This window comes from Winkia sp. UMB3158 (assembly GCF_030217145.1).
Taxonomy (GTDB): Bacteria; Actinomycetota; Actinomycetes; order Actinomycetales; family Actinomycetaceae; genus Winkia; species Winkia anitrata.
This window is the reverse complement of sequence record NZ_JASONH010000007.1, coordinates 1-112,633: the sequence shown is the minus strand read 5'-3', so window position 1 is coordinate 112,633 and position 112,633 is coordinate 1. Positions and strand designations below refer to the sequence as shown.

Here is a 112,633-nt window from a genome sequence, read left to right as displayed (position 1 = left end):
TCGGTCCCTGGTTTGGTGTCGGTGCCTGGGTGGGTGTCCGGCTTGTGGGCGTCGCCCGGCTTAGTGTCGGTCCCTGGTTTGGTGTCGGTGCCTGGGTGGGTGTCCGGCTTGTGGGCGTCGCCCGGCTTAGTGTCGGTCCCTGGGTGGGTGTCCGGCTTGTGGGTGTCGCCCGGCTTGGTATCCGGCTTGTGGGTATCGCCCGGCTTGGTGTCGGTCCCTGGTTTGGTGTCGGTACCTGGTTTGGTGTCGGTGCCTGGGTGGGTGTCCGGCTTGGTGTCGGTCCCTGGTTTGGTGTCGGTACCTGGTTTGGTGTCGGTGCCTGGGTGGGTGTCCGGCTTGTGGGTATCGCCCGGCTTGGTGTCGGTGCCTGGTTTGGTGTCGGTGCCTGGGTGGGTGTCCGGCTTGTGGGTATCGCCCGGCTTGGTATCTGTGCCCGGCTTCGTTACTGTGCTCGGGTTGGTATCCCCGGTCGGCCTTACTGCACTTCCAGGCTTAATATTGGCTTCCGGCGTAACTGTGGTGGTAGGAGACACTGATGGGGTAGAAGCCACGGTATTGGTTGGGCGTGCAGCCTGTGTCTTGGGTACGCTCACCTTAGGTACCGCGCGCGACCGTTTGGCAACCAAATTCTGTACCGGAGCAGATGACGCAACTTCTGCTACTACCTGTCGTTGCGTTCTAGTTGCGCCTTGCAATGCCCTGTAGATGTTCCCAACAGTTGCATCTTGAGTTGGAGTTAATGGGGAAGCCTGCGTAAGAGCTTTGACAGTTTTCTCTTTCTTAGGCTTGGGCTTAGTTGGTACCTTGCTAGTGTTATTTTTTGGAGTTTGCGTTGGTGTCGGACTCGCAGGTGCAGATTGTGCTGAATCAGCTGGCTTTTCTGTATTTTTCGGCTCTGCCGGAGTGTTCGAGCAGCCTGCCAACGAAATCATCATTAGTGCGATTAGCGGGGTAGTGGCCCTGAAGAACTTTTTATTGCTCATTCTTATTCCCTTACTAATAGGCAGTTTGAGGACTCCACGCGCGGTTATCAGAACTGATTGCGATAGTGCCCCTATTTACGTGATTTAAAATTTAGCCCCCTTGTAAAAATAGGTGGCGATAGATCTCATAAATAGAGTGTCAGCTCTTAGAAGTTAGAGTATAAGTGCACCTGCGTAGGTGGATTAAATGTTGGCAAATTAGTATTGGCCGGTCGAGGTGGTAGTTAACATCGCCTATTGGCGGGTAGGTGGGCATTAAAATCTCTGCTGGAGAGTGCACCTAGATTAGCTCCATTAGCTGCTTAAGGTGCGTCTGGGGCGGAGACAAAACGATTGTTGTTGCCACGGTTTTAGGGAAAAGTGTGAAACTCCCTGCCTATCGGAGGATCTATTTGAAAATAAAATTAGAAATAAGGGGAGCTGGAAATGCTGATCTGTTAGTAGCAGGGAGTAAAACGGCAGCCTCGATATGTTGCTGTATGGAAACTAGATATGAATTGTTGCCTTCGGTGACTGTAGTCCAGGGCAAGGTCTTCCTAGGTGCCTACTTCGCGCTTTTAGTCTGCCCGCCATCGGCTTTCCCCTGTTTCAAATACGGGAGTGCCGTTTTATTGGCCGATAGTGCTACGTCTGCCCCGTAAATGCGGTCAAGAGTATTTGCTAGCTGCAGGTGCGGGTAAAGGGCTGTAGGTGCTAGCTCTAGCTGCCACGCGCCTGCATTCTGCAGGGCAGCCTGTGCGCACTCCTTAGCGCTGCTAGTGGTGGGGTAGGATACCTGGCGGCTATCGGGTGCTCCGGCAGCCGCTAAGGCGTCGACCTCGCTAGCTAAATATTCAGCGGCTTGAGTTAGAGAATCGGTTGGGAGGTCTTCGCTGTTGGCGGCAGCCCACTCTAGTTGGTAGCGGGACGCGTCTAGGCCAGCTAACAAGTCCTTGGGAAGCTGGTTAGCCTTAGCCGAGGCGGATGGGGCGGATGCGTTCGTGCGGGGAGATTTAGAGGAATCTGTGCTGTACTTGCCTGTTTTCCTGTTAAGGCGGAGCGCTTGTGATTGGGAAACCTTGGTAGGCTCAAAAGGAACTTTTTCGGCTCGAGCTAGCTCTGCCCCTTCCAGGGAGCGGGCTACTGAGGCGGATAGTAGCATCTTTGCCAGCAAGGCATCGCTGACTGCGCCGGCATCCACTTCGGCCTGTGCAGCGCAGCGGGAGTACTCGGCTAGGAGGTCCTTGCTATCGGAAGGAGCTGCTGCAGTTGGCGGCGGTGTAGCCCCGCCCTCAGGGCGCTGTCCTGGCCATCCCTTCCACACTCCGCCGAATGCGTCTAGCCGCTCTTTGGCAGCCGATGCGGCATAACTAGCCCACGCCGAGTGCTTCTTAGTAAGCCCGCTAGCGTTGATTGCTTGGCCGAAATTTTGCTCACACTCCGCAGCATTATTTCTAGCTACCTGATCGATAGAAAGGTCCGGAAGAGGCGGAATACCTGTATCAACACGGAGATTGCATCCAGACAGAGTTATCAGCGCTGTGCCGAAGCAAAGGCAGGTAGCAAGAATTTTTTTCATGCCGCCATCATCGCACGGGTAGGATTGAGGTAGAAAAATCTTGAAGGAGGCGTCTTGCAAAAGGATCAGTTCGAATCACTTCGGCAGCGATTCATCCAGGAAGTTAGCGAGCTCGAACTAACGGTAATGGAAGTAGCGAAGATCCCCGCCGGCAGACACTCGCGTTTGCGGGTAGTTGTCGACCTGATAGACGGGCCAGGAGCTGTTGATTCTGAGGCGCTTACCGAAGCTACCCATAAAATCTCAAAAATTCTTGACGATCTTGATCCGATTGCTGGCCAATACACGCTAGAAGTAACTACTCCAGGCGCAGAGCGGGAACTCCATGACGATCGAGATTTTCGTCGCGCGCTCGGCCAACACGTCGAGCTTGAGGTGGGAAATGCTACCTTGGCGGGTAAACTTGTGGAAGCTGGTCCTGATCCGATTCAGATTAAGACTTCGGATGGGCTCCGGGAAGTGGCAAGAGCAGATATCACGGCGGCTCGCACCGTAGTGATGTTCTTTTAGGAAGGACTTTGATGGACATTGACATGAGCGCTCTGCGCGCCGTCGAAAATGAGCGCGGCATTAGCCTGGACCAGCTTGTAGAGGCTATCGAGGACGCGCTGCTAAAGGCCTACCACAACGTTCCTGGTGCTCTTCCAAAAGCCAGAGTCGAAATCGACAAGCATGGTCACGTCATTGTGATGGCCACCGAAGAGGACGAGGACGGAAACCCCATCGGGGAATTTGATGACACGCCCTCGGGGTTTGGGCGTATCGCTACTTCTGTAGCCCGCTCTATGATCGTGCAGCGTCTGCGTGAGGCCGAGGATGCCCAGGTTTTGGGCGAATTCTCTGACAAGACCGGAACTGTTGTTGCTGGCCGCGTGCAGCAGTCCCGTAATCCACACATTGTTACGGTGAAGGTGGGGGACTACGAGGCCATCCTTCCCGAGGGCGAACAAATTCCTGGCGAGAAGCTCACGCACAACACGCTTATTAGGGCGTATGTGGTCCGTGCGATTCGCACAGAGAAGGGCGCCCGCATCGAACTGTCTCGCCGTCACCCCGAACTAGTTAGGCGTCTTTTTGAACGCGAAGTGCCCGAGCTTACCGATGGTGGGCTAAAAATCGAATCCATTGCTAGGGAAGCGGGCTACCGGACCAAGATAGCGGTAAAGCCACTGCAAAAGGGAGTCAACGCTAAAGGCGCATGCATTGGTCCGATGGGTGCACGTGTGCGAGCCGTGATGAGTGATCTTGGCGGCGAAAAGATTGACATTATCGATTATTCTGACGATATGGCTACGTTTGTAGCGAACGCGCTTTCACCTGCGCGTGTGTCATCTGTCACCATGGCCCCGAATAGTGAGGCTATGGCAAAAGTGCTCGTCCCGGACTTCCAGCTCTCACTAGCGATCGGTAAAGAGGGGCAGAATGCCCGACTTGCTGCCAGGTTAACCGGGTGCAAGATCGACATAAAGGCAGATACTGAAGAGTTGGGTACCCCTCTTGCGTCCTCAGAATCGAGACCAGATACACACATTGACGGTACTGGGTCGCCTGTAGATTCGGCCGAATGACCGCTAAACTAGGTCGTGTATGCATACTTGCGAACGGCGCTTCCAGGAAACGGGACCGCACGTGTGTGGGTTGTAGGAGCCGGGATTCACGGGACCGAATGGTCCGCCTGGTTCAAGACGGGAAGCAAGCAGTAGTTTGTTCCCCGGTGGCGCACAGTGGCAGGGGCGCTTGGATTCACCCGGATCCAATGTGTCTGCAGCGGGCTGTAAAGACCGGTGCGATACCCAGGGCATTGCGAACTGCCGTAAAGGTTGATTCGCGCTCACTAGGGTTGCAGCTGTGGGCTAATCAAGAGGGCACTCAGGGCGGTAAGGTCCTTGGGTCACGAGACGAAAGCGGGTTGGAAGCTGATGGGCACCCGATGAGTACCCAGCGATGAGCTGCCAGCAAAAGTAAATTGTCCGTCCTGTTTGGGGCGGACCCAGACAGGAGAATTGTGGCAAAACTGCGCGTGCATGAGCTTGCGAAAGAGCTCGGTACCACCTCTAAGAATCTTCTTGGAATCCTCAAGGAGCAGGGCGAATTTGTGAAGTCTGCTTCCTCTACCATTGAAGCGCCTGTAGTGCGCCGGATCCGAGAACAGTTCCCGAAGGGCGTCGAAGACGAAAAGAAGCCCGCTGCCAAGGGAACAAAGAAGACTACAAAGACAACGAAGAAGGCAGCTACTCCTAAGGCTGCTGCCAAGAAGGCTACTGCCAGCTCGGCACCTAAGCCGGGCCCGAAGACCAAGAAGGAAACGCCAAAGGCAAAGGCTGAAGCGCCAGCGAAGCCAGCAGCTAAACCGGCAGCAAATGCCAAGGGTTCGCCGAAGGCTGCACCCAAGCCTGCCGCCAAGCCCGGCCCTAAGCCAGCAGCTAAGAAGCCGGCAGCTAAACCGGCACCGGCGAAACCGGCAGCAGCAAAGAAGGCTGCGCCTAAACCTGGCGCCCACATTCCAACCCCGAAGGCAGCCGTTAAGTCTGCCCAGAAGGCGCATGAACCGCGTCCAGGGAACAACCCATTTGCTTCCTCCCAGGGAATGCCGCGTCCGGGTGGATCGCGTCGTCCCGGGCCCAGGCCTGGACCGCGTCCTGGCAATAACCCCTACGCATCGGCTCAGGGAATGCCGAAGCCGGGTGGCCGTGGCCGCTCTAACAAGCCGGGAAGCGGTGCGAAGAATCGTCGCCCGTCCGGTCCGAGGCCGAATCCGAACATGATGCCGGAACGGTCCAAGTTGGCAGAGGCGCAGGCTCGCGCCGGCCAGAACGGCAAGCCAGGAAACCGGGACTCCCGTCGTGGTGGCCGTGGTGGTTCCGGTGGTCCTCGCGGTGGCTTCGGTGGTCCTCGTGGAGGCCGCGGTGGCCGCGGCTCGACTCAAGGTGCGTTCGGTCGCGGAGGCGGCTCTAAGCGCCGTAAGTCTAAGCGCGCCAAGCGTCAGGAATTCGAACAGAAGGCTCCTACCATTGGTGGCGTTCAGGTACCTCGCGGGGATGGAAGCACCGAGATCAGGATCCGTTCCGGCGCTTCGCTGGCTGATTTCGCTGACAAGATCAACGTAAATCCCGCCGCACTGGTCACCGTTATGTTCCACCTTGGTGAAATGGTGACTGCTAACCAGTCGCTGGACCAGGACACCTTCGAGGCTCTTGGTGCTGAACTCGGCTACGTAGTGAAGATCGTCTCTCCCGAGGACGAGGATCGCGAACTGCTCGAATCCTTCGACATCGACCTGGAGGCCGAGGAAGCCGATGACATCGATAACATGGTGCCCCGACCCCCGGTAGTCACGGTTATGGGCCACGTAGACCATGGTAAGACGAAGCTGCTGGATGCGATCCGCCACACCGACGTTGTCGGTGGCGAGCACGGAGGCATCACCCAGCACATTGGTGCCTATCAGGTGAAGGTCTCGTTGAATGACGAAGACCGTGCGGTTACCTTCATCGATACGCCTGGTCACGAAGCATTCACGGCTATGCGTGCACGTGGCGCGCAGTCCACTGACATTGCGATCATCGTGGTTGCAGCAGATGACGGCGTCATGCCGCAGACTGTTGAAGCGATTAACCATGCCCAGTCGGCAGATGTGCCTATCGTGGTCGCCGTCAACAAGGTCGATAAGCCCGAGGCTAAGCCTGACAAGATTCGCGCCCAGCTCACCGAATACAACTTGGTTGCTGAGGAATACGGCGGCGACGTGATGTTTGTAGACATCTCGGCGAAGCAGCGCACCGGCATTCAGGAACTACTGGAAGCTGTGTTGCTTACCGCCGACGCAGCGCTCGACCTCAAGGCGAATCCGGATGCTGAAGCTCGTGGCACTGCCATTGAAGCTAACCTGGACAAGGGGCGCGGTGCTGTTGCAACCATGCTCGTGCAGCGCGGTACATTGCGCGTTGGCGATGCACTGGTTGTCGGAAATGCACACGGGCGCGTCCGCGCAATGTTCGATGATCGCGGCAATTCCGTAAAGGAAGCGGGCCCGTCCTGCCCAGTACAGGTACTAGGTTTGACCTCCGTGCCGCGAGCAGGCGACTCGTTCCTGGTTGCCCCCGACGATCGCACTGCGCGCCAGATTGCAGACAAGCGTGAAGCTGCCGAGAGGCAAGCACAGCTGGCTAAGCGCCGCAAGAGGATTTCGCTTGAAGACTTCGATGAAGCACTCAAGGAAGGCAAGGTTGAGACTCTCAACCTCATCATCAAGGGTGACGTCTCTGGTGCTGTCGAGGCACTTGAAGATTCGCTGCTCAAGATCGAGGTTTCTGACGAAGTACAGTTGCGCATCATTCACCGTGGCGTAGGTGCAATTACCCAGAACGATGTAAACCTGGCAACCGTCGACAACGCGGTTATTATCGGGTTCAACGTCCGTCCGGCTGAACGTGTGGCAGAGTTGGCTGATTCCGAGGGCGTAGACATCAAGTACTACTCGGTCATTTACGCTGCGATCGAGGACGTCGAGAATGCTCTGAAGGGCATGCTGAAGCCGATCTATGAAGAGGTTGAACTCGGTAAAGCCGAGATCTTGCAGGTCTTCAAGTCCGGTAAGTTCGGCAATATTGCTGGTTCGATCGTCCGTTCTGGCAAGATCAAGCGAGGCACTAAGGCTCGTCTGATCCGTGACTCGGTAGTAGTAGCCCCCGACCTTGAGATTGCCTCTTTGCGTCGCGAGAAGGATGACGTGACTGAGGTCCGCGACGGTTACGAGTGCGGTATCACTCTTGGCCACAAGGACATCCAGGTCGGCGACATTATCGAAACTTGGGAAATGCGCGAGAAGCCTCGCGACTAATACCACCAGGGGCGGGCTTCGGCCCGCCCTCTTTGGGAGGAAAATATGGCAGATGAAGCACGTCAGCGGAAGGTAGCGGACCGGATCCAACAGACCGTGGCGCGTCTATTGGAAAGGCGCATCAAGGATCCGCGGATCGGTTTCGTGACAATTACGGATTGCCGTGTAACCGGAGATCTCCAGCACGCATCGGTTTTTTACACCGTTTTCGGCGATGAGGCTTCCCGTTCGGCAAGTGCCGCCGCGCTTGAATCCGCTAAGGGGCTAATACGTTCCGAGGTTGGAAAAGCTTTGGGTATCCGGCTTACGCCGACCCTAGAGTTCATTCCCGATGCCTTGCCTGAAGCCGCGGCTTCGATCGAGGAGGCCCTAGCAGCCGCCCGCGACCGTGACGCCAAGATTGCTCAGGCTGCTCAGGGAAAGTCTTACGCTTCTGACCCTGACCCCTATAAGGCCCCGCGCGTCAAAGACGAGGAATACGAGGACTAAGTAATGCGCCTCGAAGTACCCCGGGGGCAGCATCCGGCTGCTCCCGGGTTTGTCGTAATTGATAAGCCCGCCGGATGTACTAGTCACGATGTCGTATCGGCTGTACGCAGGCTAGCCTGCACCCGCAAAGTGGGCCACGCCGGAACCCTTGACCCCGATGCAACAGGAGCCTTGGTGGTGGCGGTAGGCGCCGGAACGAAACTGTTGCGCTACCTTACGGGCGCGGATAAGCAGTATCTTGCCCGCGTCCGCTTCGGCATTAGCACAACCACGGAGGACGCCTCCGGAGAAGTTACCCAGGCACTGGGAGCAAGGCTATCTGCAGAGCAGATAGAAAATGCTGCAAGCCGCCTCCGAGGCAATATAATGCAGGTGCCCTCTGCGGTATCAGCTATAAAAGTGCAGGGTAAACGCTCCTATGAGCTCGTCCGCGAAGGCAAAGAAGTCGCCCTCGAGGCGCGCCCGGTAACCATAGATGAACTGGAATTAACCTCTGAGCCTCAACAGGTGCGCGCCCAAGTTCCCGTCACGGACATTTCGATAAGGGTGACTTGTTCTTCCGGAACTTACATTCGTGCTCTTGCAAGAGATCTGGGGGAGGCACTTGGATGCGGGGCGCACCTAACCTATCTGAGGCGTACTCGCGTAGGCGGCTTTACCCTAGATCAGGCAGTGCAGCTTTCGGATGCACTTGTAGATGGCGAATTGCCAACCATTTCACTGTCCGAGGTCGCCGCGTGGTTCTTCCGGACCATGGTTTTGAGCCCGCAACACGTGGAAGATGTCCGCTGCGGACGGCGCCTCCACGTTGCCGAGGGCGCAGAAGGCACCTGGGCAATGCTGGATGGAACAAACAAGCTCGTAGGTATGGCAACATTAAGTGCGCAGGGCGACGGCTGGCGCCTCCAACCGAAGACGGTAATTCCACAGGAAGGATCCAATGGCTGACGAGAAGAACGGCTGCTCTTGCGGCGGTAAGTGCAAAGGCGGACACACCTCCCACTCGACCTCGCATAAGGTACGGGGAGCCATGGGAGTAGCGCCGGCAGGAAGAAAAGAACTAGGTCTTCGAGGGCAGGCGAAAGAAAAGTAAAATGCGAGTCTGGCACGGCTTGGACGAAGTCCCTACTGACATCGAATCGGTTGCAACTATAGGTATCTTCGATGGTGTCCATCGCGGGCACCAGAAAATCCTTACTACCGCCGTACGTGATGCACAACGGCTCGGGGTGCTGTCGGTAGCAGTTACTTTTGATCCCCATCCCGCGGTAGTACACCGTCCCGAGGGGATCGAACTGATCATGCCGTTGTCAGATCGGCTGGGGCAGATAGCCGCCCTCGGCGTTGACGCGGTGCTGGTCGTGAACTACGACCTGAAACTAGCCTCTTTGACCCCTTACGATTTTGTGCAGAAATTCTTCGTCGATGGGCTTGGGGTGGCGGAAGTCGTCGTAGGCGAGGATATGCGTTTCGGTAGAAACAACGCCGGCACGGTAGAGACCTTGCACGAATTGGGCGATAGGTTCGGATTCGACGTTACTGAAATAGTAGATGTGGAATCCTTCGAAGGCAGACGATGGTCTTCCACCTGGGTCCGGCAGGCGCTGGCCGCTGGTGACGTAACTCTTGCCAATAGGATTTTGGGACGTAACTACCGACTGCGCGGCAGGGTAGAACACGGCTTTAAGCGAGGGCGCCAACTAGGTTTCCCCACCGCGAATCTGAACTCCAGGGGAGTCGGGTTTGTCCCGGCAGACGGAGTATATGCCGGCTTGATAGTGAGGCAAATCCCGGAAGCGCCCGCCTGCGAGATGCTCCCTGCTGCCATCTCGGTTGGCACCAATCCACAGTTCGATGGGGAAGTGCGTACAGTCGAAGCCCACGTGCTTGGCCGCTCGGATTTGAATCTGTACGGAGAAGATATAGCGGTAGATTTCGTTGCTCGGATCAGGCCGATGCAGCAGTTCGACTCTGTGGAAGAACTGCTGGAGCGAATGGACGAAGATCTGCTGGAAGCTGCCAGGGTTCTGGGAGCGCCTCCCACTGGTCGTATCGCGCCCGAGGCAGTAACAGCTAAATAGGTGTGTCAAGGATTACAAGAAAATTTTGAAACTGTAAATCTTAGACACCATTGGAAATAGAGGAAAATATTTTAATCTTTTTCTGTGATTATTTCTCTGTTTCAGGCCGGTGCGACTTACGTCGGCCGCCCTTAAAGCCCAAAATGGTGCGAAAAAGTTAAAATATTTAACCTGTGGTAACCCGCGGTTTTTCATATAGTCGCATTGAAGATCCCAATCTCATCTAAGGATTTTTTATGCGTAGAAGATTTACATCCGCACTGCTTGGGATTTCTATGGCGCTGTCGATGGCCGCTGTAGGATCCCTTGCTCCTAAGACAGCTTCGGCAGAAGAACCTTCCTTCCTAGCCGGGCGCGGAATGGCCGACATGACAGGTGAGCCGGGCGAAAACGGCATGATGGGTTACGGTGATTCGCGCCAGAAGAGCGCCGGAATTCACTCTCGCCAATTCGCGCGCGCCTACGTGATCGTCGACCCCAAGACGAACAAACGTGTTGTCTTCCTATCTGGCGACATGCTTTCGGGTACCAACCTGGAGCGCGAGTTGCTGCTGAAGAAGCTGCGGGAGAAGTACGGTGACAAGTACAACGACGGTAACGTTCTGATCGCCGCTACCCACACTCATTCCACTCCCGGCGGCACCACTGATTACTCGCTCTACAACATCACCACCATGGGCGTGCACAAGCAATCACTTGACGCCACCGTTGACGGTTTTGCCAAGGCTATTGATCGTGCCGAGGCCGACTTGGCGCCCTCGCAGGTATCTTTCGGTTCGGACAAGGTAGAAGATGCAGGCGTAAACCGGTCCATGGACGCCTTCATGAATAACCCGAAGGAACTGCGTGACAAGCTGCCGGGCGATCGCGACTCGCGCTCCGATACGATGGCTATCTCTCGGGATGGCAAAGTCACTGGTTTTGTCAACTGGATGGCAACCCACGCAACCACCCTTCCCACTGAAAACAAACTGATTTCTTCGGACAACAAGGGGTATGCCGAGTACCTAGACGAGGTCAAGGAAGCAGGCGTGGACTACACCAAGCTAGACTCGCCCTCGATGGTGGCTGCCTACGTTTATTCCAACGGTGGCGATCAGACGCCTAACCTTGGATTGAAGCCGGCCACCGGCCCCTCCTCGGATCCTTTCAAGAGCGTAGAGATCATGGGCAAGCGGATCCATGACGGCGCCGAGAGGTCGCTGCAGAAGTTGGCAGTAGACGACAACACCACTGTTGACTACCGCATGATGTGGGTCGATATGCAGAACCAGAAGGTGGCCCCAGAGTTTTCTACTACCGGTAAGGAAGAGAAGACTTGCCGCGCAATTGTTGGTGCTCCCTTTGGCTCTGGTTCTGAAGAAGATGGTGGCGGCGGTGTCACCTTCTTGGGTGAGGGCTTGGATAAGAACGAGCTCATGGATTCGTTGACTAAGACCACCTACGATGCAACTCCCGGCCTGAAGGATTGTCAGGGCCCGAAGAAGGTACTGTTCGAATCTGGCATGGTGGATTCCGTGCAGGGCGTACTTCCTGTACAGGTTCTGCGCATTGGTGACCACTACATCCTGGGCATGCCCGGCGAGGTTACTTCCGCATCCGGCGTGCTCATGCGTGAAGCTTTCGCAAAATCTGCAGGAACCACGGTAGATAAGGTAATGGTCTCTTCTGCCGCTAATGCGTACGGGCACTACTTCACTACTCCGTGGGAATACGACAGACAGAATTACGAGGGCGGCGCGACCATTTACGGCCGTTACACCGTGCCTGCCCTAAACCAGGCCTTGGCCGCGGTGGGGAAGTCCTTCAAGGAAGGTGGCGCTGAGGTGGTTGGTACAGCTCCGAAGATTCGCCCGTTCGTTTACTCGGCGTATGGCAAGGTTTTGCACGATACTCCCGGAACACACAAGTACGGGGACGTGTTGATCCCGGTGCGTGGCAATTACCGCAAGGGTGACGTGGTAAAGGCTGTATTCCAGGGATCTCACCCGAACGTGAATATTCGCCATGAGGGCACCTACCTACAGGTGCAAAAGCGTGAGGGCGACAAGTGGGTCGACGTTGCTAAGGATTCGGACTTTTCTACAAAGTTCAATTGGAAGCGCAAGGGGATTTCTGCCTCTGAGGTAACCATGGAGTGGGATACCACCGAGGCCGAGCCTGGCACCTACAGGATGGTTTACAACGGCACTTCGAGGGCGCCGGGTAACCATGACACGGAATTCCAGGGGGTAACCGGTTCCTTCCAGGTTGAGTAAAATCCTTCGTAATAAAAGTGACCGCTCTTTTGGGCGGTCACTTTTATTACGATGTGCGTATGCGGATTGCGTTTAGGAGGGCCTGCCAGAGCGACCTGGCGAAGCTGATGCAGATGTTTGCTTATGGGCAAAAGAGGCTTGCCGCCATCGGTGTCGATCAGTGGGAAGAGGGGGTTTATCCGAATGCGCAGATAGTTGCCGACGATATTGCTGCCTCCATTTGCTATGTAGCGCAAACAGGTGGCGAGGTGGTGGCTACCATGAGCATTGACCCGAAGTCGGATCCTTGTTTTGCTCGCGCGGATTTAGCGTGGCGGTACCCTCCAGAACAGGCGGTGGTGCTGCACAGGCTAGCCGTTTGCGAGTCTGCTCAAGGTAGGGGAGTCGCTAGGGAATTTCTGCGTTTTGCATCTGCTTTGGCAGGGAGAAAGCATTTGCGCGTCGACACGTCCCCGCAGAATCTTCCGATGGTGAATCTGTTGCTCTCTGAGGGGTATGAGCGGGTCGGTACCTTGGTATATGAGGACTATGGCAACATTCGGTGTGACTGCTTTGAAAAATAGAGCGTGCCTCATCTCACTGAACGCGCAGCTGGGAGCCCGTAACTGGAGCTGGTAGCATTGTCGGTGCCGTCATGCCGGCCACGGTAGCGTCATGCTCGGGTGAATGGGCCCCGGTGCTCCGTGCAACAACAATATAGAAAGAGGGACGAAGTGTCGCTTACTAAAGAAGAAAAAGACCAGATCATTGCAGAATATGCAACCCACGAGGGCGACACCGGTTCGCCCGAGGTGCAGATCGCTCTGCTATCCAAGCGCATCAAGGATCTGACCGAGCACTTCAAGGATCACAAGCACGATCACCACTCCCGTCGTGGTCTGCTGCTCCTGGTAGGCCAGCGCAAGCGTCTGCTGGGATACCTGAAGGAAGTTGACATCGAGCGTTACCGTTCCCTGATCGAGCGCCTCGGTCTGCGTCACTGATTGTCTTCTTTTCGGCCCGGGCGTCAGCTCGGGCCGAAAGTATATGTTCTGGCACTAGTTAAAAAACTGAGTCTAACCGTTAGACTAACTATCGGGAACCCAGTCGCGTCGGTCTTCGGTAGTGGCTTCCGGAAGTAAGGTCCGTGAGTCTCGATCGATGACCGCCATGTGGGTTCCTCCGATACCTACACAGAAGGAAACCGATTTAGTGTTTGAAGGAAATGACATCACTGCTGCAGAAGCAGTAATCGACAATGGTCGCTTTGGTAAGCGCACCATCCGTTTTGAGACCGGTCTGCTAGCCAAGCAGGCCGCCGGTTCCGCCATGGCTTACCTCGATGGCGAAACTGCTATCTTGTCCGCTACCACCGTGGGCAAGCACCCCAAGGATCAATTTGATTTCTTCCCCCTGACTGTTGACGTCGAGGAACGCCAGTACGCAGCAGGGCGGATCCCCGGAAACTTCTTCCGCCGTGAAGGTCGTCCGGGCACCGACGCAATCTTGGCCTGCCGCTTGATTGACCGTCCTCTTCGTCCTTCGTTTGTGAAGGGCCTACGTAACGAGGTTCAGGTCGTCGAGACGGTTCTGGCAGTGCACCCCGATGACGCCTACGACGTGCTCGCCATCAATGCTGCTTCTATGTCCACCCAGATTGCCGGCCTGCCTTTCTCGGGTCCGATCGGTGGTCTTCGCCTGGCTCTAATTGAAGACCAGTGGGTGGCTTTCCCCCGTTTCTCCGAAATGGAGCGTTCTACTTTCAACATGGTCGTCGCAGGCCGCGTTGTTACCCGCGCTGACGGGGAAGAAGACATTGCCATCATGATGGTCGAGGCCGGTGGCGGCGAGAACGAGGTCGAGCTGATTGCCGCGGGTGGCACCAAGCCCACCGAGTCTGTGGTTGCTGAGGGACTCGAGGCTGCGAAGCCGTTCATTCGTGAGCTCGTTCGTGCCCAGCAGGAGGTTGCCGACAAGGCTTCCAAGCCCACCGCCGAATTTGAACTGTTCAAGGATTACTCGGACGAGCAGTACAAGGCTGTCGAAGAGAAGGTATCCGCGAAGCTGCCCGAGGCGATTTCGATCGTCGAGAAGCTGCCTCGCGAGGCCAAGCTCGAAGAGATCCGCGATGCCGCCCTGGAGGAACTGGAAGAACAGTTCCCGGAGCAGGAAAAGGATCTGAAGGCCGCTTTCAAGGCTATCGAGAAGGAAGCTATTCGTTCTCGCACTCTGCACGAGGGCGTTCGTATGGACGGGCGTGGGTACACCGATATCCGCACCCTGTCTGCCGAGGTCGAGGTCCTGCCTCGCGTCCACGGCTCCGCCCTCTTCCAGCGTGGCGAAACCCAGATCATGGGCGTTACCACGCTGAACATGCTCCGCATGGAACAGCAGATTGATGGTCTGACTCCGGTTACTCACAAGCGGTACATTCACCACTACAACTTCCCGCCGTACTCCACTGGCGAGACCGGTAGGGTAGGTTCGCCGAAGCGCCGCGAGATCGGCCACGGTGCGCTAGCTGAGCGCGCACTTGTTCCGGTTCTTCCTTCCAAGGAAGACTTCCCGTACGCGATCCGCCAGGTGTCGGAAGCACTGGGTTCCAATGGGTCTACCTCCATGGGCTCCGTTTGCGCTTCCACCTTGTCGCTGATGCAGGCTGGCGTTCCGCTGCACGCACCGGTTGCAGGTATTGCTATGGGCCTTATGTCCGAGCCTATGGAAGATGGCAAGACTAAGTACGTCGCCCTCACTGACATCCTTGGCGCCGAGGACGGCTTCGGCGACATGGACTTCAAGGTTGCCGGTACCAGCGAATTCATTACTGCGCTGCAGCTGGATACGAAGCTGGACGGCATCCCGTCCGACGTTCTGGCTGCTGCTCTGAGCCAGGCCCGCGACGCCCGCCTTCACATCCTCGAGGTAATGGCTGCCGCCATCGATACTCCGGATGAGCTGGCTGCCACCGCGCCGCGTATCATCACCGTCCAGGTGCCGGTCGACAAGATTGGCGAGGTCATTGGCCCGAAGGGCAAGATGATCAATCAGATCCAGGAAGACACCGGAGCCGAGCTGACCATCGAAGATGACGGCACTGTCTACATTGCTTCTGATAATGGCGAGAGCGCAGAAGCAGCGCGCGCCGCGGTCAACGCGATTGCTAACCCGCAGCTGCCCGAGGTCGGAGAGCGCTACGTCGGTACTGTTGTCAAGACGACCTCCTTCGGCGCCTTCGTTTCGCTTACCCCAGGTAAGGACGGGCTGCTGCACATCAGCCAGATCCGTCGCCTGGTTGGCGGCAAGCGTATCGATTCTGTCGAGGACGTGTTGAACGTTGGCCAGCAGGTCGAGGTCGAGATCGCCGAGATCGATGCTCGTGGCAAGCTTTCCTTGCACGCGGTTGTCGAGGGCGAGGAGGCAGAATCTGACTCGGAGGCTAAGTCTGAAGAGTCTGAAGAGCCGAAGAAGGACGAGGAATCTCGCCCGCGCCGGCGCCGTCGTCGTGAAAACGGTTCGGGGGAGCGTCGCCAGCGGCGTAACCGTTCCCGGTCCCGTTCGCGTTCGAAGGACGACCAGGAATAATCCGTAGATAAGTTTTGGCCCGCAGCCTCTGGCTGCGGGCCAAAACTTATTAACAGAGTTAGGCAGTAGCTTTAGAAGAGCCGCGCTTTGTTGAGTTGCCTAGGAAGGAATAGATGAGCGCGCCCGCACCTACGATCAAGGAGCCGATTCCTGCCCAGAAGGCCACGGTACCCATCGTCCAAAAAGCGTAGGCGTTGAGTAGCATGCCGCGCAGGGAGTTGCCCTGGAACATGTCGGCACGTAGCTCGCGAAGCTTGGCAACTTTCTGCGGGTCAGCCTTGGGATCTGCCGACAGTTTCATGTATTCGCCAGAAACCTCGTTGTAGTTCTTCCCACCCGCCATCTGCTTCAGGTGTTCTTTTATGTAGTAGTCCGAGAAAGCGAAGGCTTGGTTGCCGTCCTCCATAGGCTGGCCCGCATATTGGAGGAGGTGATCTTTCTGCTCTTGGGTAGTTAGATTCTCCTTGGAGGGCATGGTTATCTGTTGCTCGGAAAGCTGTGAGCTAACAGAGGAGTGTAGGAACAGCCCGCCTCCGATTGCTCCTATGCCAACTAGCACCAAGATGGTTCCTAGGACTCTAGCGATGGCTTTGTATATTTGCTGATTCAACTTAATCTCCTATCCGAAAAGCATTCACCTATGTCTCGCGAGAAAATCTACCGCAGCTAATGGGTATTAGCTAGGTTTGAAGGCGAATAATTACGCTTATCGCCCAAGGTGAACAGTTGCGCCTGCAACTAGGTGGTTAGAGTTGTCTCATAATGGTTGGTGAACTTATGTCCGGGCAATAGAATAGGAAACCTATGGATACCGGTAGCTTTGAATTGCCTCGCGTCAGTTGCAACCAGCCTGGAGCAGACCTGTCTATTGCTGAGGACGGGACCTTGATCAGGCGCACAATCTTACCGGGAGGTCTGCGCGTAATTACGCAAAACGTGCCCACCTCTCGGAGTGTCTCCTTGGGGGCTTGGGTAGAAGCAGGCTCCCGCGACGAAGCTGAAGGCCATTACGGTTCCACCCATTATTTGGAGCACCTGCTGTTCAAGGGGACTGAGAACCTTACCGCGTTAGATATCTCGTCCTCGTTTGATCGGGTTGGAGGCGAATCAAACGCCGGCACTGCAAAGGAATACACCACTTATTATGGGCGAGTTCTTGCCGCAGATATGCCGATGGCTCTTCAGATTATTTTGGACATGGTATCCAGAGCCAAACTGGATCGTGCCGATTTCGAAATGGAACGCACCGTTATCCTGGACGAGCTAGCAATGGCAGCCGATGACCCGACTGATTTAGCGCACGAGAAGTTCGCGGGTGCCATGTTTGCTGGTCATGAGCTCGCCCGCCCAATCGGGGGCACCCCGCAATCGGTAACGGCAACTCCGCTCGAAGCTGTACGGGAGCATTATCAGCAGACCTACGTACCGTCTGGAATCACGATCGCGGCTGCCGGAAATGTGAATCACGAACAGCTGTGCGAATTGGTCGATGACTTCAGGCAATCCGGAGCGTGGGCGGATCGGTCAGGCGAGGATGAGGATGCCCCCAGGCCGGCCCGCTCGGTCACCGAGGTACGTCCGACCCAAGAAGCGCAACTGCACATTGAGCGTCCCATTGAACAGGCACACCTACTGGTAGGAGGGCGAGGCTACTCGATTAGCGACGAACGCGGCTATGCCGCAACGATCGCCTCCACAATTTTGGGCTCTGGGATGTCCTCGCGCCTGTTCCAACAGGTACGGGAAAAGCGGGGGCTTGCATATTCCACTTTTGCTTTCCAGTCGGCGTACGCGGATGCGGGGTACTTCGGTATGTATGCCGGATGTCAGCCCGGCAAGGTCGACGAAGTTCGCAAAGTAATGTTGGGAGAATTGGAAGATATGGCCCAAGGGGGAGTGCGGGAAGAGGAGATCGCCCTCGCCCTCGGACAGCTACGGGGCGGAACAGCCTTGGGGATGGAATCTGCTTCGGCCCGGATGAATAGATTAGGGCGGGCTGAGATTGGCAGGCACCGGCTGGATACCTACGACTACACAATGGCAAAGCTAGAGGCAGTGTCGGCGCAGCAGATTAGCACGATCTGTAGAGATCTCATAGAGGGAGCCCGCGTGGAAGTAGTGGTGGGCCCAAAGGTAGGGTGAAGTGATGATCAAAGTAGCAGTAGTAGGCGCTTCCGGGCGCATGGGAGCAACTGTTTGTGAGGCAGTTTCCCAGCAAGAAGACATGGAATTAGTGGCACGTCTGGATTCGGGTGATTCCATCGATGAACAGTCGTTGGCGGGTGCTGAAGTTACGGTGGACTTCACGGTTCCTGCCGTGGCTTTCGATACTGTGAGTGCTGCGCTTCGGGCTGGATCACATTCCGTAGTGGGCACCACGGGGTGGACCCCTGAAAAGTACGAACAGATTACCCGGGTTGCCGAACAGGCGGGTAAGAACGTTCTGATTGCTCCGAATTTCGCGTTGTCGGCGGTATTGACCATGAAATTTGCTGAGTTAGCCGCACCTTACTTCGATAGTGCCGAAATTATCGAGATGCACCATCCGAATAAGGTGGACGCGCCTTCCGGGACTGCCATTGCTACCGCGGGGGCGATTTCTGCCGGAAGAGCGGGCAAGCCGGTGCCTGACGCAACTGAATCGGACCCCGAGGGCGCTCGCGGTGCCAAGTATGAAGGCGTACCGGTTCATGCAGTCCGACTGCGTGGCCTCAATGCTCATCAGGAGGTTTTGTTCGGTAACCCTGGAGAACAGCTCGTACTGCGCACCGATTGTTTTGACCGAGAATCCTTTATGCCTGGCGTAATGCTTGCGTGTCGGAAAGTGGGCGGGCTAGCTGGGCTCACTATTGGTCTCGATAAGGTGATGGGGCTATGAGGAGCGCGGACAATTCTGTTCGCCCTGCTGTAGTTGAGGATGCCGAGGCAATTGGCAGTATTCATCTGCAGGCAATGAAGACGGAGCTGGCCGGGGTGCTGGAAAATCCATCACCCGCCCTTCTTGCTAGCTTGAAACGGGAACAATTTACTCGGACGTGGAAAGAATCAATTGCTAATCCGCCTGATGGTCGGCACATGGTACTTACTGCCATTGCTGGGGCAAAAGTTGTTGGTTTTGCGGCGCTGGCACCAGCTGAAGACCTGTCGGAGGCAACCTCTCTGCCGGATGGTCCTGCTCCGCTACAAGAGCATCCGGCAGAGGCGCAGATTGTTGCGCTAGAAGTGGCTGACTCGGAACGTGGTAAAGGGCACGGATCCAGGTTGCTAGCTGCATGCGCTGACATGCTTGGACGCACCGGAGCGAAGCGGGTGCAAGTGTGGATCAGCGGTGGAGATGCTGGGCGAATCAGTTTTTATACCGAGGCCGGATTTGCGCCCGCAGGCGTGCGTAGAAAGCTCCAGGTTGGCGAACAATCCTTAGTGCAACACGTTTGGTACACGCAGTTGCAAGACTAAAATAGATCCACACTTTGGTACGAAAAGTTTTTCCTTCCCGTTAACTTTAGGGTAAGGATATGGCAGCTCATACATTCGGCACTCTAGCCACAGCGATGGTCACCCCGTTCCAGAAAGACGGGGAGGTGGATTATGAGGCGGCGATTAACCTTGCCAGGAAACTTGCAGCAGACGGCTGTGATGCTATCTTGCTCTCTGGCACCACCGGGGAATCCCCAACTACGCACCAGCCTGAAAAGGCAGAACTGATCCGTTCTGTAAAGGCAGCAGTAGATCCTAGCGTGGTGGTATTCGCAGGGGCCTGTTCGAATGACACCGCCCACGCGGTGCGGATGGCTGAAGGCGCTGCCCAGGCTGGCGCTGACGGACTGCTGGTTGCGGCTCCCTATTACAACCGCCCTTCCCAGGAAGGGGTGTATCAGCATATTCGCGCAGTGGCGACCTCGACTGACCTTCCGGCCATGGTCTATGACATACCTGGACGTACCGGTCTTGAGATTGGCGAACACACGTTAGATCGCCTCGCCCAAATTGAGCAGATACAAGCATTTAAAGATGCAACGGGCAATGTCGAGCGGGCGCAGGAGAGGCTTGAACGGACCGGACTCGACTGCTATAGCGGAGACGATGGGTTGAACTTCTCTTTCCTAACCCACGGCGCCACGGGCGTCATCTCGGTGGTATCGCATGTGGGGGCAGCCTTTTACCGGCAAATGATAGATGCGTTGGCTCAGGGCGACATTGCTACTGGCCGGGCTTTAACATCTAAGTTACGTCCTCTAGTGAACGCAATTATGGGAGGCGGACAGGGGGCCGTAATGGCGAAACACGCCCTCGTTTTGGCCGGAGTTCTGTCTGAGCCGACACTTCGTCTGCCGTTGGTGGCAGAGCCAGAGGATAAGGTGCTTGCCTTGAAAGTAGTTATGGAAAAACTGGGTCTATGCTGAAACATTTTCACCTTGCCCGGCGAATAGGTCGGTGTTTCGCGTTTTAGATGACACAATAAGAGTGTGAATTCTCTTTACCCTGACTTACCCACCCCGCCGAAACTGGCCAAAGACACCCTGCGCGTAACTCCGCTGGGCGGCCTAGGTGAGGTCGGACGGAACATGACCGTATTCGAGATCAACGGCAAACTATTGATCGTCGATTGTGGCGTACTGTTTCCTGAAGAAATCCAGCCGGGTGTAGACCTGATTCTTCCGGACTTTTCGGCAATCTCTAACAGGATGGATGACGTGGTGGGGCTTGTGCTCACTCACGGCCATGAGGACCACATTGGCGCGGTCCCGTACCTGTTGCGTTTGCGCCGCGACATCCCGATCTACGGCTCGCGCCTAACTCTTGCGTTCTTGGAACCGAAGCTGGCAGAACATCGGCTGCGCGACACAAACCTAAACGTGGTTGCCGAGGGCGACACCGTTCAGATCGGCGGGTTCGGCTGCGAATTTGTTGCAGTAAACCACTCCATTCCGGATGCGCTTGCAGTCATGATCCGCACCGAGGCCGGAAACGCCCTAGTTACGGGCGACTTCAAGATGGACCAGCTGCCCCTAGATCGCCGTATTACAGACCTGCGTTCCTTCGCCCGTCTTGGCGAAGAGGGCGTAGACCTGTTCATGGTGGATTCGACCAACGCTGAAGTGCCGGGATTTGTTACCCATGAGCGCGAGATCGGACCCGTCATCAGTGCGGTGTTCGGCAAAGCACAGGGGCAGCTGATTGTCGCCTCGTTCAGTTCGCATGTGCACCGTGTCCAGCAAGTACTAGACGCTGCTGCCGAGCACGGTCGCAAGGTTGCCTTTGTGGGGCGCTCTATGGAACGCAACATGCGTATTGCGATGGAGCTGGGGTACCTGAATGCTCCCGAGGGCGTAATCGTTTCTTCTCGCGAAATTGAAAACTTGCCCCCACGGCAGCGGGTCTACATGGCCACGGGTTCGCAGGGCGAGCCCATGGCAGCTCTGGCCAGGATCGCCAACGGCACTCACAAGTTCATCTCGGTAGGTCCCGAGGACACTGTCATCTTGGCGTCCTCGTTGATCCCCGGAAACGAAAACTCCGTATATCGCGTAATCAATGCTCTGATGCGCCTAGGTACCAAGGTTGTGCACAAGGGCAACGCAAAGGTGCACGTATCTGGACACGCCGCCGCAGGGGAATTGCTGTACTGCTACAACGTGGTTCAGCCGAAGAACGTGATGCCGATTCACGGCGAGATCAGACACCTCGTGGCAAACGGCCGGCTGGCTGTCCAAACGGGAGTGCCGGCGTCGCGCATTGCCCTGGCAGAAGACGGGGTAGTAGTCGACCTCGCCAATGGGCAAGCTTCCGTAGTTGGCGCAGTGCCCTGTGACTACGTGTACGTAGACGGTGGTTCGATCGGCGAGATCAGTGAAAGCGAACTGCACGATCGGCTAGTGCTCGGCGAAGAGGGCTTTGTCAGCGTCTTCGCCGTTGTCGACCTCGAAATGGGGCAGGTCCTGGCGGGCCCGCACATTACCGCTCGCGGGATGGCCGAGGACGAAGCTGTGTTTAGGGAAGTGCTCCCCGATGTGGCAGAGGCTCTTGCGAAGGCGGCAGCACCGGGGCACGTGGACGCTTACTCACTGCAGCAGGCCATGCGACGCGCCTTGGGACGGTGGGTTTCCCGCAGGCTGCGGCGACGCCCAATGATTGTTCCCGTGGTTATTGAAGGGTAATTGATGGCTGGTTCTTTGGTTGCTGTTGCATCGGTCATTTTGACTATGCCGATGCACGTTCCCCATCTTCCTGACAGGGGAGGCGAGGTCTCTGCGACCATGTCTTCTGTTGGAGTAGGCGGCGCGTTCCCAGTAATGGTCGCTGCCCGCCGCCAAGGAGTCGAGGTGTGGTGCGCTGCCTGTATGGGCACCGGACCGAACTCCATGATGGTTGCCGAAGAACTGGGGCGCGAAGGAATCACCGTCGTCACCTCTGACGTAGTGGGTGACATCGGCATGAAACTAGTACTTGTCGAAGCCGATGGGTTCATCTCTTCAGTGGTGGCTCCCGGAGTCGAAGCGGAACAGGAATTAGCTTCCTTGCAAAGGCTCCAGCTAAAGGACAAGGACATGGTCTACGTGTCTGCCTCTGACCTGGTTTCTCCGGCATATCAGAGCGCGCTAGAAGGTTGGCTCCCCGACTTTCCTGAAGGGGTAAGTTTGACGCTGGCTTTGGGCCCCCAGATAAAAGAAGTAGACCCTGAATGGCTGCGGCGAATCCTGCCGCACATCGACCTGTTAACCATGAATAGGCGGGAAACGGACTTGCTTCGGGCAGTCTTGGGCCGGCAAACCCTACACGATGCGCTAAGTGAGGTTATGAAACCGTCAGCGGTCATCGTCCGCCGGGATTCCTCCAGGGGCTGCTGGGTCACCGACGGCCCAAACTCCGAACCGGTCAAAGTACCAGCATTCCCATCCCAAATTAGAGATACAGCCGCGGTGGGTGACGTACACACCGGGGTACTGTGCGCATCTCTTCTGCAGGGACACGACCCAATTACTGCCGCCCGACGCGCCAATGCTGCCGGTGCCATCATGGTCGGACGCCCAGGAGGGCGGAACGTGCCAGACGACCGGGACGGGGAGGCACTTATGGCGCAGGATTCGCTCACATAAGCCTTACCGCGGCGTGGCCGGAAGGTGACTTTTGGACTTTACCTATAGTCTGAAACCGCTATGGCTACACGCAAGAAAACACCGAAGAAACCTGAACCTCCTAAGGAATACACGCCCTCGTTGAGGCGCGACGGCTTGGCTTTTGCGATCATTGGGCTGGCAGTCGTCATTGCACTCCGCGAGTGGTTTGGCATGTCGGGCCTGGCAGGGGACGTGATCCACCACGTGGCCGCAGGGGCCGTCGGGGTTTTCTCTGTCGTCGCACCGCTGCTCGCCCTTTGGGTTGCATTGGGTATTTTCCGCAACCGGGAACCTCTTGGCGCTAAGGCGCACGTAATTGTCGGCACCCTTGGGGTAGTGATCGCCGCTACCGGGATTGTGCACGTCGGGCGAGGGGCACCTTCGCTCGGTAACGGCATTGAAGCGCTGGAACAAGCAGGCGGAATTATCGGATGGGTTCTAGGGCACCCGCTAGCCATTCTGTTTACTCGGGTAGGTGCGGCACTGTTGCTTGTGCTGATTTTTGCCTATTCGCTGTTGGTCCTTACTGAAACGCCGTTGGCAAGTGCATTCGCTGCCGCTAAGGCGTGGTTTGGTTCTGCAGAACAGAAGTATGCCTCTTGGCGGAAGGGACATGAAGAAAAACGGGAGGAAGCCGGCGATAAACCGAAACGCAGTTCGCGCTTTGCCCGTTCAAGTAAGGGGCAGAGCGAAGAGAAGCTGGACTCCTACGATGGGGATGATGCTTTCCGCACGCCGTTGCACACCGAGACACCGGCGGAGCCGACTCGGGTCATCTCAGAACCTGTGCCGATTGTGCCTGCCTTCGAAGAACCGCCTGCATACGACGATCACACTCAGCTGCTGGAAGAGCCTGCCAGCTCCGAAGTAACCCAGGTGGTTGCTCCAACTGGGCCTATTGCAAGCGGAGGCAGCACCGTTGCCGCATCGGGCTCGCCTGCCCCCGTTGCGCAGGAACCAGAAGAGGAATCGTCGGCGTTTGAAGCCGATACTAGTTTCGATGACAAGCCCTACGACTTGCCCCAGGACTCACTGCTTATTAAAGGCGCTCCGCAAAAGCTCCGCTCGTCGGCAAACGACAAGGTAGTGGCTCAACTACAGGGAGTTCTTGACGAATTCAAGGTCGATGCGAAGGTCACCGGCTTTTCTAGGGGACCAACAGTTACTCGGTACGAGGTACATCTAGGAGCCGGGGTAAAGGTAGATAAGATTACCAACCTCGAGAAGAACATCGCCTACGCTGTAGCCAGTGCCGACGTGCGAATTTTGAGCCCAATCCCGGGCAAACAGGCGATTGGCGTCGAGATTCCAAATAGCGACCGAGAAACGGTAGTTCTTGGTGACGTACTGCGGTCTGATACTGCGAAGAAGAATTCCCATCCCTTGGTTGTGGGCCTGGGCAAAGACATCGAGGGCGGTTTCGTAGTCACGAACATCGCAAAGACTCCGCACTTGCTAGTAGCGGGTGCTACGGGATCTGGTAAGTCCTCGTTTGTAAACTCGATGATCACCTCCATCATGATGCGAGCAACTCCGGCGCAGGTTCGCATGATCCTAGTGGATCCCAAGCGCGTGGAACTTACCATCTACGAGGGCATTCCCCATCTGATAACTCCGATCATCACCGATCCTAAGAAAGCGGCAGAAGCGCTGGAATGGGTCGTAAAAGAGATGGACGCGCGCTACGACGATCTGGCGCGTTTCGGCTACAAGCACATCGACGATTTCAACGCGGCGATTCGCAATGGAAGCATTCAGCTGCCGCCGGATTCCAAGCGCAAGCTGGAGCCGTACCCTTATCTGCTGGTGGTAGTAGACGAGTTGGCGGATCTAATGATGGTGTCGCCACGGGATGTAGAAGCGTCAATTCAGCGTATTTCTCAGCTGGCGCGTGCAGCTGGTATTCACCTGGTGCTGGCCACCCAGCGACCTTCTGTAGACGTAGTTACGGGACTTATCAAGTCGAATATTCCCTCCCGCCTTGCTTTTGCTACGTCCTCGTTGGCTGACTCTCGCGTAATTTTGGATCAGCCGGGTGCCGAGAAACTGATTGGGCAAGGTGACGCGCTGTACCTGCCCATGGGGGCTTCAAAACCGATCCGTGTGCAAGGCGCGTGGGTCAATGAAAGCGAAATACACCAGGTTGTGAACCATGTGAAGGCACAGCGGGAAGTTACTTATCGCGAGGACGTGATCCCGGCTGAGCCCACCAAACGCGTTATTGATGACGACATTGGTGACGATCTGGATGTCTTGCTTCAGGCAGCAGAATTGGTGGTATCTACCCAGCTCGGATCCACTTCGATGTTGCAGCGCAAATTGCGGGTCGGCTTTGCCCGCGCTGGCCGTCTAATGGATTTGCTGGAATCTCGGGAAATCGTTGGCCCAAGCCAAGGATCGAAGGCACGCGACGTCCTAATTCCGCCGGAAGAGGTCGATCGCGCACTCGCGATCATCAAGGGTGAGTCCGTACCTGAACCGGAAGTCAGCGAAGGCCCCGATCTTCGCCCGCTAGAGGAGCAACATCCAGAACTGGAAGTAGTAAATAAGGACAGCGAAGATGCGTGGGAACTGACTGGGCGCTAAAGGAAGTGTAAAATACCGTAAGGTACGGAAAATTAGCAGAACGGGTTAGGAAATTGAGCAAAGAAACGGATGAAGAGACCAGAGCGCTCTCGAATCTGAACGTTGCCAACGTATTGACGATCATCCGCCTAATCTTGGTGCCAGTGTTCATAGGGCTGATGCTGGTGCAGACTTCCTATAAGGCTCGAGCCTGGGCAACGGTAATTTTTTGCGTTGCCGCGGCCACCGATCATCTAGACGGTATGCTCGCTCGCAGGCTGCATATTGTTACCAATTTCGGCAAGATTGCGGATCCCATTGCTGACAAGGCTCTGGTTATTGGCGCCTTCATAATGTTGTCTGTTGTGGGGCAGCTGCCCTTCAAGTACTACTGGTGGTTCCTTGCGATGATTATCGGCAGGGAGGTGGCAGTCACCCTGCTTCGCATGAGTGCCCTTCGCAAGGGGGTCGTCATCCCTGCCAACATGTGGGGCAAGGGCAAAACGGTAACCCAGCTGCTACTAATTTTCCTGATGCTTATCCACGTATTCTTCTCGGGCGCTGCCTACACGGTAATGGACTATCTGATCCAAGCACTCATTGTGATTACATTTGTGATCACTGGGCTGTCCGGTTTTATCTACTTCTTGGATGCTCGTAGCAGTAGCAAAGTAGACGTTCAGAAGGATCCCAGGAACTCCGGCAATAATTAGTTTTATGGCCGCCACTGAGGCCTCGGGCAAGGCTAGTGGCGCATGTCACGCCACAATTTTCAAGTGGCGGGAATGAAATAGAGGAATGGAGTGTTGACAATTAACGTGAAGAAGAAACTGACTAATACGGAAATTAAGCCCACTGTCAACCAAGCTCGTACAGCCTCGGTTAGCCGTGTCTCGGTTCCGTTGCTGCGTCATGAGGTAGGGGATGTGCTTCGCATGATCCGCCAGTCGCAGGGGCGTACTCTGCGTGAGGTGTCGGCGCAGGCGCAGGTTTCCCTGGGGTACCTCTCTGAGGTAGAACGCGGGCAGAAGGAAGCTTCCTCTGAATTGCTAGAGGCTATCTGCCAGGCGCTGGATCTGCCTATGGCTACCCTGCTTCGCGAGGTCGCGGATCGGTTCGCCCTTGCCGAGGGCGTTGGGTTGCCCTCGATGTCCATGTCCTTGCACGTCTAGATGAAGCATTCGCAGTTCTGGAAGAACCTGGAGCAGGTGTACGGATCTGCCTACGGGCAGTCGTTGGCTGCAGATCTGGTGTTGGAACCCTGGTACCAAACTGCGGCTGATGTTTTGGAACAAGGTGTCGAACCGCAGCGAGTGTGGGAGTCGCTTATAGATGCCACTTCGAAGCCTGAAGAGTTCAAGTGGTTGCATATGGCACAGAATAAAAAGAAATAGACTTTGGCGCGCTTCGGCGCGCCAATTTTATTTCGAACACCTGTTCGCAGTAAAGTGTGCACAGGCGAGGTTGACCTTGCAGTTCGTAGCAGCTGTGGATTGTGTCTTCATATGTCGGTGGCCGGACATATTCTCGCTACCAGGGCCCCGGAGAGGGGAATCTGGTTGCAGGCCAGTTCTGTAGGTACTAGGAGGACAAGATTATGGCTACTCAGGCTCAGGATCGCTCTAAGGCGCTCGACGTTGCACTAGCGCAAATTGATAAGGCTTTTGGTAAAGGCTCTGTCATGCGCCTTGGCGATCAGACGCATCGGGCAGTATCGGTGATCCCCACCGGTTCGCTGGCATTAGACATCGCGTTGGGGGTTGGAGGATTGCCGCGCGGCAGGGTTGTGGAAATCTACGGCCCAGAGTCCTCCGGTAAGACTACGGTTGCGTTGCATGCGGTAGCGTCGGCGCAGAAGGCCGGCGGAAATGCCGCGTTCATCGATGCTGAGCATGCCCTTGATCCGGAATACGCCAAGAAGCTCGGAGTCAATACGGACGATCTGCTGGTGGCCCAGCCGGATACGGGGGAGCAGGCCCTCGAGATCGCGGATATGCTGATCCGCTCTGGTGGTATTGACATTATCGTCATTGACTCCGTTGCGGCCTTGGTTCCCAAGGCTGAAATAGAAGGAGAAATGGGCGACTCGCACGTAGGGTTGCAGGCTCGCTTGATGTCGCAGGCGCTACGGAAGATGACCGGCGCACTGTCGGCCTCTGGTACTACGGCAATTTTCATTAACCAGTTACGCGAGAAGATTGGCGTATTCTTCGGTTCGCCAGAAACTACCACGGGTGGCAAGGCGCTCAAGTTCTACTCGTCTGTGCGGCTCGACATTAGGCGCATCGAGACTTTGAAGGATGCCGGCGCTCCGGTTGGTAACAAGACTCGCGTGAAGGTAGTCAAGAATAAGATGGCGCCGCCGTTCAAGCAGGCTGAATTCGACATTCTTTACGGCGAGGGCATCTCTAGAGAAGGCTCCTTGATTGACATGGGTGTCGAGACGGGAATCGTGCGGAAGTCTGGTTCGTGGTTTACCTATGGCTCTGATCAGTTGGGCCAGGGCCGAGAGAACGTCCGTCAGTTCTTGAAAGACAATCCTGAGCTTGCTAACGAGATTGAGCGCAAGATCTTGGTAGCTGTGGGCATAGTTGACGGTGCGGAAGAGGCACCCGAAGCAGCTGCTTCCCAACCTGCAGCGAAGAAGAAGGGGAAGAACACTAAGAAGAACGTCGAGGACGGAGGCTTTTAGTGGTTTCCTACTTCGATCCTGAACAGGGCGAAGCGGAACGTAAACGGCGCGATCCGGTAAAGGCTGCTAAGAGGCGGGCAAAGCGGCGGCAAGAAAATGCCGAACTGGGCTTTGACGACGCTGTGCAGAAGGCCCGTGAGGCCACGCTGCGGATGCTCGATGGAGCAGCTCAGTCTACCGGTCAGGTCAGAAAGAAGCTTTCTCAAAGAGGCTTCGTCACCGAGGTCATAGATCAGGTTATTACCCGTTTTGAAGAGGTGGGACTGCTCGATGACTTGCAATATGCGCAGATGCTGGTTCGCACTAAGAATGCGGAGCGATCGCTGGTGGGGCGTGCCCTGTATGCCGAATTGATGAAGAAGGGAATCTCTCCCGATATTGCTGCACAGGCGATGCAAGAAGTCAGCGAGGTAGACGAGCAGGAATTAGCCAACCAGTTAGCTGTGAAGAAGGTCGGTACACTGAAAGGGCGTCCTCGGGAGGTGATTATTCGGCGTACCAACGCTTTTCTGGCTCGTAAGGGGTATGGTCCTGGCCAGTGCAGGCAAGCTATCGTGGCTGCGCTGGAACAGTTTTAGAAAGGAAAATATGACAGAGGCTTCGACTAATCACACATTGGCTGCCCAGCTTATCCAGGGTTGCAAGGATATGGGCTACTCGATCGCAGTTGCGGAATCGCTAACTGGCGGATGGCTGGCATCGTCAATTGTTGATATACCCGGAGCGTCTACTGTTTTCCGTGGGGGAGCCCTCACTTACCAGACTCAAACTAAAGCCTCTGTTCTGGGTGTTTCAGCGGAAGAACTAGAGCAGACGGGCCCGTATACAGATTCGGTCGCAAGGCAGATGGCCGAGGGCGTGTTGAAGCTCTATTCGGCCGATATGGCAATTGCGACCTCTGGCGTTGCCGGTCCTGGCGACGATGGCGGGCACCCAGCCGGAGAGGTGCACATTTGTGTACTTACCCCTACTAAGCAGATTCTCCGCACTGTGAATATCGAGGGAGACCGCGCCACCGTACGCGCGCAAAGTGTGATTCTTGCCCTGGCAGCGGCAAATACTGCTCTAGAAGACTAGTCCTACTAGCTCAGATGCTCTAGAATGACCCGCGATGACTACACCACGCACTTATCACATTAAGACTCTTGGCTGCCAGATGAACGTTCACGATTCCGAACGTATGGCAGGCCTGTTGGATTCCGTCGGCTTGGTTCCTGTGGAACAGGTACCTGATGCTGCTGCAAGGGCTACAGATGCCGGCGATGAGGGTGCGGACGTAGTTGTGATCAATACTTGCTCGGTCCGTGAAAATGCAGCTAATAAGTTGTACGGCAACCTGGGCCAGCTTGCCGGGGTAAAGCGTAAGCGCAAGGGGATGCAGATCGCGGTTGGAGGTTGCCTGGCGCAGCAAGAGCGCGCTCGAATCCTCGAGCGAGCGCCTTGGGTGGACGCTGTTTTTGGCACCCACAATATAGACGTACTTCCGACTCTTCTGGAGCGGTCGCGCCACAATCAGGAGGCGGCTGTAGAGATCGAGGAATCGCTGAAGACGTTCCCGTCCACCTTGCCTACCCACCGCGAGTCCGCCTACGCAGCTTGGGTCTCGATTGCAGTTGGGTGCAACAACACTTGCACGTTCTGCATCGTTCCTCACTTGAGGGGCAAGGAACGCGATCGCCGCCCAGGGGATATCCTTGCCGAGATCGAAGCGGTTGTAGATCAGGGGGCTATCGAAGTTACTCTGCTCGGGCAAAATGTGAACTCCTACGGGGTGGGTTTTGGCCAGCGTGGAGCCTTTGCACAGTTGCTTCGGGCAACTGGAAAGATCGACGGACTGGAGCGAGTACGCTTTACCAGTCCTCACCCGGCAGCGTTTACCCAGGATGTTATCGACGCTATGGCCGAGACCGATGTCGTAATGCCCTCGCTGCACATGCCATTGCAGTCCGGCTCTGACAAGGTGCTGCGCGCTATGCGCCGGTCCTACCGGTCGAAGAAGTTCCTTGGGATTCTAGATTCCGTCCGAGAGGCTATCCCGCATGCGGCGATTACCACTGACATCATCGTGGGTTTCCCGGGTGAAACTGAGGAAGATTTCCAGCAGACTCTGGACATTGTGGAGCAGTCCCGCTTCTCTTCCGCTTTTACTTTCCTCTATTCGATGAGGCCGGGTACTCCCGCGGCCGACCGCGAGGACCAGGTACCCGAAGAGGTCAAGTTAGAGCGCTATCACAGGCTGCTCGAGCTGCAAGAACGCATTTCTACCGAGGAAAATCAGAAGCAGGAAGGCCGCGATCTGAAAATCCTAATAGCCGAGGGCGAAGGGCGGAAGGATGCCGAGACGATGCGTATCTCTGGGCGCGCAGAAGATAACCGCCTCGTGCATGTGTCGGTTCCAACCGGCGCCAAGGTTCCGCGGCCAGGTGATTTTGTGCGCGCACAGGTGACGCACGGTGCCCCGCACCATCTAGTTGCAGATTCTGGCATTCAGGGTGGACTCTACGAAGTGATACCCACCAGGGCCGGAGACGCCTGGCAGGCAAAGAACGCCCAACCAATGCCCGCAGGTACTGTTTCGCTTGGAATACCGCTGGTTCGCCCCAAGTGATCATTGCAGTAGTTGGTGCCACGGCCACGGGGAAGACCTCTCTGGCGGTGGCGCTCGCGCAAGAGTTCGGTGGGGAAGTCATTTCTGCTGATGCCTTTCAGCTGTATCACGGCATGGACATTGGTACCGCGAAGGTGACCGAAGCGGAAGCCGGTGGTATTCCGCACCACCAGATCGATGTGCTGGACCTGTCCCAGAGGGCGTCTGTGGCTGCGTACCAGCAGCACGCACGTGAAGACGCTGAGGCAATCATTGCTAGAGGCAAGGTGCCCGTGGTTTGCGGGGGCTCGGGATTGTACGTGCGGGCGCTCCTGGACGAGCTTATCTTTCCAGGTACGGATCCGAAGATCCGATCGCATTTTCAGGACCAATTGGAAGCGGTAGGTAGCGTTGAGCTGCATAAAACTCTAGCTACCCTAGATCCGCTGGCCGCTTCGAATATTCTGCCTTCTAACGGCAGACGGGTGGTGCGAGCTTTAGAGGTAATACAGCTTACTGGGAGGCCGTTCTCGGCAACTATGCCCACCGGCGAATACCATTACGCGGACACTCTGCAAATAGGGCTTCGTCCCGACGCGGAAGTGCTGTCCTCTCGGATCGAAAAACGCTGTGCGCAGATGGTAGAGCAGGGCCTTGTTGAAGAGGTCCAGGCGCTACTGCAGAAGGGACTACGCGAGGCGCCCACAGCGCGGGCGGCAACGGGCTACCCGCAGATGATCGATTATCTAGATGGGAAGATCGATCTGGCTACTGCCACGGAGCAAAATGCTTTGGCGACGCGAAAACTAGCAAAGAAACAGTGGAAATGGTTCAAGCGGGACGATCGCATTAGCTGGTTCGCGACACCGGATGAGGCACTGTCCTTCGCCACCCGAGCACTTACTCGGTAGGCCTGACTCGCAGAATTCTGAATCCTTTCTTCGAGGAGACCTTGGCAACCTCAAAGCCTTGCTCGCCCAACCACTTTGCCAACGAATCTGCTCCCAGGTTACGAGCTACTACCAGGTATGCTTCCCCGTCGGGTGCCAGCAGGGCAAGCCATGTTTGAAGCAACCTGTGCAGGGCTTCCTTCCCAATGCGAATTGGAGGATTGGACCAGATAGTACGCAGCGGACGTCCTCGCTTGGAAAGTTCCGCAAACGCCTTGTCAGCATGTGCAACCGTGGCCCCTGGAGCATTGCGACGGGTTAGATCTAGAGCACGCTCGGTGACATCGACGGCCCACACCTCGCCATCGAGTTCGTCAGTTAGTGCCAGGGCAATAGGGCCCCATCCGCAACCTAGATCCAGGGCAGGAGCGGTGGGGGCAGGAACGGCATCCAGAAGGATCTTAGTAGCCTTATCCAGGGTGTGCGCAGAAAAAACTTTCGCAGCTACGTGCACGTCGTGGGGGCGACCGCGAAGAGAAACGTGTAGTGATTCCAGCTCGGCTTCAGCTGCAGGGGCTGCTTCGGTAAAATAGTGTTCAGTCATCGCCTCTAGATTACAGGGGCACGAAAGGTTGTATGAAGCAGGATAATAAAGATCGCGCTGAAGACGTCGTGGCGCGAATTTTGGCCCGGACCGGTACGGCCCTGGAATCCACTGAGGGTATGGATACGTCCGCCGACGCTGGCGCGATGGAGCGCGAAGAGCGACGGGCCCTTCGTCGGGTCAGTGGCCTGAACCATTCCGAGGACGCTATTGAATCGGTCGAATATCAGCGATTGGCTCTGGAACGGGTCGTGTTGGTGGGGATCTACACTGCTGACGCTGCTAAAGCTGAGGATTCGTTGCGTGAACTTGCTGCTCTTGCTCAAACTGCCGGCTCTCTTGTCTTGGACGGTGTTTTGCAGCGCCGCGAAAAGCCGGATCCGGGTACATACCTGGGCTCGGGAAAGGCGCGTGAACTGCGGGATCTGGTGCACTCTGTGGATGCTGATACGGTGATTGTCGATGGCGAATTACCTCCGTCTCAGCGGCGCGGCCTCGAGGACGTGGTGAAGGTAAAGGTGGTTGATCGTACCGCATTGATCCTGGATATTTTTGCCCAGCACGCCAAATCCCGCGAGGGAAAAGCGCAGGTGGAACTTGCTCAGCTTGAATACATGCTTCCTAGACTGCGCGGGTGGGGTAAATCTCTTTCCAGGCAGGCCGGTGGTCGGGCTGCAGCCGGTGAAGGCATCGGTTCGCGTGGTCCCGGTGAAACCAAGATTGAAATGGACAGGCGGCGGATTAGGCACCGCATGGCTCGTCTGCGCAAGCAAATAGCGGGAATGAAGGCAGCGCGGGACACTAAGAGGTCGGGCCGCACCCGTACTAATACGCCTGCCGCGGTGGTGGTCGGGTATACCAACGCGGGCAAATCCTCTTTACTTAACGCATTGGTGGGGAGCCAGATTATGGTTGCTGACGAATTGTTTGCGACGCTGGATCCTACCGTTCGTAAAGCTGAGACCCCTGAGGGGAGGAGCTATACCCTCACCGACACAGTGGGGTTCGTATCAAACTTGCCGCACCAGCTGGTGGAGGCTTTTAGGTCGACGCTGGAGGAGGTTGCCCAGGCGGATCTGCTGTTGCACGTTGTAGATGCTGCTCACCCGGATCCGGAGGCGCAGATCAGAGCCGTTCGAAAGGTGCTCGCCGATATAGAGGGCGCCATGGATATTCCCCAGCTGATGGTGCTGAATAAGGCAGACTTGGCTTCAAAAGAACGCATAGCGGTGCTGCGGTCTAAACATAAGAATTCGGTTGTTGTGTCTGCTCGCACTGGGCAGGGAATAGCCGAACTGAAATTAGCCATTGAAAGGATGTTGCCGCATCCTGACGTGCCGATTGATCTAGTCATTCCCTTCTCCAGAGGAGACTTGGTGGGCCGGGCACATGAAGAGGCCCAAATAGACCAGATCGACTACACCGCGTCTGGAACTCGCTTGCGCGGGATGGCCAGGGCTGACCTTGCCGGTCTTCTGCAGGACGCAGCAGTAGATGAATAAAGGCGAGAAAGTCCTAGCAGAGGCGGTGGCCGTCCTCGGCGGGGTTCCCCGGGACGGACAGACGCAGATGGCAAACGCTATCTGGGACCTGTCTCGTGACCAAGTTCTACTAGTACAGGCTGGTACTGGCACGGGCAAATCTTTGGGATACTTGGCTCCGTTACTCACGGAAGCGGTCGAAGAGTCCCGCCGAGTCGTGATTTCTACAGCAACTTTGATCTTGCAAAGGCAGTTGGTTGGCGGAGACATCCCGGCAGTACAAAAGGCAGTGAAGAAAGTCCTTGGGAAAGCGCCGCGGATCGCGCTGCTGAAGGGGTGGACCAATTACGTCTGCAAGCTCAAAACCATGGCGCCAGAGGACCAGGCTGGCCTTTTTGACGAACTTGAAGTAACTGCCACCGGAGCCGAAGTACTCCGGGTACGCGAGTGGGCAGAAGAGACCTCCACTGGCGACCGCGACGACATGAGCCCGGGGGTAACTGACAAGATTTGGCGGGGAGTCTCAGTAACGAAGAACGAATGTGTGGGCGAATCGTGTCCTTTTGCCACCGAATGTTTTCCAAGGAATGCCCGAAAGGCGGCCGCCGAGGCCGACGTTGTAGTCACCAATCATTCCATCCTGGGAGTGCAGGCTATGACGGAGGCCGAGCTGTTAGGAGAGTTCGACGTCCTGGTAGTCGATGAGGCCCACGAATTGGATGGGCGGATTCGATCTCAAGGAACAGTCGAGATCTCCGATGCGAGCCTTTTGCGACTAGCTCGCCTCGCTAGACGGGCCACCGGCGTACCGGCTGCAAAGATTGAAGAGGCGGCATCGGCATTGGCGCAAGGGCTGAAGGAATCTGTCTCCGGTCGGATAAAGGCGCTTCCCTCTGGGCTGCACGGGGCATTGGTGAGTGCAGGATCAGCCATGCGAGACGCCCTCGAAACAATTGGTGACGGGAAAGAGAACACCGACAACAAGAAACGTGTTGCCAGGGCGGAACTGATCTCGGCAATCGATTCGATCGATGCGATTCTGATTGACGATCCGGCAGTTCGAGTCAATTGGATAACCGAAGATGCGGAGGAGCGTAGGCGCCTGTGCTCTGCCCCCTTAGATGTGGCTCGCCCGATTGCCTCCCGGCTGTATGGCAATCACAAGGTCGTTGCCACTTCGGCCACTCTGTGTCTGGGAAATAGTTTTGATGCCATGGCGAATAGACTCGGCGCGCAGCTGGCGGAAACTTGGAAAGGGCTGGATGTAGGTTCTCCATTCGACTACCCCCACCAGGCGATTATGTACATCCCTCAGCTACCTCAGCCCGGAAGGGACGGACCTAGTCCGCAGCTGCTAGCCGAGATCGGTGAATTGGTTAAGGCAAGTGGTGGGGGAGCACTGTGCCTTTTCACCTCTCGCAGGGCCGCGCAGCTTGGCGGCGAATACTTGCGTGAACACACCGATCTTCCCGTGTTCGTGCAGGGGGAAGATTACCTGCCGTCGCTGATAAAGGCTTTCCGTGAGGACGGCAATGCAGTCCTGGCCGGGACTATCTCGCTTTGGCAGGGAGTAGATATCCCGGGGCCAGCGTGCAGATTGGTTACCATCGACCGAATTCCTTTCCCGCGGCCTGATGATCCCATTACCTCTGCGTTGTCCGATGCCGCGAATGCGGCGGGTAGGTCTGGATTCACGGGAGTATCGCTTGTGCATGCCGCGCTGCTTTTAGCTCAGGGAGCGGGACGATTGGTCCGGACAAGTTATGACAAGGGTATGGTCGCTTTATTAGATCCGCGTCTGTACTCGAAGGGATATGGCAGGTTTTTGTTGTCATCACTGCCAAAAATGTGGCCTACTCGTTCGCAAGAAGTGGCGGTAGGGGCGTTGGCGAGGTTGAAAGACAACGTAGGCCTTTAGCTCTTAACCTTCGGTAGTTGGCCAGATAAAATGTTGGTACATACTTTGCCTTACACGGAGGAAATAGATGTCTGAACGTGCCACAACCCTGTACCCATCGGGATCAGAGGGGCATCCTTCAAAAGTTGCCATCATTGGGGCAGGAGCTGTAGGAACTGCGCTTGCTTATGCGTCTGTTATCCGCGGGGACGCCCGAGAAGTCGTTCTTTATGACATTAATGAAAAGAAGGTCAAGGCCGAGGCCTTGGACATTGCCCACGGTATTCAGTTCACCCCGGTCGGCTCGGTGATCGGGTCTTCGGACATCGAGGTCGTGCGCGGCGCGGACGTAGTGGTGGTTACTGCAGGCGCGAAGCAGAAACCGGGCCAGTCGCGGCTTGATCTAGCCGCAGCTACGGTGGGCCTGATGGAAAAGCTGATCCCCCAGCTTTTGGAGGTAGCTCCTAACGCGGTGTACATGCTGGTCACCAATCCGGTGGACGTAGTCACCTACGCCTCGCTCAAGATTTCGGGTCTGCCTCGAAACCAAATGTTCGGTTCCGGTACGGTGCTCGATACTTCTCGTCTTCGCTACCTGGTATCTCAAGAGACGGGAGTGGCTGTACAGAATATTCACGCATACATTGCTGGCGAGCACGGCGATAGCGAGATCCCGCTGTGGTCTTCCGCAGAAATCGGAAACGTGCCTTTGCGGCACTGGGGGAAGACTCTGAATGACCGTCTCTTTGATTCCGATCTGCGTGCCGAGATAGCGCAACAGGTAGTGGACTCCGCCTACACCATCATTGAAGGTAAGGGTGCCACCAACTATGCGATCGGCCTCGCTGCAACGAACATTGTTAGCGCAGTGCTGCGTGATGAGCATCGGGTGCTGACCATCTCGACCCTATTGGAAGATTGGCACGGCATTTCTGGCGTCTGCATGGCGGCCCCTGCGATTACTTCTCGTAAGGGTGCAGGTAGAGTACTGGTGCCGCCGCTCACTTTGCACGAACGCGATGGCCTGACTGAATCGGCACAGCGTCTGCGTGAGGTAGCTAGGTCGCTAGGCTACTAACAACTAGAGGGAACGCATTACCGTAACTACGCGCCCCATAATCGTGGCTTCATCGCCCGGTATGGGCGCGTAGTTTTCGTTTCTGGGCAGCAGCCACTGGTGACCATCTTTCCTCGAGAGGACCTTAACGGTTGCTTCCCCATCTACTAGAGCGGCGACGATCTGCCCTTCTTCTGCGTCCGGCTGGACCCGCACTACAACGAAGTCGCCGTCGCAGATGGCCGCATCAACCATGGATTCGCCTTGTACCTGCAGCATGAATAATTCGCCTCTGCCTGTTAGCTCCTGTGGCAGGGTGTAGACATCCTCGACATGTTGTTCGGCGGTGATAGGCGCGCCTGCCGCAATTTTTCCGACTAGGGGAACGCTAGTTGCTGTGCCGCCCTCGGAGCTTGCCACCGGTACCGGGACCAGCCCGGTTTTTTTTTCAGGCTTAGCTCTGCCGACTACCTCGATGGCGCGAGGGCGAGACGAGCGGCGGGTGATGAAGCCCGCTTCTTCAAGTAGATCCAGCTGATGCTTGATTGAGGAGGGAGAGCGGAGTCCTACTTCTTTTCCCAGTTCACGCAAGGACGGCGGATAGCCAGTTGCCTCGATTGCCTGGCTGAGAGCCTGGAGCACCTGTTGGGTCCTTTTGGGAAGCAGGTTCGGATCCGGCGAGGTCATTGAAAATCCCCCTTGTCACCATTTGTCAGTGGTGGATGTTTTTCTGTGCGTATAAAGAGCTTACGGGGCTGAAAGACGCAAAGCAAACATTTGTTCGAAGAGTCTTGAAATGTCTCCAGGTAAGCTGTATCGTACAAGTGTTCGACGAACAGATGTTCGAAAGGAAGCTGATGTCCGCTCTGCCTATCACCCCAGAAATTCGGCCGGTACGCCATCTGCAGGTCGTTGACGCTGCCTACTTGCGAAGGCTGCAGGGGAGCAAGAGTTCGGTATTAAAACAGCAAAAAGTTGACTCCGCTACTACCGTTAGTGCTCTGCAGCGGCTGGGAATGTTAGTTTCCCTGGCAGTAGCGGTTTTCTTGGGTTCGGCCTTGGGGCTTTCGCTGCCGGGGGCCACCTACGATGGGCCGACTGTCTCCTACACGGTCTCCAGTGGGGACACTTTGTGGTCTATTGCTAAATATGTCGCTGCGGATGTGTCGGTTGCTGATACTGTAGAACACATAAAAGAACTAAATGGTTTGCAGTCCTCACAGCTCCACCCTGGCCAGCAGCTCTCTGTGCCATCGCGGTGAGGCTGCCCAGCTCTGGAGGCCCTTTTGCACTGTCCCTTTTGTCAGCATCCCGATTCGCGAGTAGTAGATTCTCGAACCACTGACGACGGTATGGCTATTAGGCGTAGGAGGCAGTGCCCTCATTGCAATCGTCGTTTTACTACTCAGGAAACTGCTGGGCTAACCGTGCTGAAGCGTTCCGGGGTCATAGAGCCTTTCTCCAGAGGGAAGGTTATTTCAGGAGTTCGGAAGGCCTGTCAAGGCCGGCCAGTTAGCCAGGATGATCTGGCCCTACTAGCGCAGAAGGTCGAAGAGGACCTGCGTGGGTCGGGGAGGGCGCAAATCACTACCCAGGATGTGGGCCGCGCAATTTTGCAACCTCTGCGCGACCTGGATGTTGTTGCTTATTTGCGGTTCGCCTCGGTGTATCTCGACTACGACTCCTTGAACGATTTCGAGGAGGCCATTAAGCAGCTGCGGGCTGAACAGCAGAAGCGCTAGCGCTGCCGCTGCAGAAGCTCATCCCGTACTCGCCGGCGCACCACCTTTCCTAAATCCGAGGTGGCTAGTTTGTCTACCAGAAACATCTGCCGGGGAAGTGCGTATCTTGGCAAATCTTCTATGATTTGCTCGCGAATCTTGGCAAGGGTAGGGGTGCGTCCTTGAGCTGGGACGATGGCTGCAGTGACTACCTCTCCGCGATCTTCGTCGGGCATGCCAACAACGGCAACATCTTCTACTTCGTCTAGCTTGCGGATGGCGTTTTCTACCGCAGATGGATAGACGTTAAATCCACCGCAAAGGATTAGCTCTTTCCGCCGGTCAGCTAGTGCAAGGTAGCCGTCGTCGTTTATGGCTATGTCGCCGGTGCGCAGCCAGCCTTCCGTAGTGTAAAGGTTTTTGGATTCTTCAGGGTTATTCCAATATCCTGCGCTGCATCCGGGCCCTTTAACTATGAGCTCACCAGGCTCGCCGGCCTCGTCGTCCACGTCTTTGGTGGGATCCTCCAAGCTGACTAGGCGAACCTGGATCGAAGGGAACGGTAAGCCAAGGGTGCCGACTCTGGTGGAGCTGAGGGGCGATCCGGTCACGATGGGCGACGTCTCCGTCATACCGTAACCTTCGATAACTGGAGCGTTAGTGGCGCTTGCCCAGGCCTGTGCGTCTTTCTTCTTCAAGGGCATGGCACCAGAGATTGTGTAGTTGATGCTGTCTAAGGCAATGCCTGCCTTTTGTGCCGCTTTCAATAGGCGAGAGAACATCGGGGGAACGCCAATCATGAAAGTGCAGGGGCGGCGCTTCATGGCGTCTAGGCAGAGCGACTCGTCAAATTTGGGAAATACCACTTGGGTGGCACCAACCAGAAAGCCCGAGAGCATTACCAATGTCATTCCGAATGCGTGGAAAAACGGTAGTACGGCATAAATGGTTTCGTGAGGTGAAAGGAGGGGCGTAACCCACTGTGCAGCTGCCCGAGAGTTGGACACTAGGTTCGTGTTCGAGAGCATGACCGACTTTGGTGACCCTGTTGTTCCGCCTGTATGCAGCATTGCGACGGTGTCGTCCGGGTCAATTGCAGCCGGGGTGCTGAGTGGTGTTGCCTTCTTTGCTAGCTTGTCAAAGGAGGGGATAGAGGCTGGTACTTTTTCGCAAAGCTGTGCGCGCATCTTGCGTGCTTTGGGGATCGGAAGTTTCAGTGCGAGCCGAAGTTTTGCAGGCAGTGCTGCTACCAGATCTACGGACAGTACGGGCACGGACAGGCTGGCAACCTTGGAGACGGTTTTTTGCCAGGCTAGTATCAATTTAGAATCGACACGTTCGATTTCGGTGTGGAGCTCTGACGCTGGGGCTAGCGGATTATGTGCTACCGCAATTGCCCCCAATGCTAATGCGCCAAAAAAGCCGCAAATGAACTGCGGGCAGTTGGGTAATATTAAACTGACCCGATCACCGGCTGTGACACCCATGTTTGCCATTGCGCTAGCGGCTTTTCGCGACTGTTCTTCCAGCTCGGAATAAGTCAAGGTGGCGCCCATGAAATCTGTTGCTACCCGATCTGGCCACTTGGCTGCCGATTCTTGCAGTAAAGAGACTAAAGTTGCTGGGCTCTGGTCTACTTCATGACCTACTTCCGGGTCGTAGTTTTCGCGCAAGCGCCTGGTTAGGTCTGAAACTGGGTCTTCGCTATCCACGGGGTAAGCCTATCTACTTTTCCTATTTGTCTCTTGGCAGAACTTAGTGAGTTAGTACGCGGAGTTTGATGGTTTCTTCGCCGCGTTTTAGGGCTGCAACCGTCTCGACAGGCAATTCTGAGGAAATGTCGGTTATTACGTACCCGACGCGCCCCTGCGTACCAAGGATTTGCCCGTTGATGTTGGCCCCGTGGGAGGCAAAAATGTGGTTTATTTCAGCAAGCACCCCCGGTGCGTTGGTGTGAATGTATGCCACGCGGTACAGAGCGTCTTTGGAAACTGGGAGGGTAAGGTTTGGCAGATTCACTGACATGTCTGTGGATGCGGATTGGAAATAGCCGACAACCTTTGAAGTGACGAACTGTCCAATATCTAGTTGGGCTTCTTCGGTAGACCCGCCCACGTGTGGAGTAAGTACTACATTCGCGAACTTTGCCAGTGGCGAGTTGAATGGATCCCCATTCTTCTTCGGCTCGGTTGGGAACACGTCAATGGCAGCTCCACTGAGCATTCCAGCTTCCAGAGCCTGCACTAGGGCGCCAGAGTCGATGACTGATCCTCGCGACAGATTTAGAAGGATTGCCCCAGGCTGCATCTGCTCGAATTGCTGTGGGCCGAACATGTTCGCGTTGGTCGGGTTCCCATCGACGTGGATGGAAACTACGTCTGCGCGTCCTAATAGTTCTTCCATGGTTTTGCAACCGTGGGCATTGCCGAGGGCGAGGCGTTCGGCAGTGTCGTAAAAGATAACCTTCATTCCCATGGCTTCGGCTAATACGGACAGCTGCATGCCGATGTGGCCATAGCCAATAATGCCCAGCGTTTTTCCTCGGACTTCATGGGCTCCAGCGGCGCTTTTCTGCCACACCCCGCGGTGGAGGGCGGCGTTCTTTTGGGGAAGCTGACGGCTGAGCGCGATGATTAAAGATATTGCCATCTCTACCACCGAGCGCGTGTTGGAGTAGGGGGCATTGAAGACGGCGACGCCTCTTCTGGTGGCTTCGGACAGGTCGATCTGGTTTGTCCCTATACAGTACGCGCCGATGCAAGACAGACGTGGGCAGCTTGCTAACACCTTCTCGGTGATCGCGGTCTTTGACCGTATCCCGACCGCGTCAACTCCCTGAAGAGCCTCTATCAGTTCGTCCTCGTCCAGCGCCCCGACCCGTCGTTCAACCTCGAATCCCGCCTGGCGGTAGATCGCGTCGGCATCGGGGTGAGGATTTTCCAGAAGTAAAACTTTGGGCATGTATAAATAGTGTCATCGCAAAGTGTGCTGAGCAAGCGGTTTGTCGAAAAACTATTTAGAAGTGAATCCTTCTGGCAGTTTTTCAGAATAGACGACCTCGAGTCTCTTAGTTGGCCTAGTCATTGCTACGTATAGATCCCCAGGACGATCCTGCATCTGGATAGGTTCAACCAGGATGACTACGTCGTATTCCAGTCCCTTCGAGGCGCGGGCAGAAAGAACGTTGATACGTGGATCCGAGAAAGTCAGTTTCTGCCTTATCTCTTTTTCGGCAATGACTGCCACCTGGCCCTGCCCCGTGCCGTGCTCTAAGTCCAGCTCTTCGCAGGCAATTTGGGCAAGCTGACTGACACTGCGCGCAAGGCCTTCACTCTGGTGCAATCGCAGACAATCTGGTAGGTCGCGGACGGCCTTTACCGGGTAGTCGATTGGTCTGCCGAGGGCGCGGGCGACTTTTTCAGCTGCCTCCATAATGGTTTGTGGGGTGCGGTAGCAAATCGACAAGATAGCCGTACCGGAGTATCCGCGGGCAGCTGGCCCAAGGATTTCCGTCCAATCTTTCGCACTGGTTCCCGTCCTTTGTGCTAGGTCGCCTACCACTGTGAACGAGCGAGAGGGACAGCGCCTGAGCAAAGCAGCCCATGCTAGGGGCGAGAGCTCCTGCGCCTCATCTACGACTATGTGGCCAAAAGTCCAGGACCTGTCGGCTCGGGCCTTCTCTGCCAATGTCGAAGAATCAGCCTGCCCCTGTGTGCGTTCCGCGAGTAGCTGGGCATTCACGATCCCTCCGCCCAGGCCATCCATATCCAGGGCTTGCTGCGCCCTCGCTATGGCCTGTTCTTGCCTAGCAACGCGCTCGCGGGCTGCCGCAGCAAACACATCTGAAGGGCCCAACAACTCTGCCAGTTCGTCGAGGATGGGAATGTCCTCTACCGTAAAAGCAGCATCGGTTGGCCGCTGCAGAGCGGCAACTTGCTCGGCGGTGAAACTGGGGGCGCATGCTGCTAGGAGCTGCGGGCGTGAATAGAGCTTGCGGAGTAGGGCAGTGGCGGACTCGGGCATCCAGCACAGGTTGATATTGCGCTTTACATCAATGTTCGTGCGCAGTTCTTCACGCACCCAAGCCCTGTCAGACGAACTTAGATTTTCGTCTGCGGCCAGGTAGCTATCGGTGAGTTTTTCTAGCAGCGTGAGGGCGAAGGTAGTGCGCGCCACATTGTGCGCTCTAGATGCTTGTTTTGCCCGCCGAGCAGCAGCCTTCACGTCCTCTGGAAGAAGAGTGACGGTCACGCCGGATACGCGCATCGTTATGGGAGCCTCCGGAATGCGACGCCTGGAAGCTACCGCCCTCTTCGCGATTTTTATCCATTCTAGGGAGCCCTTTAGACGCGCGAGGGCGTCACTGTCATGGGAAACGGCGCTAATACCTGGGAGCAGGTCACCCATCGTTACAGAGACGACACCCGTTTCCCCCAATGCCGGCAATACCTGTTCGATATACCGCAAGAAACGCCTGGATGGGCCAACAATAAGCACCCCTGACCGTTGCAGCTTCTCGCGTTCTGAATACAGTAGATAAGCCGCGCGATGTAGCGCTACAGCAGTCTTGCCCGTGCCCGGGCCGCCCTGAACCACTAGAAGTTCTTTAGCCTCAGAACGAATAACCTCGTCCTGCTCTGCCTGAATGGTAGTCACAATGTCGCCCATATGACCACCGCGCGCAGAATTCATCGCGGCGAAAAGGGCGCCCTCGCCTGCCAAGGAAACATTTTCGGAAGCTGACACATCGAAAAGATCGTCCTCAACCGAGACCACTTTCCGCAGCTTCGTGCCGATATGGCGACGCCTGACCACGCCCTCATGATGGGCGGGAGTAGCCCGATAAAACGGGGTAGCGGCCCGTGCGCGCCAATCAACCAAAATGGTCTTGCCCTCCTCGGAAAGACCCACCCTGCCAATGTAGCGAGGCGAAGGGGCATGATCGGATGTCATATCCAATCTGCCAAACACAAGCTTGTCTTCCACCTGCTCCAAGCGAGTCGCCTGATCACCAAAATGAGCTGCGATTGCATCTCGTTCAGAGCGGGCCTGAGGAGACCCTTGAGCTCCTGCGGCCTCAGCCTTGCGCTGTTGGCGTCGGTAGCTAGACCGAGCTGCGTCAAGTGCCCGGTAGGCACGATCGACTGCGGGCTGCTCTTGGTCCATTGGGGTAGAAGTCACGCTTATCCTTGGAATAACGGTAGTAAGTTTCTTGTTAGACAGATTGAAAGTTAACCTATTGTGTCAGACCAAAATGATAGTTGGTCATGTTGGGACATCAACTGTCAGACAGAACATATAGGCTAATAGCTAAAGAAGGTGGAGGTAAAAATGACAGAGCTAATCTCTCAGATCTCTGATGTGCCGGTGCGCTCGCGGGTTATGCTCCACCACATGTATGGCGCTATTGATGCGGGACACGCCGGCCGGCTTACGCTAGAACAATTGCTGCCATCTTTGCAGGCAGAGCGCGTAGTGACTTTCGATACAGACAAACTTGTCGATTATCGTGCCCGCCGTCCCTTGGCGACTTTGTCCCAATGGACTGTAACGGATATGGAGCCTCCTGAAATCGCCATCGACAAGGTTACCGATTATTCGGGACAAGAAATCTTGATCTTGCACGGGCCTGAGCCGGATCTGCGTTGGAATGAGTTCGCCCAAGTGGTATCCGAGTATGCCAAAGAGGTGGGAGTCGAGACCGCTATTAACGTCCTGGGGTTGCCAGCTGCCACTCCGCACACGCGTCCTCCGCTAGTGAACCAGACTGGAACGCGTCCGGATCTACTGCCTCCGCAAGACGAGCAAATCGGCACCATGCAGTTTTCCGCTTCCATGGGAATGTTCCTGCAGTACAGCCTGGGGCAGCAGGGGATCGATTCCATTGGTCTTACGGTAGGGGTGCCCTACTACGTGATGGACTCTGACTACCCGGCTGCAGCAACAGCGTTAATTTCGCGAATCAGCGATCTTACTGGACTGGATTTGCCAATTGGTGATTTGGCTGCCGCTTCTGACATGCTCTCAAAGAGGCTTGACCTGGAAGTGCAGGAATCTGCTGAGATTGGCGGCGTCATCGCCCAACTGGAGCAGCGCGTCGATTCGTTGGATATTTCGCAATTGCAAGTTTCCGATTCACCAGTGAAAATCCCCAGCGGGGACGATCTTGCCGAGCGTTTCGAAGACTTTTTGCGCAATACCGACCAGCAGCGTGCCGACCAGGGCCAGACTGCAGTGCCACCTAAGCCGAAGGGGCGTCACCGCGCTGATGGGCCGGTAGATGGCCCCAGCAAATCAGCCTAAGTAATGTCTAATTCGCCTAGGCTAGCCAGTGCCAGGCATGGGTGGGGAAAAGACGACTCGCATGCCAATATCTTGCACGTCGACATGGATTGTTTTTTCGCTTCCGTCGAACTGCTGGATCATCCGGAACTGGTAGGAAAGCCTCTGATTGTCGGTGGGCACTCGAACAGGGGCGTAGTCACTTCTGCTACCTACGAAGCGCGGGCCTACGGCGTGCATGCCGGCATGCCGGTGTCGCGTGCAGTTCGCCTTTGCCCCAGGGCGGTGGTGTTGCCCACCCGCAAAGGGGTGTACTCCCAGGTGTCGGCCGAGGTAATGAAGATCTTGTCTTCCTATACTCCTGCGTTTCAGAAGGTAAGCGTGGATGAAGCTTACCTGGACGTGTCTGGAGTCCGAAAGATATTTGGCTCCTCCACGCAGATCGCAATTGCTCTTCGCCGTCGCATCAAAACCGAACTGGGGATTGCGGCATCGGTAGGCATTGCGCCCTCGAAATTGGTAGCAAAAATTGCGTCCTCGCATGCGAAGCCCGACGGGATATTACTGGTTCCAGATACCGCTGTGTCCGCGTTCCTACATGATTTGCCCGTAGGTGCACTTCCTGGAGTGGGAAAGAGGGTCCAAGAGATTTTGCTGCGGTCTGGCGTTCGTACTATTGGCCAGTTGGCGCAGGTTCCCGAGTCTGATCTGCAGCGCAAGGTAGGAAAAGCGGCAGGGGCAAGACTGGCACAGATTAGTTTGGGAATTGATGCGTCAAAGGTAGGCGAGAGCGGCCCCGAAAAGTCGATCGGTACTGAGGTTACCTTCGAACAAAATGTAACCGCATTCCCTAGGTTAGAAGAAGTGCTTTTAGCGCAGGCACACGAGTGCGCTGCTAAGCTACGCGCCGCAAAATGGCAGGGGCAGACAATCGTGGTCAAGTTGCGCGGTGCCGACTTTAGAACAGTGACTAGGTCAAAAACCGTGCCGGCAACTGATCTAGGTGCAGATATCTATAAGGTGGCGCGCACTTTGGCGCATTCTGTGCCATTGCCAACCGGTGGCTATAGGCTGGTTGGTCTGCGTGTCGAAGGGCTAGTTTCGGCAGAGGTCGGAATACAGCTAACCATCGACGGCCAAGATACGCGCCGGGCAGCCGAGAGTGCGATGGACGGAATTGCGGCCCGATTTGGCGCCAGCGCTTTGCGGCCCGCGTCGCTGCTGGGTGACCGGAAGGAAAGGAACGAGTTGGGGAAATAGGGCGGTAATGCTCTATCCTGAGAGTGAAGACACATTTATAGCGAAGGAAGGTGTCATGGGACTGTCTGACTACGAAAAGCAGGTCCTTGCGGATTTGGAAGCCCAGCTGCGCGAGGGCGATCCTTCCTTCGATGCCGCCATGGCGAAAGAGGCTCCTAACTCACCAAGGAAGACGCCTCCTAGGGTTATGGCAGCTATGGGTGTCGTGACACTTCTTGGATTGGTGATCATTGTGGTTGCGGTGTCACTCGGGTATACGTGGCCGGCCATGGCGCTGGCGGTAGTTGGATTCTTGGTAATGGTATTTGGAATCACCCTGCCTTGGAACAGAAAAGTTGTTGCGAAGCTTTCTGGAAAGACGGCTAGGGGTGCATCCTCATCTGCTTTTATGAAGAAGCAACAGCAAAAATGGGAACGCCGCGGTCAGGGCGAATCTGGCCGCTACTAGTAAGTAGTTTCGTAGAGAGGGGAAGACGCAGAGTCTTCCCCTCTTTTTATTTTTAACTGCCACCCCTCTGGGTGGCCAGTCGTCCTCCACTATGTATGGATTTTTACTCCACTTCACTCCATTCGGTAAATTAGCTGTTCAGTAGATGTTTGATCTAGGCAGAAATGCGAAAAATGGAGGATTAGCTTCACAATGTGGTTGATTGTGGAGTAAAGTGGAGCTCAGCGGTGAGGAGGTGCGTGTGTTCCTTGGTACAGCTGAGCCAAAGCTCGATGACAAGGGGCGCCTCATTCTGCCTTCCCGCTACCGCGAGGAACTTTCAAACGGCTTGGTCCTAACCAGGGGCCAGGATCGCTGCTTATACATGTTCACCTCCCAGGAATTCGCAAACATGTACGAAGAGCTCCGCCGGGCGCCTATCTCCAGTAGGCAGGCTAGAGATTTCGTCAGGATCATGCTCTCGGGAGCGATGGACGACAAACCGGATAAGCAGGGAAGAATCACCATTCCCGCGTTACTTCGCACCTATGCGGGGTTGAAGCGAGACGTAACGGTGATTGGTGCCGGATCTCGAATCGAGATTTGGGATCAAGCTTCTTGGCAGAAGTACCTAGCGGAACATGAGCAGGCGTTCTCGGACACTGCTGAAGAGGTAATCCCAGGTTTGTTCTAGGGGCATAGGTTCGGTTTCTCTCCGATTTCTGAGGCCACTTCCCCGGCTTCAGAGAGCGGAGGGGATCCAAGCTTATGGCCTGACGGAAGGCGGTCTACATGGCTAAGGAATACGGACACGTGCCGGTAATGGTTGCACGCTGTCTGGAACTCCTGGAACCAGCGGCTCACGATGGTGCCGTTTTTGTAGATTGCACCCTTGGCATGGGTGGCCACAGCGAAGCCATCTTGAAAGAATTTCCGCAGGTCCGTTTGTACGGGATAGACCGAGATGAGCAGGCTTTGCAGATTGCTGGCGAGCGCCTTTCGCCCTTCGGGGACCGTTTTACTCCAATTCACACCACCTACGATCGAATTGGCGATGTCGCCGATCAGGCTGGCGGAAAAGTCGATGGGATATTGATGGACCTGGGAGTATCTTCCTTCCAGCTAGATCAGGACGATCGCGGCTTCGCCTACTCCCGCGACACGTACTTAGACATGCGCATGGATACATCGCAGGGGAAATCCGCTGCCACACTGTTGCAAGAAGCTAGCAAACAGGAACTGACTAGGATTCTGCGGGTCTACGGCGAAGAAAAATTTGCTGCCAAGATAGCTGGCGCAATCGTGAAAAAGCGCGAAAGCGAGCCTATAGAACGGTCTGGGCAACTAGTAGCTTTGGTTCGCGCGTCCATACCTGCTCCCGCCAGAAGGAAAGGGGGCAATCCTGCGAAGCGGACTTTTCAGGCTCTACGCGTAGCCGTAAACAACGAATTGTCCATCCTCGAGGATGCTATCCCCGCGGCCCTGAACAGCCTGAATGTGGGTGGCAGGTTGGTTGTGGAGGCATACCAATCTTTGGAAGATCGAATAGTTAAGGCTGCCTTCAAAGAGGCTAGCACCTCTCAGGCTCCGCCCGACTTGCCAGTAGTTCCACCAGAACTAGCTCCAAACTTCAACCTCGTCTTCTCTGGAGCGCAAAAGGCCGATGAAGAAGAGCAGAAGACAAATCCGCGTTCCGCACCAGTTCGGTTGCGCGCCATAGAACGCATTAGTGAAGGAAGGTAAAGGTCATGACTCAGGCCGCACTTGGTCGCCCTCGTAAAGGGCCCCGTCGGATTGCCAGGCCGATCCTTTCGGTAGTGCAAACCTCTGCGCCGGCAAAAACCCCGATACTTACCTGGGGTGGCGTAGTCGCAGCGCTCTTAGCTTTGATTGTGGTTCCTATGGCTATCAATACGCAGATGGCTATGCTGTCCTACTCCATGCATGAAGATCAGATCGAGCTGGACAAAGTTGAGGAAGCGAATCAGGAATTGCAGGTTCAGGTCGAGTCTTTGTCTTCTCCCGATTCGTTACGCCAATTCGCGGTGTCTCACGGTATGGTTCCAGCCGTGGAGTTAGGATACATAAGCCTCGGTTCTAAGCAGATCGAGGGCGGCAAGGCAGCGCAGTAGGCGTGGCCGCAAGAGGAAAATTTTGGCGCCGTGTTCTAAAGCGATTCGCAGGGGTGGATCGCACTAGGTGGCTTGTGGTCTTTTTGGCTACGGGCATGTGCATTTGCTCGCTGGCCTTGATTAAGATTCAGGTGATCGATGGGCCCTCACTCTCCTCGCAGGCAGCCAAGCTTCGCACTGTAACCTATCCGATCCGTGCTGAACGCGGGAAGATTTTAGATGCTCGGGGTACTGTTCTTGCTACCTCGACGCAGCGGTATAACGTTGTTGCCAACCCTTACCTGCTGCGCACTTACGTGCATAAAGAGGTCGTGAACTCAGCTGGGAAGGTCATCACCAACACTCGGGCTGCCGAGGGACCAGATGCCAGGGAAAAGGTCATGGGTACCGGTCCTGTCGAAGCAGCCAGACAACTCGCGCCCATCTTGGAGCAAGATAGGGCAGAACTTGGCGGCATGCTGGTTGCCGATTCGGGCTATCAGATCATTGCGCGGAATGTGGAACCTGCGAAGTGGCGTAAGATCAAAGAGTTAAAGATTGAAGGAATCACCTCCGAAACAACCACCTTGCGGTCCTACCCGGCAGGCAATACCGCCTCGACCGTAGTCGGGTTCGTGAACCAAGAGAACGTTGGTGCGGCCGGCATCGAAGCTTCCCGTGAGGGAGTCTTAGGTGGCAAAGACGGGGAACGCACTGTCGAAATCGCGCCCACCGGACAGATTATTCCCGACGGTGCCGAGACCACGAAGGAAGCCCAGTCTGGCCAGAGCTTGAAGCTATCCTTGGATGCAGACCTCAACCAGCAGGCGCAAACTAGCTTGGACAATGCAGTAAAGAAAACAGGTGCTACCTGGGGGACCGTTGTAGTTATGGAAGTAGCTACGGGACGGGTGCTGGCTTTAGCGGACTCGGGAGCGTTGCCTCCTATGGATGCTCGCGAGAAATCTGAATCTACCAAGTCGCGGGTTGTGCAGTCGGTGTATGAACCCGGTTCCACCGGCAAACTGATAACGTTTGCGGCCGCACTAGACCAGGGAAAAATTACTCCACTGTCTACTTTCCGGATTCCATACGAAATCACTATGAAAAATGGTGAAAAGTTTGTGGACTCGCATGAGCATGGCGTCCAAAACCTGACCGCTTCTGGGGTCTTGGCGGAATCTTCCAACGTAGGTACTGTTCAGATTGGCGACCTGGTCTCAGATAAGTCGCGTTATCAGATGATGAAGAAGCTAGGCCTGGGCGAGCCCACAGGAATTGAGATGCCCGGAGAGACGGGCGGCCTTGTGCCTACCCCGCAGGAGTGGGATGGAAGGCAGCGGTATACCACCATGTTCGGACAGGGCATTGCTGTTTCTCCGCTGCAGGTAACCCAGTTGATGGCAACTGTAGCGAACGGGGGAGTACGCATCCCAGCGCGCATCGTAGACTCGTGGACTGATCAAAACGGAGTGGTCCATAAGACAGATACCCCTAAGGCAACCCGCGCTATGGAACCCGATACTGCCGCGACTTTGATGCGGATGATGGAATCGGTGACCGGCTCGGATGGTACCGCCGAGCTGGCAAAGGTTCCCGGCTACCGCACCGCCGGAAAGACCGGTACTACCGAAATTTTGGGAGGAGCCGATTCGGGGGGAGTAGTAGCTTCCTTCGTTGGAGCTGCTCCTGCAGAAAAACCGGCAGTAGCGGTTTCCGTAGTGTTAAATAAGCCGCAAACTTCGGTGTACGGCGGTGTTGTCGCCGCACCCGTGTTTTCAGAGGTCACAGGGGCAGCGCTAAGAATGCTGGGTGTGAAACCATCCACTGAAGCACCGAAACTTTACCCAATAGAAGCGAATACCAAATAACTGCCCTATAAAGAGGCACATACAATGGCAACTATGACGTTAGATGCAAAGGCGTTGGCAGACGCGGTAGGGGGCGTACTCGTCCGTGATTCGGATGCGGCGCTGACACTGCTGGATGCTACGACCGATTCGCGGGAAGCGAAGGCCGGTGGGGTTTTCTTCGCCCGAATTGGGGAACAGAACGACGGACTGGATTATCTTCCCAAGGCCGCAGGCGCGGGTGCTGGGGCGGTAGTCACTCAGAACGCACAGAAGGCACTCGACCTCGATCCGAAGATTGCCGTCATTGAGGTCGACGACGTGACCTATGCCTACGGGCAGGCAGCGGCCTTCCACCTGCGCAACTTGCGCGAGGCAGGCCCCGTCACTGTGATCGGCATTACCGGTAGCGCAGGGAAAACCACTACGAAGGATTTGCTGGCGGGGATTTGTCGCGCCGCGGGGCCAACCACGGCTCCGGTGGGATCTTTCAATAACGAGGTCGGACTGCCGCGTACCGTTTTGTCGGCACCGGAAGGTACTCGCTACCTGGTGCTAGAGATGGGTGCTTCGGGCGTTGGCCACATTGAATATCTAACTTCGATAGCTCCGCTTGATGTGGCGATTGAGCTGTTGGTAGGACGGGCCCATCTTGGTGGCTTCGGCTCTCAGGAAGCTGTGGCCCAAGCAAAAGCTGAGCTGCTTGGCGGGTTGGTTCCTGGGGGAGTAGCCGTCCTCAACATTGACGATTCCCGTGTAGCCGAGATGACTAAATACCTGAGTGAGGACAAGAAGCTCCTAACCTTCGCAGCTGGTCAACAGGCCGACTTCTATGCGAGCGGGGTAGAGGTCGATAGCAATGACAGGGCAAGTTTCACGGTGCATCACGACGGCACCCACAGTGAACTCTCCTTAGGACTAGTAGGAGCCCACCATGTTTCTAACGCGTTGGCGGCTATTGCCGGCGCAGTAGCTGCCGGAATTCCCCTGGAACTGGCTGTTGCTAAGTGCGCCGGTACTAAAGCCACTTCCCCGCACCGCATGGATGTGCGGCATCTAGAGAGCGGTGCAATCGTGATCGACGATGCCTACAACGCCAACCCTGATTCTATGAAGGCAGCTCTTGGCGCCCTCGCTAAAATCGGCAAGGGTCGTCGGAAAATAGCCGTCCTCGGCGAAATGCTTGAACTTGGTCCGCAGTCGGATGATATTCACCGCGAGGTCGGAAAAGTAGTGGCTGCAAATGGGGTAGACGTCGTGGTCGTTGTCGGGCAGGGAGCGAAACCGTTGCTAGAGACAGTTTCCGAACGCGCCGAGACTATCTCCGCCGCCGACTACCATGAAGCGGCTAGCCTGATTAAGGATCTGCCCGCTAGCGCGGACGTGATCCTATTCAAAGGGTCTAACGGGTCGGGCGTGTGGCGCCTGGCAGATCAACTTCTAAAGGAGGAAAACGCGTGCTCGCATTAATTAGTGCGTGTGGTGTCGCGCTAATTGTTTCTTTGCTAGGCACTCCAGCGCTGATCCGTGTACTGCGGGCGCGTGAGTACGGGCAGTTCATTCGGCAGGATGGGCCCACGGGCCACTACATGAAGCGAGGGACTCCCACCATGGGTGGCATCGTTATTATCGGTGCTGCGACTGTGGGCTGGCTGGTATCGATGCTGGTTAGCGGAAATGGACCTTCTTGGTCCGCAGTACTGCTCATGTTCCTCTTCATTGGCCTGGGCGTTATTGGGTTCCTGGATGACTTCATCAAGATTTCCCATCAACGTTCCCTTGGCCTAAACGCAAAAGCGAAGTTCATTGGACAGCTCGCAGTAGGCACCCTGTTTGCGCTCGGCGCATACGCATTTCCGGACCATACGGGAGTGCGGCCGGCCTCGTTGGCAATTTCAGTAGTGCGTGACACTTCGGTCTCGCTGAAAGTACTTGGAATAGGCGCACTGGTGATACTGGTATTCGTAATCTGGGTAAACTTCATTGTTGCGGCTTGGTCTAACGGGGTAAATCTGACCGACGGCCTGGACGGATTGGCTACGGGGGCCTCGCTATTCGCCTTCGGTTCTTACGCCCTGGTTGCGGTATGGCAGTTCTACCAGAAATGCCCCGGATCCGACCCAGCTAATATTGCCGCTTGCTATCAGGTACGCGACCCCAGAGATATAGCCGTCATTGCGGCAGCTATCGTGGGAGCCTGCTTCGGGTTTTTGTGGTGGAACACCTCTCCGGCCCAGATTTTCATGGGAGATACCGGTTCGCTCGCACTGGGCGGCGCATTTGCTGGCATGTCCATTTTGACCAGGACCGAATTCCTTGCGGTCGTTATTGGTGGCCTATTTGTGATCATTGTTCTTTCGGACATCATCCAGGTGGGGTGTTTCAAGCTCACAGGTAAGCGGGTCTTCAAAATGGCTCCCTTGCATCACCACTTTGAGCTCCTTGGATGGCCAGAGGTTACGATCGTTGTGCGCTTCTGGATCATCGCCGGCCTGTTTGGCATCATCGGCACAATAATTTTCTACGCAGAATGGGTATTGAGGATATGAGCTCCCGGATTGGGGTAGCAGGGGTCGGCAAGTCCGGACTCGCTGCGGTGGAGGTTCTTTCTAACCTTGGACACGAGGTCACGGTAATTGATGGTTCGCAGGAGGCACTAGAAAGTGCCGACCTGCCAAAGAATGTCCAGAAAATTCATGCCACTTCTTCGCAGCAGGTGAAGCAGGAAATTGCGGATGCTGGGCTGGAACAGGTAGTGGTGAGCCCGGGAATTCCCCCTGCCAGCGCCATCTATCAGGGGGCACTCCTTAGCGAACGGGAGATCCTTGGAGAGGTCGAATTAGCCTGGCGGCTGCAAGCCGGTCGCAAAGACGACGCGCCTTGGCTGGCAGTAACCGGCACGAACGGGAAGACCACCACTGTAAGCATGACCGAGGCGATCCTGCGTGCAGATGGGCGGCAGGCATACGCAGTAGGTAACGTCGGCGCTCCCGTTGTACTGAAAGCTGCCGAGGGTGGTTACGACGCCCTCGTGGTTGAACTATCTTCCTTCCAGCTCTATTCAACAAGCACCGTTTCTCCTTACGCGTCGATCTGCCTGAATGTCGCATCAGACCACGTGGATTGGCACGGCAGCGTGGAAGCCTATAAACAGGCCAAGGCGATGGTCTACGAGCGCACTCGCAAGGCCTGCCTGCTACCCATTTCAGACACTAGCGTGCGGGAAATGGTGGATAACGCGGACGTAGTTGAGGGGTGCAGAGCTATAGGCCTGTCTTTCTCAGCTCCCGCGGTAGGGCAAATTGGCGTGGTAGACGATATTGCGCTTGACCGCGCCTTCATCGCTAACCGATGGAGCGAGGCCACCGAACTTTTCACCTTCGACAACTTGCGCCACTTGACCGGTGGCATCATTACGCATCCGGTGTTAGCCGACGCGCTTGCAGCGGCCGGCCTCTCTCGCTCTCTAGGAGTGGACTTTTCCTCCGTGGCAAAAGGCCTCGGCAACTTCAAGGCAGTGAAACACCGGCGCACCCTGTTAGGTGAAGCTCGAGACGTCACCTGGATCGACGATTCGAAAGCGACCAATGCCCACGCCGCGAAGATATCGTTGGCCGGAATGCCGCCCTCGTCAGTAGTCTGGATTGCAGGCGGGGACACCAAGGGCCAGTCCTTTGACGAACTAGTGGCAGCAGTGGCACCTACTCTGCGCGGAGTTGTATTGATTGGCAAGGATCGGAGAGCCCTCCGCTCGGCGTTGCAGACTCAGGCCCCCAATGTTCCCGTGGTCGAGTGTGAGCCGCCAGACGACATAATGGGGTCTGTAGTGCACGAATGCGTAGCGCTATCCCGCCCCGGAGATACTGTCATCTTGGCTCCCGCATGCGCCTCGTGGGATCAATTTACCAACTACGGAGAGCGAGGCGACCTGTTCGCCCAGGCGGTGGCGGGATTGGAGGACTAAGTGTCCTTAAGAGCGAAGCTGAAGCTGCCGCGAATAAGGGTAGTCTCTGACGACGACACCATAGATTCGACTCGAGCGGTAGTACAAGAACAGATGCGAACCAACCCGGTTCTCACCTTCTACATGATCTTGATTTCGACTCTGCTGCTGACCGGGGTCGGCCTGATCATGGTGTTTTCGGCCTCCTCTATTGGGGAGCTGTCTAGGCAAGATAACCCCTTCCTAGCTTTCTTCAAACCGTTTACTTACGCCATTTTGGGCCTTCTTCTAATGTGGCTGGCTACGAAAGCTAGGCCGCAGCTTTATTTCAATCCGAAGGTTTCTGCAACAGTCTTAGTTGCGGCAATAGGCTTCCAGCTACTGGTGTTGCCCTTTGGCCAGAATATCGGTGGTAATCAGAACTGGATTGCTATTCCCGGAATCGGTACCGTACAGCCTTCCGAGTTCTTGAAGGTTGCCCTGATAATGCACATGGCGGCAATTATCGGTCACCGCATTGTAGACCTATCCGATTGGGCATCAATCGGGCGTTACTTGGCCTGGCCGACACTTGGGTCTATGGCAGCCATTATGGTGGGTGGTGACTTTGGTACGACCCTGGTAGTCGGCAGTGTCGTAGGGGCAATATTGTTCATCAGCGGACTGCACTGGAAGAAGATTGCTCTGTTAGTGCTGGCGGCACTTTTCGGAGTAGCTGTCGCGTCCACGTCCTCGTCTTCGCGACGAGCGCGCATTCGCGCATTCTTACCCGGAGCGCCCAAAGATGAACAGGGCATTGATCTGCAGCCTTTGCGTGCCAAACTCGGCCTGGGTACAGGTGGCATTACGGGGGTCGGACCGGGTGCTTCCAGACAGAAATGGAACTATTTGCCGCAGGCGGAGTCCGACTTTATTTATGCGATCTTAGGTGAGGAATTCGGACTGGTTGGGACCTTGTCCGTAATTATTCTGTACATGGTGCTCGGATGGGCCTTGCTGCGTCTGTCTAGACGGGCCCGTAGCAACTCCATCCGTATCGCCGCTGCCTCCACAATGGCCTGGATCGGGCTGCAAGCGTTGCTCAACATCTGTGTCGTGGTTGGAATATCTCCGGTTATTGGCGTCCCGCTACCATTTATTTCAGCTGGTGGATCGGCATTAGTAGCATGTTTAATCGCTATGGGGATCATGCTCTCGTGTGCGCGCGCTGAACCGGGCGCAAATGAGGTACTAATGGCACGAGAAGCTTCAATAAAGCAGACTATCGCCGTTGTTGGGCGACGCAGAAAGGCGAAGAAATGAAGGTACTACTTGCCGGTGGCGGCACAGCAGGGCATATCAACCCGCTTATTGCAACGGCGCAGAAGCTGCGCGCTGCGGAGGCCGAGGTTATTGCACTTGGTACCGCAAAAGGGCTGGAAGTAGACCTGCTCCCACCGGCTGGAATAAAGATGATCGAGATTCCTAAGGTGCCCGCCCCCAGGCGTCCCGGCAAGGACCTGTTCTTCTTTGTCCCACGCATGCGCGAGGCACTGCGAATCTGCAGGCAGGCCCTTATTGATGAGTCAATAGACGTCGTGATTGGTTTTGGCGGGTTCGTCTCGACTCCCGCCTACGTGGCCGCTGCCCGACTTCACCTGCCAGTAGTGATTCATGAGCAGAACGCTCGGCCCGGACTAGCCAATCGTCTAGGAGCGAGATGGGCAGAGGGAGTGGCATTGACCTTCCCATCCACCCCGTTATCCGCCCGTAAGGGGATTACCGAGGTAACAGGACTGCCCCTGCGGGAGGCCATTGAAAAGCTGGCTAAAGCTCGGTTGGATCCCGAAACTAAAGAACAGCTTAGAACCAACGCGCTGGCGCAATTCGGCTTGGATGCGCAGAAGAAGACTCTTCTTGTCACCGGCGGTTCTTTGGGAGCAAAGAGTATAAACGAAGCCGTGGCAAATGCAGCTTCTTCTAGGGGCGACATTCAGATCCTGCATATAGCAGGAAAGGGGAAGAGCCAGGCGGTAGCCGAGACGGTCGGCGAGGCGCCTGACTATAAAGTTCTGGAATACTGCTCAAATATGCAGGATGCTTTTGCCTGCGCGGACATGGTGCTTGCCCGTTCAGGGGCGGGCACAGTGTGTGAAATTTCAGCATTGGGGCTGCCTGCAACTTACGTGCCCTTGCCGATTGGCAATGGGGAACAAAAGCTGAACGCTGCCGATGTGGTAGCAGGGGGCGGCGCCCAGATTATCGAAGACAAGCATTTGAATGCCTCCACGGTAGTGGACCAAGTCTTCAGCCTTGTCAACGATTCCGAGAAGCTTTCGGAAATGAGTGCGGCAGCACAGCGGTTTGGACAGATAGATGCCGCCCAGCGCGTGGCAGATATTGCTTTTGGAGTTGCAGAGAAATGAGCTATTTTCATCTAATAGGAATCGGCGGGGCCGGCATGTCCGTAGTTGCTGAATTGCTTTTCGACCGTGGCCAGCAGGTTAGCGGTTCCGATCAGAAGGATTCAGCCAATATCGCCCGTCTTCGTGGGCTAGGCATAAACGCGCAGGTAGGCCACGATCCGGCTGCAGTCACCCCCGATTCGATCGTGGTGGTTTCGACAGCGGTACGTGATTCCAACCCTGAGCTCGCTAGGGCTCGCGAACTTGGGTGCAAGATAATTCACCGCTCACAGGCACTTGCCTTGGCAGCGGCAGGAATGGACTTTATTGCGGTAGCTGGAGCCCATGGCAAGACCACCACTTCCGGTATGCTCGCTGTCGCGCTCTCGCAGCTTGGGGCGGATCCGTCATTTGCAGTAGGCGGAATAGTCAGCGGATTCGGTTCCGGGGCACATCTTGGCAAGGGCAAGTATTTTGTCGCCGAAGCTGATGAATCTGATGCGTCTTTCTTGAACTACAAGCCAACCATTGCTCTGGTGACCAATGTGGAACCAGATCACTTGGATCACTATGGTTCAAAGGAAGCCTTTGAACAGGCGTTTGTAGAGTTTTCTAACCTTGTTTCGGACACCCTAGTGACGTGCTCTGACGACGAGGGCGCGCGCGCACTTGGGCAAAGTGTCGGCAGTCATCTGCGCCATATTTCCTACGGCACAACACCGCTTGAGGGCGAGCATGTCCTGGTAGCAGAGGACTCCTTCACCTGGCAGGGGCAGACATATGAAGTCCATTTGCAGGTTCCGGGAAAGCACAACTTGCTAAATGCTGCGGGGGCCTTTGCAGTACTGGTATCCGCCGGCTACGCTCCCCAGGAAGCGGTGCGGGCCTTGGAAGCGTTTACGGGCACTGGGCGCCGCTACGAATACAAGGGAACCGCTGGTGGGGTAGAGGTACGTGACGACTATGCCCATCACCCGACCGAGGTAGCCGCGTTGGTAGCGCAGGCACGCGAACAGACGGAAGGACGAGTGCTGCTGCTGTTCCAACCTCACCTGTATTCGCGAACAAGGAATTTTGCCGACCGGTTCGCGAAGGCGCTCAGGGGAGCAGACGAAGTGGCTTTGGCACCTATATATGGCGCCCGCGAAGATCCGGTTGAGGGCGTAGATTCCTCTCTGATTGGGGACAAGCTTGCGGGGGCTTACCTTGCCGATTCTCTAGAGGACGGGGCCCGCTACCTGGTTTCCAAGGCGCGGCCTGGCGATCTAATTTGCACGGTGGGCGCCGGGGACGTAACGACGATGGCCAGTGTGATTTTGGAATTGCTGTGAGGGCAAGGGTCAACTATGAGCTGGCGGTGCGGCTGGCAGAGCGGTCTAGGGCACTAAAACGTAGAAGAAGACTCTACGTGGGGTCGGTTCTAGGCGCGATAGTCCTGGTGGCACTAATTGCTGGGCTCGCCTTTTTCTCGCCGCTCCTTCAGTACCGGCCAAGTGCCGCAGTGGTGGAGGGCGCTTCCAAGGAGGTTCCTTCGGCTCAGGTAGTGCAGGCAACGGAACCATTCAAGGGCGTGCCACTACCTAGGTTGGATACTGGCGCTATGGCCAAGGCGATTGCGCGCTCTAATATTCGGATAGCCAACGTGCAGGTGCACAGGTCGCCTTTGCATGGAGTGAAACTCCAGCTGAAGTTGCGTACTCCGATCGGGATCGAACGTAGCGGCGACGATGCCAAACTTGTTGATTCGAAAGGCATCGCGTTTGCCCCTGCAGGGGAGCAGAACCTGAAGGAAATATCGTTGCCCGCAGGAGCCGACCGAGCAGCGACGGCCTCGGCTATGGCAAAGATCATCCCGGCAGTGCCTACTCAGATTATGGATCGAGTGACCAAGATCGACGGTGCTAATGCGGACCGTATTTCGCTAGTTTTGGATTCTGGTGCCACGATCATCTGGGGGGATGAATCCAATAATGAGTTGAAGGCGAAAGTCATTGCCGTGTTGGCGCAGCGCAACGCTTCTACGTACGATTTAACCGATCCCGCGAGGCCGGTTACTAGCTGAACTTCGGGGGCAAAAATATTGGGTGTCGCAACACGCCGAAGCGGTGCCAGGCATTGGGTTGTCCAGACTAATAACGTGACAGATACCGGAAATATGACATAACGTTCAACCTTCAGTTGAGGTTGAGGGTTGGATGAAAGGGAAGGGGCCGAGGTGGCATCTCCTCAGAACTATCTTGCAACTATCAAAGTTGTAGGCATCGGCGGGGGCGGCGTAAATGCCGTGAATCGAATGATCGAAGCTGGTCTTGCTGGCGTTGAGTTCATTGCGATCAACACGGATTTGCAGTCGCTACTGACCTCCGATGCTGATGTGAAGCTCGATATTGGGCGCGAAGAGACGCGCGGTCTCGGCGCAGGAGCGGACCCATCTGTTGGGCAGAAGTCTGCTGAGGACCACACTGAGGACATTCGCGACGCCCTTGAGGGCGCTGACATGGTGTTCGTGACCGCTGGCGAGGGCGGCGGCACCGGTACCGGCGGCGCACCTGTAGTAGCGCGCATCGCGCGCGAGCTTGGATCGCTTACCATCGGTGTTGTTACCCGCCCGTTCACCTTTGAAGGGCGGATGCGCTCTAGGCAGGCCGAAGCTGGCGTCGAGAACTTGCGCAGCGAAGTCGACACCTTGATCGTCATTCCGAATGATCGCCTTCTGAAGATTTCCGACCCGAATATTTCCGTCCTCGATGCCTTCCGTAGCGCTGACAATGTGCTTCTGTCGGGCGTGCAGGGGATCACTGACCTGATCACTACTGCGGGCTTGATCAACGTTGACTTCGCTGACGTCAAGTCCGTAATGAAGGATGCGGGCTCCGCCCTTATGGGCATTGGTACCGCAAGTGGCGAGGATCGTGCAGTCCAGGCTGCCGAGATGGCTATCGCTTCTCCGCTGCTGGAAGCTTCGATCGAAGGTGCCCACGGAGCGCTGCTGTTCTTCCAGGGTGGGTCCAACATGGGCCTGTTCGAAATCCAGAAGGCTGCCGAGTTGGTGCGCGAATCCGCGCACGAGGAAGCAAACATCATCTTCGGTGCTTCTATCGACGAAGCGTTTGGCGACGAGGTGCGAGTCACTGTCATTGCTGCCGGCTTTGATGACCCGGAGCTAAATGTGCAAAAGAAGGAAGAAGAAAACAACACTCTTCGCTCCGAAGCTGCTCCGAAGCCGACTCCCGCGCCAGCGCCGTTGCAGAGCCAGCAGCGCGATCTAGGCTCGCTGCCTTCTGGGCCGCAGCACCGCGCTCCGCTGGACGTGCCTACCCGTCCTCGTTCAACCTCGAGGGCGCAGCTACCGGAGGCTGTGGAGCCTGAACCTGTTGCTCCCTCGCGGGTAAGCACTGATCCGACTCCTTCATCGCAGCTAGAACTGCCTCGCGTCTTTGACGATTCCGACAAAGACGACGACCTAGACATTCCTCCGTTCTTGCGCTAATGCGACCGATCTCAGTCGGAGGGGCTAAAGCCGTCTTCACATCTCGTAGCGGCGGGGTGTCGAAGGCGGCTTTCGCCACACTTAATACGGGAATGCATGTTGGGGACGATCCTCAAGCGGTTCGGCGCAATAGAGATCTATTAGAAGCGAAGATTGACCGAACGATTGTGTGGATGAATCAGACGCATTCTGCACGAGTCCATAAGGTTGAACCTGGCCGTACTGACCAAGTAGTAAACTCCGATGGCATCTTCGTAGTAGCTGAGGAATTTGCATCCAAGCACCTGCGTTTGCCCGCCCTTGCAGTAATGGTAGCTGACTGTGTGCCGGTAGTATTTGCGTCCTCTGGTGGGGAAGTAATGGGTGCTGTGCATGCCGGCAGGGCGGGCCTTTCCACGGGAATTATCCGCAAAGCCGTGTCGATGATGAGCGAGCACGTGCCCGCGTATTCAATTCACGCCGCCGTCGGCCCCTGCATTTGCGGAAGGTGTTACGAAGTTCCCGAGAAGCTGCGGGCAGATTTGGCTGAAGTAACGCCCTCTGCATGGTGTGTAACCCGGTGGGGTAGTCCAGGCCTGGATTTGCGTGCTAGCGCCAACTCGCAGTTGCAAGAGGCTGGGGTGCAGGTGGATTTCATTTCGAAGCTGTGTACCTACGAGGACGAGAATCTTTATTCCTACCGGAGAAACCAAATTACCGGTCGTTTTTGTGGCGTAGTGTTTCCCGCCTGATCAACACGCCGATACTAATCGCGGCTGGCGCGGCGGTATACGGCTAATCTTTTAGCAGTTGCAGGTACTAGTCGAAGGGTATGTTCATGGCCGGAGCACTTAGCCGTACGATGGACTTTTTTGGGTGGCGCGAGCCCGAAGGCGTAGAGGAAGATGACTATGTAGCCGAGGCCTCTGATGGTTTCGCCGATACATATGAGTCAGATGGGGAGGACGAACTGGATTTTTCCAGCTCTGAATCTTTCTCTGCCGCTCCGGTAGCCGAGTTTCCTCGCCCTGTTCGTTCAGACGAAAGCGACTTGCGTCGTATTGTCACCTTCCATCCGACCTCTTACGCGGATGCTCCTGCTATCGGGAATGCTTTCCGCGAGGGAACTCCTGTGATCATGAACCTCTCTGCCATGAATGATGCTGATGCTCGCCGGCTTGTCGATTTTGGGGCAGGTTTGGTGCACGGGCTATCCGGGCATTACGAGCGAGTAACCAAGCGCGTCTTTTTGCTTACCCCCACCGAGGTGGCGGTAGAAGCTGGATCGTCCTCAAATGGGTCTGTGAGCTTCTGATATATGACGGCAATCGGAGCAGCTTTACAGATTGTTGCCTATCTGCTGCAGGCTTACACCATTGTTCTGCTCATTCGAGTAATTTTGGACTGGGCGAGGATACTTGCAAGCGATTGGCGTCCAAAAGGTGTAATTTTAGTTATCGCCAATTTTGTGTATGCGGTCACGGATCCGCCACTGCGATTTTTGGGTAGGTATATCCCTCCGTTGAGGCTGGGTACTATCGCGCTTGACCTGGGTTTTTTAGTGCTTTTCTTCGGAGTCTCTTTCCTAATTCGAATACTTTTTAGGCTGTCTTATACCGTCTGAAACGTGAACAGGTAGGCCTGTTACTGTTGTTGAACGTGTTAAATAAGGCAATATTTAGTATGATGAACGCGTTACTTGGTTTAGGACCAAGTGAAGAACCAACCGGGGCCTAGTGGGCCCACATTCGAAATACGAGGTGACCAATATGGCTCTGCTAACGGCGGAAGACGTCCATTACAAGACGTTTACCCCCACGAAGTTCCGTGAGGGTTACGATCAGGACGAAGTTGATTCGTTCCTTGACGAGGTCGTGCGTACACTGACTGCCCTCCAGGAAGGTGGCGCCGTAGCTAGCGAAAACGCTTCTGAGGCCTCTCCTGCAGCTGCAGACGACGGCGCTCTGCGCGCTGAAAATGACAAGCTTCGCGCAGAACTGGAACAGGCGCGCAAGCGTACCGCCGAGGTCGAATCTGAAGCCGCCGAGGCCCGTAAGTCTTCTGGCGAGCCCTCTGAGGCCGAAGCCCAGCTGCGTGCACAGATTGAACAGTTGCGCGCAGAAAACGAGAAGCTGCGCACCGAGGCGGAAACCGCTCGCAGCGAAGCTCAGAAGGCTGCGGAGGCTCCCGCACCTTCCCAGAGCAATGAGCCCGAGTCCGCAACCTCCATGCTCGCCATGGCCCAGCGCCTGCACGACGAATACGTGCATGAGGGCCAGGAAAAGGGCAACAAGATTGTTGACGACGCACACGCACAGTCGCAGCAGATTCTTCGTGAAGCAAAAGACGAGAAGACTCGCGTTATCAATCAGCTCGATTCCGAGCGTTCCATGCTTGAAGGTAAGATCAACGAGCTCAAGGGCTTCGAATCCGAGTACCGCAGCCAGCTGCGTTCCCACTTGCAGAAGCTAATCGAGACCGTCGATGCCGACGACATCAAGTAGTTTTTAGCGTTGTGGCCCCGTTCTAGGCGGGGCCACAATTGTTTTAACAACCGCGTAGTTTTTCTTCCGCAATGCGCTCCGTTACAGTATTAGGGTGAAGAAATGGTGCGTGTGGGCGGGGACCGCTCTTGCTTGGTTTGTTGCTGATCTTGCTACTAAGCAGTGGGCGCTTGCTAGCTTGTCGCCAGGAGAAAAGAAACCGGTGCTGGGCAACCTACTTTCGATTCAGCTGGTTTTCAATCCGGGTGCTGCTTTCTCCTTTCTTGCCTCGCACACCTGGGTATTCACCATTGTCGCGGGTGTCGCTTGCATCGTGGTTGCGCTTTTTACCCGTAAAGTTGACTCACTGCAGTTGACGCTTGCATTAGGGATGCTTGAGGCGGGAGCCGCAGGTAATCTTGTAGATCGCCTCTTTCGCCAGCCCTACCACGGGCAGGGGCAGGTCGTTGACTTTATCAACTACGCAGACTTCTTTGTCGGTAATGTCGCTGACATAGCCATCGTTCTTTCCGTGCTGTGGCTAGCTTTACTTGGTTTGAGGGGAAAAGAGGAAAGCAAATGATCTCTCGGAGGTTGCCGGTTCCTGAAGGCATGGATGGGGAGCGCGTAGACTTCGCCCTCACCAGAATGCTGGGAATGTCCAGAGCTGCCGCCCAGAAGGTCATTGACGCTGGTGACGTGCTGTGTGCCGGGCACGCGCTGCGCAAATCAGAACGGTTGCAAGCCGGTGATTTCCTTGACATAACGCTCCCGGAACCTGAGAAACCGGGAATTAAGCCCACTCCTTTTGGCATGGAGATCCTTTTCGAGGATCCGGATATTGTGGTGGTAAATAAGCCGGTTGGCGTAGCCGCTCATACTGGTCCCGGCTGGGAGGGGCCAACGGTAATTGGCGCTCTCATCGCCTCTGGGCGCAGGGTTGCAACTTCCGGACCGGTGGAGCGACAAGGGATCGTGCACCGCCTGGATGTGGGCACTTCTGGGGCGATGGTAGTGACTAAATCTGAACGGGCATACACGGTCATGAAAAATGCCTTTCGGTACCGCAAGGTAAAGAAGATCTACCACGCCTTAGTGTCTGGGCACCCAGACCCGTCCTCGGGTACTGTCGAAGCGCCTATCGGCCGTCACCCCGGTCGAGAGTTCAAGATGGGCGTTGTCGAGGGCGGCAAGATGGCGGTTACCCACTACGACACCATCGAGGCCATGCCGGGAGCCAGTCTGTTGCGCGTACATTTGGAAACGGGGCGAACCCACCAGATTCGTGTGCACATGCAAGCCATCGGACACCCGATCGTGGGGGATCCCACCTATGGGGGAAATCCAACTGAGGCTGAAAGACTTGGGCTTGTTCGCCAATGGCTGCATGCGGTCCAGCTCAGTTTTGCCCATCCGATTACCGGCAGAACGCTCACTGTTGACGCCCCATACCCGGAAGATCTGGAAAACGCCCTCGAACAGATGAGGTTGTGAAACTGGGCCCGCAATGCCTACCTGGGTAATACGGTAGCCGCGAAGTCGGTACAATGGCAGGCATGGCTACCGATAACTTTGTGCACCTTCATGTCCACACCGATTATTCGATGCTCGATGGCGCGGCCAAGATTTCGAAACTGGTTGCCGAAGCCAAGAGACTGGACCAACCTGCAGTAGCCATCACTGATCACGGCTACCTGTTCGGGGCCTACGAACTTTACAACGAATGTCAGAAGGCGGGGATCAAACCGATCGTCGGACTAGAGGCATATCTGACCCCCGGTACTTCCCGCTTTGACAACACCAGGGTGCAGTGGGGCACTAGGGAACAACAGGCAGCCGGCGATGATGTGTCTGCACGCGGCGCCTACACCCACATGACTTTGCTGTCGCGGACAACGGAGGGCATGCACAACCTGTTCCGCATGGCCTCAATGGGCTCCATTGAGGGGCAGATGGCGAAATGGCCTCGCATCGACCGCGAACTGATAGAAAAGTATTCCTCTGGCCTGATCGGCTTTACTGGCTGCCCGTCCTCGGAAGTGCAGACTAGGTTGCGACTCGGGCAGTGGGAGGAGGCCGTGCGTGCCGCTGGCGAATACCAGGATATTTTCGGTAAAGAGAACTATTTCGTTGAGCTGATGGACCACGGCCTGGATATTGAAAGGCGCGTAAAGAAGGAGCTGCTCGAGCTCGCTAAGACTATCGATGCTCCCTTGGTGGCGACCAACGACTCCCACTACGTTCGTAAGGAAGACCGCGACTATCAGGACGCGCTGCTGTGCATCAACTCGGGTAAGCGGCTAGACGATCCGGGTCGTTTCAAATTTGATGGCTCTGACTACTATCTGAGACCTGCTTCGGAGATGCGGGAGATCTTTAGGGAACTGCCGGAAGCGTGCGACAATACTTTACTTATTGCCGAGATGTGCGACGTGCACTTCAAGACGGTCGATGAAGGTGCTAACTTCATGCCGACGTTCCCCGTGCCCGAGGGCGAAACCTTGGAATCCTGGTTCGTAAAGGAGGTCGCCCGAGGGGCAGATAAGCGCTTCCCAGGCGGAGTGCCTGAAGCCGAGCAGAAGCAGATCGACTACGAGATCTCGGTCATTACCTCCATGGGATTTCCGGGCTACTTCCTGGTTGTTGCCGACTACATCAACTGGGCTAAAGACCACGGTATTCGAGTCGGACCCGGACGTGGTTCTGGCGCAGGCTCCATCGTCGCCTACTGTATGGGCATCACGGAGCTCAATCCGCTAGAACACGGGCTGATGTTCGAACGTTTCTTGAACCCTGAGCGCGTCTCTATGCCTGATATTGACGTCGACTTCGACGATAAGAGGCGCGGCGAAGTTATCAAATACGTAGAAGATAAATATGGCAAAGACAAAGTGTCCCAGGTGATCACCTATGGCACGATCAAAACGAAGCAGGCACTAAAGGACTCTGCCCGTATCCTTGGCAAACCTTTCGTGGTAGGGGAAAAGCTCACTAAGGAATTGCCGCCCACGATCATGGGCAAGGACATTTCGGTGCACGGCATTTTTGATCCGGCCGATAAGCGGTATGGCGAAGCTAAGTCTTTCCGCGACATGGTGGCTGCCGATAAGCCCGGGGGAGCAGAATACTGGGGTTATCAGGAAGTTGTGGATATGGCACTCGGCATTGAGGGGCTGACCCGCCAGTGGGGTGTGCACGCCTGTGCAGTGATCATGTCTTCGCATACGCTCACCGACATCATTCCCATGATGAAACGCTTAGCTGACGGGGCGATCATTACCCAATTTGATTATCCGACTTGCGAGCATCTGGGATTGCTGAAGATGGACTTCTTGGGACTCAAGAACCTTACCATCATCTCTGACTGTCTCGAGAACATAAAGCTGAACGGCAAGGAAGAGCTCGACCTCGAAAACGTTTCGCTGGAGGACCCAGCAACGTACGCACTGTTGGGACGTGGCGAAACCTTAGGCGTATTCCAGCTTGATGGCGGCGGCATGCGTAATCTGCTCCGTCTGATGAAGCCAACCTCTTTCGCTGACATCTCGGCAGTGGGTGCGCTTTACCGCCCGGGCCCAATGGGGGCGGGCTCGCATACTAACTATGCCCTGCGCAAGAATGGGCAGCAGCGGATTGAGCCAATTCACCCTGAATTGGCTGAGCCTCTAGAGGACATCCTGTCTGAGACCCATGGCCTGATCGTGTACCAGGAGCAGGTTATGAAGATCGCCCAGAAGCTGGCGGGCTTCACTCTGGGGCAGGCAGATATTTTGCGTAAGGCAATGGGTAAGAAGAAAGCTGACGTGCTAGCCCAGCAGTTTGAGGGCTTCCGGGCAGGCATGCTGAACAATGGCTATTCAGATGACTCGATTACTACGTTGTGGGAAATCCTGGTTCCCTTTGCGTCGTACGCGTTCAACAAGTCGCACTCGGCTGCCTACGGTTTGGTGTCGTATTGGACGGCCTACTTGAAGGCGAACTATCCAGTTGAATATATGGCGGCTTTGCTAACCTCGGCTGGCGCGAATAAGGATAAGCTGCCGATCTATTTGGGTGAATGTCGCCACCTCGGCATTGAGGTGCTGGTCCCTGACGTGAACGAGTCTTCGGCTAACTTCACCCCTGTAGGAGAGAAGATCCGCTTCGGACTGGCTTCTGTGAGGAACGTTGGTTTGCCGGTGGTAGAGGGCATTGAGCAGGCACGCACCGAGCAAGGTAGGTTTGAGTCCTTCAACGATTTCCTAAAGAAGGTTCCTCAGACCGTTTGCAACAAGCGCACCATCGAGTCTCTGATCAAGGGTGGCGCCTTCGACTCTTTGGGCGCCACTAGGCGTTCCTTGGAGCTGAAGCATGAAGAGGCCGTCGAATCCATCATTGGCATTAAGCGCAACGAGGCAGCCGGGCAGTTTGATCTGTTTGCCGGTTTGGGGGAGGAAGCCGAGGAGGTCGGCGGCGGTTTCCGCGTGGAGATCCCGGACCTGCCCGAATGGGACAGAAAGGAAAAGTTGGGCTTCGAACGCGAGATGCTCGGACTGTACGTCTCGGATCACCCGCTTGCCGGCCAAGAGATGGGCCTGTCGCAGAACTCTGATGCTTCCATTAGCGATATTAAAGAGGACGAATCGCGCCCGGATCGCTCTAGGGTAACGATTGCTGGGCTAATTACTAACGTGCAGCGGCGTACTACCAAGACCGGTAACCTGTGGGCGATCGTTACTATCGAGGACTTGTCTGGATCCATTGAATCGCAGTTCTTCCCGTCCACCTATCAGACAGTTTCGGAACGGTTACAGCCTGACCAGATCGTGTCTGTTACGGGCCGCCTTTCTCGACGCGAGGGTGGGGTGGAGCTGAACGCTGAGTCCATGAAGATTCTGGAGCTCACTCGTACCGGTGATGAACCAGTGACCTTAGCCATGCACATGAATAATTGCACGAGGCCTCTGTTAGAGTCCTTAAAGCAGATTTTCCAGGCCCATCCTGGGCCTGCGCCGGTGAATCTAAGGTTGTCTGGTGCTGGGCGGACAGTGGTTGCTGAATGTGACGCCTCTCTTAAGGTAAAACCAGAGGCATCCTTGTTCGCCGAACTGAAGGAGCTGCTTGGACCTAATTGTCTAGCGGAATAGGGGGAGCTCATGAGCTCGCATAGCGGCCTGCTTAGGAGGGCGGGTTTGCGCGTTACTGGAACGCGCCTTGCTGTGCTTCGGGCTCTGGCTAAGTCTCCTCACGCAAATGCTGATCAGGTTCGGGAAATTGTCGAGGACGAACTCGGATCAGTGTCGGGGCAGACCGTCTATGACACGTTGAACGTGCTCACCCAGCGAGGCATTTTGAATCGGGTAGAGCCTGCCGGGGTGCGGGCTAGATACGAGATTGATCTGGGCGATAACCACCACCACATGGTGTGCAGAGTGTGCGACAAAATGGTCGATATCCCTTGCGCTACTGGGCATGCCCCATGTTTGCAAGCAAAGGATGACATGGGGTTCAAAGTGGAAAAAGCCGAGGTAATTTATTGGGGCGTGTGCCCGCAGTGTCAGGCTAGGCAATAACCTTAACTGCGATGTCGCCGGTTTCTCCGTCGGGGTAGTGCACCGTCACTATGTCCCCGTCGCTCAAGTGGGATCCACGTCTTGTTTCTGTAGTTCCGTTTACTTCAACGTCGCCGCTTTGGATTGCGAGTCGGGCGGTAGCTCCGTCTTCTACCACTCCGGCGAGTTTCAGAAATTGTCCTAGGCGTATCGAACCTTTTACCTCGATTGTGTCCATGGGCAAAGTCTACCGGCATCGGGATAAACTGTCGGGGTGAGGAGGCAGCGTGGACAGTAAGACAAGTTCTAAAAGGGCCGGTATTCGTAGGCGAAATCGCTCTTTTGCTAGGCGAATCCTAACTGCTGACATGTTGGTGTCATTCGGATTGGGTTCGGTTGCACTGTTTAACGTCGCTGATTCACACCTTGGCATGCGCATTGTCGGGCTCATCGCACTTGCCGTGGGGCTGGCTATCTTGGGGGTGCTTGCAGCGCGAAGAGGGCTGCAGGGGCCGCTGAGTCTGTACATTTTGGTGTTGCTGATTTGGTTTGTGGCGTTATCGCTGATTCTTTCTGCGCTTACGAAACTGACTATGGCTGTTTCTATCCTGTGGTGCATGTGGGCCGTTTCTGTACTAGTTACTTTCGGCATTGCCAGGGGTATTCGTAAAATTCGTTTCCCGTCACTGGCTAGGTAGCTGGTGTTCCCGCCCTAAGGGGCGGGTTTTGTATTGGCTGAAAGGTGCGCGCATGTCTTTTTCAAATGTAGATTTTTCTCCGGTTTCCCATCTGAAGCGGGCAGTATTTCGCGAACCCGACAAGGTAAACCTTGTTTTTCCTGGAGGCCAGCTGACCGCCGAAGAGAGCCTAGAGGTAGTGTCTCGCTTGGCGAATTTTCTAGACGGTGAGGGCGTGCACGCTGGCGACGTGGTTTCGTTAGTTTGTGCCAATCACCCGTTGCATCTGCTTACTTATGCGGCATGCGCTTGGTTAGGAGCAATTGTAAATCCGATCAATGTTCGCCTCTCTGGAGCCGAGGTAACGGATTTGCTGCGGAGGGCCCGGCCGAAGCTCGTGTTCACGGATCGGGCTGATTGTGACTCGTGGGAGGCAAAGGTCGTGCCTATTCGCCAGGATTGGCTGCATTGGTTGGGCGGGTTTTCCCCTATTACGGCACAGCCGGTCGAGTGCACGGAGGATACGCCTGCCGCTATCATTTTTACTTCCGGTACGACCGGTGAACCTAAGGGGCCAGTGCTGACTCATGCCAATCTCTGGTGGGGGTGGCGGAACCTTAGGGAAGGTTTTGGCTACGATCGACGCGACACGTTGGCGGTAGCTGTGCCGCTGTCCCACATTGGTGGCTTCAACGGGCTGTCTACTGATCTGTTCTGTAGCGGCGGCACAGTAGTGATCGTGCCAGCATTCCGCCCCGCCGAATTAGTGCAAACGTTGAAGAAGTGGCATGTGAATACTATGTTCGCTGTCCCGACAATGTTCAAGGCGCTGTGTTCTCAGCCGGATTTCACCGCAAAAGACCTGCCTGACTTTAGAATTCCGCTCGTGGGAGGATCGCCGTTGGACAGGGATCTGGCGCTCCAGATGATTAGCGTTGGGCTTACCCCGATCCACGTGTGGGGAATGACCGAGGCGGCGGCCACCTGTACCTGTTTGCCCCAGCGGCTTCTTGCCGACCATCCCATTGCGGCCGGGCGCGCATTCCCCTACACGCGGGTGGAAGTGTGCGACGATTCCGGCGAGCCCGTAACCGAACCCGGGGTAGATGGGGAGCTGACAATCAGCGGGCCCAACGTGGTAAGTAGATGGCTACGGCAGGGGCAGATAGTGCTTGAAGAAGCCCCCTTGGCTACCGGCGATGTAGGCCATTGGGACGAAGAGGGCCTACTCACTATTGTCGGCCGTTCCAAAGAGATCGTAATTTCGGGAGGAGAGAACATTCACCCCGCCGAAGTAGACCGGGCGCTCGCGGGCATTGCCGGACTAAAAGATTGGTGCACGGTCGGAGCTGCGGACCCGAAGTGGGGAGAGACCATAGCCGTGGTCGCTGTCCCGGGGCAGAATCCGCCCTCGTTAGAACAGGTCAGAAACTGGGCAGAGAAATATATTGCCCGGTTTAAACTGCCGCGAAAGCTGGTACTGGTAGATCAGATTCCGCTCGGCCCCACGGGCAAGCATGACCGCAGGGCCGCTGCGAAACTGGTCTAAGCGTTAGCGAGGGCGGGGTTGTCCGCCAGGAGCGTTGAGGCTTCCTGGCGGGTAGTGCCCTCAAAGTACAGCCGTTCCTGTTCGGGCGTGAGCGGGCTACCGTTGGCGCGCATCGCTTTGGCCCACAGGCGTCCAGCACGGTAGGACGAGCGCACCATCGGCCCGGACATTACCCCTTTAAAGCCCAGATCGTAGGCGATCTTAGAGAGTTCTACGAATTCCTTTGGCTTTACCCATCTGTCGATGGGGTGGTGGAGGGGCGAGGGACGCAGATACTGGGTAATGGTCAGCAGGTCTACCTCCGCGGAGCGCATGTCCTTCATCGCCTCCACAATTTCGGCAGTAGTTTCGCCCATTCCCAGGATGAAGTTGGACTTGGTGATCAGTCCGGCGTCGTGGGCTTTGCGCAGCACCTCTAGGGACCGTTCGTACCTAAATGCTGGGCGGATCTTCCTGAAGATGCGCGGCACCGTCTCGAGGTTATGTCCAAATACTTCCGGCTTGGAAGAGAACACTTCGTCGAGGGCAGCATCTTTGCCCCGGAAATCGTCTACCAGCAGCTCCACCCCTGTGCTGGGCGATTGCTGGTGGATCTGCCGGCAGGTCTCGGCGTACAGCCAGGAGGCACCGTCCTCTAGATCGTCACGGGAGACCCCGGTAACAGTGGCGTAGTTGAGCTGTAGGGCAGCGATTTCAGAGGCGACGCGGCGAGGTTCGTCTTTGTCGTATTCTGTGGGCTTGCCGGTGGCAATATCGCAGAAGTCGCAGCGGCGGGTGCATAGGGCGCCGCCGATTAGGAACGTTGCCTCGCGGTCTTCCCAACATTCGAAGATATTGGGGCAACCGGCTTCTGCACATACCGTGTGGGAGCCCGCGTCTCGGACGCGCTGGCGCATTTCCATGTAGCGCTTGCCGCTAACCGCCTTGGTCTTAATCCAAGCTGGCTTCTTCTCGATAGGGGTTTGCGAGTTCTTAACCTCGATGCGAAGGAGCTTGCGGCCTTCAGGATCTGGAACGGTAGACATCTAGTTTAGTTTCCTGCCTGTCGGTTTTCTTGGAGTGCCTCTTCCAGGGCGGGCACGAGGGCCTTGGCGACGTCTGGCAAGGATACATGCGCTCCTTCGACTTCAAGAGAAGTGACCCCGGCGTCCGCTAGGCCGCAGGGAATAATCTTGCCGAAGCCGGATTCGATGTCCGGGTAGGAGTTCAGGGCGAGGCCGTGCATCGTGGTGCCAAGTGCAGTCTTGACGCCGATGGCGCAGATTTTTCGATCTTGCATGCCTGGCCGCAGAATCCACACCCCGGAGCGCCCTTTTACAATGTCCGTTTTTATATGCCAGTTATCTTCTATGCAACGGCGTACGCCAGTTTCGATGTTGCGGACAAACTTGACCACATCTATAGGCTCGGCGAGTTTGACTACGGGATAGCACACTAGTTGCCCCGGTCCGTGCCAGGTGACAGAGCCGCCGCGATCCATTTCGATTACCGGGATAGTGGTATCCGGAATGTCTTGGGGCTTGGTTCGCCGTCCAGCAGTCCAGGTCGGCTTAAACTCTTGCAGGATCAGGGTGTCTTCGCTGCGCCCGGCTGCCACCTCGGCGTGGATTTGCCGCTGCGTGCGATCCCCTTCCAAGTAGTCGATTGGTCCGCGGTCTAGAAGATTTACGATTCGCACGCGGTTAATGTTACCGGTCGGCTACCGCTGGGGCATGCGGGGGAGAAGTGGGCCATATCATGCACGCTATCTGAGAGGAAAAGTTTCATATGATGGTTGAGGGCGATAACCGCGAACGTGGAATTTACAGTGTAATTTGCCCCTTTGTCTATATGGAGAGATAAATTCATGGCTCATATCAAGATGCCAAAGGTCTTCCGTACGCTGCTGTTCTGGGTGGTGGTCGCGATTGCAGCCGGTATCGGACTCGGTCTGTTCGTACCCAACTGGTTCGTGGTTCCTTTCGCTACCTTCAATGCTGTGTTTGGTCAGTACCTCGGATTTGTGGTTCCACTGATCATTGTCGGCCTCGTTGCGCCAGCGCTGGCGGATTTGGGGGCAAGCGCTGGGAAGTGGCTACTGATCACCACCTTGATTGCCTATGGGTCAACTCTCTTTGCGGGCTTTGCCACCTACTTTGTGACAAAGGCGCTATATCCCAGTCTGCTGGCGGGGCAGAAGATGGTGAAACTTGGGGCACCGGGGGGAGCCGTTTCTTCACTACTGGGGGACGACTTCACTATTCCTCCCGTCTTCGACGTGTTTACCGCCCTCGTGCTTGCCTTCCTGCTTGGCATTGGGGTGGCTTCGGTGGATTCTCGAATAATGCGTGAGGGCATGCGCGAATTCCGCAACATCATGTTGGCCACGATCAAGAAGACAATCGTGCCGCTACTGCCTCTGCATATTTTCGGCATCTTCATGAACCTAACTAAGTCCGGCGAAATTGCCTCCGTAATTGTGGCAATGGTTAAGATCGTAATTGTTTCTATCCTGCTAACTTTCGTGATGCTGATCCTGCAGTACCTACTCGCCGGTGTTATCGCCCGCACCAACCCATTGGTGGCGTTGGGTCGCATGATGCCTGCCTACCTGACCGCGCTTGGCACCGCTTCGTCCGCAGCCACCATTCCCGTAACGCTGCGCTGTTCTGAAAAGAACGGGGTGTCTACCGAGGTCGCTTCCTTTACCGTGCCGTTGTGCGCCACCATTCATCTTGCTGGCTCGACTGTTAAGATCGTGGCCTTCTCGATGGCTGTCCTGTACATGAGCGGGGTAAGCGTTTCCTTCGGCACCTATGCCGGATTCATTGCCATGCTCGGAATTACCATGATCGCTGCCCCGGGCGTGCCGGGGGGTGCAATTACCGCAGCGCAAGGAGTGCTGCAGGGCATGCTGGCATTTACCGATCCGATGTACGGGCTGATGGTAGCTCTCTATGTAGCCATTGACTCCTTCGGCACTGCCTGCAACGTTACCGGCGACGGCGCCATCGCGATGATAATTAACAAGATGGCAACCGGTTCGCTGGGGGCGGAGCGTTACCGCTCCAGGGCAGTCGCGCAAGAGCTGGCCTCAGCAAACGATTAGGCTAGGAACATTGGTTACCGGCAGGAGGGGACATGAGCGAGGAAATTGGTGACGACTGGGATGAGGCGCTGCGCGAGCTGACCGGGCAGATGGGTGAGGCCGATTCGCATGCCCGCTCTGTGGCTTTAGTAATGACGCCGCTGGCTTCTGTCGAGGCCGTAGCCGCAGTTCTCGCAATGTCATCTCTACCTGGACAGGTGCTGATGACTGATACGGGGGCTGCCGTTTGGCTCGAGGTGGAACCCGATCCCGAGGACGACCTAAATGCGCTTTTGGGAGCGGATCGGCCAATGCCGAAGAAAGCAGATGAACTGGCAAAGCTGCTTTCACAGACCTCCCCGCTTGGAGTCGTGCTCCTGGTTAGTTGGTTAGGGAACGGGGACCAGGGCGAACCCGGTGTCTCCGGGCAGGTGATCGCAAGACGCTACCAGAAGGGGGCCGAAGGGGCAGACCTACCGGCAGGGCTAGTAATCTCCACTGCCGATGGGCGCGTGGAGGATCTGTTGCTAGGAAAATCTACTCCCGCCGACTACGAAAACATTGATGCCTCCCGCATGGGCCGAATGGCAGGACTAAAAGCGTTGCGCAAAGCTATGAGGCGAAAGAAAAAAGGCGAATGAACGTTGCTTTCTTCCCGCTCCACGAGGAAGCAAAAGGGCTGCAGGATTTATTAACCAGTGCAGGTTGCCAAGTAGATCTGTCTCCTTCTGGCAGTCAGGCGCTCGCGGCAGATGCGCTGGTTATCGCCGGAGAAGATAGTCACCAGGCTCTTGCAGACTATTTTTCTTCCGCGCGCTTGGACTACTTGCTGGACCGCCGGTTAGCCGGCGGAAGGCACGTTTTGGTTGTGGGCAGCCCTATGCACCTCTTGTTCGAGAACGTTGAGGACTTAGAGGGCGGCAGCCTGGCGCAGTGGCCCGGCAACGTCAATAGGCGCAATTTTAGCGAGCAGCATCTTCGGGTGGAACCGTCGAAGAGTCCTTTGATTGGCGATCTAAACGGTGAGCCACTTAGTTTCCCGTCCGCATATGCCGCTCACACTGATCCGGCTACGCTGCTGGGGCCTGGCCCTTTGAAACCGCCCCTAACCACTATGACGACGGGCCAAGAAAAGCTGGTTGCAGCGGTAGAAAATGGGGCCCTAGTTGGACTGCAATTCCTGCCTCACTGCAGCGGAGAAGTAGGCCAGCAGATCATCTCAAAATGGCTTATGAGGGTAAGGGAGAAATAATGCTAGATATTCTTCCCGCAGTTGATGTTGAGGCGGGGCAGGCGGTGCGCCTGTCGCGGGGGAGCGTTGACAAGGAGAATCAGTACGGTTCACCAAAAGAGGTGGCAGAACAGTTCATTGCTGCCGGTACTGGGTGGATCCATTTAGTTGATTTGGATGCTGCGTTTGGTCGCGGCTCCAATGCGCCGCTGCTGGCGCAGATAGCTGGCGAATTGGATGTAAAAATCCAGATGTCTGGCGGCATTGCCGACGAATCCTCAATTCGACGGGCTCTGTCCGTGGGGGCAACTCGCGTAAACCTGTCGACCGTGGTGCTAGAAGACTTGGAATGGACCAAGCAGATAATCCGCTCTTACGGTCCGCGGGTAGCGGTGGGCCTGGATGTGCACGGGCACACTCTTGCTGCCAGGGGCACGAAGCGCCAGGGCGGGGATGTATTTGAGGTTATTGATTTCTTGAACGAAGCCGGCTGCGCCCGCTACGTGGTGACCGATGTCTCCCGCGACGGCATGATGTCCGGCCCGAATCTTCCGTTGCTGGAAGAGGTAGCTGCCCGCACTGACGCGGCCATTGTCTCTTCCGGCGGCATCTCCTCGATAGAGGATATAAAGGCCATTGCTGCACTGGGCAGCGTCGAGGGATTGATTGTAGGCAAGGCACTTTATCAGGGTGCATTTACGCTGGAACAGGCGCTCGCTGCCGCGCGGGAGGTTGCCTAGTGGATTCCTCCCAGAGGCAGAAGGTGTCAAAGCGACTCAGCTACCAGGTGGACCGCAGCGATGACGGCAGTGCGCCTGCCGCGCTAGTGCAAGCCATGCGCCAGGGAGCACGGGCGTTCCAACGGGCTCTGTGTGAGGGCGAACGTCTTCTTCTTGCCATCAACCCGAAGGTAGGCGACGGTGAATGTCAGACGCCCAAGTTCGCTACCTTCGTGCTTCCTGACGACGGTGTCGGCTTGGCAGCTTTTACGAGTCTCACCGAGCTAGAGGGGTGTTTTCCTAACCATCGTCCCATCCCGTTGCCCGGTAAAAGGATCGCGCTACTTGCAATCAGTGCAAACGCACTACTGGTGGTAGATCCACCCGCAGGAATAGTACTGCCGGAACCAGCCCTCATGGCTCTGGCTGCGGGGGATACCTGGCTTCCACCTACTGAAGATGAGCAATTGCATAACCATGTGCGGCAGGTATGCGCCCACTTCGGGTGCCATTTCCTACGCTTTTCCGCGACTGCTACGGGAGCGACTCTGCTTCGTTTTGAGGCCGAGTCTAAAGAAGATGCGACCAGGGCATGCGCCGTCCTCGGGCAAGATCAGATGGTTGTTGCAAGATGTGCTCCACTGCACCTGATCCCCGTACTGAGGTGAGCGGTACCACCCGCTACTACCTTTTCGTACCGGCAGTCTTTTGCTAGTATTAAGTCAACAACCGGTTAGACCGGTGCGTAAGTGGAGCGATCCCACCTTGGAACCAACATGGGTCCGGGTAGCCAAAAAGGCTGATATGGGTAACCTCCGCATGCGTTTGGTGCGGAGGTTTTTTCGTGCCACCACTCAAATAGTCAAGGAGTAATCATCAGCGAGCTACGAATTAATGATCGCATTCGCGTCCCTGAGGTCCGCCTAGTTGGCCCTTCGGGCGAGCAAGTCGGCGTCGTTCGCGTCGATCAGGCGCTGCATCTAGCCCAGGAGGCTGGTCTTGACCTAGTCGAGGTCGCTCCCAACGCTAAGCCGCCGGTTGCGAAGCTCATGGATTACGGCAAGTACAAGTACGAGGCCGCACAGAAGGCTCGTGAGGCACGTCGTAACCAGGCCAATACGCAGCTGAAAGAGATTCGTTTCCGCCTGAAGATTGACGAACACGACTATGAAACCAAGAGGGGGCATGTCGAACGCTTCCTGAATGGTGGCGACAAGGTAAAGGTCATGATCATGTTCCGTGGACGTGAGCAGTCTCGTCCCGAACTTGGTGTGAAACTGTTGGAACGTCTTGCAGATGACGTGTCGGAATTGGGCACCGTTGAATCCATGCCTCGTCAGGATGGGCGCAACATGACTATGGTGCTCGGTCCGGTAAAGCGCAAGAAGATGGCCAAATCGCAGCAGCGTAGGTCTCACCAGGATGGTCGTCCTGTGAAGCGTAACCGTCAGGCTGAAAAAGACGCTCGTAAAGCAGCCCGCGCTGCGGCAGCTGCAAAAGAACAGCAAGACTAGCCTCCTAAAGCAAAAATTTCCTAGATACAACGCGGCTTTGCCGCAATAGACAAGGACACGAAATGCCGAAAATGAAGACGCACTCTGGTGCAAAGAAGCGGTTCCGCGTGACCGGATCCGGCAAGCTCATGCACGAGCACCCCAACAAGCGCCACTTGCTAGAGGTCAAGTCCTCCAAGCGTAAGCGTCGCCTGTCCAAGGACACCGTCATGAACCCCGCAATGACTCGCCACGCAAGGCGTCAGCTGGGCATCTAAAGCTTTTAAGAATAAAAGGAGAACATACTAATGGCACGTGTCAAGAGGTCTGTCAACGCTCGTAAGAAGCGTCGCACCACCCTGGATCGGGCATCTGGCTACAGGGGACAGCGTTCCCGCCTCTACCGTAAGGCGAAGGAACAAGTTACCCACTCAATGGTCTACAACTACAAGGACCGTAAGAAGCGTAAGGGTAACTTCCGCAGGCTGTGGATCCAGCGTATCAACGCTGCATGCCGCGCCGAGGGCATGACTTACAACCGTTTCATGCAGGGCTTGCGCCTGGCCGAGGTTGAGGTTGACCGGCGCATGCTGGCCGAACTGGCCGTCAGCGAACCGGCTGCCTTCGCTTCCTTGGTTGACACCGCAAAGAAGGCTCTGCCCGAAGACGTAAACGCTCCGGCTGCTAAGTAAATGGAGCAGGTGAACGCGCGTCCCGAACGACTTACCGACCCGAATACAAATCGGGTACGTACGGTAAAGCGCCTTTCGGGGCGCGCTTTCCGCGTTAAGTCGTTGCAGATAAGAGTAGAAGGCCCTCAGGCTGTAGCTGAGCTGTGCAGGTTTGCTCCCGATGCGGTAAAAGACATCTACGTGGGCGAGCTAGCTACAGGGCGTAGGCCCGATGTTGTACAGCTGGCCCTGCAGACTACCGAATGGATGCATGACTGCGACGATTCCGTGGTCAACGCCATGTCTTCGGACGGGCAAGGCTTTATTGCCGTTGCCTCCCGGGACGCCATTGGTGGGGACCTGGAGAAGATCGCCGAGCAAGCGGTAGCGTCGGCACGCCCAGTGGTCATCTGTCCGCAAACGCAAGATCCGGGCAACGCTGGCACTCTTATTAGGCTTGCCGATGCTTTTGGTGCTGCTGGCGTGGTTATGTGCAAGGGCAGTGCTGACCCTGCCGGTCCTAAGGTTATTCGTGCTTCGGCAGGATCGGTCTTCCATTTGCCCGTGGTTGCCGACCTTACCTTTGACGAGGTCTATGACGTGTTGGCCCGAAAGGGTATCGCCTTCCTCGGCGCTGACGGCAAAGGTGAAGTTCCCCTTCCCGTCCTCAGCGCAAATAAGGGTCCTGTTGGGCTAGGATCGCCACACGCTTGGGTACTTGGAAACGAAGCGCATGGCCTTGCCGAGGATCAGCTGGAGGCATGCACTGCTACGGTGTCGATACCCATGTCAGGGCAAGCTGAATCCCTAAACATCGCAGCGGCAGCTGCGCTGTGCCTGTACGCCTCTCAGCAGGGGCGGCAGTGAAAATCTCGGAAGTGGACGAAGGCACACTCATTGGTGCCTTCGTCCCTTTTCTGCCCACTGGCTGCCAGACAGTCATCGGCCCAGGCGATGACTGTGCTGTTGTAAAAGCGCCGGATTCCCGCTATGTCATTACTACCGACATGCTGGTTGAAGGGAGCCATTTCAAAAGAGAATGGTCTTCTGCTTTCGAGATAGGCCAACGAGCGGCTGCTCAGAATCTAGCTGACGTCGCTGCAATGGGAGCCCACCCGACCTCACTGGTATGCTCGCTCGCACTCCCGCCATCCCTTGAAGTCAGTTGGCTAGTGGATTTCGCTAAAGGACTAGCCGACCGTGCTCGTCCGCTTGGCTGCGGCGTAGTCGGCGGAGATTTAACTCAGTCGCGCACTCTAGCCATCTCTGTGACCGCCCTCGGCGATATGGCAGGTCTACAGCCAGTGCTGCGTAGCGGTGCGAAGGTAGGGGACCGCATCGTCTTGGCTGGCACCCTAGGCTACTCGGCAACGGGGCTGGAACTACTCAGCGAGGGAAGAAAGGCACGCTCTCAGCGCGAGCAGCAAGCGGTTCAGATATTCCGCGCCCCGAATCCGCCTTTGCAGATGGGGCCGACGCTTGCCAAGGCCGGCGCGAGCGCGATGATGGACGTCTCTGACGGCCTTCTAAAGGATGCTCGCCGCATCGCAAAGGCTTCTCAAGTGCGCATGGATCTTGATTATTCACTTTTAAAGCCGTTTATTTCGGCGTTGGAAGGTAGCTGCGCCGATCCGTTAGACAATGTGCTTTGTGGGGGCGAAGACCACGCGCTACTTGCCACTATTCCTAGCCACATAGAACTGCCGACAGGCTTGCGCGCAATAGGCAAGGTAATGGCAGGTGAAGGCGTATGTCTGGACGGGAAATTGCTATCTGCTTCCGGGGGCTGGGAAAGCTACAGGCACTAGCTGCAATGTAGTTATGATGTTCCTATGAGTGAAAAAGGACTGCAAGCAGCGCAGCAAAAAATGGCCGCCAAAGGCGTCGACCAGAATGCGATCAACGTGTTCACCCATTACTACAGGGAGCTGGAAGCGGGAGCTACCGGGCTAATTCCAGAGGAGACGATTGATCCCCTCACTGAGGTGCAGAGTCTTGACTCCACTCCGGTTAGTGACGAGCAGGCAAAAGAGGCTATTCAGAAGACCGTCTACATAAAGCTCAACGGCGGACTAGGCACGTCTATGGGATTGGACGACGCGAAGTCCCTTATACCCGTGCGCGATGGCAAGTCCTTCCTGGATCTGATCTGCCAGCAAGTTAGAGCAGTGCGGCAGAACTGGGATGCAACCCTCCCTCTTTTACTCATGGATTCTTTCCGCACCCAGGAATCGACGTTGCGGGCACTTGAGAACTACCCCGACATCAAAGTTGACGGACTCCCGCTGGATTTTCTGCAAAACCAGGAACCAAAACTGCGAACCGACAACCTTGAGCCTGTTCAGTGGCCAGCAGATCCGTCACTTGAGTGGTGCCCTCCCGGCCACGGTGACATATACACAGCCCTACTGGGGACTGGCTTACTTGATAAGTTCCTAGAGGCCGGATACCGCTACGCGTGTACTTCTAATTCGGATAATTTGGGCGGCTACCCGAATCCGCATATTGCGGGCTGGTTCGCCGCCTCAGGTGCGCCATATGCGGCAGAAGTTTGCGAACGTACCCCTGCCGATCGTAAAGGGGGCCACCTAGCCAGGCGGAAGAGCGATGGGCAGCTGATATTGCGGGACACCGCTCAGACTCCAAAAGAGCAGATGCATTTCTTTACTGATGAGCATCGCCACCCGTACTTCCACACCAATAACTTGTGGTTCGACCTGCAGGTGTTGCGTGACACACTGGTACAGAGGAAAGCCGTCCTTGGGCTGCCACTGATCCGCAACAAGAAGACTGTAGATCCCACTGACAAGAACAGCACCGAGGTGTACCAGATTGAAGCGGCTATGGGGGCTGCAGTCCAGTCTTTCCCCGGAGCGACCGCGATTCTGGTTGGCCGTGAGCGCTTCTTACCCGTTAAGACCACCTCTGATTTGGCCCTCGTGCGCTCCGATGTGTACGAGCTAACTGCCGATGCGCGTCTAGTCTCTCAGGTCGAGGAGGCACCCTTCGTGCAGCTGGATCCCGATTACTACAAGACGATTGCACAATTCGAGGAGCGTTTCCCGAAGGGGGTTCCGTCACTGAAGAAGGCATCTTCCTTTGTTGTAGAGGGGGATTGGACCTTCGACGAAGGTGTGACGATCGAGGGGGAGCGCAAGATAGATGGGGCTGGCTCGCCAGGCGAGGTGCTGCAGTAGTGGGTCAGCTTCGTGTGACAGAGGCGAGTGAAGACCATCTTGAGGCGATTACCCGCATTTACAATCACGCTATAGAGCACACGACTTCAGTGTGGACTGAAGAGCCTGTAGATGTTGCTAATAGGCGTGCTTGGCTGGCAGGGCATCAAGACGAAGGATACCCGGTAATCGTGGCGCTGGACGGCAATGAGGTAGTTGGATTCGCCTCGCTGTCTGCGTTCCGGCCGTGGCCAGGATATTTTGCCTGTGTAGAAAATTCGATTTATGTGGCACCTGAGTGTGCTGGCAAGGGCATAGGTACGCTGCTGCTCTCGTCTTTGGTTGAGCGGGCTCAGCCCTATCACACAATAGTGGCGGGGATTGAAGCTACCAACGATGCTTCGATCAGGCTCCACCAAAAACTCGGTTTTACAAAGGTTGGCGAATTTCCTCAGGTGGGGAACAAATTTGGTAGATGGCTGGACCTGACCTTCATGGAGAAGATTGTCGACTCTCAGCGCGCCTGATTGGAGCCGCGGACGTAGCATCTAGGTATGGTGGATATAAGCATTTTCAAGGATTTCATCGCTAGTGTGTCAGAGGGCGAAGCACGCGATTCCTACGCTGGCTTGCTTGAGTGGGTTGCTACAAAGTTCCCGGAGTTAGAGCCCGTAATCAAGTGGAACAAGCCGATGTTTTTGCTTGAGGGTACTTTTATTCTCGGCCTGTACGCGGCTACTAAGCATATGTCCGTGGCTGTCGAGAAGAATATCTTTGAGCAGTTCTTACCCAAGATCGAGAAAGTCGGTTATACGCACGGCAAGAAGCTCTTTCGAATTAGGTACGATCAGGAAACTGATTACGATCTGCTCGAAGAGATCATCCGGGCGCAGATCGAGGACAAGCGCGGCCTGGATCGCTTCTGGAAGTGATGTCTTAGCTGTTGACCAGCTCTGTTTACTTGCCGGTAAACTTGGCTTTCTTTTTTCTTAGCATCTTTCTGCTTCGATGCTGGCAGGCACTTTATGCCCAAGTGCTATAGCGTCCTATGACAGGAAGAGGATATGTTGAAAAAGAATTCGAAGGTGATCGGAGGGATTGGCGCTCTGGCGCTGCTTGCAGCCCCCATAGCAGGCATTGCTACCTCCGCAGCTGATTCACCGACGACCCGCGGTTATAACGGTCCCAACTCATGTGTCACCATGGATGGCAACGGGAATGTTGTAGCCCCTGGCCCCGGAGATTGTGCCCAGTTTGGCACTGCCGGCCAGCAGCGAAGCAACGCAAAAGCCAAGAACGTCATCCTGCTTATTGGTGATGGCATGGGCCAGCAGGAAATCACGGCTGCGCGCAACTATCTGAAGGGGGCGGGCGGCCGCTTTGAGGGGCTTGACGAGCTGACTTCGGATGGCCTATACACTCACCACTCGATTAATAAAGACGGTTCTTTTAACTACGTTACGGATTCGGCTGCATCAGGCACTGCCTGGTCTACCGGTACCAAGACTTACAACGGTGCCATCGGAGTCGACCTAAAAGGCAAACCCCAAGAGAACCTGTTGGAAGTTGCCAAGAACGCTGGCATGCGCACAGGCAACGTCTCTACTGCCGAGATTCAGGACGCAACTCCTGCAGTAATGGGCGCCCACGCCACCGACCGGTCCTACTACTCTCCGACTGGACCCAAGCCTGCTAAGGGCGAGGACTTGCGCGAAAATGGCGGGATCGGGTCAATTTCTGAACAGCTAATCGATACTCGCGCCGACGTCACCATGGGTGGCGGCCGCAAGTATTTCGATTCGGTTGTTGCCAAAGATTCTGGAAACACCAATCCCTTCCTAAAGGGTGAAGCTAAGTATGACACCAAATGGAAGGCCGGTAAATCCGTCCTCGAAAATGCCAAGGACAACGGCTTCCAGGTAGCCGAAACCGCCGAGGACCTGGAAAAGATCTCTGAAGCGAATCAACAAAATCCGGTGCTTGGCCTATTTAGCCCCGGAAACATGGAAACTACCTTTGCCCCTTCCGAGGCCGTGAAAGGTGGAGCCACCGCAGAACCGCAAACCTGTAAAAAGCAGGAAATTGGTTCCGAACCAGAACTGAAGGCAATGACCGAAAAGGCCATTGACCTGCTGGACAAGCCGGACTCTGACAAGGGATTTTTCCTACAGGTAGAGTCCGCATCCATCGACAAGCGCGATCACGCCGCTGATGCTTGCGGGCAAATTGGCGAAACCGGCCGCCTCGACGAGGCCACCAAGGTTGCCTTGGACTTTGCTAAGGCTGACGGAAACACCCTGGTGGTAGTCACTGCAGATCACTCTCACACCAGCCAGGTAGTGCCTGATGGCGAGGATTCGGTAGCCTTCGCAACGCGCTTGCGCACGGAGGAAGGCTCGACTATGACTGTGGCCTACGGAACGCAGCCGACTACTGATTCGTCAATGCAACACACCGGAGCCCAGCTCCGCATTGGCGCCTACGGTCCCGGTGAGGAAAACGTCATTGGTCAAACAGATCAGACTGACACATTCTTTACTATCAAGAACGCTCTTGGTCTAGGTGAACAGGGCGCTGCCAATGACCTGGTGAAGAAACCTGCAGAGGCCCAGAATGTGCAGGATACGTGCTACAAGATAGATAAGGACGGCAAGGTAGTTGCCCCGAAACCGGGCGAATGCGCCCAGTATGGCGAGTCCGGGCCAGGCCGGTCAACTGACAAGGCGAAGAACGTCATTGTCTTCATTGGCGATGGCATGGGCGACAGCGAGATCACTTCTGCTCGCAACTACCTGTACGGCGCCAACGGGCGTCTGCCAGGACTAGACAATCTGAAGTACACCGGGTCTTACACGCACTTCTCGCTCAATCCTCAAACCGGTAAACCTAACTATGTAACCGACTCTGCGGCCTCTTCTACTGCTTGGAATACCGGCACTAAGACCTACAACGGAGCCATTGGCGTTGACATGTTGGGCAAGCCTGTTCCTAACCTTCTCGAGAACGCGAAGGCTCGCGGTATGAAGACCGGCAACGTTTCCACAGCCGAGATTGAAGATGCTACTCCTGCGGGGGCTGCTACTCACGCCCTCAACCGGAAGTGCTACGGCCCCGAGATGGACAAGAACAAGCAGGCTTGCCAGGGCGAGAAGTTCAAGAAGCAGTTCCGCGAGAATGGGGGACTGGGATCCATCGCAGAGCAGCTCGTTGATGTGCGCGCCGATGTCACTTTGGGCGGCGGAGCGAAGGCCTTCGCCCAGAAGGTGCAGGTATCCGGAAAGTTTGGCGGCTCTACCCAGTGGACTAAGGGCAAGTCTGTGCTAGACAATGCCAAGGCAAACGGGTACACCGTGGTCACTGATGCGGCAGGACTGGAGTCGGTAAAGAAAGCTGACCAGGATGCTCCGGTTTTGGGGCTATTCTCTGAAGGCAACATGCCACGCCAATTCCTGCGCACTACCCCTACCGCTGATGGGGCCGAGGGCGAAGCGAAGGCCTGCCAGGTAAATCCGGAGCGCAGTGATTCGGTGCCCACTTTGGCGGCGATGACCACTAAGGCTATGGATCTTCTGCAGAATAAGAACGGCTTCTTCATGCAGGTAGAGGGCGCCTCGATCGACAAGTCCGACCACGATGCGGATGCTTGTGGGCAGATTGGTGAACTGGACGATCTGGACCAGGCTATTCAGGCTGCCCAGAAGTGGGTAAGCCAGTCGGGCGAACCCACCTTGATCGTTGCCACTGCAGATCACGCACACACCAGCCAGATCACTAGCGACCAAGACCGCACCGCGGGTCTAACCACGAGGCTGCTAACTGCTGATGGTGCTCCGATGGTAATCAACTACGCCAACGCGCCTACCAATGGTGAGGACGCTCTGGGCGGACAAAACCACACCGGCTCCCAGTTGCGAATTGCAGCTTCTGGTCCCGGCGCCCAGAACGTTATCGGACGCACTGACCAGACAGACCTGTTCTTCACTGTGCTGAATGCACTCCCAGAAAACAAGGATGCGAAGCCCTCTGAACCGAGTCAGCCTACTGAGCCTACTGAGCCTACTGAGCCGAGCGCAGAGCCTGGCTCCGACAAGGACCACTCTACGGAATCTAAGCCGGCGGAAGGTGACAAGGGTAAGACCACTGCCGCCTCTGGTAAGGCGGGGAACTCCTCCACAAGTTCTCTGGCACGTACCGGCGTGCCTGCCATCTCGCTGCTACTGATTGCTGGTGGGGCTGTTGCCGCAGGTGTAGGCGCAATGCGGTATAAGAAGAATATGTAACTGCTACTAGAACACAAAAGCGGTGAGGCCTTGCCTCACCGCTTTTTTGTACGTTGGGGTATAAAATATCTGCCATGAAGGCTAGTCATTTACCGTTTGTTTTTATCCCAGTAGGCACCATGCATTTCGTAAAACCGGAAGTATTTGATGGTATTATCCCGGATTTCATTCCCGGTGATAAACGATTCTGGACTTACGCCTCTGGCGTCTTGGAGCTAGCCTGCGCTGCTGGACTCATGCATCCAAAGACTCGCAAGGCTGCCGGTCTTTTGTCAGCCGGGGTGCTTGCGGGCGTATGGCCGGCAAACTTCCAGATGGCTTGGGACTGGCGCAACGAACCTTGGCAGAAGCAAGTGATCTCTATCGGGCGGCTGCCACTGCAGATCCCCATGATCAAGGCTGCCTTGGAAGCCTACAAGGGAAACTAATACTCCAGCTCAGCTATCTCCTGTAGAAGCTGCCGCTTCAAGGTAGGGGAGGCCCACGACATTGCTACGGCATCCTTACAACGCTCGATCAGGAACTGCTTGTCAACCCCTGCCTCCAAGAGGTATTGGAAGTTTTCCCCGATGTAACCGCCGAAGTATGCCGGGTCGTCTGAATTGATGCTTACGCGCACGCCCTGACCTACTAGCTGTTTGATCTCGGCAACCTTTCCGCCCTCTGAAATCCAAGAATTAGAGATGGGGCAGGAGGTAAGGCCAATACCGGCCTTGGCAACGTATTTTACGAGCGATTCGTCTTCGACAATGTTGGTGCCGTGGTCGATCCTGGCAGTCCCAATCTGGTTAATAGCCTGGCCAATGTGTTCAATGGAGTGAGGGATGTCCACATCGCAGTGGCAGGTAAGCAGGTAACCGTCTTTGCGGGCGCGGGCAAAGACGGCCTCAAAGTTTGCCGGAGGATTGCCGTTTTCGTCAGAATCCAGTCCGACCCCCATGATCCAGTGCGCGTAGGGTAGGGATTCCAGCAGGGTCGCCATGGCATATTCGGGTTGGAAATCCCGAAGAAAACACATAATCAAGGTGCTTACGATGCCCAGGTTTGCTTCAGCGTCTATCTGTGCGCGGCGGATGCCACTGATTACGGTGTGGAAAGAAATTCCGCGGCTGGTGTGTGCCTGCGGGTCAAAGAACATTTCCACGTAGCGAACATTCTGGGAAGCTGCCTTGGTTAGGTAGGCGGTGGCGAGGTCATAAAAGTCTGCTTCGGTGCGCAGGACGTCCATGCCGTCGTAATAGGCGGCTAAGAATGACGGCAAGTCGGTGAAATCGTAGGAGTCACGGACTTGCTGTGGGGTTTGTTGATCAAGCGTTATTCCGTTTCGCTCGGCCAGAGCGAATTTTAGTTCGGGTTCTAGAGTTCCCTCGATGTGTACGTGTAATTCCACTTTGGGGAGGGAAGATACGAATTCACTTAGTTCCATTTTGGTCCTTTAGTCGGAGTTATTGGAACTAGCTTAAACACTTTTTGGGCCGCACGCAGGCGCGGCCCAAAATGAATATTAAAGTGTCTTAGCGCGGAACGCGATCAGACTTGATGCACTTGGTGCATACGTTGATGCGTTTCGGGGTACCGTTCACAACGGCGCGCACGCGCTGAATGTTCGGGTTCCAACGGCGGTTGGTGCGCACGTGAGAGTGCGAAACGGACTTCCCGAAGCCGGGTCCCTTGCCGCAGATTTCGCAGGTAGCAGCCACGGTTTCTCCTTACAATTAATGGCCGACAGTGGAAAAAGTTCGCTAAAGCTTTTAGCAACTTGTCTAGAATAACTGATTTTACTGCTGCCTCCAAACCTCCGCGGTCATTTGTCGCCTGTTTCACGTCGGAGTGTCTTCTGGTGCGATGTAACCCTCGTGAGGCCCCAGCTTTTGCAATACTTAAGGTGTGTTTCAAATAAGTGGGCAGACGCAGATCGATGGGCCGGCTTTACGCGCGCTATGGCAGCGTGTGTTAGGCGGACTCAAGGAGCGGATGGAGCAGCCCGAGTTTTCGCGCGCTCTGGGGACGGCTCAGGCAGTTGCTTCGTTAGGAGGCGCATATGAGGCCGTATCGCAACTGCCTGCTGAAGCAGACGTGTCTTGGTGGGGAGCGGAATTTGCTGCCGCCTGCGCATCTTTTGCGGAAGGGCGCCTAGGGGTAGCTATTGCCGCAGGTATGCAGAGAGCGAGCGTGAACCTACCGCGAGTGCTACGGCCCGTGGATTTTGCGGATTTCCTACTGCATTTTTTCGAGGGCGTAACGGACTCGCTTGCGAATGTGTCTACGCCCTCGTGGATTGGGCAGATCTGCGAGTCACTCGAGGATCGCGATGACTATTTGAGCATTGACCAGGTGGTGTTTCTTCTGGCGCTGACATTGCTCTATCCTGTAGAAGAGTTTGCCGATCCCGGTGAAGCGTTGGCAGCAGTTGTAGCCGCAGAACTGTCCAAGGTCTACAGTGACGATATTCGCTCTGACACCCTTCCGGAGGACCCGGTGGCGGCCCGCTTGGCCAAGACTACGCTGGCGGATTCACTCGATATTTTTGAGACAAGCGCTGCCTGGTCTGACGTGAGTCCAAAGGCGTTGCAGGATACGCGGGCACGGATAGATGGTTACGGTGGCAAAGCGGCATGGAGTGCGCCGGAGGAGCTACTGGGCGAATCGATTATGCGCTCTGCGGTATGGCATTCCAGTGCGCTAGTGCCCCTTGACGTGCAAACCGCCGACGTTACAATCCGCTACCTGCAACGACGGCGCGGGGTGGAGACTGCCTCGAACGTTATTCAGCTCCGGCCCAACTCGCTCACCCAGCTAAGGATGGCGTTCGTGGCATGCATAGAGGCCCCCGGTATCGCTCAGCAAGTTGCCAAGGCGGGTGCAACGGTGGTGCTTAACGCCTCCTCGACGCACGCTTTAGCTAGGGCAGAATTGACCGCGCTAGCCGGTGGAGCCGCCGCGGTTACCTATCTGTGTGGATCTGCCAGGGCCCGCGAATTTGCGGCGAGCCGGGCCCGCAACGATGAACGGGTACACGTGGCCGGGGTGCGCAATGATCTTGACGTGTTGTCCTTCTTGGAAGCGGGAAGTTCCCCGCAGGCCCGCTCGCTCGCGGATTTAGAGGCGGTTGTAGCCGACACGGTAGCTTCCCTGCCGCCCTCATGGTCGACCTCGGAATTGGAAGAAGTGCAGGTGGATACAACCCGCCCTTTGCGCCTCTTGGCAGCCAGTAAGGACGGTCCTATCGAGATCGCTAACTATGAGGCGGCATTAGGAACGGACCTGCAGATAATCTACGGTGGGCAGGCAGGGCAGTCCCTGATTGGAGGCATTCAGTGACGGTCACCGCGCAGACGCCGCTAAACCGAATCTTCGCTGATGCCCTGGTGAAGAAATTCGTAAAGCTAAATATTGAAACTGCCGGGCAGGTCCTGGCGCATTTTCCGTTCAGGTATCAGCACAAAGGCGAACTGAGGGCCATGGCCACGCTGGAAGTGGGCGCGGACGTGACAGTGTACGGGAAAGTGATATCGGCTCTATCTCGTAAAGCCCGCAGCGGCCGGGCAATATTGAACGTGCAGGTAACTGATGGTACTTCCACCATCGGCCTAACTTTTTTTGGGCGGCATGTGCGCGCCCTCAGCGGGCACCAGCGCCGCTTGAAGGAGGGCGCAACTGGCTTTTTCTCAGGGAAAGTCAGCGTGTACCGCAATCAGTTGCAGCTGACCTATCCGAGCTATGTGTTAGATGACGACGAGCAACTGGCCGCATTCGACCAGGAAACTCCGATCCCGATTTATCACACCACTGCAAAGCTGAAGAATGAACAGATTATTGAAGCAGTGAAGATGATATTGGGGACTATAGATCCTGCCTCGTACCCGGATCTTATTCCGCCGGGCAGCCATACCCCATTTGTCCGCTTCGAGGCCATAAAGAAGCTGCACCTACCCGCGACTGATAGCGACGTGGAAGCAGCGACGGAACAGATGCGCTACGAAGAGGCCATGCTGACTCAGACCGCGCTTTTGCAGATGAGGGCGAAGTCGCGAGCTGGGAAAGCCCCCAAGTGCGCGCGCCACCGTGGTGGGCTGCGGGAAAAGCTTGAGCAATCACTGCCATTTACTCTCACGGAGGGACAAAGGAATGCCCTGAAGCAGATAGATAAAGACATGGGCCAGGGGGTGGCCATGTCTAGACTCGTCCAAGGTGACGTGGGATCAGGAAAGACGATCGTGGCTCTGCTGGCGATGGTCACCGCGGTCGAGAATAGCTATCAAGCTGCTCTTCTTGCCCCCACAGAGATCTTGGCAGAACAGCATTATGCCTCATTGCGTTCCACCCTCGGGACGCTAGCTGAGGACGAACTAGTGGGCCCTGCCGGCGGGGGAGTGCCGGTGTTCCTCTTGACCGGAAACATGAAGACGGCAAGAAAACGCGAAGTGCTGGCCCGCCTTGCATCATCGGAACCGGCCATAGTCGTGGGCACTCACGCCCTACTATCCGAGGGCGTGCAACTGCCTTACCTGGGACTAGCAGTAGTGGACGAACAACACCGCTTCGGAGTGGAACAACGCGACAAAATCCGCGCGAGCGCGCTGACTAGCCCGCACATGCTGGTCACTACCGCCACGCCCATACCCAGGACACTCGCAATGACCGTTTTTGGCGACCTGGACGTGACCACAATAAAGGAGCTTCCAAAGGGGCGTAAGCCCGTGCAGACGTTCGTAGTGCCCAAGCAGAACTCAGTGTGGATGGAACGACTGTGGCAGCGCAGCAGAGAAGAAATCAATAAGGGGGGCAGAGTCTTTGTAGTCTGCCCGTCGATTGAAAGTGACGACGAGATAGCCTCAGTTACCCAAACAATAGCGGACTTGGGGCAGAATCCCTCCCTCAAGGACATTCCGGCTGCCAGCTTGCACGGAAAGATGTCCGGTCCCAAAAAAGATGCAGTCATGGAATCTTTCACTGCCGGGAAAGTAGGGCTGCTAGTGTCCACCACCGTGATTGAAGTGGGAGTAGACGTTCCCGATGCCACTATGATGGTCATCCTCGACGCAGACCGTTTCGGCTTGTCGCAGCTTCACCAGCTACGCGGACGCGTGGGGCGCGGAAACAAGGCTGCCGTTTGCATGGCGGTTACCGGCGCGCAGCCACAGTCACTGGCGGGCCAGCGGCTAGAAGCCTTCGCCTCTACAACCGACGGATTCAAACTCTCTGAATACGACCTCTCTCTGCGTTCATCCGGCAACGTGCTGGGAGCAGCCCAGTCCGGAGCAACCAGCTCACTGAAATTCCTAGACGTGATAAAAGATACCGATGTGATTGAGGAGGCTCGAAGTAACGCCAAAGTACTAATAGAATCAGACCCTACCTTGGCTAAATATCCGAATCTTGCAGCTGCAATAAAGGCCCAGCTCGAGAACATGGCATTTTTGGAGAAGAACTAACGATGACCCGAATAATCGCAGGAAGCGCGAAAGGGCGCAAACTAGCCGTCCCTCAAAAAGGTACCCGCCCCACCTCGGAGCGAGTTCGGGAAGCTATCTTTTCGAAACTAGAACACTACGACGCGCTCGCGGGGGTCACCGTCCTCGACCTCTATGCAGGTACCGGGGCGTTAGGGCTAGAAGCGCTGTCCAGGGGAGCTCTAAGGGCCGCCCTCGTCGATAAGTCTCAGCGGGCATGCGACCTAATCCGCCAGAACGTGCGGGCTACCGACTTTAGAGCCAACGCGCGGGTATATCCCACCAGTGCCGCCGGGTTTTTAGAAAATGACGAGGACATGTGGGATCTAGTTTTCATTGACCCTCCCTACGACGTGACAAACGAGCAGATCGGACAACTATTAGAAAGTCTGCTTCCCAAGCTGCGTCCGGCAGCCGTCGTGGTATTAGAGAGGGCGAAGCGAGACGGTGAGCCGCCCCTTCCAGAAGGGCTAGATCTGATCACTCAGAAGAACTATGGTGACACGACCGTTTACTACGCCGATACCGCGCCAATGCCGCAAAAGGAGACGGATAACGGTTAAGGTGTACCTATGAGTACCGCAGTATATCCAGGCTCTTTCGACCCGCCCACGCTGGGGCATACAAACCTGGTTCGGCGAGCTGCGCCGCTATTTGATCACCTGTACGTGGCAATTGCTCATAACACCGCCAAGAAGTCCCTGTTCAGCACCGACGAGCGGGTGGAACTTTTTGCGCAGGCAGTGGCCGACATACCCAACGTCAGCGTGATTAGTACGAGTGGCCTCATTGTGCACACGGCCGAACAGCTGGGGGCCGAGGTGCTGATAAAGGGGGTGCGCGGCATGGTCGACGTAGAAAACGAGGTGACGCAGGCCCGTCTCAACAAAGAAATTGGTGGCATTGAAACTCTTCTACTTCCCTCCGAGGCACGCTACACCTGCGTCTCTTCTTCCGCGGTAAAGGAAATTGCGAGTTTCGGTGGCGACTTTTCGTCGTTAGTGCCTGAAAATGTATACAAGAAGATGAAACAGCTGGAGGAGACATGGCCAACGAGGAAGTAGACACTCAAACGGATCAGGTAGAAAATCTGGAAGGGGTCGAGGAACAGTACGCGCCCTCGGACGTGATCGCTGTACTGGATCGGCTCAGCGAACTCATCGCCTCAGGTAAATCTCTTCCTCTGTCCGCGTCTGTGCTGGTAAATCAGGCGGAAGCGCTGGAATTGTTGCACAATGCTCGGGAAGCTCTGCCGTACGATCTGGTGCAAGCTGACGGCATTGTCCAGGATGCGTCGAAGGTGTTGGACCAGGCAGATGCTGAAGCGGCTGCCACCATCGCGGACGCGAATTCGCAGGCAGAACAAACCAAGTTAGAAGCTGACGACTACGCGAAGCAGACGCGGAGCGAGGCGGACCAGCAGGCACAGACCGCTGTGTCCGAGGCCGAAGAGCGTTCTCAGCAGATCCTTGCCGACGCTCACTCAGAATCTGAAAAGATTGCGGCTTCTGCGCGCGCACAGGCCGAAGATCTGGTGAATCGGGCGAAAGCCCGCGCCAGTGAACTGGTAGCTAAGGAGACGGTGGTTGCGCAGGCACAGGCCAAGGCGCAGTCCATCGTCAGTGAGGCACAAAATAAAGCTGGTAAGCTCGCAGGCGATGCAGACCGCTATGTGGATTCCAAGCTGGCAGAGTTCGAAGAACTGCTGCAGCAGATCATGCGGCAGACCCACGGGGGCCGCCAGTCCCTGTCTCGTAAAGGACGTTAGATGAGTACTGATTTCGAAGATGGACTAAATGTTTCTCTTCGGGAGCTTCCTACCCAGGTAGGTTCTACCATTGGGATTGACCTGTCGGTTTCGGTTCCTGAAGATCTAGGAACAGAAGTGCTGAAGGTGCCGCAGGAGCCTAATCTGGAGTTAGCGGTGCGACTGACTGCTTTGGAAGATGGGATCCTTGCCCACGTCGAGGGCGACACCCGGGTAACGGGCGAATGTTCCAGGTGCTTAGATCCGGTCACCCTCGATGTCTCAATCGACGCTGACCAGATGTTCTTCTATGAGGATCATTTGAAGAAGCTGGTCGCGGAGGGCGACGAGGAGGCGGCTTCGATGCCTACGGTGGGTGCCGACGAAGTGGCGCTAGATGAGGTAGTCCGTGACGCGATCATTGCCGATCTTCCTTTTGCGCCTCTGTGTAAGCCAGAATGCCCGGGACTTTGCCCTGAATGCGGCATTAGGCTAGCCGACAATCCCGGTCATGAACACCAGAATGTGGACCCCAGGTGGGCCTCTTTAGCAGCGTTGAAGGACAAGCTCGAAAGTGAATAGTCAAACCCCGGATGTACGCAGGCTTACAGAGGCCTGGGGGATAAGTATCGATCCAGACCTGCTGGTTCTGGCCCTGACTCACCGCTCGTTTGCCAACGAAGAGGGCGGCTTGCCCACTAACGAGAGGCTCGAATTTCTAGGTGACTCGGTGCTTTCTATTGTGGTAACCGAAAAGCTGTATCGCGACTATCCGGGTCACCCTGAGGGGCACTTGGCGAAGATGCGCGCCGCTACGGTATCTCAGCCGGCGCTTGCAGCAGTCGCCCGCAAGATCGATCTGGGACCTTACATCCTTCTAGGCAAAGGTGAGGATTCTTCCGGGGGCCGCAACAAGGACTCCATACTCTCTGACACTGTAGAGGCTCTAATTGGTGCCACGTATTTGACCCATAAGCTCGAGAAGACGCGCAAGGTGGTCGAAGACCTACTTGCCGATCTTCTGGATCAGGTGGTCCAGCGTGGCATAGGCATGGATTGGAAGACGACGCTTCAGGAACTCGCCGCCGCGCTAGAGCTTTCCTCCCCGGTCTACGAGTCGACCTCTACAGGCCCCGATCATGCGCGGGTATTCACTGCGCAGGCCCTGGTCGATGGCCAGGTGGTGGCTAGTGGAACTGCCTCTTCGAAGAAGCTCGCTCAGCACGAAGCAGCAAGGGCAGCGGTCGAGGAACTGCAAAAGCGCTATGACATCCACACCCCACTGGGGTTCGACGTGGATGTAGAGGCGGTGCGAAAGGAAGTAAATGCCAGAACTGCCAGAGGTTGAGGTAGTTCGGGCCGGTTTAGCTGAGCATACTTCTAATTTTTTGATTGAAGACGCCGCTATCAGGCACCCGCGCACGGCCAGGCACACGGTAGGTGGGCCGCAGGCGCTAGAAAGATCGCTTAGAGGGCGGGCCATCTTGGGATGGGCTGTGCGGGGAAAATACTTGTGGGCGTTACTGGATGATGACACGGCGTTAGTAGTGCATTTGGGTATGTCAGGGCAGATGCTGGTGCGTCCTTCGGATGCTCCGCCCTCCAAGCATGAACGGGCGACGCTGACTAGTGGTGGCCGTTCCCTGCGGTTTGTAGATCAGCGCACCTTCGGATACCTCCGCGCTGATCAGTTAGTAGGTGACCGAGCGGGAGTGCCAGCGGGGCGGGGAGATGCAGATGGAAGACTGCCTGCCTGCGTGAGCCACGTTGGGCGCGACGTGTTAGACCCCCACCTCGACATGGCCTCGGTTTGCCGCCAGGTGCAGAGCTCGGCAAGAGCAGTGAAAGCTATTTTACTTGATCAAACCGTAGTTTCGGGTGTTGGAAACATCTACGCTGACGAGGCGCTGTGGGCTGCGCAGGTGCATCCGCTGCGCCGTGGCAATGAATTGTCGAAGCCGAAGATTGAGCAGATCTACGGTGCTTGCCGCTTGGTGATGGAGCGGGCGCTGACTCAAGGGGGGACTTCTTTCGATTCTCTCTATGTGAACGTCAATGGTGAATCTGGCTATTTTTCTAGATCACTGTCCGCGTATGGACGAGTTGGGAGGCCCTGCGAGCGATGCGGTACGCCGATGCGCAAAGTGGTAGTGGCGGGGCGTTCCTCCACGGTGTGCGTAAAATGTCAGAAGGTGCCGCGCGGGAGTCTAGCGGCGCATAAAGGTTAGGATATTTGGTATGGAAGAGCATAAGAATATTCGCGTAATGATTGTTGATGACCACGAGATCGTGCGTCGTGGTATTGCTGAAATCGTGGACCGCGCAGATGGCTTGGAAGTGGTCGCGGAAGCAGGATCTGTCGAGGACGCAGTCCGCCGTGCGGATCTTGTACGCCCGGATATTATTTTGGTTGATCTGCAGCTTCCAGATGGAACTGGTATCGACGTGATGAATCGCCTGAAGGAACTGTGCCCCGATACGCACCCGATTGTCCTTACTTCGTTCGATGACGACGATGCCTTGGCCGAGTCTCTGGAGGCGGGAGCCCGTGCCTACATTCTGAAGACTGTTCGCGGTGCAGAGATCACAGACGTGATCCGTGCGGTTGCATCTGGGCGCGTGCTGCTGGACGAACGTACAGTTACCAGGCGAAGGGCCGATTCTGGGGATCCCACGGCGAATCTGACCCCTTCCGAACGCAAAGTATTAGAACTAATTGGTGATGGTCTGTCTAACCGCGAGATCGGCGAGAAGCTGGGTGTTGCCGAGAAGACCGTGAAGAACCATATTACGTCGTTGCTGGCGAAGATGGGGTTGCAGCGCCGAACCCAGGTAGCGGCGTGGGTTGCCGGCCAGCGAGCGCAAGCCTGGAGGAACAACTAAGCAATTGGGTGGACCGGCCGGTCCACCCAATTTTTATTTAAGGGGTACTTGCCACTCCATCAATGTGCCCTTGTGGGTTGGACGGGCGCCGATGGAGAAGTTGCCCCCATGCCGGCGCGCGCGAGCGGCAAGGTTATCGAGACCTGATCTTCTCGTGTTGGATCGATCCAGTCCGGCTCCGTCATCAGTAACTTCGATACGGACGCGGCCCTCCTGTAGACGGCTAGAGACATCTATGCGCGCCATTACCGAGGACGCATGCGCGTGGCGGGCAGCATTCGACAGTCCTTCTCGGACTACCGCCACTACGTCGTCGGCAATGTCAGAGCCAACCTGGTCATCGATCATTTGGATCAATTCTTCTTCAGCTATGTCGTCTCCGGTGAGCTCGGTATTGTCGGCGACGATGATTAGCGAGGGAGCGAATCCAAGAAGGGTGCGCGCTAGCGAGGATTCGCGACGCAGCCGTTCTACTAGTACGACGCCTGCATCAGGTTCTCGAAGGTTGTGAACGATGGCCCGAATTTGTTTTACAGAATCGTCTACGGATGCCAGCGCCTTTTCGAGTACCTCGATCGTTGCTTTGTCGTCTCGGTTGCCTGCGGCTATTGCGTGTTTTGCCCCGTCAATCTGCATGCCGGTGGCGAACAGCTGTTGAATCGCCAGATCGTGCAGGTCGCGACCGATCCGAGAGCGCTCATCTAGCAGGGTAGCGATATCTTCGCTGTGACGTGCCGAGGCCAGTTCTAGTGCGAGGGCGGCCTGCGCGGATACGGATTCGGCCAGGTCTAGTTCGGCCTGAGTGAATTCTGGGTGTCCGGGCCGCCGAAGGAGGAGGAGCACTCCGGTAGCGCTTCCTCGAGCTAGTAGGGGAGCATAGAGTGCTGGTCCCCATTTCGAAAGCTCTGGTACGCGCATAGTTTGTGCTCTGCGCATGGAATCGACCACCAGGCCAGCTCCTTCGCGCAGGACGGACATTGCCCTTCCTTCTTCTGGAAAGCGCAGCCCAATGAGGCCTTGGGCGCCGTCGCCATCGGCGATCTCACAAGCGTATACGTCTCCGACGGAAGGCAAGATCAGCAAGGCGGTGTCTGCCTCGGCTACTTCGCGAACTCTGCGAGCAATGGCTTCCAGTGCCTCTTCCTCGTCGGTGCCTTCCAGGAGCATTGTGGTAAGGGACTGGGATACCTTTATCCATTTTTCGCGTTTGCGAGCATCCTGATAGAGGCGCGCATTTTCGATTGCTACGGCAGCGACTGCCGCCAACCCTAAAATCACCTTAAGATCGTCGTCACTGAAGTCATTGTCGTCACTGATCAAATAGAGACGCCCGATGATTTGCTCGTGCATCGACACTGGCACGCACATTAGGGACTGGGCCTGGGGCCAGATTGAGTTGAACAGCTCGTTGTCTGGTCCAAGGATCACCCCGTGCCCGTGAGCAAGCCCGATCTGCTGTTCTGCCTTTGAAAGTAAGGACTGTTGGGAGGGAATATCGAGGCCATCAATGCCGGAGTGGTATATCCGGGCTAGATCGCCACGGTTATCAAGCATGGTCATAGACCCGCAGGAGGCATTAACTAGCTGGCATGCTTTGTTAACGAAGTCCTGCATGACGCCGGGAACTGCGAGGCGTCCCGCCAGGTCTAAAAATGCGCTCAGCAACGACATGTCTTTATGCAGTCGTTCAGTTTCCATATGCATATTCCTCCTGGCATGCCGCCCATGCATAGTCTTCGTTATTAGCCAGCAATTCCTGGTGGCGCCCGCGTGCTACTACCTTAGCGGCGCCTCCGTCCGTGGCCATCATAAGCACTTCGTCTGCGGCTCCTAATGCAGACAGGCGGTGGGTGACAACAAGTACTCCCTTGTCTGATTGGGAAGTAAGCATCTCGGTGAGGATCTTGTCTGCCGTAGCGGGGTCGATGTGTTCACCGGGCTCGTCAAGGAGCATCAGCGGAGCAGTGGCTGCTAGAGCCCTGGCTATCAGGATGCGGCGTCTCTCGCCACCAGAAATTGTAGTGCCGCCCGAACCAATTACTGTGTCTAGTCCCTCCGGGAGAGACCGGGCCCACTCGCCGATTCCAGCGCGATCCAATAGGTCGTAGGCTTCTGTTTCAGTTACGTCACCGCGGGCGACACGGATGTTCTCCAAAACAGTGGTTTCGAAGATATGTGCGTCCTCCGCCGTCACCGTAATGGCCTTAGAGGCATTCTGTCGCGACAGAGAGCTTACCGGCACTCCGTCTATTTCTACGGTCCCAGATTTTGGCTCGAGGAGGCCAGCGAGTGTAAATAGCAGGGTTGACTTCCCGATTCCGGATGGCCCTACTATCGCTGTGCGCGAAGAGGGCGTAAGCGTGAGGTTGATGCCAGTGGCAATGGTGGGGCCTCCTGGCCACCCAATGGCAAGATCCGTTGCTTTCAAGACATTGGATTTCACCTGGATGGTCGAATCTTTTTCAGTATCTTGTTCCCCGTCCAAAAGGCTGATGATGCGTTTGGCCGCACCCGCAGAAGAGATGAGTTGCACCGTGGCAGGTCCTAGCAGAGCAGTACCTTCAAACGCGGACAGTGGGGTTAATACGACGACAGCTAGTCCCACAGGGGAGAGGGTAGAGGCATGCATTGCCCAGGTCCCAAAGATGATCGCGCCGATGACCGAGAGCGAGGTGGCAACGTCATTCATTGCGCTCGCCCACCCATTGGGGTAGGCAGCTTGATTCTTTGCCTTTGTGAGCGCTTCATCTGTCTTGACAAAGTGAGCGTCCATGGCATCTGTCCTGCCTAAAACGGCGAGTTCTGCAGCCCCATCTAGCATGGTCATAGCAGACACCGACATCTCGGTTCTGGAAATCTGATTTGCCAGTTCGGCCCGGCGGGTTGCGCGGGCACTTAGCAGCGGGGAGACAAAGCCGGACAGCAATAAGCAGATGGCAAGTACAACCGCACAGGCGGGATCTAGGAGGGCGATCCCTAGGCAGGTGCATACTCCGACTACCAGCGCTACGGCTGTGGGGAGCAGAGACTTCACTACGAAGTCACCTACCGCGTCCACGTCGGCTCCGGTGCGGGCTAGCAGGTCGCCGCGTTTGATACCGGCTACTTTCGAGGTTGAAGATTCAGCCAAGCGCTCGTATACGCCGGAGCGGAGGGATCCCATCCCGGACAGCGCTACCCAGTGGGAACTCAATCGTTCCAGGTAGCGCAGTACAGCTCTGGAGATGCCGAACAGGCGAACTGCGGTGGCAGCTACAGAAAGAGTCAGTACCGGAGGCATCTGAGATGCCCGGGCAATTAGCCATGCTGAGGTAGCGCCTAAAGCTACTGCCGCGCCCAATCCTAGGGAACCGAACAGCACTGATAGGGCGAACCATTTCTTGTCTATCTTCAGAAGCCGTAGGGATTTCCTAAGAGCGCGTGCCTCATCTTTTTCTAAAAAAATCATTTCTGCTCCACTGCTCGTTCGTCTAGGAAACCGTATTCTTCAAGCGGGACACTGCTAGCGCCGGAAACCGGGTTGGCAAGCGCATCCTTATCTGCTTCGGTCATCTTGCCGGAGGAGACTTCGATGAGTTGGTCGGCAAGTTTTAGCAGGGGGATGCGGTGGGCTATTAGGAGGATCGTTTTGCCCTGAGCTTTTAGTTCTTCTACTGCGGCCGTTACCTGGGCTTCAAGGTGGGCGTCCAAGTGGGCGGTCGGCTCGTCCAATATCACGAGCTGCTCTTTCCCTAAGAGAGCACGGGTGAGGGCGAGGCGCTGGCGTTGACCAACGGAGAGTCCTACCCCTCCCTGTCCGATAGGAGTGGCCCACCCCTCTTCGGCCTGTGCCACAACCTTGTCGAAGCCGGTTGCCTTGGCTGCTTTAGCTAATGGTCCGGTAGCAACTCCGTCGGGGCAAAGAGCATGTGCTCGCTGCGCATCGTCGCAGATATTTTCCAGAATCGTTCCGGGTAGTAGAACAGGGCTTTGGGGCACCCAGGTAATTTGCTGTCGCCAGCTATCCATGTCGACATTTGGCAGAGCGAGGGTGCTGCCCGAATGGACGAGGCTAATCTGCCCTCTTTCGAATTGCTGTAGCCCTAGGAGAGCCATAACCGTGGTGGATTTGCCCACCCCTGACGGGCCAACTAGGGCGCTCATAGAGCCCGGCTGCAAAGTAAAATGTAGGTCTTTTGGAGCCCACATGCCGCGGGCGGCAACTGAGAGCGACGAGGCCTCAATGGTGGTGTGCTCCAATGCGGGGGCGGGGATAGTCCCTTCCTTTGGCGTGGGTGCCTCCAGTACTGCGAAGGCAGACTGTGCTGCGGCAAGCCCGTTTGAGGAGGCGTGGAATTGCTTTCCTACTTCCCGCAGCGGGAGGTAGACCTCGGGGGCGAGCATAATTACCGCTAGCGCGGGGGCCAGTTCGATGTTTCCGTATACGAGGCGGAAGCCAGTTTCGACCGCTACGAGTGCTACCGAGAGAGTAGCTAGGAACTCTAGTACGCCACCCGAGAGGAAAGCTACCGAGAGAGTGCGCATGGTCGTGCGGGCATAGTTGTCGCCCAGCCTGCGCACTTCCCGAATGGGACCACGCTCGCGACCCAGGGCCTTCAGGGTCGTAAGACCAGAGATAAGATCCAGTAGCTCGCGACCTAACTGCTGCATCGAAGCCAGACGGCGGTTGGAAGCCTCTTGGGTCAACTTACCAATGAGGATCATGAAGATAGGAATCAAAGGAATAGTTATTACTGCCACGATCGCCGAAAGCCAGTCCAGCCAAAGCATCACTGCGAGGGCTGCTGGAGTCACGGTACAGGTCAAAACCAACTGCGGCAGATAGTTTACGAAGTACGGCCCTAGATCATCTAGAGCGCGGGTTAGCAAGGTGACCGTGTCTGCTCCCTTGCGGGCCTGCCAGCGAGGCCCTAATTGCATCGCTTTGCGAAGTACTTGGTGGCGTAGCTCCACGATGGTTTTCGTAGCGGCTTTGTGGGCTTGGGATTCACGCACGAACATGACGAGGGCGCGTGCCACCGCTACTCCTGCCAAAATCCACACCAGATGTATAACTTGCCCCAGGTGCATCCCATCGGTAATAACGGGACTGATGATCCAGGCGATCAACACATCCTGGGCGATCACCAGGAGAGCGGTGAGGAAACCGAGCCCGGCGATAAGTGCGATGTATGAGCGAGCTGATTTCGCGTATCTAATTAGACGTGGATCAAATGGTTTCACGGGCCTTAGGCTTTCATACTTTTCTGAAGTTTTGCTATTAGACGCAACTGGAGGGGCCACGGTCGTGGCCCCTCCAGCTAAGTCAGTTCGGACTAGCCAACTAGGAAGTTAGCTCCTGAACGAACCTTGTCCCATACAACGCCGGGGTTGGACGAGACATCATCAATAGAGATCCGGTCCCGGAACTTCCAGTAGCTCCAGCAGGTGTATCCCAGCACAATCGGTACCAAGATGACCGCAACGATAGACATCACGATCAGGGTGGAGTTAGTGGAGGAGGCCTGCTCGATCGTTAGGTTGAAGGCCGGGTCGATGCTGGACTTCATTACCGACGGGAACATCGAGGCGAATACCCACGCCACTGCGCTGGCAATGCCAACACCAGAGCAGATGAAGGCTAGGCCGTTACGGTCGATGAAGGCAAAGAATGCCGAGGCGATGAACGCCAGAGCGGCGATCACTAGCGGGATCCAGCCGAAGAGCTTCTGCGAAGAGTAGGCGAACTGGCCCCACAGTGCAAACACTGCAACCAGTGCGACTGCCACGATGGTGGCCTTCTTAGACAGAGCCTTGAAGCGGTCGAACACGATGCCGGTGGTCTTCAGCTGACCGTACAGGGTCGCATGTGCGAACCACACCGCAGCGAGCATTAGGCCGCCAAGGATGGTGTACGGAGTGAGAAGCGAGAAGAAGCCGCCGGTCAAGTTGTGAACGTGGGTCTGTAGTAGAGCCGGGGTCACATCTGCCGGGTTTACACCGACGAGCGGATTCTTCGGATCCACAACCTGGATCTTCATGCCCTGGATCAGATTTGCGAAGGCAACGCCGAAGAGGATCGGTACGAGCCAGGCTGCAACCACGTGCATTACGTCCCAGCGTGCCCTCCACTTTTCGGAAGCAACCTTTGCGCGCCATTCAACGGCAGAGATGCGCAGAATGAGGCAGACCAGAATGAGGAAGAGTGCCAGGTACATACCCGAGAACATCGTTGCATACCACTCGGGGAATGCTGCGAAGGTAGCGCCGCCAGCGGTCAGAAGCCATACTTCGTTGGCGTCCCAAACCGGCCCAACAGTGCGAATAACCTGGGTGCGTTCCTTGTCGTTCTTGGCCACGAACGGGAGAGTCATCCCAATTCCTAGCGAGAACCCTTCGAGGAACAGGTAGCCAGTCCAGAGGACGGCGATAAGGATAAACCAGAGAACCTGTAGAAATGTCATTTTTTGTCCCTCAAATCCTTAGTACGCGAACGATAGCGACTTGTCGTCGGCGTGTTCGGCGTGCTCTTCAGACTCCTTAGGAGTGTGCACGCCTTCCTTCGCGTAGCGGACCATTAGCAGGAACCAAACCACACCGAGTGCACCGTAAAGAACGGTGAACAGAATCATGGTTAGCAGTACCTGCACGGCCGGAACAGCGCCAGAAACGCCATACTGGGTGAGCATCCACACCTGGCCAACAGGGTCGGCGAGGTTGTTCGGGAATACGACGAAGGGCTGGCGACCAATTTCGGTGAAGATCCAGCCGAAGGCGATGCCTAGTAGAGGCATCGGCATCATGGCCAGGCCGAACTTGGAGAGCGCGGTCGAAGTGGTTACCTTGCCCTTGCGGGTGGCGTACAGGCCGATGATTGCGAACAGTACCGACAGCAGACCAAAACCGATCATTGCGCGGAACGACCAGAAAGTAGCCATAACCGGCGGGGTGACCTTATCGACTCCGTAGTCGCCAGCGTAGGCTTCGTTCAAGTTGTTCATGCCCTGAACTTCGGTCGAGGGCGTGTTGCCCGACAGGATCGAAGCAATGGACGGGATCTCGCCAATATGGGTGATTCCCTTGCCGTCCTTACCGCATTCGTTGCCGAAAGCGGCAATGGTGAACGGGGCGTGTGACTGCGTCGAGCAGATGGCTTCTGCGGCGGCCATCTTGGTGGGCTGTTCGGCAACCATGTGAACGCCCTCGGCGTGACCGGTGATAGCGGTCAGAATGCCCGAGATGAGCATCAGCATCAAACCAAAGCGAACAATGGGATGCCAGATGTTCTTAGATTCAGCCAGTGCCTCGGAACGGCCATCACCAGCGGCGGGGTGAACCTCAGAGGAGTTAGTGCCAGCTACCGAAGAGCCGGTAGTGGTTGCGCCGGTCGTCTTTGCGGCTTCTACCTCGGTTACTGCGGCGGAGGTAGTTGCTCCGGTGCGAGCGGTCCGCACCATCCACCACATTGCTACGCCTGCGATAAGCCCGGCGCTAAGCAGCCACGAGGTAGTCAGAACGTGAACCCACGCGAGCCACAGGGTGGGATTGAAGACAACCTTCAAGAAACCAGAAGTGCCGTCCAGTTCGGCGCGCCCGGTTTCGGGGTTGAACACAGCCCCAACCGGGTGCTGCATCCAGGAGTTAGCGCCGATAATCCACAGTGCAGAGGTGTTGACACCGAGAGCGGCGAGCCAAATCATGGCGGTGTGAGCCTTCTTAGAGAGGCGTCCCCAACCGAAGATCCACAAACCGATGAAGGTGGATTCTAGGAAGAAGGAGAGCAGGGCTTCCACTGCCAGGGGAGCGCCGAAGATGTCTCCGACGTAACGGGAATACTCAGACCAGTTCATGCCGAACTGGAATTCCTGCACGATACCGGTGGAGACACCGAGCGCGAAGTTGATTAGGAAAAGTTTGCCAAATAGCCGCGTCGCCTTCAGCCAGTAATCTTTACCGGTGCGTACCCACATGGTCTGCATGCAGGCGACGAATAAAGATAGACCGATGGTGAGCGGAACCAAAATGAAGTGGTAGACGGTAGTAATACCGAACTGCCACCGCGCCAGAGTGAGCGCATCTAGCGCTGTCGGGGCGACAGACATTTTCTATGCCTTTCCGCTTGAATGGGTAGATCTATTGATACTTGCGTTGTCTATCGGTAGGTAATTGCACCCACTTGATGACAACCATGTCATTAAGATACTAAACAACTGTTTAGAATTCATAGAAATCGCCAGCGTTTTGATGCTTTTTCTGCGGGTTAGCTCTAGTTACCACCTGATTGTTTTTCGCATCACTAGTATCACTTAATCCTTAACCTGCTTCCTGTGGAATAATGGAACAAGTTGCCGAGCTGCGCATCCCAAGCTCGGTGGCTTTCTCCGGCCCGCGGGCCGTTGTTAGAAAGCGTGAAAGACTTCCGCGCCAAGGCGCGAGACGGGACGGCAGATGCGTGCCAGTCCGCAAAATAAAGGAATATCTAGTGTCTAAATCAACTGAACAGTCGACGGTGGCACCCGCACCGGCCGCCACGTTGCTTTTCCAAGCTCCCGATCTGGCGAACGCAGTGCCCGCTCCAGTGCAACAGAGCGCAGGACCTGAAAACGAGAAGCATTCTGACAAGAAGTCCAAGGGGACGAAGTCTGCGAAAAAGGGTGACGAGCAGGCTTCGAAGAAGAAGTCTCGTTCTAATAAGAAGAATGAGTCGGCAAAGCCGGATTCTGACGCAGAAGAAGCAGGCGAGCAGAAATCCTCACGGAAGACGCGGAGGCGCCGCCGTAGTAGTGACTCAAAGCAGTCCAAGGCTGAAGCTGACAAGTCGCCCTCGAAAGAAGAGAACGAGGATGCCGAAGAAGAATCCTCTTCTAGGCGGCGGCGCCGCCGTAGGCGATCAGCTGGGGCGGACGATTCGGTAGCTTCGACTGAAGAAGTAATGAACGAAGTCACCGCCCTCAAGGGGTCGACTCGTCTGGAAGCTAAGAAGCAGCGTCGCCGTGAGGGGAGAAGAGAGGGGCGCAAGCGCCACTCGATTACCGAGGCTGAGTTCCTTGCCAGGCGGGAGTCCGTAAAGCGCGACATGATAGTTCGCGAAGAGGACGGCCTCAACCAGATTGCGGTCCTCGAGGACGATCTGCTGGTCGAGCACTACGTTGCCTCGCACACGCAGGTGTCGATGGTCGGCTCAATCTTCCTGGGCCGAGTGCAAAACGTGTTGCCTTCGATGGAGGCTGCATTCGTTGACCTGGGACGCGGCCGTAACGCTGTTCTCTATGCTGGCGAGGTTAACTGGGACGGTCTGGGGATGGCAGGTAAGCCACGCAAGATCGAGCAGGCGCTAAAATCTGGCGACAAGATCATGGTGCAGGTCACTAAAGATCCGATTGGGCACAAGGGAGCCCGTTTGACCGCCCAAATCACCCTGGCGGGGCGCTACCTGGTCATGGTCCCGGGCGGCAACATGATGGGTATTTCCCGGAAGCTTCCGGGTTCCGAGAGGTCTAGGCTCAAATCGATTTTGAAGGACGTGGTTCCCAAAGGCAACGGCGTCATTGTCCGCACAGCCGCCGAGGGCGCAACCGAGGAGCAGATCCGTGCCGACATTGAGCGCCTGGCTAGCCAGTGGCAGTCAGTTCAGGACAAGTCAGCGAAGGCCACCAAGGCTCCGATGCTTTTGAAAGGTGAACCGGAACTAGCACTCCGGGTAGTCCGAGACATTTTCAACGAGGATTTCAACTCGCTTGTAGTCCAGGGCAAGGACGCGTACAAGTCGATTCACGATTACGTGAAGGAACTCAGTCCAGACTTGCTAGACCGGGTGCATCAGTGGGCGAAGAATGATGACATTTTTGCTGCCCACCGTATTGACGAACAGCTAGCCAAGGGCATGGACCGAAAAGTCTGGCTACCTTCGGGGGGCTACCTAATTATCGATCGCACCGAGGCGATGACGGTGATCGACGTTAACACCGGCAAGTACACCGGTGGCAAGCAGGGGACTCTAGAGGAAACAGTTACCAAGAACAATCTAGAGTCGGCTGAAGAGATCGTTCGGCAGCTGCGCCTGCGCGACATTGGCGGCATCATCGTCATCGACTTCGTGGACATGGTGCTTGAATCCAACAGGTCGCTGGTGCTCCGCCGACTCATCGAATGCTTGGGGCGGGATCGCACTCGCCACCAGGTAACTGAGGTAACCGCCCTCGGGCTGGTCCAAATGACCAGGAAAAGGGTGGGCCAAGGCCTGGTCGAAGCCTTCTCGACCCCATGTGAATGCTGCGATGGTCGCGGTTTCATAGTGCACCAGCATCCGGTTGAACGAGGCGAGACCAACGCTGCCGCCAACAAGAAAGATAAGAAGGCGGCGCAAAGGCGGAAGGAAGCGGCCAAACAAGGAGCCTCCTCTGAACGGGTCCACGAGGCCGACCAGAAGACGCGCGATACTCTAGCGGCTATTGCTAAGGCAGCCGAAAAGTCCCATGAAGGTCCCACCGAGTCCGAGGCGCGCATCCAGCGGGGGCAGGCTGAACAAAACAGCGCAGAGGCTACCGAAAATAGGCCGCCGAAGGAAAAACAGCCCAAGGAAGGTCACTCCAAGAGCAACCGCAAAGAAAAGCGGAATACACCACATTTGGAACTTCCCGAGGTAAAAAGCGCTAATAAGCGGAAACGCGCTGCGAAGATGGATATCTCCGATATTCAGCTTCCCGATCCGAAGTCGGGTGCGGAAGGGGAATCTAAAGAGGAAACTCCTAAACGGCGCCATCGCCGTCGTGCCGCAACTTCGGCCTCGGTGAAAACTGACTCCTCCAGCTCGACTAGTGGAGTCATGATTCGGTAGGCGTGATGTCGCATACAATCAGGTCAAGGTGGTTGCTCTAACGGGTATAAAACACGTAACCTTGATCGTCGGTGCGCACTTTGCGCGAGCAGCTTAGGTTGCTTTTAAAATTTGTCCATATCAACAAGAGGAATGAGTCTAACGTGGTCTACGCGATCGTCAAGGCCGGTGGCCGCCAGGAGAAGGTCTCCGTCGGAGACGTTATCGTCGTCGACCGGCTGGATGCAGCAGTAGGTGACGAGGTCACCTTCCAGCCCGTCATGATCGGCGATGGTGGCAAGGTCACCACCGATGCCTCCGCCCTGGAAAAGGCAACTGTCAAGGCAGAGGTCCTCGAGCCTACTAAGGGCCCGAAGATCAACATCATCAAGTACAAGAACAAGACGGGTTACCGCAAGCGTCAGGGCCACCGTCAGCCACTGACCGCGGTGAAGATCACCTCGATCGCCTGATCTTTACTACTAAGGAAGCGTGAAAATATGTCAACTAAGAAGGGTCTTAGTTCGTCCCGTAACGGCCGTGATTCGAACGCGCAGCACCTTGGTGTGAAGCGCTTCGGCGGTCAGACCGTGAACGCAGGCGAAATTCTGGTCCGCCAGCGCGGCACCCACTTCCACCCCGGCGTCAACGTCGGCCGTGGCAAGGATGACACCCTGTTCGCCCTGGCAGCTGGAGCCGTTGAATTCGGCACCCGTCACGGCCGCAAGGTTGTAAATATCGTCACTGCCTAGGTTTTAGGCTTTCAGTGGGGGCGGACGTTGTCCGCCCCCATTTTTGTATATCCTGGCTACTTGTAAGGAGTAACCAATGGCTAACTTTGTTGATCGAGTAACCCTCAGTGCTGCCGGTGGCAACGGCGGTCACGGCTGTGTCTCTATTCGCCGTGAAAAATATAAGCCGCTGGGCGGTCCCGACGGTGGCAACGGCGGTCACGGTGGTTCGGTGATTGCCCGCGTAGACATGGGTACGACCACGCTTTTGGACTTCCACCACCTGCCGCATCGGCGCGCAGAAAATGGCACTCCAGGTATGGGGGATATGCGTTCTGGCAAGAACGGAGCGGATCTAATCTTGCCGGTTCCGCAGGGAACCGTGATCAAGGATCAGGCCGGCAATGTGCTGGCCGATCTGTCTGCTGAAGGCCAGGAATACATGATCGCGTCTGGCGGTGCCGGCGGGCTAGGCAATAGTGCGCTTTCCTCGAAGAAACGCAAGGCGCCGGGGTTTGCGCTGCTAGGCGAACCGGGCAGCGAGGCGACAGTTGTCATGGAGCTCAAGTCTGTCGCCGACGTGGCGCTTGTAGGCTTCCCATCTAGTGGCAAGTCCTCGCTAATTGCTGCTTTGTCGGCTGCTCGCCCCAAGATCGCAGACTACCCCTTTACGACGCTGGTTCCGAATCTGGGGGTAGTAAAGGCCGATCAGTTCCGCTACACCATTGCGGACGTGCCGGGTCTTATTCCCGGAGCGTCGCAGGGCAAGGGCCTGGGTCTGGACTTCCTTCGCCATATTGAGCGGTGCTCGGTTATTGTGCACGTCCTGGATGCGATTGCCTTCGAGCCAGATCGCAACCCCGTAGATGACCTGCAAACTATCGAGGACGAGCTGTCTAACTACGAATCTGATCTAGACAAGCTGGAGGGCGTGATTCCTCTAGCGGAGCGCCCGCGCGTAGTCGTCCTCAACAAGGTCGATCTGCCTGATGGCAAAGACATGGCGGATATGGTGCGCGAACAGCTAAAGCAGAGGGGATGGCCACTTTACGAAGTGTCGGCACTTTCTCATGAAGGGCTGCGCGAACTGTCTTTCGCCCTCGGCAAGCTTGTGGAAGAACAGAGGGCGAAGATGCCGGCAGAACCGGAAGTGCGGCAGGTGCTTCGGCCTGCCCCCGTAGGGGCGCCGAAGATTACGGTCACTAAGCATACTCGGGACGGAGAGCCGCTGTACCAGGTGCGCGGTCGCAACCCGGAGCGCTGGGTAATCCAAACAGACTTCGGTAACGATGAAGCGGTTGGATACTTGGCAGACAGGCTCAACGCAGCAGGAGTGGAAGATCTGCTGCTAGAAGCCGGGGCGCATGCCGGAGACACTGTAGTTATCGGTGATATAACCGATGGCGTCCTGTTCGATTGGGAACCCACGATGTCTACCGGAGCCGAATTGCTCGGCCGCCGCGGCGAAGACCTAAGGTTGGACCAACGCTCCCGCCCAACCAGGGAAGAAAAGCGCCGTGACTACTACTCGCGCATGGATGCAAAGGCTGCGGCTCGCTCTGAGCTGGCTGCCGAGAAGGAAGAGGGACTATGGACGGATCCCGACCTGTAGAAGCAATAGCTACTGCCAGAAGAATCGTTGTAAAACTAGGTTCTTCTTCGCTCACCCGCTCTGATGGCGGGCTAGACCTAAACCGGCTTGACCGGGTGGCAGCCTTAGTTGCCAGCCGGTGTAGCCGGGGTGGGCAGGTAGTGATAGTGTCATCCGGTGCGGTAGCGGCCGGCATGACGCCACTGAGATACGCTCGCCGCCCTCGCGATCTGGCCGCGGTGCAGGCTTGTGCCGCCATGGGGCAGGGACTCTTGGTGGCGCGTTGGTCTGCTGCTTTCCAAGCCCACCACAAACTAGTTGCGCAGATCTTACTGACAGGCGATGACGTGATGCGCCGGTCTCATTACAAGAATGCCAAAGCCTCCTTCGAGAAGTTGTTGAGTCTTGGGGTAGTGCCGATCGTAAACGAAAACGATGCGGTTGCTACCGGCGAGATCCGTTTCGGCGACAACGACAGGTTGGCAGCACTGGTTGCCCAACTTGTTGATGCAGATCTTCTGGTATTGGCCACCGATGTGGACGGTCTTTACGACAAGCCGCCCTCACTTGAAGGAGCAAAACGGATCAAGACCGTCCGCAGTGCCAGCGATGTTGCCGGAGTGCGGGCGAGCGGGGCTGGCAAGGAGATCGGCACAGGGGGCATGGTCACCAAGCTACATGCCGCGACAATGGCCACGTCCTCGGGAATTGACACTCTGCTACTGGCCGCAGATGACCTTTCGCAAGGGCTGGCCGGGGCTGACGTAGGCACCTGGTTTAAGGGGTGTGGCAAGCGCCGCCCCTCTAGGGCGGACTGGATAGCGGACGCCGCCCGTGTGGCAGGTTCCGTAAAAATTGACGAGGGTGCAGCGCTAGCCGTAGGGAAAAAACATTCTTCGTTGTTAGCTGCTGGAGTGGTAGGTGTAGAAGGTACATTCCCCGCCGGCTCGGTGGTAGAAATGCGTTACCAGGACAGCGTCCTAGGCAGGGGAGTAGCTGGCTTCTCGTCGGTAGAAATCGAACAGATCAAAGGCCTAACCTCAGAAAAAATTGCGCAAATTGGAGAAGTGGCAAGACCTGTAGTCCACCGCGACGATATGTCGGTAAGAGCCACAGATGTAGAAGCAGCGGGATTCTAATATGAACGATCAAATAGTGCAGCGAGCACAGCTCGCACGTAAGGCGCAACGGCAGCTACGCAGCGCAACCACTGCGCAAAAGAACGCGGCCTTGAATGCAATCGCTGGCCAGCTTTTGCAAGACGCTGAAGAGGTGCTCCACGCAAATCGCCTAGATGTAAAAGCAGGCAAAGACAAGCAGATGAGCGCCGGACTGCTTGATCGCCTTACGTTAACCCAAGACCGCCTTGAAAATATTGCCGCCGCAGTGCGGCACGTAGCAACCCTGGCTGATCCCATCGGACAAATAGTTCGGGGAAGTCGACTACAGAATGGGTTGGACCTGACGCAGAGGCGGGTACCAATTGGGGTACTCGGCCTCATCTATGAAGCCCGCCCCAATGTGACTGTAGACGTGGCCGCATTGGCGCTGAAATCTTCCAATGCGGCGCTGCTACGAGGGGGCTCAGCTGCCCGCTACTCCAACATTGCCCTGATCCGGGTGATCGGGAAGGCTCTAGTTCGGACTGGATTCGATCCCAATCTGATTCAATCCCTAGATGACCTGGGTAGGGAAGGGGCGAAAGGATTGATGCTTGCTCGCGGCTCGATCGATCTGCTAATCCCTCGGGGCGGTAAATCCCTCATCCAGACAGTGGTACAAAACGCGAAGGTTCCGGTCATTGAAACTGGAACAGGCAATTGCCACATCTACGTTGACGCCAGTGCAGACATAGACCAGGCAGAGGCCGTGGTATTAGACGCAAAGACCTCTAGGGTGGGCGTGTGTAATGCCGCAGAAACCCTGGTGATCGACGAAAATGTTGGCGCCGAGGCAGTAATTAGGTTGTGCAGGAAGTTGCTGGAGGCGGGCGTGCGTCTGCACGCTGACCCGCAGGTGCGCGGACTTGTCCCACAAGCGTTGCAAGCCACTGAGAGCGATTGGGATACCGAATACCTGTCGTTGGATATGGCAGTGAAAATGGTATCTGGGCTAAAAGAAGCTGTTTCGTTTATTAGCGCGCACTCAACTGGCCACACAGAAGCGGTGCTGGCTACGGACGCGCGCGTAATAGAAGAATTCACCGAGCAGATAGATTCCGCCGCAATAGCAGTAAATGCTTCCACAAGATTTACTGATGGTGGGGAGCTTGGGCTCGGCGCCGAAATTGGTATCTCGACTCAAAAAATGCACGCGCGCGGTCCTATGGGGTTAGAGGAACTTACAACTACTACCTGGGTATATACCGGGCGGGGACATGTTAGGGGATAGCCCTTGCACTTTCGCGGTATCATTACCCCTAACTTTAGAGAGGAACGACAATGGCAGTGGGGCCAGGAACTAAATCTAAGCGAATTGGGATTATGGGCGGCACCTTCGATCCGATCCATAATGGACACTTGGTAGCTGCCTCTGAAGTGCAGGATGTCTTCAATTTGGACGAGGTAATATTCGTCCCCACCGCGACCCAGCCGTTTAAAAAGGGTAGGCGAGTGACACCCCCGGAGCATAGGTACCTGATGACGGTAATCGCTACCTCTGAAAACCCTCGCTTCACGGTATCTAGGGTAGATATTGATCGAGGAGGCACGACATATACGATCGATACTCTTCGCGACCTTCGTGAAGAACGCCCAGATGCCGAATTCTTCTTTATAACGGGCGCAGACGCACTGGCAAAGATCATGCAGTGGAAGGACCACGAAGAGATGTTTAAGCTGGCCCATTTTGTGGGGGTATCCAGGCCGGGGCATGAACTTCCTGAGGGCGTTGCCAATGACAATGTGATGAGCTTGCTGGAGGTGCCTGCTCTTGCTATTTCCTCAACTGACGTGCGCCAACGTGCCTCGAAGGGTTCGCCTATCTGGTATCTGGTTCCTGACGGGGTAGTGCGCTATGTAGACAAATACGATCTGTACCAGGATCTGTAAGCGGGATAAATCGCGGAAAAGTTCGTGTCTAATATGCCTTACCCCGGTTCCTAGATATGCTGTAACTGGGTGTTAGCCCTGACCTTTATAACCGAATTACCTTAGGAGCCCTGTGGCTGTTAGCGATACTGTCCTGTCCGCTGTCCACGTTGCCGCAAAAGCTGCGGCAGACAAACTTTCCGAAGATATTGTCGCAATTGATGTTTCTTCTAGATTGCCTTTTGCAGACGCATTCCTTCTTGCAAGTGCCGACACGGATAGGCAGGTCAAGGCTGTCGTGTCTGCGGTAGAAGATGAATTGCGCGAACTAGGCTTCTCTGTGCAGAGGCGGGAAGGCTTGGAGGCCGCTTCATGGGTGGCGGTAGAGGCCGATGGACTTATGGTCCATGTGTTCCAGCCCGAAGAACGTCACTACTACGGACTTGAACTACTGTGGAAAGACTGCCCGCGCATTGATATCTCGGCAGATATCCAAAGTATTCCTGCCGCGGTGACTGCATGAGCCAGATCGTCTTTCTGCGCCACGGTCAAACAGATTTCAACCTGCAACGGCGCTACCAAGGGCGAGTCGACATTCCCCTGAATCAGACGGGTGTCGAACAGGCTGAACGAGCAGGCGAGGCTCTAGCCCGCCAGTTCGCGTTTGAACGTATTATTTCGTCGCCACTATCTAGAGCTAAGCTCACTGCGCAAGCTGTTGCCAGCAGGCTCGGCTTGGATGTAGAAACCGACCCGAGGCTGATTGAGCGTAGTTACGGGCAGGTTGAAGGGCGTACTTTCGACGATTTTAAGTTGGATTTTACTGCCGAATACGCCAGTTACAAGGTCTGTGGGGAATGCCCACAGTTGCAGATAGAACCACGATGCGAAGTAGCAGAGCGTTTCCGGGAGGTGGTGGCCGAAGTGACCGCTGATCTTGATGGAGCCGCGCTATTTGTTTCGCACGGTTCTGCAATAAGCCAGGGAATTGCTGGAGTGCTTCGCCTGGACGCATCGGTTTGGCAGGGCATCGGTGGGCCGGATAACTGTCACTGGTCGGTTCTGTCCTCTGGCACCCGCGCTCCGGGATGGCGTCTTACCGCCCATAACGTTGGAGTGTAGCCACAAACTCAAATCGTGAGCAGGGACACGCTATTTCGATTTGGTTTTTTCGCCCTCCGCCCGCTAAGCTTATGGAGTCCGAACGGGACAGCCCAAGGGGCTATGGCGCAGTTGGTAGCGCGCTTCCATGGCATGGAAGAGGTCGGGGGTTCGAATCCCCCTAGCTCCACAAACAACCCGCAGCTGAGGCTGCGGGTTTTATTATTATGGCCCCGTCTCGGGGTTAAGGGTCAAAATGTGTGTCTGGCTCGGCGTGTCGCGGGGGTTAGATTTGGCCTTTTTGAATGCCGATTGAGT

General features: G+C 56.1%; 107 protein-coding genes, 1 tRNA gene and 1 pseudogene. 91 read left to right on the top strand and 18 right to left on the bottom strand.

The annotated features are described in order from the left end of the window. Nucleotides 1–983, bottom strand: a pseudogene (locus tag QP400_RS09065) (hypothetical protein); the annotation flags it as partial. A 544-nt stretch (nucleotides 984–1,527) separates the two neighbouring features. Then, on the bottom strand, nucleotides 1,528–2,541 hold the full coding sequence (locus tag QP400_RS09060; protein ID WP_004804757.1) for a hypothetical protein: 1,014 nt from the start codon (nucleotides 2,539–2,541) through the stop codon (nucleotides 1,528–1,530). 54 nt (nucleotides 2,542–2,595) lie between these two features. Between QP400_RS09060 and rimP the strand changes: the two genes are divergently transcribed. From rimP to QP400_RS09000, 12 genes are all read left to right on the top strand, one after another. Further along, complete coding sequence (gene rimP / locus QP400_RS09055; RefSeq protein WP_004804759.1) at nucleotides 2,596–3,051, top strand: ribosome maturation factor RimP; 456 nt, start codon at nucleotides 2,596–2,598, stop codon at nucleotides 3,049–3,051. A gap of 11 nt (nucleotides 3,052–3,062) precedes the next feature. Next, a complete protein-coding gene (nusA, locus tag QP400_RS09050) occupies nucleotides 3,063–4,109 on the top strand; it encodes a transcription termination factor NusA (RefSeq protein ID WP_048707520.1) in 1,047 nt (348 codons plus the stop codon). Beyond that, nucleotides 4,106–4,489 carry a YlxR family protein gene (locus tag QP400_RS09045; RefSeq protein ID WP_004804762.1) on the top strand — a complete coding sequence of 128 codons (384 nt, stop codon included), beginning with the start codon at nucleotides 4,106–4,108 and terminating at the stop codon, nucleotides 4,487–4,489. Before nusA ends, QP400_RS09045 begins: the two co-directional genes overlap by 4 nt. A gap of 57 nt (nucleotides 4,490–4,546) precedes the next feature. Next, nucleotides 4,547–7,381: a translation initiation factor IF-2 gene (gene infB, locus QP400_RS09040; RefSeq protein ID WP_004804764.1), complete on the top strand. Its 2,835-nt coding sequence runs from the start codon at nucleotides 4,547–4,549 to the stop codon at nucleotides 7,379–7,381. Nucleotides 7,382–7,426: 45 nt separating this feature from the next. Then, nucleotides 7,427–7,870, top strand: a complete 444-nt coding sequence (gene rbfA, locus QP400_RS09035; RefSeq protein WP_004804765.1) for a 30S ribosome-binding factor RbfA — start codon at nucleotides 7,427–7,429, stop codon at nucleotides 7,868–7,870. Nucleotides 7,871–7,873: 3 nt separating this feature from the next. Further along, the gene (truB, locus tag QP400_RS09030) at nucleotides 7,874–8,818 is read left to right on the top strand and encodes a tRNA pseudouridine(55) synthase TruB (protein WP_004804767.1); all 945 of its coding nucleotides are present in this window, start codon (nucleotides 7,874–7,876) and stop codon (nucleotides 8,816–8,818) included. Then, on the top strand, nucleotides 8,811–8,963 hold the full coding sequence (locus tag QP400_RS09025; protein WP_004804768.1) for a hypothetical protein: 153 nt from the start codon (nucleotides 8,811–8,813) through the stop codon (nucleotides 8,961–8,963). The genes truB and QP400_RS09025 overlap by 8 nt, the downstream gene beginning before the upstream one ends. Nucleotide 8,964: 1 nt before the next feature. After that, the gene (locus tag QP400_RS09020) at nucleotides 8,965–9,951 is read left to right on the top strand and encodes a bifunctional riboflavin kinase/FAD synthetase (RefSeq protein WP_004804771.1); all 987 of its coding nucleotides are present in this window, start codon (nucleotides 8,965–8,967) and stop codon (nucleotides 9,949–9,951) included. A 236-nt stretch (nucleotides 9,952–10,187) separates the two neighbouring features. Then, nucleotides 10,188–12,209, top strand: a complete 2,022-nt coding sequence (locus QP400_RS09015) for a neutral/alkaline non-lysosomal ceramidase N-terminal domain-containing protein (protein ID WP_004804774.1) — start codon at nucleotides 10,188–10,190, stop codon at nucleotides 12,207–12,209. Nucleotides 12,210–12,268: 59 nt separating this feature from the next. After that, the gene (locus tag QP400_RS09010; protein WP_083285971.1) at nucleotides 12,269–12,772 is read left to right on the top strand and encodes a GNAT family N-acetyltransferase; all 504 of its coding nucleotides are present in this window, start codon (nucleotides 12,269–12,271) and stop codon (nucleotides 12,770–12,772) included. A gap of 150 nt (nucleotides 12,773–12,922) precedes the next feature. Next, complete coding sequence (gene rpsO / locus QP400_RS09005; protein ID WP_004804779.1) at nucleotides 12,923–13,192, top strand: 30S ribosomal protein S15; 270 nt, start codon at nucleotides 12,923–12,925, stop codon at nucleotides 13,190–13,192. A gap of 157 nt (nucleotides 13,193–13,349) precedes the next feature. Beyond that, nucleotides 13,350–15,770, top strand: a complete 2,421-nt coding sequence (locus QP400_RS09000) for a polyribonucleotide nucleotidyltransferase (protein ID WP_004804781.1) — start codon at nucleotides 13,350–13,352, stop codon at nucleotides 15,768–15,770. Between the two features lie 58 nt (nucleotides 15,771–15,828). Here QP400_RS09000 and QP400_RS08995 read toward each other — a convergent pair whose 3' ends face one another. Further along, nucleotides 15,829–16,380 (bottom strand): hypothetical protein, encoded by a 552-nt coding sequence (locus tag QP400_RS08995; protein ID WP_004804783.1) that lies wholly within the window; start codon nucleotides 16,378–16,380, stop codon nucleotides 15,829–15,831. A 194-nt stretch (nucleotides 16,381–16,574) separates the two neighbouring features. On the opposite strand from QP400_RS08995, the gene QP400_RS08990 reads away from it, so the two are divergent. The 15 genes from QP400_RS08990 (at nucleotide 16,575) to miaA (ending at nucleotide 31,643) form a co-directional block, all read left to right on the top strand. Then, nucleotides 16,575–17,912, top strand: coding sequence for a M16 family metallopeptidase (locus QP400_RS08990; protein WP_004804784.1), 1,338 nt, complete (start codon nucleotides 16,575–16,577; stop codon nucleotides 17,910–17,912). A 4-nt stretch (nucleotides 17,913–17,916) separates the two neighbouring features. Beyond that, nucleotides 17,917–18,648, top strand: a complete 732-nt coding sequence (gene dapB, locus QP400_RS08985) for a 4-hydroxy-tetrahydrodipicolinate reductase (protein WP_004804786.1) — start codon at nucleotides 17,917–17,919, stop codon at nucleotides 18,646–18,648. Continuing rightward, nucleotides 18,645–19,226: a GNAT family N-acetyltransferase gene (locus tag QP400_RS08980; protein ID WP_004804788.1), complete on the top strand. Its 582-nt coding sequence runs from the start codon at nucleotides 18,645–18,647 to the stop codon at nucleotides 19,224–19,226. The genes dapB and QP400_RS08980 overlap by 4 nt, the downstream gene beginning before the upstream one ends. Before the next feature lie 59 nt (nucleotides 19,227–19,285). Then, nucleotides 19,286–20,173 carry a 4-hydroxy-tetrahydrodipicolinate synthase gene (gene dapA / locus QP400_RS08975; protein WP_004804789.1) on the top strand — a complete coding sequence of 296 codons (888 nt, stop codon included), beginning with the start codon at nucleotides 19,286–19,288 and terminating at the stop codon, nucleotides 20,171–20,173. A gap of 63 nt (nucleotides 20,174–20,236) precedes the next feature. Continuing rightward, nucleotides 20,237–21,928 (top strand): ribonuclease J, encoded by a 1,692-nt coding sequence (locus tag QP400_RS08970; protein WP_004804791.1) that lies wholly within the window; start codon nucleotides 20,237–20,239, stop codon nucleotides 21,926–21,928. Nucleotides 21,929–21,931: 3 nt separating this feature from the next. Next, nucleotides 21,932–22,867, top strand: a complete 936-nt coding sequence (locus QP400_RS08965) for a PfkB family carbohydrate kinase (RefSeq protein WP_285462644.1) — start codon at nucleotides 21,932–21,934, stop codon at nucleotides 22,865–22,867. A gap of 60 nt (nucleotides 22,868–22,927) precedes the next feature. Further along, the gene (locus tag QP400_RS08960; protein ID WP_004804798.1) at nucleotides 22,928–25,474 is read left to right on the top strand and encodes an FtsK/SpoIIIE family DNA translocase; all 2,547 of its coding nucleotides are present in this window, start codon (nucleotides 22,928–22,930) and stop codon (nucleotides 25,472–25,474) included. Nucleotides 25,475–25,527: 53 nt separating this feature from the next. Further along, the gene (gene pgsA, locus QP400_RS08955; protein ID WP_004804799.1) at nucleotides 25,528–26,166 is read left to right on the top strand and encodes a CDP-diacylglycerol--glycerol-3-phosphate 3-phosphatidyltransferase; all 639 of its coding nucleotides are present in this window, start codon (nucleotides 25,528–25,530) and stop codon (nucleotides 26,164–26,166) included. Nucleotides 26,167–26,298: 132 nt separating this feature from the next. After that, complete coding sequence (locus QP400_RS08950) at nucleotides 26,299–26,625, top strand: helix-turn-helix domain-containing protein (RefSeq protein WP_048707580.1); 327 nt, start codon at nucleotides 26,299–26,301, stop codon at nucleotides 26,623–26,625. Then, complete coding sequence (locus QP400_RS08945) at nucleotides 26,626–26,847, top strand: DUF3046 domain-containing protein (protein WP_004804803.1); 222 nt, start codon at nucleotides 26,626–26,628, stop codon at nucleotides 26,845–26,847. 203 nt (nucleotides 26,848–27,050) lie between these two features. Then, nucleotides 27,051–28,145: a recombinase RecA gene (recA, locus tag QP400_RS08940; protein ID WP_004804812.1), complete on the top strand. Its 1,095-nt coding sequence runs from the start codon at nucleotides 27,051–27,053 to the stop codon at nucleotides 28,143–28,145. Then, entirely contained in the window at nucleotides 28,145–28,723 is a 579-nt protein-coding gene (locus QP400_RS08935) for a regulatory protein RecX (RefSeq protein WP_285462642.1), read from the top strand. The genes recA and QP400_RS08935 overlap by 1 nt, the downstream gene beginning before the upstream one ends. Nucleotides 28,724–28,733: 10 nt before the next feature. Beyond that, the gene (locus QP400_RS08930) at nucleotides 28,734–29,222 is read left to right on the top strand and encodes a CinA family protein (protein WP_004804816.1); all 489 of its coding nucleotides are present in this window, start codon (nucleotides 28,734–28,736) and stop codon (nucleotides 29,220–29,222) included. Between the two features lie 34 nt (nucleotides 29,223–29,256). Beyond that, entirely contained in the window at nucleotides 29,257–30,753 is a 1,497-nt protein-coding gene (gene miaB / locus QP400_RS08925) for a tRNA (N6-isopentenyl adenosine(37)-C2)-methylthiotransferase MiaB (RefSeq protein WP_004804818.1), read from the top strand. Next, the gene (gene miaA, locus QP400_RS08920) at nucleotides 30,750–31,643 is read left to right on the top strand and encodes a tRNA (adenosine(37)-N6)-dimethylallyltransferase MiaA (RefSeq protein WP_004804820.1); all 894 of its coding nucleotides are present in this window, start codon (nucleotides 30,750–30,752) and stop codon (nucleotides 31,641–31,643) included. Before miaB ends, miaA begins: the two co-directional genes overlap by 4 nt. On the opposite strand, the gene QP400_RS08915 is transcribed toward miaA, so the two are convergent. Continuing rightward, entirely contained in the window at nucleotides 31,633–32,226 is a 594-nt protein-coding gene (locus tag QP400_RS08915; RefSeq protein WP_004804821.1) for a class I SAM-dependent methyltransferase, read from the bottom strand. The genes miaA and QP400_RS08915 overlap by 11 nt on opposite strands. Before the next feature lie 32 nt (nucleotides 32,227–32,258). Here QP400_RS08915 and hflX point away from each other — a divergent pair, with 32 nt between their 5' ends. The 3 genes from hflX to QP400_RS08900 all read left to right on the top strand — a co-directional run bounded on the left by hflX (nucleotide 32,259) and on the right by QP400_RS08900 (nucleotide 36,682). After that, a complete protein-coding gene (gene hflX / locus QP400_RS08910; RefSeq protein WP_004804823.1) occupies nucleotides 32,259–33,728 on the top strand; it encodes a GTPase HflX in 1,470 nt (489 codons plus the stop codon). Then, complete coding sequence (locus QP400_RS08905; protein WP_004804824.1) at nucleotides 33,721–35,625, top strand: ATP-dependent DNA helicase; 1,905 nt, start codon at nucleotides 33,721–33,723, stop codon at nucleotides 35,623–35,625. The genes hflX and QP400_RS08905 overlap by 8 nt, the downstream gene beginning before the upstream one ends. 67 nt (nucleotides 35,626–35,692) lie before the next feature. Next, nucleotides 35,693–36,682, top strand: coding sequence for an L-lactate dehydrogenase (locus tag QP400_RS08900; protein ID WP_004804826.1), 990 nt, complete (start codon nucleotides 35,693–35,695; stop codon nucleotides 36,680–36,682). A 3-nt stretch (nucleotides 36,683–36,685) separates the two neighbouring features. Here QP400_RS08900 and lexA read toward each other — a convergent pair whose 3' ends face one another. After that, nucleotides 36,686–37,348 carry a transcriptional repressor LexA gene (gene lexA, locus QP400_RS08895; protein WP_004804829.1) on the bottom strand — a complete coding sequence of 221 codons (663 nt, stop codon included), beginning with the start codon at nucleotides 37,346–37,348 and terminating at the stop codon, nucleotides 36,686–36,688. 170 nt (nucleotides 37,349–37,518) lie between these two features. Between lexA and QP400_RS08890 the strand changes: the two genes are divergently transcribed. Together QP400_RS08890 and nrdR are read left to right on the top strand one after the other, a co-directional pair. Then, a complete protein-coding gene (locus tag QP400_RS08890; protein WP_004804830.1) occupies nucleotides 37,519–37,923 on the top strand; it encodes a LysM peptidoglycan-binding domain-containing protein in 405 nt (134 codons plus the stop codon). Between the two features lie 24 nt (nucleotides 37,924–37,947). Then, nucleotides 37,948–38,403 carry a transcriptional regulator NrdR gene (nrdR, locus tag QP400_RS08885; RefSeq protein ID WP_004804832.1) on the top strand — a complete coding sequence of 152 codons (456 nt, stop codon included), beginning with the start codon at nucleotides 37,948–37,950 and terminating at the stop codon, nucleotides 38,401–38,403. Here nrdR and QP400_RS08880 read toward each other — a convergent pair. Genes QP400_RS08880 through QP400_RS08870 form a run of 3 tightly spaced genes read right to left on the bottom strand, consistent with a single transcriptional unit; the run spans nucleotide 38,400 to nucleotide 43,563 of the window. Next, entirely contained in the window at nucleotides 38,400–40,094 is a 1,695-nt protein-coding gene (locus QP400_RS08880; RefSeq protein ID WP_285462639.1) for an AMP-binding protein, read from the bottom strand. The genes nrdR and QP400_RS08880 overlap by 4 nt on opposite strands. Nucleotides 40,095–40,137: 43 nt before the next feature. Continuing rightward, the gene (gene serA / locus QP400_RS08875) at nucleotides 40,138–41,343 is read right to left on the bottom strand and encodes a phosphoglycerate dehydrogenase (RefSeq protein ID WP_004804836.1); all 1,206 of its coding nucleotides are present in this window, start codon (nucleotides 41,341–41,343) and stop codon (nucleotides 40,138–40,140) included. A gap of 51 nt (nucleotides 41,344–41,394) precedes the next feature. Continuing rightward, complete coding sequence (locus tag QP400_RS08870; protein WP_004804838.1) at nucleotides 41,395–43,563, bottom strand: HelD family protein; 2,169 nt, start codon at nucleotides 43,561–43,563, stop codon at nucleotides 41,395–41,397. A gap of 150 nt (nucleotides 43,564–43,713) precedes the next feature. Between QP400_RS08870 and QP400_RS08865 the strand changes: the two genes are divergently transcribed. The 23 genes from QP400_RS08865 (at nucleotide 43,714) to QP400_RS08755 (ending at nucleotide 68,143) form a co-directional block, all read left to right on the top strand. After that, the gene (locus QP400_RS08865; protein ID WP_004804840.1) at nucleotides 43,714–44,685 is read left to right on the top strand and encodes a PAC2 family protein; all 972 of its coding nucleotides are present in this window, start codon (nucleotides 43,714–43,716) and stop codon (nucleotides 44,683–44,685) included. A 3-nt stretch (nucleotides 44,686–44,688) separates the two neighbouring features. Then, complete coding sequence (gene dinB, locus QP400_RS08860) at nucleotides 44,689–45,924, top strand: DNA polymerase IV (RefSeq protein WP_004804842.1); 1,236 nt, start codon at nucleotides 44,689–44,691, stop codon at nucleotides 45,922–45,924. 7 nt (nucleotides 45,925–45,931) lie between these two features. Continuing rightward, nucleotides 45,932–46,372 (top strand): DUF3040 domain-containing protein, encoded by a 441-nt coding sequence (locus tag QP400_RS08855; RefSeq protein WP_081499136.1) that lies wholly within the window; start codon nucleotides 45,932–45,934, stop codon nucleotides 46,370–46,372. Between the two features lie 241 nt (nucleotides 46,373–46,613). After that, nucleotides 46,614–47,045, top strand: coding sequence for a division/cell wall cluster transcriptional repressor MraZ (gene mraZ / locus QP400_RS08850; RefSeq protein WP_040314625.1), 432 nt, complete (start codon nucleotides 46,614–46,616; stop codon nucleotides 47,043–47,045). A gap of 98 nt (nucleotides 47,046–47,143) precedes the next feature. Then, complete coding sequence (rsmH, locus tag QP400_RS08845) at nucleotides 47,144–48,094, top strand: 16S rRNA (cytosine(1402)-N(4))-methyltransferase RsmH (protein WP_004804845.1); 951 nt, start codon at nucleotides 47,144–47,146, stop codon at nucleotides 48,092–48,094. Nucleotides 48,095–48,099: 5 nt separating this feature from the next. Next, nucleotides 48,100–48,483: a cell division protein FtsL gene (gene ftsL / locus QP400_RS08840; RefSeq protein ID WP_004804852.1), complete on the top strand. Its 384-nt coding sequence runs from the start codon at nucleotides 48,100–48,102 to the stop codon at nucleotides 48,481–48,483. A gap of 2 nt (nucleotides 48,484–48,485) precedes the next feature. After that, nucleotides 48,486–50,333 carry a peptidoglycan D,D-transpeptidase FtsI family protein gene (locus QP400_RS08835; RefSeq protein ID WP_048707508.1) on the top strand — a complete coding sequence of 616 codons (1,848 nt, stop codon included), beginning with the start codon at nucleotides 48,486–48,488 and terminating at the stop codon, nucleotides 50,331–50,333. A gap of 24 nt (nucleotides 50,334–50,357) precedes the next feature. Beyond that, nucleotides 50,358–51,782, top strand: a complete 1,425-nt coding sequence (locus QP400_RS08830; RefSeq protein ID WP_004804856.1) for a UDP-N-acetylmuramoyl-tripeptide--D-alanyl-D-alanine ligase — start codon at nucleotides 50,358–50,360, stop codon at nucleotides 51,780–51,782. Then, nucleotides 51,770–52,861: a phospho-N-acetylmuramoyl-pentapeptide-transferase gene (gene mraY, locus QP400_RS08825; RefSeq protein WP_004804858.1), complete on the top strand. Its 1,092-nt coding sequence runs from the start codon at nucleotides 51,770–51,772 to the stop codon at nucleotides 52,859–52,861. Before QP400_RS08830 ends, mraY begins: the two co-directional genes overlap by 13 nt. Beyond that, nucleotides 52,843–54,276, top strand: a complete 1,434-nt coding sequence (gene murD / locus QP400_RS08820; protein ID WP_048707506.1) for a UDP-N-acetylmuramoyl-L-alanine--D-glutamate ligase — start codon at nucleotides 52,843–52,845, stop codon at nucleotides 54,274–54,276. The genes mraY and murD overlap by 19 nt, the downstream gene beginning before the upstream one ends. Beyond that, nucleotides 54,277–55,557, top strand: a complete 1,281-nt coding sequence (locus QP400_RS08815) for an FtsW/RodA/SpoVE family cell cycle protein (RefSeq protein ID WP_048707503.1) — start codon at nucleotides 54,277–54,279, stop codon at nucleotides 55,555–55,557. After that, nucleotides 55,554–56,660 carry an undecaprenyldiphospho-muramoylpentapeptide beta-N-acetylglucosaminyltransferase gene (gene murG, locus QP400_RS08810; protein ID WP_048707500.1) on the top strand — a complete coding sequence of 369 codons (1,107 nt, stop codon included), beginning with the start codon at nucleotides 55,554–55,556 and terminating at the stop codon, nucleotides 56,658–56,660. The genes QP400_RS08815 and murG overlap by 4 nt, the downstream gene beginning before the upstream one ends. Further along, the gene (gene murC, locus QP400_RS08805; protein ID WP_048707497.1) at nucleotides 56,657–57,970 is read left to right on the top strand and encodes a UDP-N-acetylmuramate--L-alanine ligase; all 1,314 of its coding nucleotides are present in this window, start codon (nucleotides 56,657–56,659) and stop codon (nucleotides 57,968–57,970) included. Before murG ends, murC begins: the two co-directional genes overlap by 4 nt. Beyond that, nucleotides 57,967–58,701: a cell division protein FtsQ/DivIB gene (locus tag QP400_RS08800; RefSeq protein ID WP_048707495.1), complete on the top strand. Its 735-nt coding sequence runs from the start codon at nucleotides 57,967–57,969 to the stop codon at nucleotides 58,699–58,701. Before murC ends, QP400_RS08800 begins: the two co-directional genes overlap by 4 nt. A 153-nt stretch (nucleotides 58,702–58,854) precedes the next feature. After that, on the top strand, nucleotides 58,855–60,129 hold the full coding sequence (ftsZ, locus tag QP400_RS08795; protein ID WP_048707573.1) for a cell division protein FtsZ: 1,275 nt from the start codon (nucleotides 58,855–58,857) through the stop codon (nucleotides 60,127–60,129). After that, the gene (gene pgeF / locus QP400_RS08790) at nucleotides 60,129–60,860 is read left to right on the top strand and encodes a peptidoglycan editing factor PgeF (RefSeq protein WP_065420881.1); all 732 of its coding nucleotides are present in this window, start codon (nucleotides 60,129–60,131) and stop codon (nucleotides 60,858–60,860) included. The genes ftsZ and pgeF overlap by 1 nt, the downstream gene beginning before the upstream one ends. Before the next feature lie 86 nt (nucleotides 60,861–60,946). Next, nucleotides 60,947–61,423 carry a cell division protein SepF gene (locus QP400_RS08785; protein ID WP_048707491.1) on the top strand — a complete coding sequence of 159 codons (477 nt, stop codon included), beginning with the start codon at nucleotides 60,947–60,949 and terminating at the stop codon, nucleotides 61,421–61,423. Nucleotides 61,424–61,426: 3 nt separating this feature from the next. Then, nucleotides 61,427–61,732, top strand: coding sequence for a YggT family protein (locus QP400_RS08780; RefSeq protein WP_048707489.1), 306 nt, complete (start codon nucleotides 61,427–61,429; stop codon nucleotides 61,730–61,732). A gap of 145 nt (nucleotides 61,733–61,877) precedes the next feature. Then, nucleotides 61,878–62,612 carry a DivIVA domain-containing protein gene (locus QP400_RS08775; protein ID WP_048707571.1) on the top strand — a complete coding sequence of 245 codons (735 nt, stop codon included), beginning with the start codon at nucleotides 61,878–61,880 and terminating at the stop codon, nucleotides 62,610–62,612. Between the two features lie 94 nt (nucleotides 62,613–62,706). Then, nucleotides 62,707–63,174: a signal peptidase II gene (gene lspA / locus QP400_RS08770; RefSeq protein WP_239181380.1), complete on the top strand. Its 468-nt coding sequence runs from the start codon at nucleotides 62,707–62,709 to the stop codon at nucleotides 63,172–63,174. Beyond that, nucleotides 63,171–64,085, top strand: a complete 915-nt coding sequence (locus QP400_RS08765) for an RluA family pseudouridine synthase (protein ID WP_004804883.1) — start codon at nucleotides 63,171–63,173, stop codon at nucleotides 64,083–64,085. Before lspA ends, QP400_RS08765 begins: the two co-directional genes overlap by 4 nt. Nucleotides 64,086–64,138: 53 nt before the next feature. After that, nucleotides 64,139–67,717: a DNA polymerase III subunit alpha gene (gene dnaE, locus QP400_RS08760; RefSeq protein ID WP_048707485.1), complete on the top strand. Its 3,579-nt coding sequence runs from the start codon at nucleotides 64,139–64,141 to the stop codon at nucleotides 67,715–67,717. A 9-nt stretch (nucleotides 67,718–67,726) separates the two neighbouring features. Next, nucleotides 67,727–68,143 carry a Fur family transcriptional regulator gene (locus QP400_RS08755; protein WP_004804887.1) on the top strand — a complete coding sequence of 139 codons (417 nt, stop codon included), beginning with the start codon at nucleotides 67,727–67,729 and terminating at the stop codon, nucleotides 68,141–68,143. On the opposite strand, the gene QP400_RS08750 is transcribed toward QP400_RS08755, so the two are convergent. Continuing rightward, entirely contained in the window at nucleotides 68,133–68,360 is a 228-nt protein-coding gene (locus QP400_RS08750) for an RNA-binding S4 domain-containing protein (protein ID WP_004804892.1), read from the bottom strand. The two genes, QP400_RS08755 and QP400_RS08750, sit on opposite strands and share 11 nt — an antisense overlap. A gap of 49 nt (nucleotides 68,361–68,409) precedes the next feature. Between QP400_RS08750 and QP400_RS08745 the strand changes: the two genes are divergently transcribed. Then, the gene (locus tag QP400_RS08745) at nucleotides 68,410–68,820 is read left to right on the top strand and encodes a hypothetical protein (RefSeq protein ID WP_004804893.1); all 411 of its coding nucleotides are present in this window, start codon (nucleotides 68,410–68,412) and stop codon (nucleotides 68,818–68,820) included. A 52-nt stretch (nucleotides 68,821–68,872) separates the two neighbouring features. After that, nucleotides 68,873–70,348 (top strand): class I adenylate-forming enzyme family protein, encoded by a 1,476-nt coding sequence (locus tag QP400_RS08740; RefSeq protein WP_048707482.1) that lies wholly within the window; start codon nucleotides 68,873–68,875, stop codon nucleotides 70,346–70,348. Here QP400_RS08740 and lipA read toward each other — a convergent pair. Together lipA and lipB are read right to left on the bottom strand one after the other, a co-directional pair. After that, nucleotides 70,345–71,373, bottom strand: a complete 1,029-nt coding sequence (gene lipA / locus QP400_RS08735; RefSeq protein WP_048707479.1) for a lipoyl synthase — start codon at nucleotides 71,371–71,373, stop codon at nucleotides 70,345–70,347. The genes QP400_RS08740 and lipA overlap by 4 nt on opposite strands. 5 nt (nucleotides 71,374–71,378) lie before the next feature. Then, the gene (lipB, locus tag QP400_RS08730) at nucleotides 71,379–72,026 is read right to left on the bottom strand and encodes a lipoyl(octanoyl) transferase LipB (RefSeq protein WP_048707476.1); all 648 of its coding nucleotides are present in this window, start codon (nucleotides 72,024–72,026) and stop codon (nucleotides 71,379–71,381) included. A gap of 168 nt (nucleotides 72,027–72,194) precedes the next feature. Between lipB and QP400_RS08725 the strand changes: the two genes are divergently transcribed. The 15 genes from QP400_RS08725 to QP400_RS08655 all read left to right on the top strand — a co-directional run bounded on the left by QP400_RS08725 (nucleotide 72,195) and on the right by QP400_RS08655 (nucleotide 85,413). After that, on the top strand, nucleotides 72,195–73,436 hold the full coding sequence (locus QP400_RS08725; protein WP_053086208.1) for a dicarboxylate/amino acid:cation symporter: 1,242 nt from the start codon (nucleotides 72,195–72,197) through the stop codon (nucleotides 73,434–73,436). 32 nt (nucleotides 73,437–73,468) lie between these two features. Further along, on the top strand, nucleotides 73,469–74,056 hold the full coding sequence (locus QP400_RS08720) for a hypothetical protein (protein WP_048707474.1): 588 nt from the start codon (nucleotides 73,469–73,471) through the stop codon (nucleotides 74,054–74,056). Beyond that, complete coding sequence (locus tag QP400_RS08715) at nucleotides 74,053–74,667, top strand: type 1 glutamine amidotransferase family protein (RefSeq protein ID WP_070424988.1); 615 nt, start codon at nucleotides 74,053–74,055, stop codon at nucleotides 74,665–74,667. Before QP400_RS08720 ends, QP400_RS08715 begins: the two co-directional genes overlap by 4 nt. Next, nucleotides 74,667–75,386, top strand: coding sequence for a HisA/HisF-related TIM barrel protein (locus tag QP400_RS08710; RefSeq protein WP_048707469.1), 720 nt, complete (start codon nucleotides 74,667–74,669; stop codon nucleotides 75,384–75,386). Before QP400_RS08715 ends, QP400_RS08710 begins: the two co-directional genes overlap by 1 nt. Further along, entirely contained in the window at nucleotides 75,386–76,033 is a 648-nt protein-coding gene (locus QP400_RS08705; RefSeq protein WP_048707468.1) for an SseB family protein, read from the top strand. Before QP400_RS08710 ends, QP400_RS08705 begins: the two co-directional genes overlap by 1 nt. 204 nt (nucleotides 76,034–76,237) lie before the next feature. After that, on the top strand, nucleotides 76,238–76,879 hold the full coding sequence (gene infC, locus QP400_RS08700) for a translation initiation factor IF-3 (RefSeq protein WP_048707465.1): 642 nt from the start codon (nucleotides 76,238–76,240) through the stop codon (nucleotides 76,877–76,879). A 62-nt stretch (nucleotides 76,880–76,941) separates the two neighbouring features. After that, entirely contained in the window at nucleotides 76,942–77,136 is a 195-nt protein-coding gene (gene rpmI, locus QP400_RS08695; RefSeq protein WP_004804923.1) for a 50S ribosomal protein L35, read from the top strand. 30 nt (nucleotides 77,137–77,166) lie between these two features. Further along, complete coding sequence (rplT, locus tag QP400_RS08690) at nucleotides 77,167–77,550, top strand: 50S ribosomal protein L20 (RefSeq protein WP_048707463.1); 384 nt, start codon at nucleotides 77,167–77,169, stop codon at nucleotides 77,548–77,550. Further along, on the top strand, nucleotides 77,551–78,396 hold the full coding sequence (locus QP400_RS08685) for a TrmH family RNA methyltransferase (RefSeq protein WP_065420880.1): 846 nt from the start codon (nucleotides 77,551–77,553) through the stop codon (nucleotides 78,394–78,396). Further along, entirely contained in the window at nucleotides 78,393–79,337 is a 945-nt protein-coding gene (locus tag QP400_RS08680) for a thiamine-phosphate kinase (RefSeq protein ID WP_053086207.1), read from the top strand. The genes QP400_RS08685 and QP400_RS08680 overlap by 4 nt, the downstream gene beginning before the upstream one ends. Before the next feature lie 24 nt (nucleotides 79,338–79,361). Continuing rightward, complete coding sequence (locus QP400_RS08675; RefSeq protein WP_048707459.1) at nucleotides 79,362–80,726, top strand: UTP--glucose-1-phosphate uridylyltransferase; 1,365 nt, start codon at nucleotides 79,362–79,364, stop codon at nucleotides 80,724–80,726. Further along, a complete protein-coding gene (locus QP400_RS08670; protein ID WP_048707457.1) occupies nucleotides 80,726–81,232 on the top strand; it encodes a GNAT family N-acetyltransferase in 507 nt (168 codons plus the stop codon). Before QP400_RS08675 ends, QP400_RS08670 begins: the two co-directional genes overlap by 1 nt. 27 nt (nucleotides 81,233–81,259) lie before the next feature. Further along, nucleotides 81,260–81,637, top strand: coding sequence for an iron chaperone (locus QP400_RS08665; protein WP_048707455.1), 378 nt, complete (start codon nucleotides 81,260–81,262; stop codon nucleotides 81,635–81,637). A 132-nt stretch (nucleotides 81,638–81,769) separates the two neighbouring features. Further along, nucleotides 81,770–84,985, top strand: a complete 3,216-nt coding sequence (phoA, locus tag QP400_RS08660) for an alkaline phosphatase (protein WP_070424986.1) — start codon at nucleotides 81,770–81,772, stop codon at nucleotides 84,983–84,985. 74 nt (nucleotides 84,986–85,059) lie between these two features. Further along, nucleotides 85,060–85,413 carry a DoxX family protein gene (locus QP400_RS08655; RefSeq protein ID WP_048707452.1) on the top strand — a complete coding sequence of 118 codons (354 nt, stop codon included), beginning with the start codon at nucleotides 85,060–85,062 and terminating at the stop codon, nucleotides 85,411–85,413. Here QP400_RS08655 and add read toward each other — a convergent pair. Both add and rpmB read right to left on the bottom strand, forming a co-directional pair. Beyond that, on the bottom strand, nucleotides 85,410–86,411 hold the full coding sequence (gene add / locus QP400_RS08650; RefSeq protein WP_004804942.1) for an adenosine deaminase: 1,002 nt from the start codon (nucleotides 86,409–86,411) through the stop codon (nucleotides 85,410–85,412). The two genes, QP400_RS08655 and add, sit on opposite strands and share 4 nt — an antisense overlap. Nucleotides 86,412–86,499: 88 nt before the next feature. Beyond that, the gene (gene rpmB / locus QP400_RS08645; RefSeq protein ID WP_004804943.1) at nucleotides 86,500–86,685 is read right to left on the bottom strand and encodes a 50S ribosomal protein L28; all 186 of its coding nucleotides are present in this window, start codon (nucleotides 86,683–86,685) and stop codon (nucleotides 86,500–86,502) included. Nucleotides 86,686–86,872: 187 nt separating this feature from the next. Here rpmB and QP400_RS08640 point away from each other — a divergent pair, with 187 nt between their 5' ends. From QP400_RS08640 to QP400_RS08600, 9 genes are read left to right on the top strand one after another with little or no spacing between them, the layout of a single operon-like run. After that, nucleotides 86,873–88,306, top strand: coding sequence for a hypothetical protein (locus QP400_RS08640; protein ID WP_141740512.1), 1,434 nt, complete (start codon nucleotides 86,873–86,875; stop codon nucleotides 88,304–88,306). Then, the gene (locus tag QP400_RS08635) at nucleotides 88,303–90,420 is read left to right on the top strand and encodes an ATP-dependent DNA helicase RecG (protein WP_048707448.1); all 2,118 of its coding nucleotides are present in this window, start codon (nucleotides 88,303–88,305) and stop codon (nucleotides 90,418–90,420) included. Before QP400_RS08640 ends, QP400_RS08635 begins: the two co-directional genes overlap by 4 nt. Before the next feature lie 2 nt (nucleotides 90,421–90,422). Further along, nucleotides 90,423–91,001: a 16S rRNA (guanine(966)-N(2))-methyltransferase RsmD gene (gene rsmD, locus QP400_RS08630; RefSeq protein WP_004804952.1), complete on the top strand. Its 579-nt coding sequence runs from the start codon at nucleotides 90,423–90,425 to the stop codon at nucleotides 90,999–91,001. 9 nt (nucleotides 91,002–91,010) lie between these two features. Next, nucleotides 91,011–91,502, top strand: a complete 492-nt coding sequence (gene coaD, locus QP400_RS08625; RefSeq protein WP_004804953.1) for a pantetheine-phosphate adenylyltransferase — start codon at nucleotides 91,011–91,013, stop codon at nucleotides 91,500–91,502. Further along, a complete protein-coding gene (locus QP400_RS08620; protein WP_004804955.1) occupies nucleotides 91,484–92,206 on the top strand; it encodes a hypothetical protein in 723 nt (240 codons plus the stop codon). The genes coaD and QP400_RS08620 overlap by 19 nt, the downstream gene beginning before the upstream one ends. Then, nucleotides 92,207–92,767, top strand: a complete 561-nt coding sequence (locus QP400_RS08615; protein ID WP_004804957.1) for a YceD family protein — start codon at nucleotides 92,207–92,209, stop codon at nucleotides 92,765–92,767. Beyond that, nucleotides 92,760–93,533, top strand: coding sequence for a ribonuclease III (rnc, locus tag QP400_RS08610; RefSeq protein WP_004804959.1), 774 nt, complete (start codon nucleotides 92,760–92,762; stop codon nucleotides 93,531–93,533). Before QP400_RS08615 ends, rnc begins: the two co-directional genes overlap by 8 nt. Continuing rightward, on the top strand, nucleotides 93,511–94,413 hold the full coding sequence (gene mutM / locus QP400_RS08605; RefSeq protein ID WP_004804962.1) for a bifunctional DNA-formamidopyrimidine glycosylase/DNA-(apurinic or apyrimidinic site) lyase: 903 nt from the start codon (nucleotides 93,511–93,513) through the stop codon (nucleotides 94,411–94,413). The genes rnc and mutM overlap by 23 nt, the downstream gene beginning before the upstream one ends. Before the next feature lie 37 nt (nucleotides 94,414–94,450). Next, entirely contained in the window at nucleotides 94,451–95,068 is a 618-nt protein-coding gene (locus QP400_RS08600) for a response regulator (protein ID WP_040314761.1), read from the top strand. Between the two features lie 33 nt (nucleotides 95,069–95,101). Here the strand turns inward: QP400_RS08600 and QP400_RS08595 are convergent, their stop codons facing one another. From QP400_RS08595 to QP400_RS08575, 5 genes are all read right to left on the bottom strand, one after another. After that, nucleotides 95,102–96,766 (bottom strand): GAF domain-containing sensor histidine kinase, encoded by a 1,665-nt coding sequence (locus QP400_RS08595; protein ID WP_004804965.1) that lies wholly within the window; start codon nucleotides 96,764–96,766, stop codon nucleotides 95,102–95,104. Beyond that, nucleotides 96,756–98,516: a thiol reductant ABC exporter subunit CydC gene (gene cydC / locus QP400_RS08590; RefSeq protein WP_004804967.1), complete on the bottom strand. Its 1,761-nt coding sequence runs from the start codon at nucleotides 98,514–98,516 to the stop codon at nucleotides 96,756–96,758. The genes QP400_RS08595 and cydC overlap by 11 nt, the downstream gene beginning before the upstream one ends. After that, nucleotides 98,513–100,291 carry a thiol reductant ABC exporter subunit CydD gene (cydD, locus tag QP400_RS08585; RefSeq protein ID WP_176744639.1) on the bottom strand — a complete coding sequence of 593 codons (1,779 nt, stop codon included), beginning with the start codon at nucleotides 100,289–100,291 and terminating at the stop codon, nucleotides 98,513–98,515. The genes cydC and cydD overlap by 4 nt, the downstream gene beginning before the upstream one ends. A 92-nt stretch (nucleotides 100,292–100,383) precedes the next feature. Next, nucleotides 100,384–101,511: a cytochrome d ubiquinol oxidase subunit II gene (cydB, locus tag QP400_RS08580; protein ID WP_004804971.1), complete on the bottom strand. Its 1,128-nt coding sequence runs from the start codon at nucleotides 101,509–101,511 to the stop codon at nucleotides 100,384–100,386. Nucleotides 101,512–101,529: 18 nt separating this feature from the next. Next, nucleotides 101,530–103,149, bottom strand: a complete 1,620-nt coding sequence (locus QP400_RS08575; RefSeq protein ID WP_004804974.1) for a cytochrome ubiquinol oxidase subunit I — start codon at nucleotides 103,147–103,149, stop codon at nucleotides 101,530–101,532. A gap of 380 nt (nucleotides 103,150–103,529) precedes the next feature. On the opposite strand from QP400_RS08575, the gene QP400_RS08570 reads away from it, so the two are divergent. The 10 genes from QP400_RS08570 (at nucleotide 103,530) to QP400_RS08525 (ending at nucleotide 112,505) form a co-directional block, all read left to right on the top strand. After that, nucleotides 103,530–105,884, top strand: coding sequence for an Rne/Rng family ribonuclease (locus QP400_RS08570; protein WP_004804976.1), 2,355 nt, complete (start codon nucleotides 103,530–103,532; stop codon nucleotides 105,882–105,884). A 143-nt stretch (nucleotides 105,885–106,027) separates the two neighbouring features. Next, nucleotides 106,028–106,336 (top strand): 50S ribosomal protein L21, encoded by a 309-nt coding sequence (gene rplU / locus QP400_RS08565; RefSeq protein WP_040314638.1) that lies wholly within the window; start codon nucleotides 106,028–106,030, stop codon nucleotides 106,334–106,336. A gap of 27 nt (nucleotides 106,337–106,363) precedes the next feature. Then, on the top strand, nucleotides 106,364–106,615 hold the full coding sequence (gene rpmA, locus QP400_RS08560; protein WP_004804982.1) for a 50S ribosomal protein L27: 252 nt from the start codon (nucleotides 106,364–106,366) through the stop codon (nucleotides 106,613–106,615). Nucleotides 106,616–106,691: 76 nt separating this feature from the next. Beyond that, a complete protein-coding gene (gene obgE / locus QP400_RS08555) occupies nucleotides 106,692–108,206 on the top strand; it encodes a GTPase ObgE (protein WP_004804983.1) in 1,515 nt (504 codons plus the stop codon). Beyond that, entirely contained in the window at nucleotides 108,185–109,324 is a 1,140-nt protein-coding gene (proB, locus tag QP400_RS08550; protein WP_285462638.1) for a glutamate 5-kinase, read from the top strand. The genes obgE and proB overlap by 22 nt, the downstream gene beginning before the upstream one ends. Nucleotide 109,325: 1 nt before the next feature. Continuing rightward, entirely contained in the window at nucleotides 109,326–110,576 is a 1,251-nt protein-coding gene (locus QP400_RS08545; RefSeq protein WP_048707430.1) for a glutamate-5-semialdehyde dehydrogenase, read from the top strand. A gap of 50 nt (nucleotides 110,577–110,626) precedes the next feature. Beyond that, complete coding sequence (nadD, locus tag QP400_RS08540; protein WP_048707427.1) at nucleotides 110,627–111,235, top strand: nicotinate-nucleotide adenylyltransferase; 609 nt, start codon at nucleotides 110,627–110,629, stop codon at nucleotides 111,233–111,235. A gap of 112 nt (nucleotides 111,236–111,347) precedes the next feature. Then, a complete protein-coding gene (rsfS, locus tag QP400_RS08535) occupies nucleotides 111,348–111,737 on the top strand; it encodes a ribosome silencing factor (RefSeq protein WP_285462636.1) in 390 nt (129 codons plus the stop codon). Continuing rightward, nucleotides 111,734–112,336, top strand: coding sequence for a histidine phosphatase family protein (locus QP400_RS08530; protein ID WP_048707422.1), 603 nt, complete (start codon nucleotides 111,734–111,736; stop codon nucleotides 112,334–112,336). The genes rsfS and QP400_RS08530 overlap by 4 nt, the downstream gene beginning before the upstream one ends. Before the next feature lie 96 nt (nucleotides 112,337–112,432). Beyond that, nucleotides 112,433–112,505 (top strand) — tRNA-Ala (locus tag QP400_RS08525). The last annotated feature ends 128 nt before the right edge of the window (nucleotides 112,506–112,633 follow it).

Coding starts and splice junctions, on each gene's coding strand:
- QP400_RS09060 (WP_004804757.1), bottom strand. CDS start 2,541: ATGAAAAAAATTCTTGCTACCTGCCTTTGCTTCGGCACAGCGCTGATA.
- nusA (WP_048707520.1), top strand. CDS start 3,063: ATGGACATTGACATGAGCGCTCTGCGCGCCGTCGAAAATGAGCGCGGC.
- QP400_RS09045 (WP_004804762.1), top strand. CDS start 4,106: ATGACCGCTAAACTAGGTCGTGTATGCATACTTGCGAACGGCGCTTCC.
- rbfA (WP_004804765.1), top strand. CDS start 7,427: ATGGCAGATGAAGCACGTCAGCGGAAGGTAGCGGACCGGATCCAACAG.
- truB (WP_004804767.1), top strand. CDS start 7,874: ATGCGCCTCGAAGTACCCCGGGGGCAGCATCCGGCTGCTCCCGGGTTT.
- QP400_RS09025 (WP_004804768.1), top strand. CDS start 8,811: ATGGCTGACGAGAAGAACGGCTGCTCTTGCGGCGGTAAGTGCAAAGGC.
- QP400_RS09020 (WP_004804771.1), top strand. CDS start 8,965: ATGCGAGTCTGGCACGGCTTGGACGAAGTCCCTACTGACATCGAATCG.
- QP400_RS09015 (WP_004804774.1), top strand. CDS start 10,188: ATGCGTAGAAGATTTACATCCGCACTGCTTGGGATTTCTATGGCGCTG.
- QP400_RS09010 (WP_083285971.1), top strand. CDS start 12,269: ATGCGGATTGCGTTTAGGAGGGCCTGCCAGAGCGACCTGGCGAAGCTG.
- QP400_RS09000 (WP_004804781.1), top strand. CDS start 13,350: ATGACCGCCATGTGGGTTCCTCCGATACCTACACAGAAGGAAACCGAT.
- QP400_RS08990 (WP_004804784.1), top strand. CDS start 16,575: ATGGATACCGGTAGCTTTGAATTGCCTCGCGTCAGTTGCAACCAGCCT.
- dapB (WP_004804786.1), top strand. CDS start 17,917: ATGATCAAAGTAGCAGTAGTAGGCGCTTCCGGGCGCATGGGAGCAACT.
- QP400_RS08980 (WP_004804788.1), top strand. CDS start 18,645: ATGAGGAGCGCGGACAATTCTGTTCGCCCTGCTGTAGTTGAGGATGCC.
- dapA (WP_004804789.1), top strand. CDS start 19,286: ATGGCAGCTCATACATTCGGCACTCTAGCCACAGCGATGGTCACCCCG.
- QP400_RS08965 (WP_285462644.1), top strand. CDS start 21,932: ATGGCTGGTTCTTTGGTTGCTGTTGCATCGGTCATTTTGACTATGCCG.
- QP400_RS08960 (WP_004804798.1), top strand. CDS start 22,928: ATGGCTACACGCAAGAAAACACCGAAGAAACCTGAACCTCCTAAGGAA.
- QP400_RS08945 (WP_004804803.1), top strand. CDS start 26,626: ATGAAGCATTCGCAGTTCTGGAAGAACCTGGAGCAGGTGTACGGATCT.
- recA (WP_004804812.1), top strand. CDS start 27,051: ATGGCTACTCAGGCTCAGGATCGCTCTAAGGCGCTCGACGTTGCACTA.
- QP400_RS08930 (WP_004804816.1), top strand. CDS start 28,734: ATGACAGAGGCTTCGACTAATCACACATTGGCTGCCCAGCTTATCCAG.
- miaB (WP_004804818.1), top strand. CDS start 29,257: ATGACTACACCACGCACTTATCACATTAAGACTCTTGGCTGCCAGATG.
- QP400_RS08915 (WP_004804821.1), bottom strand. CDS start 32,226: ATGACTGAACACTATTTTACCGAAGCAGCCCCTGCAGCTGAAGCCGAG.
- hflX (WP_004804823.1), top strand. CDS start 32,259: ATGAAGCAGGATAATAAAGATCGCGCTGAAGACGTCGTGGCGCGAATT.
- QP400_RS08905 (WP_004804824.1), top strand. CDS start 33,721: ATGAATAAAGGCGAGAAAGTCCTAGCAGAGGCGGTGGCCGTCCTCGGC.
- QP400_RS08900 (WP_004804826.1), top strand. CDS start 35,693: ATGTCTGAACGTGCCACAACCCTGTACCCATCGGGATCAGAGGGGCAT.
- lexA (WP_004804829.1), bottom strand. CDS start 37,348: ATGACCTCGCCGGATCCGAACCTGCTTCCCAAAAGGACCCAACAGGTG.
- QP400_RS08890 (WP_004804830.1), top strand. CDS start 37,519: ATGTCCGCTCTGCCTATCACCCCAGAAATTCGGCCGGTACGCCATCTG.
- serA (WP_004804836.1), bottom strand. CDS start 41,343: ATGCCCAAAGTTTTACTTCTGGAAAATCCTCACCCCGATGCCGACGCG.
- QP400_RS08865 (WP_004804840.1), top strand. CDS start 43,714: ATGACAGAGCTAATCTCTCAGATCTCTGATGTGCCGGTGCGCTCGCGG.
- dinB (WP_004804842.1), top strand. CDS start 44,689: ATGTCTAATTCGCCTAGGCTAGCCAGTGCCAGGCATGGGTGGGGAAAA.
- QP400_RS08855 (WP_081499136.1), top strand. CDS start 45,932: ATGCTCTATCCTGAGAGTGAAGACACATTTATAGCGAAGGAAGGTGTC.
- rsmH (WP_004804845.1), top strand. CDS start 47,144: ATGGCTAAGGAATACGGACACGTGCCGGTAATGGTTGCACGCTGTCTG.
- ftsL (WP_004804852.1), top strand. CDS start 48,100: ATGACTCAGGCCGCACTTGGTCGCCCTCGTAAAGGGCCCCGTCGGATT.
- QP400_RS08830 (WP_004804856.1), top strand. CDS start 50,358: ATGGCAACTATGACGTTAGATGCAAAGGCGTTGGCAGACGCGGTAGGG.
- murD (WP_048707506.1), top strand. CDS start 52,843: ATGGGTATTGAGGATATGAGCTCCCGGATTGGGGTAGCAGGGGTCGGC.
- murG (WP_048707500.1), top strand. CDS start 55,554: ATGAAGGTACTACTTGCCGGTGGCGGCACAGCAGGGCATATCAACCCG.
- murC (WP_048707497.1), top strand. CDS start 56,657: ATGAGCTATTTTCATCTAATAGGAATCGGCGGGGCCGGCATGTCCGTA.
- pgeF (WP_065420881.1), top strand. CDS start 60,129: ATGCGACCGATCTCAGTCGGAGGGGCTAAAGCCGTCTTCACATCTCGT.
- QP400_RS08785 (WP_048707491.1), top strand. CDS start 60,947: ATGGCCGGAGCACTTAGCCGTACGATGGACTTTTTTGGGTGGCGCGAG.
- QP400_RS08780 (WP_048707489.1), top strand. CDS start 61,427: ATGACGGCAATCGGAGCAGCTTTACAGATTGTTGCCTATCTGCTGCAG.
- QP400_RS08775 (WP_048707571.1), top strand. CDS start 61,878: ATGGCTCTGCTAACGGCGGAAGACGTCCATTACAAGACGTTTACCCCC.
- QP400_RS08765 (WP_004804883.1), top strand. CDS start 63,171: ATGATCTCTCGGAGGTTGCCGGTTCCTGAAGGCATGGATGGGGAGCGC.
- dnaE (WP_048707485.1), top strand. CDS start 64,139: ATGGCAGGCATGGCTACCGATAACTTTGTGCACCTTCATGTCCACACC.
- QP400_RS08755 (WP_004804887.1), top strand. CDS start 67,727: ATGAGCTCGCATAGCGGCCTGCTTAGGAGGGCGGGTTTGCGCGTTACT.
- QP400_RS08750 (WP_004804892.1), bottom strand. CDS start 68,360: ATGGACACAATCGAGGTAAAAGGTTCGATACGCCTAGGACAATTTCTG.
- QP400_RS08740 (WP_048707482.1), top strand. CDS start 68,873: ATGTCTTTTTCAAATGTAGATTTTTCTCCGGTTTCCCATCTGAAGCGG.
- lipA (WP_048707479.1), bottom strand. CDS start 71,373: ATGTCTACCGTTCCAGATCCTGAAGGCCGCAAGCTCCTTCGCATCGAG.
- QP400_RS08725 (WP_053086208.1), top strand. CDS start 72,195: ATGGCTCATATCAAGATGCCAAAGGTCTTCCGTACGCTGCTGTTCTGG.
- QP400_RS08720 (WP_048707474.1), top strand. CDS start 73,469: ATGAGCGAGGAAATTGGTGACGACTGGGATGAGGCGCTGCGCGAGCTG.
- QP400_RS08715 (WP_070424988.1), top strand. CDS start 74,053: ATGAACGTTGCTTTCTTCCCGCTCCACGAGGAAGCAAAAGGGCTGCAG.
- QP400_RS08710 (WP_048707469.1), top strand. CDS start 74,667: ATGCTAGATATTCTTCCCGCAGTTGATGTTGAGGCGGGGCAGGCGGTG.
- rpmI (WP_004804923.1), top strand. CDS start 76,942: ATGCCGAAAATGAAGACGCACTCTGGTGCAAAGAAGCGGTTCCGCGTG.
- rplT (WP_048707463.1), top strand. CDS start 77,167: ATGGCACGTGTCAAGAGGTCTGTCAACGCTCGTAAGAAGCGTCGCACC.
- QP400_RS08685 (WP_065420880.1), top strand. CDS start 77,551: ATGGAGCAGGTGAACGCGCGTCCCGAACGACTTACCGACCCGAATACA.
- QP400_RS08675 (WP_048707459.1), top strand. CDS start 79,362: ATGAGTGAAAAAGGACTGCAAGCAGCGCAGCAAAAAATGGCCGCCAAA.
- QP400_RS08665 (WP_048707455.1), top strand. CDS start 81,260: ATGGTGGATATAAGCATTTTCAAGGATTTCATCGCTAGTGTGTCAGAG.
- phoA (WP_070424986.1), top strand. CDS start 81,770: ATGTTGAAAAAGAATTCGAAGGTGATCGGAGGGATTGGCGCTCTGGCG.
- QP400_RS08655 (WP_048707452.1), top strand. CDS start 85,060: ATGAAGGCTAGTCATTTACCGTTTGTTTTTATCCCAGTAGGCACCATG.
- add (WP_004804942.1), bottom strand. CDS start 86,411: ATGGAACTAAGTGAATTCGTATCTTCCCTCCCCAAAGTGGAATTACAC.
- rsmD (WP_004804952.1), top strand. CDS start 90,423: ATGACCCGAATAATCGCAGGAAGCGCGAAAGGGCGCAAACTAGCCGTC.
- coaD (WP_004804953.1), top strand. CDS start 91,011: ATGAGTACCGCAGTATATCCAGGCTCTTTCGACCCGCCCACGCTGGGG.
- QP400_RS08620 (WP_004804955.1), top strand. CDS start 91,484: ATGGCCAACGAGGAAGTAGACACTCAAACGGATCAGGTAGAAAATCTG.
- QP400_RS08615 (WP_004804957.1), top strand. CDS start 92,207: ATGAGTACTGATTTCGAAGATGGACTAAATGTTTCTCTTCGGGAGCTT.
- mutM (WP_004804962.1), top strand. CDS start 93,511: ATGCCAGAACTGCCAGAGGTTGAGGTAGTTCGGGCCGGTTTAGCTGAG.
- QP400_RS08600 (WP_040314761.1), top strand. CDS start 94,451: ATGATTGTTGATGACCACGAGATCGTGCGTCGTGGTATTGCTGAAATC.
- QP400_RS08595 (WP_004804965.1), bottom strand. CDS start 96,766: ATGGAAACTGAACGACTGCATAAAGACATGTCGTTGCTGAGCGCATTT.
- cydC (WP_004804967.1), bottom strand. CDS start 98,516: ATGATTTTTTTAGAAAAAGATGAGGCACGCGCTCTTAGGAAATCCCTA.
- cydB (WP_004804971.1), bottom strand. CDS start 101,511: ATGACATTTCTACAGGTTCTCTGGTTTATCCTTATCGCCGTCCTCTGG.
- QP400_RS08575 (WP_004804974.1), bottom strand. CDS start 103,149: ATGTCTGTCGCCCCGACAGCGCTAGATGCGCTCACTCTGGCGCGGTGG.
- rpmA (WP_004804982.1), top strand. CDS start 106,364: ATGTCAACTAAGAAGGGTCTTAGTTCGTCCCGTAACGGCCGTGATTCG.
- obgE (WP_004804983.1), top strand. CDS start 106,692: ATGGCTAACTTTGTTGATCGAGTAACCCTCAGTGCTGCCGGTGGCAAC.
- proB (WP_285462638.1), top strand. CDS start 108,185: ATGGACGGATCCCGACCTGTAGAAGCAATAGCTACTGCCAGAAGAATC.
- QP400_RS08545 (WP_048707430.1), top strand. CDS start 109,326: ATGAACGATCAAATAGTGCAGCGAGCACAGCTCGCACGTAAGGCGCAA.
- nadD (WP_048707427.1), top strand. CDS start 110,627: ATGGCAGTGGGGCCAGGAACTAAATCTAAGCGAATTGGGATTATGGGC.
- QP400_RS08530 (WP_048707422.1), top strand. CDS start 111,734: ATGAGCCAGATCGTCTTTCTGCGCCACGGTCAAACAGATTTCAACCTG.